Source organism: Photobacterium sp. TLY01 (assembly GCF_021432065.1).
In the GTDB taxonomy this organism is placed as follows: domain Bacteria; phylum Pseudomonadota; class Gammaproteobacteria; order Enterobacterales; family Vibrionaceae; genus Photobacterium; species Photobacterium halotolerans_A.
In genome coordinates, this window is record NZ_CP090364.1 from 1,839,391 (window position 1) to 1,954,733 (window position 115,343).

106 protein-coding genes and 3 pseudogenes (2 of these 109 only partly in view) are annotated in these 115,343 nt (G+C 50.2%); 34 read left to right on the top strand and 75 right to left on the bottom strand.

Features of this window, described 5'->3' with window-relative positions; all coding sequences use genetic code 11:
* A protein-coding gene (locus LN341_RS08835; RefSeq protein ID WP_370643622.1) for an extracellular solute-binding protein crosses the window boundary here: on the bottom strand, positions 1–724 show its start. It extends 1,103 nt beyond the left edge of the window; the window shows 724 of its 1,827 coding nt (coding positions 1–724); it begins with the start codon at positions 722–724; its stop codon lies off the left edge, out of view.
* Positions 725–1,103: 379 nt separating this feature from the next.
* Between LN341_RS08835 and fusA the strand changes: the two genes are divergently transcribed.
* Entirely contained in the window at positions 1,104–3,191 is a 2,088-nt protein-coding gene (gene fusA / locus LN341_RS08840) for an elongation factor G (protein ID WP_046219835.1), read from the top strand.
* Between the two features lie 98 nt (positions 3,192–3,289).
* Here the strand turns inward: fusA and LN341_RS08845 are convergent, their stop codons facing one another.
* The 6 genes from LN341_RS08845 to LN341_RS08870 all read right to left on the bottom strand — a co-directional run bounded on the left by LN341_RS08845 (position 3,290) and on the right by LN341_RS08870 (position 8,368).
* Complete coding sequence (locus LN341_RS08845; RefSeq protein ID WP_234203084.1) at positions 3,290–4,066, bottom strand: phosphorylase; 777 nt, start codon at positions 4,064–4,066, stop codon at positions 3,290–3,292.
* A gap of 394 nt (positions 4,067–4,460) precedes the next feature.
* Positions 4,461–5,636: an amino acid permease gene (locus LN341_RS08850; protein WP_046219833.1), complete on the bottom strand. Its 1,176-nt coding sequence runs from the start codon at positions 5,634–5,636 to the stop codon at positions 4,461–4,463.
* Between the two features lie 605 nt (positions 5,637–6,241).
* Positions 6,242–6,541, bottom strand: a complete 300-nt coding sequence (locus tag LN341_RS08855) for a metalloregulator ArsR/SmtB family transcription factor (protein WP_046219832.1) — start codon at positions 6,539–6,541, stop codon at positions 6,242–6,244.
* A 16-nt stretch (positions 6,542–6,557) separates the two neighbouring features.
* The gene (locus LN341_RS08860; RefSeq protein WP_234203085.1) at positions 6,558–6,983 is read right to left on the bottom strand and encodes a YeeE/YedE family protein; all 426 of its coding nucleotides are present in this window, start codon (positions 6,981–6,983) and stop codon (positions 6,558–6,560) included.
* A 4-nt stretch (positions 6,984–6,987) separates the two neighbouring features.
* Positions 6,988–7,410 (bottom strand): YeeE/YedE family protein, encoded by a 423-nt coding sequence (locus LN341_RS08865; protein ID WP_234203086.1) that lies wholly within the window; start codon positions 7,408–7,410, stop codon positions 6,988–6,990.
* An 85-nt stretch (positions 7,411–7,495) separates the two neighbouring features.
* Entirely contained in the window at positions 7,496–8,368 is an 873-nt protein-coding gene (locus tag LN341_RS08870) for an MBL fold metallo-hydrolase (protein WP_046219829.1), read from the bottom strand.
* 79 nt (positions 8,369–8,447) lie between these two features.
* Here LN341_RS08870 and LN341_RS08875 point away from each other — a divergent pair, with 79 nt between their 5' ends.
* From LN341_RS08875 to LN341_RS08895, 5 genes are all read left to right on the top strand, one after another.
* Positions 8,448–9,224, top strand: a complete 777-nt coding sequence (locus LN341_RS08875) for a sulfite exporter TauE/SafE family protein (RefSeq protein WP_234203087.1) — start codon at positions 8,448–8,450, stop codon at positions 9,222–9,224.
* A gap of 18 nt (positions 9,225–9,242) precedes the next feature.
* The gene (locus LN341_RS08880) at positions 9,243–9,641 is read left to right on the top strand and encodes a rhodanese-like domain-containing protein (protein WP_234203088.1); all 399 of its coding nucleotides are present in this window, start codon (positions 9,243–9,245) and stop codon (positions 9,639–9,641) included.
* Positions 9,642–10,066: 425 nt separating this feature from the next.
* Positions 10,067–10,762: a CDP-alcohol phosphatidyltransferase family protein gene (locus tag LN341_RS08885; RefSeq protein ID WP_234203089.1), complete on the top strand. Its 696-nt coding sequence runs from the start codon at positions 10,067–10,069 to the stop codon at positions 10,760–10,762.
* Positions 10,755–11,687, top strand: coding sequence for a phosphatidate cytidylyltransferase (locus LN341_RS08890; protein WP_234203090.1), 933 nt, complete (start codon positions 10,755–10,757; stop codon positions 11,685–11,687). The genes LN341_RS08885 and LN341_RS08890 overlap by 8 nt, the downstream gene beginning before the upstream one ends.
* A gap of 7 nt (positions 11,688–11,694) precedes the next feature.
* Complete coding sequence (locus LN341_RS08895; RefSeq protein WP_234203091.1) at positions 11,695–12,345, top strand: lysophospholipid acyltransferase family protein; 651 nt, start codon at positions 11,695–11,697, stop codon at positions 12,343–12,345.
* A gap of 68 nt (positions 12,346–12,413) precedes the next feature.
* On the opposite strand, the gene LN341_RS08900 is transcribed toward LN341_RS08895, so the two are convergent.
* The 14 genes from LN341_RS08900 to LN341_RS08965 all read right to left on the bottom strand — a co-directional run bounded on the left by LN341_RS08900 (position 12,414) and on the right by LN341_RS08965 (position 26,251).
* The gene (locus LN341_RS08900; protein ID WP_234203092.1) at positions 12,414–13,841 is read right to left on the bottom strand and encodes a DEAD/DEAH box helicase; all 1,428 of its coding nucleotides are present in this window, start codon (positions 13,839–13,841) and stop codon (positions 12,414–12,416) included.
* Between the two features lie 332 nt (positions 13,842–14,173).
* Positions 14,174–15,199 (bottom strand): TerC family protein, encoded by a 1,026-nt coding sequence (locus LN341_RS08905; RefSeq protein ID WP_046219822.1) that lies wholly within the window; start codon positions 15,197–15,199, stop codon positions 14,174–14,176.
* Between the two features lie 282 nt (positions 15,200–15,481).
* Positions 15,482–15,850, bottom strand: a complete 369-nt coding sequence (locus LN341_RS08910) for an MmcQ/YjbR family DNA-binding protein (RefSeq protein WP_234203093.1) — start codon at positions 15,848–15,850, stop codon at positions 15,482–15,484.
* A gap of 85 nt (positions 15,851–15,935) precedes the next feature.
* Positions 15,936–16,457 carry a GNAT family N-acetyltransferase gene (locus LN341_RS08915; RefSeq protein WP_046219819.1) on the bottom strand — a complete coding sequence of 174 codons (522 nt, stop codon included), beginning with the start codon at positions 16,455–16,457 and terminating at the stop codon, positions 15,936–15,938.
* A gap of 171 nt (positions 16,458–16,628) precedes the next feature.
* The gene (locus LN341_RS08920) at positions 16,629–17,891 is read right to left on the bottom strand and encodes a DegT/DnrJ/EryC1/StrS aminotransferase family protein (protein WP_234203094.1); all 1,263 of its coding nucleotides are present in this window, start codon (positions 17,889–17,891) and stop codon (positions 16,629–16,631) included.
* Between the two features lie 10 nt (positions 17,892–17,901).
* A complete protein-coding gene (locus LN341_RS08925; RefSeq protein ID WP_234203095.1) occupies positions 17,902–19,260 on the bottom strand; it encodes an FAD/NAD(P)-binding protein in 1,359 nt (452 codons plus the stop codon).
* 36 nt (positions 19,261–19,296) lie between these two features.
* On the bottom strand, positions 19,297–20,487 hold the full coding sequence (locus LN341_RS08930; protein ID WP_234203096.1) for a hypothetical protein: 1,191 nt from the start codon (positions 20,485–20,487) through the stop codon (positions 19,297–19,299).
* Between the two features lie 698 nt (positions 20,488–21,185).
* Positions 21,186–21,587, bottom strand: a complete 402-nt coding sequence (locus tag LN341_RS08935; RefSeq protein WP_234203097.1) for a DUF2007 domain-containing protein — start codon at positions 21,585–21,587, stop codon at positions 21,186–21,188.
* A gap of 84 nt (positions 21,588–21,671) precedes the next feature.
* Positions 21,672–22,025 carry a DUF1428 domain-containing protein gene (locus tag LN341_RS08940; RefSeq protein WP_046219814.1) on the bottom strand — a complete coding sequence of 118 codons (354 nt, stop codon included), beginning with the start codon at positions 22,023–22,025 and terminating at the stop codon, positions 21,672–21,674.
* Positions 22,026–22,068: 43 nt separating this feature from the next.
* Positions 22,069–22,440 carry a YciI family protein gene (locus LN341_RS08945; RefSeq protein ID WP_234203098.1) on the bottom strand — a complete coding sequence of 124 codons (372 nt, stop codon included), beginning with the start codon at positions 22,438–22,440 and terminating at the stop codon, positions 22,069–22,071.
* 35 nt (positions 22,441–22,475) lie between these two features.
* Complete coding sequence (locus tag LN341_RS08950; protein WP_234203099.1) at positions 22,476–23,327, bottom strand: YciI family protein; 852 nt, start codon at positions 23,325–23,327, stop codon at positions 22,476–22,478.
* 132 nt (positions 23,328–23,459) lie between these two features.
* Positions 23,460–24,737 (bottom strand): RNA polymerase sigma factor, encoded by a 1,278-nt coding sequence (locus LN341_RS08955; RefSeq protein ID WP_234203100.1) that lies wholly within the window; start codon positions 24,735–24,737, stop codon positions 23,460–23,462.
* A gap of 55 nt (positions 24,738–24,792) precedes the next feature.
* Positions 24,793–25,485 (bottom strand): aspartate/glutamate racemase family protein, encoded by a 693-nt coding sequence (locus LN341_RS08960; protein ID WP_234203101.1) that lies wholly within the window; start codon positions 25,483–25,485, stop codon positions 24,793–24,795.
* Between the two features lie 136 nt (positions 25,486–25,621).
* A complete protein-coding gene (locus LN341_RS08965; protein WP_234203102.1) occupies positions 25,622–26,251 on the bottom strand; it encodes an acyloxyacyl hydrolase in 630 nt (209 codons plus the stop codon).
* Positions 26,252–26,350: 99 nt separating this feature from the next.
* Between LN341_RS08965 and LN341_RS08970 the strand changes: the two genes are divergently transcribed.
* Positions 26,351–27,307: a transposase gene (locus tag LN341_RS08970; protein WP_234203103.1), complete on the top strand. Its 957-nt coding sequence runs from the start codon at positions 26,351–26,353 to the stop codon at positions 27,305–27,307.
* Between the two features lie 275 nt (positions 27,308–27,582).
* Here LN341_RS08970 and LN341_RS08975 read toward each other — a convergent pair whose 3' ends face one another.
* Positions 27,583–28,062: a GrpB family protein gene (locus LN341_RS08975; protein WP_234203104.1), complete on the bottom strand. Its 480-nt coding sequence runs from the start codon at positions 28,060–28,062 to the stop codon at positions 27,583–27,585.
* Between the two features lie 77 nt (positions 28,063–28,139).
* A pseudogene (locus LN341_RS08980) lies at positions 28,140–28,367 on the bottom strand (LD-carboxypeptidase); the annotation flags it as partial.
* 49 nt (positions 28,368–28,416) lie between these two features.
* Between LN341_RS08980 and LN341_RS08985 the strand changes: the two are divergent.
* Positions 28,417–29,566 (top strand): annotated as a pseudogene (locus LN341_RS08985) (IS3 family transposase).
* Between the two features lie 11 nt (positions 29,567–29,577).
* Here LN341_RS08985 and LN341_RS08990 read toward each other — a convergent pair.
* The 6 genes and pseudogenes from LN341_RS08990 to LN341_RS09015 all read right to left on the bottom strand — a co-directional run.
* Positions 29,578–30,375 (bottom strand): annotated as a pseudogene (locus tag LN341_RS08990) (S66 peptidase family protein); the annotation flags it as partial.
* Positions 30,376–30,518: 143 nt separating this feature from the next.
* A complete protein-coding gene (locus LN341_RS08995; protein WP_234203105.1) occupies positions 30,519–31,076 on the bottom strand; it encodes a hypothetical protein in 558 nt (185 codons plus the stop codon).
* Positions 31,077–31,308: 232 nt separating this feature from the next.
* Positions 31,309–31,557, bottom strand: coding sequence for a DUF3297 family protein (locus tag LN341_RS09000; RefSeq protein WP_161456581.1), 249 nt, complete (start codon positions 31,555–31,557; stop codon positions 31,309–31,311).
* Positions 31,558–31,745: 188 nt separating this feature from the next.
* On the bottom strand, positions 31,746–32,153 hold the full coding sequence (locus tag LN341_RS09005) for an MAPEG family protein (protein WP_234203106.1): 408 nt from the start codon (positions 32,151–32,153) through the stop codon (positions 31,746–31,748).
* Between the two features lie 366 nt (positions 32,154–32,519).
* Complete coding sequence (locus LN341_RS09010) at positions 32,520–32,933, bottom strand: hypothetical protein (RefSeq protein WP_234203107.1); 414 nt, start codon at positions 32,931–32,933, stop codon at positions 32,520–32,522.
* Between the two features lie 99 nt (positions 32,934–33,032).
* Complete coding sequence (locus tag LN341_RS09015; protein ID WP_234203108.1) at positions 33,033–33,296, bottom strand: hypothetical protein; 264 nt, start codon at positions 33,294–33,296, stop codon at positions 33,033–33,035.
* Positions 33,297–33,392: 96 nt separating this feature from the next.
* Here LN341_RS09015 and LN341_RS09020 point away from each other — a divergent pair, with 96 nt between their 5' ends.
* On the top strand, positions 33,393–33,554 hold the full coding sequence (locus LN341_RS09020; RefSeq protein WP_234203109.1) for a hypothetical protein: 162 nt from the start codon (positions 33,393–33,395) through the stop codon (positions 33,552–33,554).
* Positions 33,555–33,866: 312 nt separating this feature from the next.
* Here LN341_RS09020 and LN341_RS09025 read toward each other — a convergent pair whose 3' ends face one another.
* The 8 genes from LN341_RS09025 to LN341_RS09060 all read right to left on the bottom strand — a co-directional run bounded on the left by LN341_RS09025 (position 33,867) and on the right by LN341_RS09060 (position 43,107).
* Entirely contained in the window at positions 33,867–34,328 is a 462-nt protein-coding gene (locus LN341_RS09025) for an SRPBCC family protein (protein ID WP_234203110.1), read from the bottom strand.
* Positions 34,329–34,477: 149 nt separating this feature from the next.
* Complete coding sequence (locus LN341_RS09030; protein WP_234203111.1) at positions 34,478–34,744, bottom strand: toxin-antitoxin system YwqK family antitoxin; 267 nt, start codon at positions 34,742–34,744, stop codon at positions 34,478–34,480.
* A 61-nt stretch (positions 34,745–34,805) separates the two neighbouring features.
* Positions 34,806–35,378 carry a dihydrofolate reductase family protein gene (locus tag LN341_RS09035; RefSeq protein ID WP_234203112.1) on the bottom strand — a complete coding sequence of 191 codons (573 nt, stop codon included), beginning with the start codon at positions 35,376–35,378 and terminating at the stop codon, positions 34,806–34,808.
* 397 nt (positions 35,379–35,775) lie between these two features.
* Positions 35,776–36,324: a copper-binding protein gene (locus tag LN341_RS09040; protein WP_234203113.1), complete on the bottom strand. Its 549-nt coding sequence runs from the start codon at positions 36,322–36,324 to the stop codon at positions 35,776–35,778.
* Between the two features lie 85 nt (positions 36,325–36,409).
* Positions 36,410–39,538 carry an efflux RND transporter permease subunit gene (locus tag LN341_RS09045; protein WP_234203114.1) on the bottom strand — a complete coding sequence of 1,043 codons (3,129 nt, stop codon included), beginning with the start codon at positions 39,536–39,538 and terminating at the stop codon, positions 36,410–36,412.
* Positions 39,535–41,244: an efflux RND transporter periplasmic adaptor subunit gene (locus tag LN341_RS09050; protein WP_234203115.1), complete on the bottom strand. Its 1,710-nt coding sequence runs from the start codon at positions 41,242–41,244 to the stop codon at positions 39,535–39,537. Before LN341_RS09050 ends, LN341_RS09045 begins: the two co-directional genes overlap by 4 nt.
* Before the next feature lie 19 nt (positions 41,245–41,263).
* Positions 41,264–42,634, bottom strand: a complete 1,371-nt coding sequence (locus LN341_RS09055; protein WP_234204989.1) for a TolC family protein — start codon at positions 42,632–42,634, stop codon at positions 41,264–41,266.
* Positions 42,635–42,723: 89 nt separating this feature from the next.
* Positions 42,724–43,107, bottom strand: a complete 384-nt coding sequence (locus LN341_RS09060; RefSeq protein WP_234203116.1) for a hypothetical protein — start codon at positions 43,105–43,107, stop codon at positions 42,724–42,726.
* Between the two features lie 221 nt (positions 43,108–43,328).
* Here LN341_RS09060 and LN341_RS09065 point away from each other — a divergent pair, with 221 nt between their 5' ends.
* A complete protein-coding gene (locus LN341_RS09065; RefSeq protein ID WP_234203117.1) occupies positions 43,329–43,871 on the top strand; it encodes a hypothetical protein in 543 nt (180 codons plus the stop codon).
* A gap of 67 nt (positions 43,872–43,938) precedes the next feature.
* Here LN341_RS09065 and LN341_RS09070 read toward each other — a convergent pair whose 3' ends face one another.
* The 4 genes from LN341_RS09070 to LN341_RS09085 form a co-directional block, all read right to left on the bottom strand.
* On the bottom strand, positions 43,939–44,457 hold the full coding sequence (locus LN341_RS09070; RefSeq protein ID WP_234203118.1) for a protein disulfide oxidoreductase: 519 nt from the start codon (positions 44,455–44,457) through the stop codon (positions 43,939–43,941).
* Positions 44,458–44,461: 4 nt separating this feature from the next.
* Positions 44,462–46,561, bottom strand: a complete 2,100-nt coding sequence (locus LN341_RS09075) for a protein-disulfide reductase DsbD (RefSeq protein ID WP_234203119.1) — start codon at positions 46,559–46,561, stop codon at positions 44,462–44,464.
* Between the two features lie 60 nt (positions 46,562–46,621).
* Positions 46,622–47,002, bottom strand: coding sequence for a hypothetical protein (locus LN341_RS09080; protein WP_046219791.1), 381 nt, complete (start codon positions 47,000–47,002; stop codon positions 46,622–46,624).
* Between the two features lie 149 nt (positions 47,003–47,151).
* On the bottom strand, positions 47,152–47,541 hold the full coding sequence (locus tag LN341_RS09085) for a DUF805 domain-containing protein (protein WP_234203120.1): 390 nt from the start codon (positions 47,539–47,541) through the stop codon (positions 47,152–47,154).
* 282 nt (positions 47,542–47,823) lie between these two features.
* Between LN341_RS09085 and LN341_RS09090 the strand changes: the two genes are divergently transcribed.
* Positions 47,824–50,640 carry an FAD-binding and (Fe-S)-binding domain-containing protein gene (locus LN341_RS09090; RefSeq protein ID WP_234203121.1) on the top strand — a complete coding sequence of 939 codons (2,817 nt, stop codon included), beginning with the start codon at positions 47,824–47,826 and terminating at the stop codon, positions 50,638–50,640.
* A 243-nt stretch (positions 50,641–50,883) separates the two neighbouring features.
* Here the strand turns inward: LN341_RS09090 and LN341_RS09095 are convergent, their stop codons facing one another.
* The gene (locus tag LN341_RS09095; protein WP_046219788.1) at positions 50,884–52,548 is read right to left on the bottom strand and encodes a methyl-accepting chemotaxis protein; all 1,665 of its coding nucleotides are present in this window, start codon (positions 52,546–52,548) and stop codon (positions 50,884–50,886) included.
* Between the two features lie 267 nt (positions 52,549–52,815).
* Positions 52,816–53,598 carry a THxN family PEP-CTERM protein gene (locus tag LN341_RS09100; RefSeq protein ID WP_234203122.1) on the bottom strand — a complete coding sequence of 261 codons (783 nt, stop codon included), beginning with the start codon at positions 53,596–53,598 and terminating at the stop codon, positions 52,816–52,818.
* A gap of 543 nt (positions 53,599–54,141) precedes the next feature.
* Between LN341_RS09100 and LN341_RS09105 the strand changes: the two genes are divergently transcribed.
* From LN341_RS09105 to LN341_RS09135, 7 genes are all read left to right on the top strand, one after another.
* Positions 54,142–54,960 carry a phosphate ABC transporter substrate-binding protein gene (locus tag LN341_RS09105; protein ID WP_046219785.1) on the top strand — a complete coding sequence of 273 codons (819 nt, stop codon included), beginning with the start codon at positions 54,142–54,144 and terminating at the stop codon, positions 54,958–54,960.
* Between the two features lie 92 nt (positions 54,961–55,052).
* Positions 55,053–55,964, top strand: a complete 912-nt coding sequence (pstC, locus tag LN341_RS09110; RefSeq protein ID WP_046219784.1) for a phosphate ABC transporter permease subunit PstC — start codon at positions 55,053–55,055, stop codon at positions 55,962–55,964.
* 5 nt (positions 55,965–55,969) lie between these two features.
* Positions 55,970–56,854 carry a phosphate ABC transporter permease PstA gene (gene pstA, locus LN341_RS09115; RefSeq protein WP_046219783.1) on the top strand — a complete coding sequence of 295 codons (885 nt, stop codon included), beginning with the start codon at positions 55,970–55,972 and terminating at the stop codon, positions 56,852–56,854.
* Between the two features lie 17 nt (positions 56,855–56,871).
* On the top strand, positions 56,872–57,621 hold the full coding sequence (pstB, locus tag LN341_RS09120; protein ID WP_046219782.1) for a phosphate ABC transporter ATP-binding protein PstB: 750 nt from the start codon (positions 56,872–56,874) through the stop codon (positions 57,619–57,621).
* Between the two features lie 237 nt (positions 57,622–57,858).
* Positions 57,859–58,239 (top strand): hypothetical protein, encoded by a 381-nt coding sequence (locus LN341_RS09125; protein WP_052729910.1) that lies wholly within the window; start codon positions 57,859–57,861, stop codon positions 58,237–58,239.
* 112 nt (positions 58,240–58,351) lie between these two features.
* A complete protein-coding gene (locus LN341_RS09130) occupies positions 58,352–59,989 on the top strand; it encodes a mechanosensitive ion channel family protein (protein ID WP_234203123.1) in 1,638 nt (545 codons plus the stop codon).
* A 99-nt stretch (positions 59,990–60,088) separates the two neighbouring features.
* Positions 60,089–60,523 carry an META domain-containing protein gene (locus LN341_RS09135; protein WP_046219780.1) on the top strand — a complete coding sequence of 145 codons (435 nt, stop codon included), beginning with the start codon at positions 60,089–60,091 and terminating at the stop codon, positions 60,521–60,523.
* Positions 60,524–60,547: 24 nt separating this feature from the next.
* On the opposite strand, the gene LN341_RS09140 is transcribed toward LN341_RS09135, so the two are convergent.
* Positions 60,548–62,227 (bottom strand): CHASE domain-containing protein, encoded by a 1,680-nt coding sequence (locus tag LN341_RS09140; RefSeq protein ID WP_046219779.1) that lies wholly within the window; start codon positions 62,225–62,227, stop codon positions 60,548–60,550.
* Positions 62,228–62,440: 213 nt separating this feature from the next.
* Here LN341_RS09140 and metR point away from each other — a divergent pair, with 213 nt between their 5' ends.
* The gene (metR, locus tag LN341_RS09145; protein ID WP_046219778.1) at positions 62,441–63,352 is read left to right on the top strand and encodes an HTH-type transcriptional regulator MetR; all 912 of its coding nucleotides are present in this window, start codon (positions 62,441–62,443) and stop codon (positions 63,350–63,352) included.
* A gap of 55 nt (positions 63,353–63,407) precedes the next feature.
* Here the strand turns inward: metR and LN341_RS09150 are convergent, their stop codons facing one another.
* Positions 63,408–63,596, bottom strand: a complete 189-nt coding sequence (locus LN341_RS09150; RefSeq protein WP_046219884.1) for a DUF4250 domain-containing protein — start codon at positions 63,594–63,596, stop codon at positions 63,408–63,410.
* Between the two features lie 95 nt (positions 63,597–63,691).
* Positions 63,692–64,363 (bottom strand): hypothetical protein, encoded by a 672-nt coding sequence (locus LN341_RS09155; RefSeq protein WP_234203124.1) that lies wholly within the window; start codon positions 64,361–64,363, stop codon positions 63,692–63,694.
* 227 nt (positions 64,364–64,590) lie between these two features.
* Here LN341_RS09155 and LN341_RS09160 point away from each other — a divergent pair, with 227 nt between their 5' ends.
* Positions 64,591–65,796 (top strand): GGDEF domain-containing protein, encoded by a 1,206-nt coding sequence (locus LN341_RS09160; RefSeq protein ID WP_046219883.1) that lies wholly within the window; start codon positions 64,591–64,593, stop codon positions 65,794–65,796.
* A 21-nt stretch (positions 65,797–65,817) separates the two neighbouring features.
* On the opposite strand, the gene LN341_RS09165 is transcribed toward LN341_RS09160, so the two are convergent.
* A complete protein-coding gene (locus LN341_RS09165) occupies positions 65,818–67,020 on the bottom strand; it encodes an MFS transporter (protein ID WP_234203125.1) in 1,203 nt (400 codons plus the stop codon).
* A 112-nt stretch (positions 67,021–67,132) separates the two neighbouring features.
* Here LN341_RS09165 and LN341_RS09170 point away from each other — a divergent pair, with 112 nt between their 5' ends.
* Together LN341_RS09170 and LN341_RS09175 are read left to right on the top strand one after the other, a co-directional pair.
* A complete protein-coding gene (locus tag LN341_RS09170; protein ID WP_234203126.1) occupies positions 67,133–68,026 on the top strand; it encodes a LysR family transcriptional regulator in 894 nt (297 codons plus the stop codon).
* 280 nt (positions 68,027–68,306) lie between these two features.
* Positions 68,307–69,497: an amino acid aminotransferase gene (locus LN341_RS09175; protein WP_234203127.1), complete on the top strand. Its 1,191-nt coding sequence runs from the start codon at positions 68,307–68,309 to the stop codon at positions 69,495–69,497.
* 114 nt (positions 69,498–69,611) lie between these two features.
* On the opposite strand, the gene LN341_RS09180 is transcribed toward LN341_RS09175, so the two are convergent.
* Both LN341_RS09180 and LN341_RS09185 read right to left on the bottom strand, forming a co-directional pair.
* Positions 69,612–69,917: a hypothetical protein gene (locus tag LN341_RS09180; protein ID WP_027253270.1), complete on the bottom strand. Its 306-nt coding sequence runs from the start codon at positions 69,915–69,917 to the stop codon at positions 69,612–69,614.
* 225 nt (positions 69,918–70,142) lie between these two features.
* Positions 70,143–70,535: a MarR family transcriptional regulator gene (locus tag LN341_RS09185; RefSeq protein WP_046219775.1), complete on the bottom strand. Its 393-nt coding sequence runs from the start codon at positions 70,533–70,535 to the stop codon at positions 70,143–70,145.
* 353 nt (positions 70,536–70,888) lie between these two features.
* Here LN341_RS09185 and LN341_RS09190 point away from each other — a divergent pair, with 353 nt between their 5' ends.
* A complete protein-coding gene (locus tag LN341_RS09190; protein ID WP_046219774.1) occupies positions 70,889–71,554 on the top strand; it encodes a DUF2982 domain-containing protein in 666 nt (221 codons plus the stop codon).
* A gap of 5 nt (positions 71,555–71,559) precedes the next feature.
* Here the strand turns inward: LN341_RS09190 and LN341_RS09195 are convergent, their stop codons facing one another.
* The 7 genes from LN341_RS09195 to LN341_RS09225 form a co-directional block, all read right to left on the bottom strand.
* On the bottom strand, positions 71,560–72,213 hold the full coding sequence (locus LN341_RS09195) for an MBL fold metallo-hydrolase (RefSeq protein ID WP_234203128.1): 654 nt from the start codon (positions 72,211–72,213) through the stop codon (positions 71,560–71,562).
* 66 nt (positions 72,214–72,279) lie between these two features.
* Complete coding sequence (locus LN341_RS09200; protein ID WP_046219772.1) at positions 72,280–72,831, bottom strand: YcbK family protein; 552 nt, start codon at positions 72,829–72,831, stop codon at positions 72,280–72,282.
* A 155-nt stretch (positions 72,832–72,986) separates the two neighbouring features.
* On the bottom strand, positions 72,987–74,774 hold the full coding sequence (locus tag LN341_RS09205; RefSeq protein WP_234203129.1) for a murein L,D-transpeptidase: 1,788 nt from the start codon (positions 74,772–74,774) through the stop codon (positions 72,987–72,989).
* Positions 74,775–74,911: 137 nt separating this feature from the next.
* Positions 74,912–76,054: a DUF1513 domain-containing protein gene (locus LN341_RS09210; protein WP_234203130.1), complete on the bottom strand. Its 1,143-nt coding sequence runs from the start codon at positions 76,052–76,054 to the stop codon at positions 74,912–74,914.
* Entirely contained in the window at positions 76,035–77,045 is a 1,011-nt protein-coding gene (locus LN341_RS09215; RefSeq protein ID WP_234203131.1) for an imelysin family protein, read from the bottom strand. Before LN341_RS09215 ends, LN341_RS09210 begins: the two co-directional genes overlap by 20 nt.
* 10 nt (positions 77,046–77,055) lie before the next feature.
* Positions 77,056–78,492 carry a di-heme oxidoredictase family protein gene (locus LN341_RS09220; RefSeq protein WP_370643741.1) on the bottom strand — a complete coding sequence of 479 codons (1,437 nt, stop codon included), beginning with the start codon at positions 78,490–78,492 and terminating at the stop codon, positions 77,056–77,058.
* 106 nt (positions 78,493–78,598) lie between these two features.
* Entirely contained in the window at positions 78,599–79,852 is a 1,254-nt protein-coding gene (locus LN341_RS09225) for an imelysin family protein (protein WP_234203133.1), read from the bottom strand.
* Positions 79,853–80,407: 555 nt separating this feature from the next.
* On the opposite strand from LN341_RS09225, the gene LN341_RS09230 reads away from it, so the two are divergent.
* Both LN341_RS09230 and LN341_RS09235 read left to right on the top strand, forming a co-directional pair.
* A complete protein-coding gene (locus LN341_RS09230) occupies positions 80,408–80,908 on the top strand; it encodes a MarR family winged helix-turn-helix transcriptional regulator (RefSeq protein ID WP_046219768.1) in 501 nt (166 codons plus the stop codon).
* Positions 80,909–81,043: 135 nt separating this feature from the next.
* Positions 81,044–81,910 carry a LysR family transcriptional regulator gene (locus LN341_RS09235; RefSeq protein ID WP_046219767.1) on the top strand — a complete coding sequence of 289 codons (867 nt, stop codon included), beginning with the start codon at positions 81,044–81,046 and terminating at the stop codon, positions 81,908–81,910.
* On the opposite strand, the gene LN341_RS09240 is transcribed toward LN341_RS09235, so the two are convergent.
* Entirely contained in the window at positions 81,849–82,619 is a 771-nt protein-coding gene (locus tag LN341_RS09240) for a TSUP family transporter (RefSeq protein ID WP_234203134.1), read from the bottom strand. The two genes, LN341_RS09235 and LN341_RS09240, sit on opposite strands and share 62 nt — an antisense overlap.
* Positions 82,620–82,866: 247 nt before the next feature.
* Between LN341_RS09240 and LN341_RS21780 the strand changes: the two genes are divergently transcribed.
* A complete protein-coding gene (locus LN341_RS21780) occupies positions 82,867–82,989 on the top strand; it encodes a hypothetical protein (RefSeq protein WP_255782984.1) in 123 nt (40 codons plus the stop codon).
* A 60-nt stretch (positions 82,990–83,049) separates the two neighbouring features.
* Here LN341_RS21780 and LN341_RS09245 read toward each other — a convergent pair whose 3' ends face one another.
* From LN341_RS09245 to LN341_RS09265, 5 genes are all read right to left on the bottom strand, one after another.
* Positions 83,050–83,892 carry a PEP-CTERM sorting domain-containing protein gene (locus tag LN341_RS09245; protein ID WP_234203135.1) on the bottom strand — a complete coding sequence of 281 codons (843 nt, stop codon included), beginning with the start codon at positions 83,890–83,892 and terminating at the stop codon, positions 83,050–83,052.
* A 147-nt stretch (positions 83,893–84,039) separates the two neighbouring features.
* Entirely contained in the window at positions 84,040–84,501 is a 462-nt protein-coding gene (locus LN341_RS09250; RefSeq protein ID WP_234203136.1) for a globin, read from the bottom strand.
* Between the two features lie 176 nt (positions 84,502–84,677).
* Positions 84,678–85,502: a tetratricopeptide repeat protein gene (locus tag LN341_RS09255; RefSeq protein ID WP_046219764.1), complete on the bottom strand. Its 825-nt coding sequence runs from the start codon at positions 85,500–85,502 to the stop codon at positions 84,678–84,680.
* Between the two features lie 322 nt (positions 85,503–85,824).
* Positions 85,825–86,910: a hypothetical protein gene (locus LN341_RS09260; RefSeq protein WP_234203137.1), complete on the bottom strand. Its 1,086-nt coding sequence runs from the start codon at positions 86,908–86,910 to the stop codon at positions 85,825–85,827.
* Positions 86,911–87,222: 312 nt separating this feature from the next.
* Positions 87,223–88,563 carry a PLP-dependent aminotransferase family protein gene (locus LN341_RS09265; protein WP_234203138.1) on the bottom strand — a complete coding sequence of 447 codons (1,341 nt, stop codon included), beginning with the start codon at positions 88,561–88,563 and terminating at the stop codon, positions 87,223–87,225.
* Positions 88,564–88,714: 151 nt separating this feature from the next.
* Between LN341_RS09265 and LN341_RS09270 the strand changes: the two genes are divergently transcribed.
* The 3 genes from LN341_RS09270 to LN341_RS09280 are packed head-to-tail and all read left to right on the top strand — an operon-like array spanning position 88,715 to position 91,434.
* Positions 88,715–89,734 (top strand): TauD/TfdA family dioxygenase, encoded by a 1,020-nt coding sequence (locus tag LN341_RS09270; RefSeq protein ID WP_234203139.1) that lies wholly within the window; start codon positions 88,715–88,717, stop codon positions 89,732–89,734.
* A gap of 9 nt (positions 89,735–89,743) precedes the next feature.
* Positions 89,744–90,640: an NAD(P)-dependent oxidoreductase gene (locus LN341_RS09275; protein ID WP_234203140.1), complete on the top strand. Its 897-nt coding sequence runs from the start codon at positions 89,744–89,746 to the stop codon at positions 90,638–90,640.
* 11 nt (positions 90,641–90,651) lie between these two features.
* Positions 90,652–91,434, top strand: coding sequence for a TSUP family transporter (locus tag LN341_RS09280; RefSeq protein ID WP_234203141.1), 783 nt, complete (start codon positions 90,652–90,654; stop codon positions 91,432–91,434).
* A 67-nt stretch (positions 91,435–91,501) separates the two neighbouring features.
* Here the strand turns inward: LN341_RS09280 and mukB are convergent, their stop codons facing one another.
* Genes mukB through cmoM form a run of 4 tightly spaced genes read right to left on the bottom strand, consistent with a single transcriptional unit; the run spans position 91,502 to position 98,844 of the window.
* Positions 91,502–95,962, bottom strand: coding sequence for a chromosome partition protein MukB (gene mukB / locus LN341_RS09285; RefSeq protein WP_234203142.1), 4,461 nt, complete (start codon positions 95,960–95,962; stop codon positions 91,502–91,504).
* Positions 95,962–96,690, bottom strand: coding sequence for a chromosome partition protein MukE (gene mukE / locus LN341_RS09290; protein WP_046219761.1), 729 nt, complete (start codon positions 96,688–96,690; stop codon positions 95,962–95,964). Before mukE ends, mukB begins: the two co-directional genes overlap by 1 nt.
* On the bottom strand, positions 96,671–97,999 hold the full coding sequence (gene mukF, locus LN341_RS09295; protein WP_234203143.1) for a chromosome partition protein MukF: 1,329 nt from the start codon (positions 97,997–97,999) through the stop codon (positions 96,671–96,673). The genes mukE and mukF overlap by 20 nt, the downstream gene beginning before the upstream one ends.
* A gap of 50 nt (positions 98,000–98,049) precedes the next feature.
* Entirely contained in the window at positions 98,050–98,844 is a 795-nt protein-coding gene (gene cmoM / locus LN341_RS09300; RefSeq protein ID WP_046219759.1) for a tRNA uridine 5-oxyacetic acid(34) methyltransferase CmoM, read from the bottom strand.
* Positions 98,845–98,961: 117 nt separating this feature from the next.
* Here cmoM and elyC point away from each other — a divergent pair, with 117 nt between their 5' ends.
* Positions 98,962–99,774 carry an envelope biogenesis factor ElyC gene (gene elyC, locus LN341_RS09305; RefSeq protein ID WP_046219758.1) on the top strand — a complete coding sequence of 271 codons (813 nt, stop codon included), beginning with the start codon at positions 98,962–98,964 and terminating at the stop codon, positions 99,772–99,774.
* 236 nt (positions 99,775–100,010) lie between these two features.
* Positions 100,011–101,399: an L-cystine transporter gene (locus tag LN341_RS09310; protein WP_046219757.1), complete on the top strand. Its 1,389-nt coding sequence runs from the start codon at positions 100,011–100,013 to the stop codon at positions 101,397–101,399.
* A 91-nt stretch (positions 101,400–101,490) separates the two neighbouring features.
* On the opposite strand, the gene LN341_RS09315 is transcribed toward LN341_RS09310, so the two are convergent.
* The 6 genes from LN341_RS09315 to LN341_RS09340 all read right to left on the bottom strand — a co-directional run bounded on the left by LN341_RS09315 (position 101,491) and on the right by LN341_RS09340 (position 109,172).
* The gene (locus tag LN341_RS09315; protein WP_234203144.1) at positions 101,491–102,681 is read right to left on the bottom strand and encodes a serine hydrolase; all 1,191 of its coding nucleotides are present in this window, start codon (positions 102,679–102,681) and stop codon (positions 101,491–101,493) included.
* 352 nt (positions 102,682–103,033) lie between these two features.
* Positions 103,034–103,780, bottom strand: coding sequence for a 3-deoxy-manno-octulosonate cytidylyltransferase (gene kdsB / locus LN341_RS09320; protein WP_234203145.1), 747 nt, complete (start codon positions 103,778–103,780; stop codon positions 103,034–103,036).
* On the bottom strand, positions 103,780–103,959 hold the full coding sequence (locus LN341_RS09325) for a Trm112 family protein (protein WP_046219753.1): 180 nt from the start codon (positions 103,957–103,959) through the stop codon (positions 103,780–103,782). Before LN341_RS09325 ends, kdsB begins: the two co-directional genes overlap by 1 nt.
* Entirely contained in the window at positions 103,940–104,953 is a 1,014-nt protein-coding gene (gene lpxK / locus LN341_RS09330; protein ID WP_234203146.1) for a tetraacyldisaccharide 4'-kinase, read from the bottom strand. The genes LN341_RS09325 and lpxK overlap by 20 nt, the downstream gene beginning before the upstream one ends.
* 14 nt (positions 104,954–104,967) lie before the next feature.
* On the bottom strand, positions 104,968–106,725 hold the full coding sequence (gene msbA, locus LN341_RS09335; protein ID WP_234203147.1) for a lipid A ABC transporter ATP-binding protein/permease MsbA: 1,758 nt from the start codon (positions 106,723–106,725) through the stop codon (positions 104,968–104,970).
* A 143-nt stretch (positions 106,726–106,868) separates the two neighbouring features.
* Positions 106,869–109,172, bottom strand: coding sequence for a DNA internalization-related competence protein ComEC/Rec2 (locus tag LN341_RS09340; protein ID WP_370643626.1), 2,304 nt, complete (start codon positions 109,170–109,172; stop codon positions 106,869–106,871).
* A 41-nt stretch (positions 109,173–109,213) separates the two neighbouring features.
* On the opposite strand from LN341_RS09340, the gene LN341_RS09345 reads away from it, so the two are divergent.
* A complete protein-coding gene (locus tag LN341_RS09345) occupies positions 109,214–109,726 on the top strand; it encodes a DUF2062 domain-containing protein (protein ID WP_046219749.1) in 513 nt (170 codons plus the stop codon).
* 224 nt (positions 109,727–109,950) lie between these two features.
* On the opposite strand, the gene lolE is transcribed toward LN341_RS09345, so the two are convergent.
* From lolE to lolC, 3 genes are read right to left on the bottom strand one after another with little or no spacing between them, the layout of a single operon-like run.
* Complete coding sequence (lolE, locus tag LN341_RS09350; protein ID WP_234204993.1) at positions 109,951–111,195, bottom strand: lipoprotein-releasing ABC transporter permease subunit LolE; 1,245 nt, start codon at positions 111,193–111,195, stop codon at positions 109,951–109,953.
* Complete coding sequence (lolD, locus tag LN341_RS09355; RefSeq protein ID WP_234203148.1) at positions 111,192–111,881, bottom strand: lipoprotein-releasing ABC transporter ATP-binding protein LolD; 690 nt, start codon at positions 111,879–111,881, stop codon at positions 111,192–111,194. The genes lolE and lolD overlap by 4 nt, the downstream gene beginning before the upstream one ends.
* Entirely contained in the window at positions 111,874–113,082 is a 1,209-nt protein-coding gene (gene lolC, locus LN341_RS09360) for a lipoprotein-releasing ABC transporter permease subunit LolC (RefSeq protein WP_234204995.1), read from the bottom strand. Before lolC ends, lolD begins: the two co-directional genes overlap by 8 nt.
* Before the next feature lie 188 nt (positions 113,083–113,270).
* Here lolC and LN341_RS09365 point away from each other — a divergent pair, with 188 nt between their 5' ends.
* Positions 113,271–113,846 (top strand): PilZ domain-containing protein, encoded by a 576-nt coding sequence (locus tag LN341_RS09365; RefSeq protein ID WP_234203149.1) that lies wholly within the window; start codon positions 113,271–113,273, stop codon positions 113,844–113,846.
* Positions 113,847–113,848: 2 nt separating this feature from the next.
* Positions 113,849–115,343 carry the 5' end (the start) of a transcription-repair coupling factor gene (gene mfd, locus LN341_RS09370; protein ID WP_234203150.1) on the top strand. Its footprint extends 1,961 nt past the window's final position, so 1,495 of the gene's 3,456 nt are visible here — the first part of the coding sequence; its start codon is at positions 113,849–113,851; its stop codon lies off the right edge, out of view.

Below are 115,343 nucleotides of genomic sequence, written 5' to 3' on the forward strand. Positions count from 1 at the left end.
CCGCCCAGTAATCTTTCACTCTGGAGTAAGTCACACTCTGGCCCGACTGATAACTGGTTACCTTGTACGCACTGCTGCCAATCGGTGGTTCGTTGAGCGGTTCACTCAGTTTCTTGTCTTTCCAGTAATGTTCAGGTAAGACGTTCATGCCTTCAACCAGAGAAAACAGTTTTTCTCTGTTGGCGACAGACATTTCAACCCGCGCGGTCAGCGGCGATACAGCCGTCACCGACTTCACGTCTTTATAAAAGACACGAAACTGAGGAACACCTTCAGTCATGAACTTATCAAAAGTGAAAGCGACATCTTTCGCGGTAATCGGCTCGCCGTCATGAAATCGCGCTTTCGGATTAATATCAATTTCCATCCAGGAAAAATCGTCGGCATAACGCACTTTTTCTGCGATTAACGGATAGTAACTGTCAATTTCATCACTTGCTGGCGCAAACAAGGTGTCATACATCTCGTCCGCACCGGCTACCGAAACCCCTCTCGAGGCATAACGGTTAAAACTGTCGTACGTGCCGACTTCCGCATAGGTGATGGATCCACCTTTTGGCGCTTCCGGATTGACATAGTCAAAGTGTTTAAATTCAGGCGCATATTTTGCGACACCAAACCCCACCAAACTGGCGGTTTCTATCACCTCTTTTGCCAGTGCACTGGTACTTCCCAGCAATAATCCTGCCATTATTGACAGGCTTACAGTCAATCCATTCTTCATATCCCCTCCAAGGCAACTTCACCTAACAACCCAGTCGACACCAGAAAATCGTTCTTTTTCATTATTGTAAGAGTTGTCAATGACGAACACTGACATGTAACACAAATATATACCATAAGAAAATACGCCGCCTGAATCGCTGGGCATATCATCAAGAAATTTGTTGTTCTGCCCGGCCGGGATGCAACACCTTGTCACAATCAGTTAACAGACATTTTCTGTATTTTTATTGAACAATCATCCAGTTCCTGCCTGAATCAATGGGTTAAAAGCCAACGAATACTTATTAAATTACTCAGATCTATGTTCTGATACTTGTAAGTAGTGCTATACTCCCCACCCTGACATGTGACAACAATTGTTCATATAGAGAAAAACAATGGCAGATCTATCTAAATACAGAAACATTGGTATTTTCGCGCACGTAGATGCGGGTAAAACCACTACCACTGAGCGTATCCTGAAGCTGACCGGTAAAATCCACCGTCTGGGTGAAGTACACGACGGTGCTTCTACCATGGACTTCATGGATCAGGAAGCCGAGCGTGGTATCACCATCCAGTCAGCTGCGACGACCTGTTTCTGGAAAGACCACCGTTTTAACGTTATCGATACTCCGGGACACGTTGACTTCACCGTTGAAGTTTACCGTTCTCTGAAAGTACTTGACGGTGGTGTCGGTGTATTCTGTGGTTCAGGTGGTGTTGAGCCTCAGTCTGAAACTAACTGGCGTTACGCGAACGAATCAGAAGTATCTCGTCTGATCTTCGTGAACAAACTGGACCGTATGGGCGCAGACTTCTTCAGCGTTGTTGAGCAAGTGAAGAAAGTTCTGGGTGCAAACCCTCTGGTTATGACCCTGCCAATCGGCCGCGAAGACGATTTCGTGGGTGTGGTTGACGTTCTGACTCGCCAAGCCTACGTTTGGGACGATTCAGGTCAGCCAGAAAACTACGAAATCAAAGAAATCCCAGCGGATATGGTTGATGACGTAGAAGCTTACCGCGAAGAGCTGATCGAGACTGCCGTTGAGCAAGACGACGAGCTGATGGAAGCTTACATGGAAGGTGAAGAGCCTTCTATCGAAGACCTGAAGCGTTGTATCCGTAAAGGTACGCGTGACCTGGCTTTCTTCCCAACTTTCTGTGGTTCTGCGTTCAAGAACAAAGGTATGCAGCTGCTGCTTGACGCCGTTGTTGACTACCTGCCAAACCCAACAGAAGTTGACCCTCAGGATCTGACTGATCCAGAAACTGGTGAGCCGACTGGTAAAGTTGCAACTGTTTCTGTTGACGAACCTTTCCGTGCACTTGCGTTTAAGATCATGGATGACCGTTTCGGCGCCCTGACCTTCATCCGTATTTACTCTGGTAAGCTGAAGAAGGGTGATACCATCCTGAACTCTGCTACCGGTAAAACTGAGCGTATCGGCCGTATGGTTGAAATGCACGCAAACGACCGTAACGAGCTGGATTCAGCACAAGCGGGTGACATCATCGCGGTTGTTGGTATGAAGAACGTTCAGACTGGTCACACTCTGTGTGATCCTAAGCACGAATGTACTCTGGAACCAATGATCTTCCCAGATCCAGTAATCTCTATCGCTGTTGCTCCGAAAGACAAAGGCGCTTCTGAGAAACTGGGTATCGCACTGGGTAAGATGATCGCAGAAGATCCATCGTTCCAGGTTGAAACTGACGAAGATTCTGGCGAAACCATCCTGAAAGGTATGGGTGAGCTGCACCTGGACATCAAAGTTGACATCCTGAAGCGTACTCACGGTGTTGAACTGACTGTAGGTGCTCCACAGGTTGCTTACCGTGAAACTATCACCAAAGCAATCGAAGACAGCTACACGCACAAGAAGCAGTCTGGTGGTTCTGGTCAGTTCGGTAAGATCGACTACCGTATCAAACCAGGTGAGCCAAACTCTGGCTTCAAGTTCGTGTCTACCGTTGTTGGTGGTAACGTTCCTAAAGAATTCTGGCCTGCAATCGAAAAAGGCTTCGCTGGTATGATGAATACTGGTGTTCTGGCTGGTTTCCCTGTGCTGGACGTTGAAGTTGAGCTGTTCGACGGTGGTTTCCACGCAGTTGACTCCTCTGCTGTAGCATTCGAAATCGCAGCGAAAGGCGCATTCCGTCAGTCTATGCCTAAAGCGGGTGCTCAGCTGCTTGAGCCTATCATGCACGTTGACGTGTTCACTCCGGAAGATCACGTTGGTGATGTTATCGGTGACCTGAACCGTCGTCGCGGTATGATCAAAGATCAGGTTGCTGGTGCAACGGGTGTTCGTATTAAAGCTGACGTACCTCTGTCTGAGATGTTCGGCTACATCGGTCACCTGCGTACCATGACTTCTGGCCGTGGTCAGTTCTCAATGGAATTCTCTCACTACTCTGCATGCCCAGCGAACGTTGCTGACGCAGTGATCGCAGAAGTGAAAGAGCGTAACGCTAAGAAATAATTTATTTTCTTAACGTAACGACAAAAAACCCCAGCTCAGGCTGGGGTTTTTTTAATGCCGCAACAACAGATGCTTCTTCCCAAGGCTCTGTCTGTGATTCACTCACTGCATTCGCGCAAAAACCGCATTAAACCGTATTCCTGTAACCACACCAGCTGTTCCGGTTTTTTCACCAGGAAGCGTCCACTGTAGTTAATCCCATTGGCAAAAAGCCCCTGAACATTATTGGCAGTACGAGGCAGTATCAGCAGCCAGCGCTCTGTGAGAAGGATGTTATGCGGCTTGCACGTATCGCCTGCCTCATTAAAAAGCGACAAGGCTTTCATCCCCTGTAGATAAGCGTCATACAGCTCGTCAGTGGTCATCGCTTCAACCAGATATAACCAGTGAGCAAACGGAAGCTTTCCACCCGCGATCACTTTTTCCAGTGGGATTTCACTTCGGACCAACTGCATGTGCCTGTGTGACTGACTCGCTCCGGCTAATGGCCCACTGTTATAAAAGCCGAGCACATCTGAGTGTGTAAATCCCCCCAGCCATGCATGCCAGTCTTCCCAGCTTAAAGGCGATTCCTGAGGGACAAAATCTTTTGAGCAAATCAGTAAGTGCGGTGAGATAACCGGAAACTTATTGAGCAGACATACGTGGTGCTCCCCGGCTTCACAAACATACATCGCTTTCTCATAAGGCAGAAACGGGTTCGAGGGATGCCTGGCCGTGAGATTGAGCAACTTCTTACCCGCATTTTCCGTCACTACATGGCCCAGATAAATCACGCCCTGCTCTTCAATCTGCTCCGCTTCTGTGGTGATTGGCATCAGGCTACCTTCTGCCAGCGCCTTTTCAGCCACCTGATCCGCAAGTTTCCAGTTCATATCCATATCCCATCTTTTTTAACCAAGATACTCTAACTTGGCACCTGTGTCATAGGAGAAAAGTGTGTATAAAAAAGTTTACGTTATGGCGAATTTTGTCTTTTTGAGAAAACAGGCCCAAGCCTAGCACCAGCAAAAGAAAGTCGGTAAGATTCGCTCAACTTTTTGAGGATACGTCACTAGCTGCTTACTCTGTGTCAACAGATCACTACTCCGGCAGATAGGTTATTTCAGCGTTCGGTCAAACCTGAAACTACTCCTGACGATATCGGTCTTGTTCGGTCAAACAAATCGTTAGCATCCTCAAAGCAATGTCGCGAATACGATATTGAGTGCCACAAAAAAGGCGCTTCCCATGGGAAGCGCCTTTTTACATCTGATTGATACTCACTGATTAAATCAGTTCAGCCATTAATAAAAAACAACCGAACAGAAAGCTCAGCGCCAGCGCCATGACGCCGCCACCTGCCTGATACACAGCTTCATTACCCTCTGTCACTGTCGCCTTATCGCCATCTTTTCTGACTTTGACTGTCATTGCCATCGGGACAAAAATAGCCAGGAACACCAGAATGATACCGGCATAGCTCAGCACGGACAGGAATTGATTCGCCGCCAGAATCGCGCCCAGCATCGGTAAAATGAAGGTCAGTACATAGGTCACAGCCCGGTTCTGACGGAAAGCATCGGCATTCTGGTCAAACAGTGCCATGGCCACGCCCAGAAACGAGGTCAATAGTGCAAGACCGGTGAAGATAGACAAAATCAGCTGCATGCTGCCGTGATTCACACTCAGCGCAGCAATCAGTTCAGAAACATTCGCAAAGCCCACCAATTGCTCAGGCGACAGATTACCAACCGCCGCGTACAGCCAGAACAGGTAACAGAATAATGGGATGACAGAACCTGCAATCACCATATTTCTTAACTGCTTTTGCGTGGCTTCCGGGTTATAAGTGACCAGTGACGGGATCACTACCATAAAACCGAAGCTGGTAAACAGCACAGAGCTGGTTTTGATGAGAGCGACTTTGTTATCGCTGCCAACCGATGCCAGGTTGTCTGGATTAATCCCAGGCACCAGAGTCACCAGCGTCATGGCCAGCATGATCACCATTGCCGCAAACAGCAGCCTGTTCAAGCGGTCAATGACACCGGTTCCGGCAGCGACAACGAAACCCGCGACTACGGTAAACGCAATTTGTGCCTGCGTCGCACTTAATTCGATACCAAGGCCATCAGTCAGTTTCTTAAGCAAATCACCGGCCCCGATAATGTAGGCCATCAGCAAACACACCAGCAACGCGTACAGCAAGCCATTTGTCACCAGCTGGCCACCTTTACCCAGTGTTTTACGGGCAATCGAATTCATGCCCAGGCCACCACCAGACTTGATACTGGCTTCAAGCAACAACAGGGCTGCGTAAGTCGTACCCACCCAGATCAGCAGCATTAACAAGGTGCCCCACAGTAAGCCAAACTGGGCCAATACCATAGGAATGGCAAGCATACCTGCGCCCAGTGCTGTCCCAGCAATAATCAGGGAACTGCCTAACAATTTCATATTCACGGAATTTTCCTTCATGTCCTTCACTGCGGCTTATCTCAAAAGTGCACGCAAGCGTTATCTTTATAACTATCTGATTTAATTATATTTAAAAACACTCTGACACGACTCAGTCGAAATCAGTTGTATTCTGTATGGGCTAACAATGGCCAAAACTTCTAAATCGACGAAAGAGACGAAAGAATTGAAGGCGACAGGCAGAAAACGGGCGTGAAAAAGGCAGCAAGGTCATAGCGCCGCGGCAGAGAAAAGCACTCAGAAGGGAAATGATGAGAATAGCCCCCCTACCCGGCAATAATGCCTGGCCTGGAAGCGAGCAGTGTAATGTCATTTATCGTACTCCTAACACGATAGAACTTCGGTCATTTCTGATAAAAACCAGCCAGATTGGCTGATATTTCATCTCTTGCCAGGTCAAGGCAAGGCGTTCGGTCAGGAAGCAAAATAATGAGGTGTCGCACAAACTACAACCTGCATTGTTGAAATATTTGATTTTGATCTTGGAAAAAATGGAATACAGGTCAAATTACCTGCCTTATCAGGAATAACTAGCACATCAACCTGAGTAAAGTTCACCCAGATTGACGAAAAAACACAGAGAAAGGGGATCAATCCGCACAGTAATGCTTATGGAGCATGGCGATGATATCAATGACAGCGTCGTTATCGAGCCGGTAATAAATCGTCTGCGCTTCCCGCCTCGTTTTCACAAATCCGGCCCGGCGCAGCCAGGCCAGATGTTGTGACAAAGACGACTGAGGGATAGGAAATCGTTCATTCAGCTGAGAAACAGACAATTCCTCTTCCTGGAGTACACACAGTATCATCAGCCTATGCTGATTACCCATGGCTTTGAGCAGCTCAACCGCCTGCTCGACATTTGCCTCCATATTGGAATAATCTCGCATTCTACCCTCATAATTTTCAAGACTTTTTAAGCAGACGGTCGATAGTGCCAGAAAACTGCATCCCCGCCAACATCGCGATAACGAAGCCGAAAATTTTCGCATTACCTCCCAGCAGATTACTCACAGCGGGCCCAGGGCAAATCCCCACTAACCCCCAGCCCAGGCCAAATAAAATAGCGCCAATGATCAAAGGTTTATCGATAGTTTTATTGGTCGGAATAAAAAACTGATCCGCAATCAGAGGCTTTGAACGAGGTTTCACTAAAAAATGATAGCCCAGGCCAAAAACGACCAATGCTGAACCCATCACCAAAATTAAACTGGGATCCCACTGTCCTGCTACATCGAGAAAATTTAACACTTTATCCGGATTGACCATTTGAGAAATCGTTAATCCGGCACCAAACAATAAACCGGCAATCAGAGCGATGAACATCTGCATACCATTAAACTCCTGTCAGATGGCGAACAATAAATACCACAACAACAGCGACCAACATGAAGGTTGCTGTTGCGACAATAGAACGGGGAGATAGACGCCCGATGCCGCAAATACCGTGTCCGCTGGTACAGCCCGATCCTAATCGTGTTCCGACACCCACCAGCAATCCACCCGCGATGATCAGTGGCCAGCCAGCGTCAATACGCTCTGGCAAATAGGTTCCAAAAGGTGCCGCCAGTAAGGGCCCAATCATCAGTCCGGCGATAAACATCCAACGCCATCTGGCGTTTGGATCGCTCACATCTAACGCACCGCTGACGATGCCTGAAATACCCGCAATGCGGCCATTGAGCAACAGTAAAATCAGTGCACCAAGGCCCAACACAGTGCCGCCGGCCAGTGCCGTCCAGGGAGTGAATTCTGTCATGTCATAACTCTCACAAATCCAGTGAATCAATTCGGTTTAGCGACAGCCTAAAGGCGCACTAACCGGGTTATCTTGTTCAATCAGCTCAATTTTTCGGCTCAATCGTTAACGGAATTTTGATGTAAGCTGTACCGTTCTTTTCAGTTGCCGGTAACTTACCACCACGTATATTCACCTGCACCGACGGATACAGCAGTTTCGGCACATCCAGATGTTGATCTCTGTCTTGCCTCACCTGAATAAAAGCGTCTTTGTCGACCCCCTGATGAATGTGGATATTGTGACTGCGGCTCTCTGCAACTGTCGTGACATAAGCCAGCTCCCGGCCCTCAGGTTGATAATCATGGCACATCCATAATCGGGTTTCGGCCGGCAGACTGTGTAACCGGGACACACTGTCATACAACACGCCTGCATCACCGCCGGGAAAATCACACCGGGCTGTACCGCCGTCCGGCATGAATAAGGTATCACCGACGAATGCATTCCCTTCAATAAGGTACGTCACACTGTCATTCGTGTGCCCTGGTGTCGACAGCACCTTGCCGGTTAATGCGCCAATCGTAAAAAGCTCACCATCGTGAAACAAATGGTCGAAGACCTGACCATCTGGCAGTAATTCATCGTCATCAATATGAAAGACAGCTTTAAACGTTTTTTGTACCTTGATGATTCCCTCGCCAACGCCAACAGGGCTACCAAGCTGTTCACGCAAATAATGTGCCGCTGATAAGTGATCGGCATGAGCGTGGGTTTCCAAAATCCAATCGACAGTCAGTTGCTGCTCTTTGATAAACGCCAGTTGCTGATCAGCAAATGCGGTCCAGACTTTGCCCGAGTGCGCCGCGAAATCCAGCACACTGTCAATAATGGCAGCATGCCCGCCCTGTTTGTCATAGACAACGTAGCTGATAGTGCTGGTGTCAGTATGATAGAAAGCTTTAATCATCGCATTCATCAGACTCTTCCTTTTCTTTAATATCTATATATCGTATATTACACATATACGAATAATCATAGCAAGCATTGAGGTCTCTATGATCACTCTTTTTTTTGGCGCAATCGCAATCGGGCTCAGCCTGGGCATACTGGGATCCGGCGGTGCAATACTCACGGTACCCATTCTGGCTTACGGTCTGGGACAGACAGAGAAACAAGCGATCGCCAGTGCCTTAATTATCGTCGGAATAATCAGCAGCATCACTGCTTTCCGTGGTATCAGGCAACGTTTAGTCAACTGGCCTTTGGTCTTGCTGTTTGGTTTCCCCGGAATGGCTGGAACATACCTGGGAGCCTGGATCGCCAGCTATCTGAATGGTGCCATCCAGATGGCAGTATTTGCCGTCGTGATGCTGGCAGCAGCGTGGCGAATGTTCCAGCCGGTGAACAATAAGTCAGATGATACTCAGCCTCAGTCCTATTGGCTCATCGGTTTACAGGGAATGCTGGTCGGCGTGCTGACCGGATTTGTCGGCGTCGGTGGTGGTTTTCTGATCGTTCCTGCACTTGTGCTACTCAGTGGCCTGACGATGCAAACGGCGGTGGCGACCAGTCTGGTCATCATCGTCATGAACTCGCTGATCGGTTTTCTGAAATACCAGGATGTGCTCGCACTGACACAAACCCGACTGGACTGGTCTGTGATTGCAATCATGACGACCGTTGGCGTGGCTGGCAGTTTAACCGGGCAACGGCTGTCCGGACGATTCTCCCAACATCACTTAAAACGTGCTTTTGCTGTGGCATTAATTCTGATGGCAGGGTTCATTCTTTACCAGTCACTGCCCTCACTCTTCCCTTCAATGATTCTCTGATGTAAAGAGGAAAAAGCGATGCTTGTTAACGGACGCACCTTAGCCGACCAGGCTAAACAAGGTATTGAAGAAATTCACTGCCATGAATTAGCATTACTGCTCAATCATGACATTATTTTAATTGATGTTCGCGAACGCGCTGAAATCAACACAGGCATGCTGCCGGGTGCCATCCATATTTCTCGGGGCGTCCTTGAAATGCAGCTCGACACGCATCCAGCGGTTGCCCACCACCACAATGCGCTTGAAGTCATGGCGCTGCAACCTGTTTACCTCTATTGCCGCTCCGGTGCCCGCTCGGCCTTAGCCGCTCAATCGCTGCAAAAAATGGGATTTACACAGGTGTTTTCACTGGCCGGTGGCATACAAGCCTGGCAAGACGCAAAACTGCCAGTGGTCAAAGTGAAGGCATCATGAAGTCACGTGAAGGCGCATTATCTGGCAAGACCGGGCTCAGTGACTTCCGGGCCACCCGCACTGCCCGACTGTAAAGCCATTCGCTTCCTCCACTGAGGCTGCGATCCTACTCATGCTGTGGCAGTTCCTCTTCCACAGCATGCTATCAATTATTCTGTCATTTCAGCACCTTCGCGCTCAGCATCTGCTGTCTGTCCCGCGTTCTGTCTCTGAGTTTGAAAGCACTTCAAATAATCTTAATCAATCGCTTGATATTCAACCGATTCCATTTATGTTTATGCCTTCTTGCTGGCAAATCCGAATGGTTAAACTGACGACACTCATTTCTTGTCTGCGACTGCTCATCCGTCATATTTACGCGACGTTTAACATTCTGAAAGTTTCACCCGGCCAGCATCACTTTCTTTTTCCGATAAGTTTTAAACATGAAGAATCAGCACGAATCAGAATCCAACCGGCGTCCTCTGGCTGTCAGGGAGACGGCTTTAACCAAGCACATTGCCGTCTGGTTAAGCCAGAAAAACATCACACCGAACCAGATCTCCCTGATGAGCATCATCTTTGCCATCCTCGGTCTGCTTGCACTGCTGTGGTACAAAAGCGCTGCGTTCAGTGCGCTTTTGCTTGTTGCTGCAGCCTGTATCCAGTTGCGACTGCTGTGCAACCTGTTCGACGGTATGGTCGCAGTTGAAGGCGGTAAGAAAACCCCGGCAGGAGAATTATTCAATGACGTACCCGACCGTATTGCAGATCCGCTGTTTATCATCGCCGCAGGTTTTGCAACCCAGTCTGATATCGGTATGACGCTGGCATGGCTATGCGCCCTGGTCGCCGTGCTGACCGCTTACGTTCGCGTATTAGGGGTCAGCATGGGCTGTCCGGCCGATTTTCGCGGACCTATGGCCAAACAGCACAGAATGGCGCTGCTGACCGTGAGCTTAATTGTCTTGTTCATCAGCCAGGTGTTCGCCTTGCTGCCCGAGGTATTGGCCTACACGATGGACACCGCGCTGGCAATTATGCTGGTGGGATCTGTAATAACCACCTGGCGCCGTCTGATGAGTATTTATCGTTTTAAAGCGGCGGAACAGGCTGATAAGGAAAGCGCAGACCATGACTAGTGTTCCTTCCCATTCACTGTATCTGATGCTCGCCATCATTGCCGTCCTGATCACAGGGACGCTGGTTTATTTGTGGAAATCGCGCGTCCATCCAGACAGAGATTATCTTGAACTGAAGCTGCGTATCCGTTCCTGGTGGTGGATGATTGGGATCGTTTTCGTTGTCCTCTACCTGCCCTTGACCTATACGCTGTTTTTTGTCGGCTTTCTGAGCTTTATGGCACTGAAAGAATTCCTGTCTATCGTACCGACCCGAATGACAGACCGCCGGGTGATCTTCTGGGCCTATCTGTCGATTCCCTTTCAGTATTACTGGCTGTCGATTGGCTGGTACGGCATGTTCATCATTTTCATTCCGGTCTATGTGTTCCTGTACCTGCCGATGGTGATGGTACTGATTGGCGATACCAAAGGTTTCATCCGCTCCGCCGGGATTATTCACTGGGCCATGATGCTGACCGTGTTCTGTATCAGCCATATGGCCTATCTGCTGGTCTTACCAAGCCTGAATCCAGACGCCGGTTCATTGGGAATGTTGCTGTTTCTTCTGGTGTTTACCCAGTTTAACGATGTCTGTCAGTACGTCTGGGGCAAGTCTTTCGGCAAACACAAAATAGTGCCGAAAGTCAGCCCGAATAAAACCTGGGAAGGTTTTATCGGCGGCAGCGCCACCGTGATTCTGGTGTCGTATTTCGTCGCGCCCTATCTGACGCCACTCACCGCGCTGCAGGGTCTGGTCGCCGGGATGATCATTGCCTTCAGTGGCTTTATCGGGGATTTAGTCATTTCTTCGGTGAAACGTGATTTGCAGATCAAAGACACCAGTCAGTTTATTCCGGGCCACGGCGGCATCCTGGATCGCATCGACAGCCTGATGTTCACCGCGCCGCTGTTCTTCCATTACATTTACTATCTCTACTATTGAGGATCCCATGGCTCACGTGCTCAAGGTGTTATTTATCCTCTTCATTGTTAAGCCGCTGGTATTTATTGGCCTTGGTCTGAACATCATCCAGCGGCAAAACCTGCCTGTAAATGGCCCGGTTGTGGTAGCCGCGAATCATAACAGCCATTTAGATACACTGGTGTTACTGGCGCTGTTTCCCATCTCCATCGTCCATAAAGTTCGTCCGGTCGCCGCGGCAGATTACTTTTTGGCCAATCAAGTCGTTGCCTGGTTGTCGCTGAACGTCATTGGCATTATTCCGCTGAGACGATCCCCTTCTCCCAGCCAGCGGGAAGCAGTCTTACAGGAGTGTCATCAGGCATTGGAGCAGGGAGATATACTGATCATCTTCCCGGAAGGCAGCCGGGGCGAGCCGGAAACCATGAGCGGCATTAAGAAAGGCATTTACCATTTAGTGAAAGATCATGAGGGCTGCCCGGTTATTCCGGTTGTCATGCGTGGTCTTGGCCGTTCTTTACCCAGAGGCACAGCTATGTTTGTTCCATTTAACTGCGATGTGGTGATTGGTGAGCCGGTTAGCCATTTTGACGATGCCAATGATTTCGTCGATACCATGCAGACCCGGTATCATGAGTTGGCCAAACATTGCATTACGCAAACCAGTAGCGAAAATTAAGAGCGGTTCAAAAGCAACAAGCCTGTCTCAGACAGGCTTGTTATCAGATCTAAGTTGTCAGCAAAGCATCACGCCGATTGCGGACGCGCTCTGTGACGCTGAGCAGGTCGCTTGTTGCCACCAGTCGCGTTACCAGCCGGTCTTGCATTACCCGCTGAGTGACCCGCTTCAGAACGTCCGGCACCATTTTTGTTTGCAGCATTAGCCTGGCCATTCGTTCTGCGCCTTGGTTTTTGCGCCGTATTACCACCGGCATTGTTTCGCTCACCTTGAGCCTGGCCTGAGCGCGGTTTATTGGACTTCGGCTTCTTCGGCTTTTTCGGTTTGATGGGACGCGAGTCCAGCTTTGAGTCCGGTAACGTATTGCTCGGCTTGAAACCGTCCAGTTCCATGCGCGGCAGCAATTGCTGAATTAAACGCTCAATGCCAAACAACTCGTCTGCTTCCTGAGCACACACCAGTGAGATCGCTTTACCTGTCTCGCCTGCACGGCCTGTACGTCCGATCCGGTGCACATAATCTTCCGCCACATTAGGCAGCTCAAAGTTCACCACCTGTGGTAGCTGAGGGATGTCAATGCCACGTGCGGCGATATCTGTCGCCACTAACACGCGAATTTTGCCCGATTTAAAATCAGCCAGCGCTTTGGTTCGCGCGCCCTGACTCTTGTTACCGTGGATGGCCGCAGAAGCCAGTTTCTCTTCAGACAAAAATGCTGCCAGGCGGTTTGCGCCGTGCTTCGTCCGAGTAAACACCAACACTTGCTGCCAGTCGCCATCCTTGATCAGTTTGACCAGCATAGGCGCTTTTTTCTTCACATCGGCCGGATAGATACACTGCTCAACCGTTCTTGCCGTTGAGTTCGCGGGATTGACAGAAATTTCGACAGGGTTGTTTACCAGGCCTTTCGCCAGGGTGCGAATTTCATCAGAAAACGTTGCTGAAAACAGCAAGTTCTGACGTTTCGCAGGAAGCAATTTGAGAATTTTTTGAATATCGCGGATGAAACCCATATCGAGCATGCGGTCAGCTTCATCCAAAACCAGAACTTCCAGCTGATCAAATTTCACCGCATTTTGGTTATACAAATCCATCAGACGTCCTGGTGTTGCCACCAGAATATCTGCGCCTTTGCGCAAACGCAGCATCTGAGGATTAATCTTGACCCCACCAAATACCACAGCACTGCTCAACGGCAGATGACGGCTGTAGACGGACACACTTTCCTGTACCTGTGCTGCCAGCTCGCGTGTCGGCGTTAAGATAAGCGCACGCACTTGGTTGCTGCGAACCTGTGGCCCCTGATAAAGACGCTCAAGAATCGGTAATGTAAAGCCAGCGGTTTTACCTGTTCCCGTCTGAGCTGCAGCCATGACGTCTTTTCCATCCAGCACAGCCGGAATAGCCTGCGCTTGAATTGGTGAGGGAGTGTCGTATCCTTTTTCTTGAATAGCTTTCAGGATTGGCGCAGAAAGACCTGTTGAGGCAAAACCCATATATGATTCTCAATTGTTAATGATGTGAATGTTCGCCTAACTCTCTGACGGCGAAAAGTCCGACATTCTGAGGCTTTCACTCCCGGGTAGCAACCTATAATTGTGATTTTTCCTTTTACCTTGCACGGCTAAGACGTCAATGTTCCCCCAACAACGGGACAGACACTTGAACAAAGTGGCTCACCCATCCATCAAATCAGTGCAGAACCAAAGGTGCTTCTTTGACTTCCCTCGGCACAATATCACAAGGAAAAATCACTAAAACACCTAAAAAAATCAAATCTTTAAAAAAAGAGTGACACAAAAACGAGCCATGTAGCGAGCGTAGCAAATTATTCAGAACGGTTCGGTGGCGACTTAGTCTTATCCGGTCGTGCAGGGCTGCCGGGCACCCACCATGAACCGGCTTTGTCAGCTTCTGCTGAACGCTCCGCCTCGGTCAGATGACGTGTACGAACAATAGATATCAGCATTGAGCCACCAATCAGCACTGCAGTGATCAATAACGCTAATTCCGTCGGAATGATCTTCGTGCCGAAATACGCGTTCACCAGCATCTTCACCCCAACGAACACGAGCACCAAAGAGAGCCCGTACTTTAAATAGTGGAAGCGATGTATGACCCCCACTAACGCAAAATACAGCGCCCGCAGGCCGAGGATAGCAAACACGTTCGACGTGTAAATAATGAACGGGTCGGTGGTAATCGCGAAAATAGCGGGGATGGAATCCAGTGCGAAAACTACGTCGGTTAACTCCACCAGCACCAGCGTAATAAACAAAGGGGTGATGTATAGCAGACCATTTTGACGGACAACAAATTGCTGGCCGACGAAACTGTCCGTCACCCGGAAGTGTCGCCGCATAAACAACGCCACACGGTTTTTATCCAGATCCGGCGTCTGACTGACAGTGACCAGCATTTTAATACCGGTAAACACCAGAAATGCACCAAACACGTAGATTACCCAGTGGAAGGATGCAATGGCCGCAGCCCCCGCCCAAATGAGACTACCACGTAAAACCAAAGCGAACAGCACGCCCCAAAAAAGCACCCGGTACTGAAATTGAGGCGGTACCGAAAAATGCATAAAAATCAGCACAAAGACAAAGATATTGTCGACGCTTAAGCTCTTTTCAATGAAATAACCGGTCAGGAACGCGTACCCGGCTTCCCGGCTCATCAAGACAAAGATCCCAGCCGCAAAAATCAGCGCCAAGATGACATAGCCAAGGCTCAGTAGCAGTGCTTCTCGTACCGCAATCACCCGCTCGCCCCGGTGCAGCACACCCAAATCCAAAGCCAACAACAAAATGACAAACAGGTTAAAACCGATCCACAGCCAAATCATGTCCATATCATACCCGCCGACCTTTCAGTTCAAATTGCCCAAACGTGCCATCACAAAAGTGTAGCGGGTGTTCTATAACCAGAAGAACCGTCAACCATAAAAGCGGCTGAACCTTCATGTGGTCAAGCACCACTGGCTCGTTTGGCATTTCACAGCCATGCCCCCTTATTCGTTTCATCGGCTGTAATATCAACCGTTCTTGCATTTTCCCTCAGGGTTGAATCGAACTTTTCTAAAGATTCAGGCTATCGCCGTTCTTATCGGGCAAAGGCTTCAAGTGCACTGATTTTATTCATCCTGATTCAGGCCGAGTTCTTTTCGTTTTTTCTTACTCAGCCCTAAAGACACAATACGGTGTGACTCTTTGAGATAATATTTGAGTGCTTCATCTTTTGTCTGCTCAGTATCTGTTTGCTGAATCCACTTCATCCCCCGCGAGGCCAGATAGGGCGCAGGCCTGAATCCGGGTTCATCTTTTAAAATATTAAAATTGAGCTCAGAGGCTTTGAATGTAAATGCTGGCTCGCCCGGTTTCGCCCAGCCACCAATGGCAAAAACTTTCCCCCCCACTTTCCAGACATGAGCGCCTCCCCACTGAACCACGTATGTTGTTGCAGGCAAAGAACGGCAAAATGCATTGTATTCCTCATATGTCACAGTCAGACTCCTTCTTATGATTCACAAATGGCGCACCGTCGCATGTTTATCACCTGCCACTCAGGAGGCTCAAAACAGCAGACCTTTAAAACAGATAACCCAGCCAATCAACATATCCAGGCTCCCAGCGTTTACCGCTGATGGGCTTCACCAATAGATCATCAAGATCTTCAAAGGCGACACCGAAATTTCTATGTTCATGCAACCTCAGCCAGGCACTTGGCGCATGGATCTGACGAAAGCCACGATCAGTGTAAAACTTCGCCAGATCAGAAATTAAAATAATAAAGTCAACATCCCGGCGCTGCGAGTATTCGCAGAGCTCAGACAACATAGCAGACCCGATACCCTGCCCCTGGTGCGTTTTGGCAACGCAAAAATCGATCACACCAAGCACCTTAAATATGGATTCCCCAACACGCATCACACGGTAGTCCAACCCCAAGTAACCCACTAACCTGCCATCTCGGTATTCCAGCGCCCGCATATGCGGTAACTGTTTGTAATAAGAACGGGCGACTTGATGATCGGGAAATGCATCATTGCGAAGCGCTGTGATCGCGGCATGCTCATCGCTTGTGACGTCTAACTCAGGTTTGATGTTCACTGTTGATTCCTCAGAGAGTGGCGGTCATGGTCATTATGTGACAAACAAAAAGATTTTTTGTTGGTTTATCTGAAGGTTAGGACAGTATTCGCAAAAAAAAAAACGCCTCCGCGAATGCGGAGGCGGTGCTCAATGGAACAACCATCTCATCAAAAATTATTCTGCGCAGGACTACTTTTTATAGTGCTTGTAGACTTTATTGAACGCAGTGGCGAATTTTTCCATGTGCTGTTCTGAATAAACTGGATGGGTATGGAACACGATGGAACTGTCTCCCAATTGTCTGGCCGCCTGACAGTCCGTTAGGGTGTAATCCATCTGTCTGTGGGCAGGATCGTTAAATGGGTAGTTATTCGTGCCAAACCCATTCTGTTTCTGGAAGGCATCTTCATTGTAAACTTCTGGCCAGGGCACCGGATAACCGGGCACTCCTTCGGCATCAATGGCTTTGGTAAACGTCTTGATGTCGCAACTGAGCTGGCTCATATCCAGCACAAACGGCGCCCACCAGAAGGCGTTGCCACGGACTTCATCATCAACCGGCGCATGCTTCACCAAAGGGTGTTCCTTCAATAACACACTCAGGTAGCGCCCGTTGCGAATTCGCTGTTCTAATGCAGTTGCCTTAAAGCGAGAGAGTTCCCTGATGCCAATGGCAGACTGAATTTCAGTCATCCGGTAGTTAAAACCAACCTGAGTATGGATGTATGGCAGTTTCTGTGAGATTTCAAACAAACCCAGCCTTTTTGCTACGTCGTAACCATGATCGCGGAACGAGCGGCATTTCCAGACCAGATCTTCTGAATTAACGTACACAGCACCGCCTTCACCGCCTGTCGTGATATGCTTGCTCTGGCAAAAACTGAAGCAACCGGCATCGCCAATCGTCCCAAGGTAAGCTCCCTTGTATTTGGCCCCCAATGCCTGAGCGCAATCTTCAATCACCTTCAAGTCATACTTTCTGGCGATGGCCATAATCGCATCCATATCGGTTGGCACTCCGAATGTATGCACAACCACAATGGCTTTGGTTTTCTCGCTGATCTTGCTCTCTACCGACTGAGGGTCAAGCGTATGCGTATAATCCACATCGGCAAATACAGGCAGTGCTCCCGCCTGCAGAATCGAAAATGCGGTCGCAATAAAGGTATAGGACTGGCAGATCACTTCATCACCTGAACCAATACCCAAAGCCGAAAATGCCGTATGCAACGCTGACGTGCCATTGGTGGTGGTCACGGCATAGCCATTGCCCAAGTACGCCGCAAAGTCCTTTTCAAAGGCCATGCCACGCTTGCCGGTCCAATAGTTAATTTCACCGGTTTTTAAAATGGCTTCAATATCTGCCATCACGGATAGATCCAGACTTGGCCAAGCGGGTAATGGTTCTGAAATAACAGGGCTGCCGCCCAGAATTGCGAGTTTATTCATCATTGTTTCCTACTTAAATATGTGACGCAAGCCAACGGGACAGTGAACATATGGTCAGAGCTGGATTCGCAATGCCCAAACGAGGAAAAGCGCCCGGCCCAATGGCATACACCCCCGGCATAGCCGTTAACTCCAAGTCATTCGTTAAAGCAATATCACCGGTCCCGCCTATGGGGTGCGTACAGCTTTCGTGTTCGTACGATCCGTAAGGGAAGATAAATCGCGTATACACGTTGGATTGATCCGTTTCGCTCAGCGCTGCCAGTGCCTGCTCTATCTCGGTACTTTCTGTTGAGCCGAAAAACGCACCCGCTTGCTCTGTCGGCGTGTCAAATAATGGCACTAATTCAGTGCTTAACTGCTCACTGGCAAATTCAACAATGCGTCTGGCAACACGGTTGTAGTTTTCAATCCCGGCCTCTGAATGATGAGACTGAATCTCCAGCCTGGTCTGCCCCTGGCTGTAGTGACAATGGAGCTGACTAAATTCAGACTGATACGGATTTTGCTCCACCACAGCCATCAGTAGCAAAAGGCGATCTCCGCTCTCGAGATTCGGTCGCTCCACCACAAAGAAGTTGGCATTCAGATCATGATGCTCGCTGAAACCATGCCACAACATTTCATGGCGGTATTCAGCAATACGTTCGCCCTGATCAACTTTCACAGCGACGCCAATACAGTAATGATCGGTCACCTGTGCTGTGGTGGATTTTGCCAGCGATGTGGAAATAATCTTGTTATTCACCAAAGCTGATGCCGACAAAATACATTTATCAAACGGTAACGGGTTCACTGTGCGTCCGTTCTGATCAATCAGAAAAAAGCCCTCAGGTTTCTTTTCCACTTTGGCGATCGTCGCGCTTTCAATTCGGATCACCCCATCCCGGATAAAAGGTTCAAGCTGATATAAAGGGCTGTATGACGAAAATGTCGCATTCTCGCCGATAACCGCAGCCTGAGGCGCATGAGTCAAAGGCATACCAATCTGTTGCTGCCTGGTCATTTCCGGATATTTACCGGTAAATTCCTTCTGCAACTGACGATACACCCCCCCCGGGCCATTTAAGCGCTGTTGCCAAACCTCGGGCCAGCTTGCCAGTGCCTGGGGTTCCAGCGGCAGCATCACCCCGTGATAACACAGCGAGCGTCCTCCCAAACGTTCACTGATGCCACCGATAGCCCAATGTTCATCTGCCGTCCAGTGCACTTTCTTTTCATCGCCATCCAAAACACGAGTATCAAAATGCACATGCTCTTTCCGCAAATCCGGTCCGGACTCATAAACCACAATCTTGTTGCCCTGAATAGCAGAATAAAGCGCAAATTCAAGGCCAGACAGTCCCCCTCCGACTACACAAAACGTCGACATTTTCTCTCCTTTATTAAATGCCCTTTCGGGCGATAATTACCGTCTGTCAGCCAGGTATAAAATGGTCAAACCTAACAAACCAACAGCCGATGAAATAAATATGGTCATGCTGATATCAAAGAAATAATTACCTAAGAAGTAAACAACAGATGAAACTGAAGATGATACAAAGAATGAAATCGACAATAACGAGCTGCCAACGCCCGGTCTTCCTTCAGCCAGCGATTGCAAAAACCCGATAGGAATACTAATCAGGCATGCCGCACCCAAGGCAATCATAGGAATTAACAAATAGACATGTATAATATTCTGCGTCACAGACAACAACATGGTCGACAATGAAAATATGACTGCACCCATAATTATCACACTGGATGTTTTCTTTCTTTGCGCTGACTTAGACCAATAAAAAATGAAGAAAACCTCAAACACAGCAATGCCCGCTTCAAAGACACCAATATCTGAATACTCCCCCTTCACCTGATTGACAATAATAAAAGGCACAGTCGCATCTAAGGTAAACAGCATGTTGGTGACAAGGGACACACTTATCAGCTTGATGATATTCGAAGCATGAAACACTTTAGAGATAGGTTCAGAAGACAACATTGATTTATGGCTTTCATTGACAAACTTTTCTTTAAAGTACAAGGTAAAAATCAGGCAGCACATAATGCCAGAGAATAACCAGATAAAGATGAGCTGCTCTTTCTGAAGCGCTAGCATCCCAATCATACCGAGGGTTAACACATATCCCATTGAGTAAGTCGAGCGCAGTGCCGCATTCTCATTGTGCGCATTATCAGTACCATCCACATTGCGCTTCGCCGCGGCATAACCAAAAATTAATGAATTCAGCACGCAAAATACAGGCAGCAACAAACAATTAGCTAAAAAGTACGTATACTCATTCGGCCAGATATAAAGTAAAATATTTCCAAACACACCACAAACGCTGCAAATAACAATATACTTTACAAAACTACCTTCTTTATCAGATCGCATGCCAAAATAAATACTAAAGAAGGTAATAATTACACCTGACAGTAAAATTACTAAACTATAGTAAATTTCCTGCAAACCGATAACATCCACACCAAATATATTCTTATACGGATTCACAGCAGCATTTGCGCTGGCAAACAACAGAATGGCAAACACCTGTTTATTCATAAACAGAGAAACGGGCGAATCAGCACGGCTAAATGATTTTAAAATATTGAACATATAAAGCCTTTGTGTCGCATGTACTTATCAGAACATGGTCAATTAAGGTGTGAGACTGAAATCCTGACAATTAAGCGATAAGTCAGTTGGCGGGAGATTAAACACAAGAATATGTTTTTTATATCAACAAAAGAACTTGTCTCGAGTCACTTTGTAATATTTAAAGAAACGAATCGCAGTCGACAGTTAAAACCGTGATCAAGAATAGATATCATCAATTCAAGAATCGAAATATATCTCTTTGCTTTGGCATTAAAGGCATCAAACTTTCCGATATGTTTTAAATACATAATGTAATCATCCGATTACCCGTCACATATGCCTATTTCACACCAAAACACACAGTGTTACTTCATCAACCGATTAACGATAGAACTATCATTAGTTTTATTGGCAACAAAGGATATCGGGACAGACATAAGATGAAACGAAAAATATCAGCGGGATTAGCAGGACAGGCACAAAAGATACCAGGACAGACACTTTTTAAAAATCAATCAGGACAGACGGAGGTAGGGACAAGGGATAGAGCGGTTCAGAGAAGAATATCGGGACAGACACTTTTAAAAATCAATCAGGACAGACACTTTTAAAAATCAATCAGGACAGACGGAAGATGGACCACAGATGATACGGTTCAGAACGATGGCGCTTACTGCCCGGGATTACCGGGACAGGCACTGTAAGCAAATTCTGCCTCAAAGCGTGTCAGTAAATTCGCCACAAGCTTCGCATTGATAGCCATGGCGGTAAAAAAACAAGGGAAAACCAAGGAAGAGGAAAACGACGAACGCGGGTCGCTTTCCTTTTGTGTACGGCAGTAAATCATGGCTTCCACAACACGGACAGGCATACGCTTCCCCGGACAAGATATGACTGTCCTCGACAGCTTGTGAAAAGTCACTGCTTAAAATATCACGAGCTTGCTCGGCATGTTGTTCAGCGACCATCAGGCGCACGCCACCCATTGCATTGGAATACAGCCACTGCACATTCACTGTATGCTCGTCAACCAGGCGGGTATGAATACCGGCAGCCTCAAGGCTGGCTTTGGCAATATATGCTTCATGGGCAAATGAAAACCGAGCAATAACAATCATGCGTTTTTCCTTTTGGTTAAACAGACTGAGCGGTGCATAACTGCACCGCTTTTCTACAGCCGCCACCTACACAAAAGACAGTTTCTAGCAATCGACGATCGTTTCAAACCCACCATAAATAAGACGCTTGCCATCAAACGGCATGGGATTCAGATTCTGATCACAAATCGGATCTTTCATGAACTGAGCCATGCCATCGTCTCGTGCCGCTTTTGACGGCCAGATGATCCATGAAAACACTACAGTTTCACTGTCTTTACATTGAACCGCCATCGGAAAAGACGTGACTTCGCCATCGGGTATATCATCGCCCCAGGTTTCGACCACACGCTCGGCGCCGTACTTTTTAAAGACCAGTGCAGCTTCTGCGGCATGTTGTCGGTATTCCTCTCGCTTGTCTGTTGGCACAGCGCAAACAAAGCCATCTACATAACTCATGATCTTTCTCCTTTACCTGTCGTGCTTTCACCACGACTGAGTCTTAATAACTCTCATTATTTTCGCTCAGTACCTCACGAACCGGGCGAATTTCTACACTGCCGTAGCGTGCTGGCGGGATCTTACTGGCCATCTGAATCGCTTCATTCAGATCCCTGACATCCAGCAGGTAGAAACCGGCCAACTGTTCTTTGGTTTCAGCAAACGGGCCGTCCGTAATGTCGACCTTGCCATTTCGAACGCGTAACGTGGTTGCCGCCTGGATGGATAACAACGCTTCACCGCCAATCATATAGTCACGCGACCGCAGGGATTCACCGCAATCGATACACTCACGGTTGAGCGCATCCCACTCGTCTTGCGTGAGCGACTTCATGACTGATTCGTCATAGTAGACCAAAGCTGCATACTTCATTGTCCTGATACTCCCTGTCTGATTTCATAAGCCGGTTACTGCTGGCTGTCATCGCCAGGTAACATCACCATCCAGCCCATGCCAAACTTATCTGTCACCTGACCATATAACGGTGACCAAAACGTTTTATCCAGCGGCATACGAACCGAACCACCGTCTGCCAGCGCATCAAATACTCGACGTGCTTCCACTTCAGAGTCAATCGTTAAAGCCAGATTAAACCCGGTAAACGGCCCTTCGTCGCCGCAGCCGTCAGAAGCGAAAAGCTTCATGTTTCCGACTGTAAATTCGCAATGCATCACCTTATTTTCAAAACCGGGAGGTAACATGCCCTCAGGAACTGGATCCGGACTTTCATTAAACCGAAATAGCATACTCACACGAGCGCCGAGATGTTTCTGGTAATATTCCAATGCTTCATCGCAGCGACCCGAAAAAAACAGATAACAGTTCGATTGCGCTTGCTGCATTGAAATGGTTTGCCGCAATTGCGTTTCTTGTTCGCGCGCTGATCCATCGCGGTCGATCTCAGCAAAGTCTTCCATTTCATAAAAAGGACGAATTTCAATGTCGGACGCTTCTTCCATCGGGTTCGGGCATTTTTTTACCCACTCAACGGCTTCATCCATTGAGCTGACATTCCAGACCCAATAACCAGCCACTAACTCGTTGGTTTCGGCAAATGGCCCTTTGGTCACGGTACGCTCACTACCTTTAAAACGTACACGAATACCTTCACTACTGGGTTTTAAACCGTCGCCCGACGCCATGATGCCGGCTTTCACCAGGGTTTCATTGAACTCGCCCATCGCCAGTAGCAGTTCCTGGCTTGGCATTTTTCCCGCTTCCGAACTTTCACTGGCTTTCACAATTACCATGACTTTCATTGTGCTTCTCCTGTCTGTGTATTCAGATTGAATGAAGAGCGACTTATTTTTGCTCTCTACACAATAGTCGAGCGAGCCTTGAGAGAATCGACAACGCGTGAAAAATTTTTTGATCTTTTGACAAGTAACTATTTAAGGTGTTGTCAGCAGTGCCAGCTTTCGTCTGAGAATTCGCTGTTCCGGGGCTTGCTGAGTCAGGCTCAGTGCGTGCTCAAATGCTGAAACCGCTTCCTGAACCCGACCGGCCCGGCTGAGCAATTCGCCATAGGTCGCATAGGTGAGGTGATAGGTTTGGAGGACTTTCTGTTCAAGCAGGCTTTCAACGATCTCGATCCCTGCTTGCGGGCCATCACACATCGCCACAGCGACAGCCCGGTTGAGTTCAATGACTGGCGAAGGTGCCACTTGAAGCAGCAGAGAATAGAGCGACACGATCTGCGTCCAATCGGTGCTGGCCATATCCGCCGCCTGAGCATGGACCGCCGAAATCGCGGCCTGTAATGTGTAATAGCCAATATTTCTGGTTTCCAACGCACTCTGTACTAAGGCAATCCCCTCTTGTATCAGAGCGGCATCCCACAACCTGCGATCCTGATCTTCCAGCAAGACAATGTCGCCTTGCTGATCCGTTCGGGCATCCCGGCGGGATTCATTGAGCAGCATCAGCGCCAGCAAGCCAGACACTTCAGCATCGGGCAGCAAGGATCGCACTAAACGCGCCAGACGAATGGCTTCAGCCGTCAGCTCGGAACGTGTGACATGCTCACCCGCCGATGCGGAGTAGCCCTCGTTATAGACCAGATAGATAACAGACAGTACAGATTCAATTCTGTCCGGCAACTCAGTTTCTGAGGGAATCTGGAAAGGAATGTTTGCTTCGCGGATTTTTGCCTTACCCCTTACTATACGCTGTGCCATGGTCGATGGCGATGTCAGAAAGGCGCTGGCAATTTCTTCCGTGGTCAAACCGCACACTTCCCTCAGCGTCAGCGCAACCTGCACTTTGGCGTCGATGGCCGGATGGCAACAGGTGAAGATTAATCTCAACTGATCATCTTCGATCACCTGCTCATCGAACTCAGGGATACTTTCAGTGCGATTGCTGATAAACGATGTATCATTGGGGTCATCGCGCAACTTAGAAACAATCTCAACTTGCCGCTTTTGCCGGCGCAGATGATCAATCGCTTTAAAGCGCCCGACAGACACCAGCCAGGCGCTGGGATTGGCTGGGATGCCCTCTTTTGGCCACTGAGTTAGCGCCGTGCTGAACGCATCGTGCAGTGCCTCTTCCGCGAGGTTAAAATCACCCAGTAAACGAATTAAGCTCGCATACACTTTGCGGGCTTCATTGCGATACAGATGATCAATTTTGCTTTGTACCGCGTCGCTGGTTACAGATGATTTCATCCAGCCCCTCCACAATGGTTGGCTTTGCCAATCTCAGGTTAGTGTTTACAACACTTCAAGGGATTGCCCATTCTACGGCTTTGGCGGCATGAATGGCCGTCGTATCGTACAGCGGGATACCAGCATGCTCCTGAGAGATTAACATGCCGATTTCAGTACAGCCCAAAATCACGGCATCCACGCCAGCCAGTTCTAATTCATGGACGATACGTATATATTCATCGCGAGAGGCTGCATTGATGTTACCCAGACAAAGTTCATGATAAATGATGTCGTGTACGCGCTTGCGATCCTGTTCACCGGGAACCACAACCTCAAGACCATACTTTTGCGACAAACGATCTTTATAGAAAGATTGTTCCATTGTAAAAGCGGTGCCTAATAAACCCACCTTTCTGATCCCGTCTTTTACGAGCTCTTCACCCGTGGCATCAGCAATATGCAGCAGCGGAATACTGAGATTCTCTTCTATCTCCGGAGCAACTTTATGCATGGTATTTGTGCAGATCAACACGAAATCGGCACCTGCAGATTCCAGACTTTTTGCTGCATCAACCAGTATTTCAGCCGCACCGGCCCAATTGCCACTACGCTGTAATTGTTCAATCGGCGCAAAATCAACACTATGAAGAAGAATTTTAGCCGAGTGGAGGCCCCCAAGCGTATTTTTTACACCCTGGTTAATTTTCCGATAGTACCCGATTGTACTTTCCCAGCTCATGCCGCCGATCAGCCCGATTGTCTTCATCTGCTCTCTCACCACTCCCTGAATATCGTCCTGAAAAAATACAGGGACAGACACAGTAGATACAAGTCAATATGAGGACAGACACAAGAAAAAAATCACTTCATTTAATGTGTCTGTCCTTGTCACCCGCAAACAATCAAAACCGATAGCTCAGCTCAATCATGTGAAAATCAGCGCCTGTCGTATCAGAGCCATTCACGCCGGCGTCGGAATAATGGAGAAACCGGTAGCCTAACCCCAGATTTTTATACAGTGGAATACCGACACCAAAGGTCAGGGCAAATTGGAAAGGACCGCCAAAATCCTGTATCCCAAAGCGATACTGGCTAAATAGCGCCCCACCGGCTCCTAAATCTAACGTAAACCGGCCGTCTTCACTGCCCAGCATCAATTCGGGGATAGCAGAAACAACCAAAGCATTTCCTCCGGTCCCCTGCAACATTCCGGCGCTCACCATCAAGCGCGTACCCGCTTCCCAACCTGACTGAGAATAATCCTGCCACGGCAAGCTAAAGTTTGCCGCTAAGTCATACACCTCAAAGGCCTCCGGTGCATCATCGCCCAGTAAAGTCTGCTCTGAAACGCGCGCGCGAACACTGAGACTCTGCAATTTCAGCTCTTCCGAGTAGCTCAGAGTCGGCGAGAAAATACTGTAAAGAACGAGTAGCATTCGTCCGAATGATGACAAAAGGCGAAGCCAACTCGCCGCAGAAGAAGAAACGCCAGGACAGACACGTGAAGAAAAAAACAACTTCATCAGTTTCATGAGGTTCCGACCCGGATCGCGGCTTCGGGATTTGCCCCTTTGATCAGTGAGCACAACAAAATACTGTGTATTTATCCAGTTCAATAGTTGTGACTCCCAATGACGACAGCACGCAGCCAACTTATCAGTATAGAAGCGACACCCTACTACCATTGCGTTTCCCGCTGTGTTCGCCGCTCTTTTCTGTGCGGCTACGATGTTCTCACCCAGACCAGCTATGAACACCGGCGGGGATGGGTTGAGAAACGGTTGAAGCGGATTGCCAGTGTCTTCTGTGTGGATGTTTGCGCCTATGCCATTATGAGCAATCACTACCATGTCGTTCTTCATATCAACAAACCAAAAGCTCATCGCCTGTCGAACCATGACGTGATAGAGCGCTGGCTCACCTTACATCGCGCCCCTGTGCTGATTCAGCGTTTTTTAAAGCACGAGGCCTTATCCAAGGCCGAACATACTGCTTGCTTAACCATCATCAAAACCTGGCGCGAGCGGCTTTGTTCCATCAGCTGGTTTATGCGCCTGCTCAATCAATACATCGCCAGTAAAGCCAATCAAGAAGACGAGTGTACCGGCCACTTTTGGGAAGGCCGCTTCAAAAGCCAGGCATTATTGGATGATAAGGCTTTAGCTGCCGCCATGGCGTACGTCGATTTAAACCAGATCCGGGCCGGTATCGCAAAGACACCGGAAGCCTCCGACTACACATCCGTGAAAGCACGCATTGAATCGCTTCAAAAGAACGAAGCAACTGCGCCCTGTCTTTTCCCTTTCGCCGGTAACCCGCGAAATAATATGCCAGAAGGACTGCCATTTCGCCTGTCAGATTATCTTGAATTGGTGGACTGGACCGGACGACAAATCAGGGAAGGGAAACATCACCATATCCACTCGACTCAGTGCCCAATTCTTGAACGACTCGGTTTTAGCACAGCCTGCTGGTTGAATATTTGCACCAGTATTGAAAAAGGACTCCTGATTGGTACCCCTTCATCTATTCAAGCCGTTTTACCGAAATTGAACCGGCAACGATGTATTGGTTTGCAGATCCCATAACCCATTCACAGCACATAAATCCTCAACAGCGATGCATTCGTATGCCGCCACTCGCCTGAAAGTCATGCAAAATAGATTCAATCTGACTTTGCATTCCAACACGCCATAAATCAGTCTTGATAGAAAGCAAATGGAAGTGAATTTTTGAATCTAACACGGGATTTTTGGCTCTGTCTTATATGCGACTGTCCTTGTAACTTCCTTTTTAACTTTCATGACTGTCCTTTTATCTCCAGCTCAACTGACTTTAATATGACTGTCCTTATTATCCCTGATTAAATTATTAATGCCTGCGTTAAAACGTGCTCAATAAACGTCGACTTCTTTTCACGGTACTCGTCGTGTGACAAACCCTCGCACGATTTCTTTAATTCATTATATTGAATCACTAAATCTGGAGATGCGCGTAATCGGTCACGAAAACCCAAAAAGCATTCAAACTCTGAACCTATCGCTACCACCTGAAAAGCAACATCCTCACTTGTTGACTCAAGCATAAATAGTTCTCTTGTTCTCAAAGTCTTTTGCTTTTCTTGAAACCCCAAAGTGAGCAAAATGCGCACAGAAGCTTCCAGTTCGTGCGCCTCAACGCCGATCAAAATATCAAGATCCCCTTTTGATATAACACCAGGGACTGATGAAGATCCGACATGTTCCACGCTTGCTGTTGGTAACAGCCTTCTTACTTGGAACAGGTAATAATCAAACCGTTCATGACAGTGTTGCTGATACTTATCTGGACTCAGGAATTTCATATGCCCTCTATAGTCATCAATTGTCTTGCCTCACGCATAATGTGTCTGTCCTGGTCATGCTGCACCTGATTCGTTGGTTACTTGCCAGATAACCACGGGCTTTGCAGCTGAAAAACCTGATTATCAAAGTCAATGGAGGCTTGGACACCTATAGGCGTCACCAACATGGGATGGGTATGGCAGCTGTCAAAGCCATAAAATATGGGGATATTCTGACCATGAAGCACTTCAAGCAAGACATCCAATGGTGAACGATTAGTGCCTCTATCATCAAAAAGCTCATGTTTACCCTGAATAGCCACCGACTTGATAGACACCTTTTAGTTAGACAAAATGACTAGCAGAGAGGTGCTTATGAGCAGCAAGCGATACCCAGAAGAATTCAAAGTTGAAGCCGTCAAACAGGTTACTGAAAAAGGTCATAGTGTAGCCGATGTGGCAAATCGTTTAGGGACTACCACGCATAGCCTTTATGCGTGGATTAAACGCTACGGCCCAGATTCCTCCCAGTATCAAGCCAAGTCCGATGAAAGTGCCGAAATTCGTCGACTCAAAAAGGAGCTGCAAAGAGTCACCGAAGAAAGGGACATATTAAAAAAAGCCGCGGTGTACTTCGCAAGCCAGTCCGACTGAGGTACGCCTTTATCAAAGCCAATCAAGCTGTTTGGCCTGTTCGACGTATGTGTAAAGTCCTTAGCATCCACCCAAGTGGTTATTATGCTTGGCTTAAGCAACCCGATAGCAGACAGGAGAAACGGCGTAAATACCTCCTCGGACTCATCAAGCAGTTCTGGCTGGAATCTGGTGGCGTTTATGGCTATCGAAAAATATACAGTGATTTACGTGATGAAGGTGAATGTTGCGGTATCAACCAAGTTCACCGCTTGATGAAACGAGAAGGCTTACAGTCGCAAAGAGGATATCGAAAACCCAGGGCCAAAGTGGGCACAGAGAATGTCGTTGTTGCGAATAAGTTGGCCAGGGAGTTCAACCCGACTGCTCCAAATCAGTCTTGGGTGACCGATATCACGTATATAAAAACTCACGAAGGTTGGCTATACCTCGCAGTCGTCGTTGATCTGTTCTCTCGGAGAGTGATTGGTTGGTCGATGAAAAGCAGAATAACGAAAGAGCTGGTGTTGGACGCGCTCCTGATGGCGATATGGCGACGCTCACCGTCAGATAAGGTACTCGTGCATTCCGATCAAGGAAGCCAGTATACAAGTCATGACTGGGATAAATTCTTAAAGCAGCATGGTCTGGAATCAAGCATGAGCCGTCGGGGCAACTGCCATGACAATGCAGTAGCTGAAAGTTTTTCCAGTTACTGAAAAGAGAAAGAGTGAAGCGAAAGATCTATTCCACTCGGGAAGAGGCGCGGATGGATATCTTCGAATATGTCGAGATGTTCTACAACGTCAAACGCAGACACGGTTCCAATAATCAGTTGTCACCAGTAGAGTATGAAAAGCGGTATGAAGAAAGGTTAATTAGTGTCTACTGAGTCGGTGGCTATTCACCCAGCACTATCGCTCCAACCTTGTCAAAAACACCACAAGCCTTTAAGTGAGCAAACGATCGTTCAACTGTTTCAATTCCTTTTAATGAGTCTTCAATCATCAGTATGTCACCTGAGTGTATTTCAGGCATATAGCGGCTTCCCCAAATTCCTGCCATGGTATTCAGATTACCGCCAATAATACGCCCTGTGATTTTCCCGCATCCAAGAAAAGTCCATTCATTACTAAAAGCAGGCTTTGCCGTATTTTGTGTTTCCCATTCCAGTTTAACGTCTGTCCAGCGTTCAGGCATGACATATTGATATTCACTTTTCTCTGAGCACAATATATCCAGAAATGACTGAAAAGTTTCATCCACTAAAGGCGGAAACTCACCAAATGAGGCGACTAAAGCGGGACCATAGAAAGTGACAAGACCTGTTTGCGCATAAATACCAAGCAACAGCGCAGTGACATCGGAATAACCAACAATGATTTTTGGATCTTTTCTCAGTGCCTCGTAATCAATGTATGGCAGTAATGAATTACTGTTATTACCGCCAATGGTCGACATAATACATCGAATGCTTGGATCTCGAATAAGCTGATTGAGCTCTTCAGCCCTGGCCTGAATTGATCCAGAACGGTATGAATCTGAACATCCTGTCAATGAACCTTCAACCAGCTCAAACCCCTGTCGTTCCAGGTAGGCTTTCGCTCTTGAAAATCGATGAGGTGCGAATACTGTTGACGGTGATGACGGTGAAAAGAAGCCTATTTTGTCACCAATAGATAACGCTTTCGGGAATATCACAAGTCACTCTCCTCCATGAAGTTAAGCTCACAATAATGCCTGTCGAATGGGTGTGATTCATGCTGTATCAACATCAACTCACATAGAATGAAAACACAACGACCTTTGAATTTTCATGACTCGATCCCTTGCCATACAAGCAGTCACAGTTTTTCTGATAACTTCTTAAGGTACGATTTTGCCAGGTCATGATTGTCACGACTGAGCCACTTGATGCAGTCAAACAGCTCCCAAATTAACCCTTTATCACCATGAGTGTAGACTGGAAAATCTTCATGCTCAGGTGCAGCTTCGTCGGTTAACCGGCTTCCTACGATACCCTTTTTATCGAATAGCACGTTAAACGGTTTGGATATATAAAAGGGTTCACTTAGATCTAAACAATGAATCTCAGCACTTGTCAGATCATTGAATATGTACTTCTTGAAATAGGCATTCTCGTTATGAAATCCGTCGAGACAATAGAAAATATCTTTCCCTGATTCAAAATCTGAAAAACAGGCATCAACAGAGTGATGGCAAAAACCTTGGGTGAAAACGATAATGTCTGCATCCGAAACACGATCACCCGTACCGGCTGCAAGTGAACCCAGCAACACAGCAGCAATCACATGTTCATCCGGGTAAAAAGCGGCACATGCAGAATGAATGAGTTCTTTTTGAAGTGGTAATTGATCGAGTTTCAGATCGTCCTGGTTCAAAATTACCTCCTTTTATATCGCGTCTTAATCAGGGCTAAATAAAACGCATATTGTCACGCATCAATGACATAAACATTTAAGTTTCAGTAAACGCCAAAGGTTTATTAAAAAGTATAAATAACGAGTATGGGAATAAGAAATCGGTCGAGAGGTTTTACAGACAATTGAGAAAACACATAGAGTCAGTAGTTCTCTCACTCTATGTGTTGGATGATAAGCAGTAAGAAACTACTTATTTATAAAAAGCTTCTACTTGGCCTTTCAATTTGATCAGCATTGGCTGACCAAAACGATCTTTTGCTTTCGGTGATGGGATTTTCACCCAACCTTCACTGATGCAATATTCTTCAACATCAGTGCGCTCTTTACCATTCAGACGAATGCCAATATGGTGTTCAAAGCACGCTTCTACATAGTGTGGACTGCGCGGGTTACCGGAAAGATGATCGGGTAAAGCTGGTTTATTGTTCGTATCGCTCATTTTCATGACCTGATGTCTGTACAAAGTGCGCCATTGTAGACAATGCCCGCCCGGTGCTCAACCAGACAGAGGCACTATTTCGACTGTAACTGTACGGTGACTGTCCTGGTAATTACTGTGACGATAGTGGTGGCACCTGACTTATAGCGTCCGTAACACTTGGTTGAGTACAAGCCTGAACGCACAATTTAGTTTAAGAGTAGCGCCCAGGCCCAATACACCGCTATACCCACTTGCACAACAAAGGTGACAAATCTGGCATTAACCGCGACCACGTTCGACGAGGCGACATGGATGCTTGATTGTGCCAGTCGTGCGAGCAAGAACCATGGAGCCAAGGCATCCGTGATCTCAGTTCGACTGGTCACGAGTGCTAAGATCAGAAGTCCACCAAAAATAGGAAAGCCTTCAATGCAGTTCGCATGTGCTCTGGCCAAGCGCTGCATAAAGGGAGGTAAATTCGAATTGTCCGGCTTGAACTCATTGGATCGAATACGACCTTTGATAAGGAAATAACAGCGACAGGCCTCCATGAGTATGACAAGAAAAAGCCCCCAAGAGATGAAGAGTCCAAGAACCAAAGCCGAAGTGCTCATCAGTCAACCTCCTTTATCTTAATGAATGACATGTGCTCCCCCTACACAGGCTTTGTCACACTTGGAAAATCTGAACACAACATCACTGTTGGCCACCTTGTCACAATCCGTCTATAGCATTGGCTTAACCAAATGCCGCTTCAGTATTCACGGCGAGAATCACCAAGACAACCGGTTGACCCACAAAACAATAACGCACTCAAAAATCCTTGAGTCGTTTGTCAGAATCCTACTTGTCATCACAGGAATGGAAACCTGAGATGTCTCAGATAGCAAAGCACTTGGACAGACACATGAAGAAAACAACGTCAGCAGATTACTCTTTAGCGTGTCTGTCCTTGTAATTCCCACTTTGACTTGTTATGCCTAGCAATCAAGGCCATAGTTGTTAACCTCGATTTCAAGCCCAATCGCTTCTTGTAGCACCTCGGTTTTTTCCTTGAACCAATCAAGTGCTTCTTGTTTGAAGGTATTGGATTCAAGGATAGAAAGACTCCCTCCTTTATTTTTGTACTCTACTTCAAGCGCGATCCATCCCATACCTTTAGCACGAGTCATATAGTTGATCGCTACTTTCTCAACTTTGCACAATTCGATAGTAACTGCCTTTTTCTTGTGAAAAAAACCAAATCGATTTGAATCATGCCAGCCTATAAGGTGCCAAAATTTACCTTCCTTCGCTGTAGCCTCAATTTCCTCTGGGGCTTTCCAAAGATAGCCCTTTACCTGCATCAACTCTAAGGGGTTCTTTGTTGATTCATCAATCGTAATTATCTTCATAACTATCTCGAGGCATAACGAAAAGCACACGGGAGACGACCCCGCAGCGATTGACATCCCAGCGGCCGCAGGCCGCGAGTGATGCGCCTTGTTAGTTTGCTACACACCCAACGTGATATAGAGTTTAAATTTGGCATAAGCGTTTTCTAATTCACATAATTCTCTTAGAGTACCATGCGTAAAAACTGCGCTCCCCTCTAAACGAACTACAGTATTTTTAATTTTTCCTTGTTTAGCCTTTTCTATGGTTTGCTCCAAAGAGATTGAAAGTGCCTTAACTGAATTTCTTGATATATTGGCTTCGATCTGACGTTCAAGATCTAAAGCCAACTCTTTTACTATTTCAGGTGATATTCGAGACACGCCTTCTCCTTGGCAAAATAATGAATGACATGGACTCCCCCTCATCAGGCACTGCCACACTAAGTAAGTTTGACTGCGAAATTACCGGAGGCCACCATGTCACAATCTGCCTATGGCATTGATTTAGCCAAACATAGCTTCAGTATCCACGGCGAGAATCACCAAGGCAACCGGTTGATCCACAAAACAATAATGCACTCAAAAGTCCTTGAGCCGTTTGCCAGCATCCATCCTATCATCACAGGAATGGAAACCTGAGATGTCTCAGATAGCAAAGCACTTGGACAGACACAAGAAGAAAAAAAACGTCAGAAGATTACTCTTTAGCGTGTCTGTCCTTGTAATTCCCTATAGCTTCAATTTACCCCGCTTTAGAAGCGAAGAAATCTAACAACACACACTTAGAGCCGAAGAGGAAAACAGAACAATTTACATTGAAAATCCACAACGCGTATAACGCCGCAAGCAGCTGCGGCTTTGTAGTGGATTGTTTTACGGTAGCGTAGCGTTTGGCCGCAAAACAAGGAACGGAAAAGCCGTCGGCCTGCCTTGCATTGTTATGCGCATATTTTATGTTGGGCACCCATTTGGAAATTGGTCTCGAACCAAATTGAGTTCGATGCCATGCTCAAGCCACGCTTTGAGTCCAGCAAGAACCATTATATAACCACCTTTAGCATCAACCGCTTTTGGCAATACATTGTCGCAGATTCCGGGAAATCCCCAGTTAGATATTTTGACTAACGTGGCACCATCTCCGATAGTCTCGAAACTCCACTCAACAGTGGTCGGATCTGAGTCCCACTCAACCAATATGCGACGGTTTTCCTCTAGCTCTTTCACTGTGAGAGAATCTCCTACGCCAAACATTTCCCAATCCCAGCGTATTTTCTTGCCGAGCTCGAGTCGCCCACTGCTTTTTGTGAACCAAAACTTCGTAGTGATTTCCGGATTTATGAACGCTTCAAAACAATCAGGAACAGAACGGTGGATAAGCATTTGGGACACTACTACAAAATTATTAGCTTCCATCAAGTAACTCCAAACTATGAGCGTAAAATTGGCTCGGCGCATAACGCCCGGCACAGGGACTGCTTACCCATAGGCGGGTAAACCGTCCCTGTCGCGTGGCTGTTTTCGCGTCGTCTGCTGCCGCTTGCTATGTGATTGTGGTAGCGCGATCATTGCGCGAGATCAACGGTAGCCTTTTGCCCGTTCTTTTTTCCATCTTTCATATCTGTGACTTTATAGACTGCGCCAGATTTATCGTATGTGGTCCATTCTCCGATCTGGATACCGTCTCGATAGGTTCCAGATCTCATTTTGGTGCCGTCCTTACGAAACCACTCCCAATACCCAACTGGAGTATTACCTATCACCTGTCCTTTAGCCCAAATCGAGCCATCTTTATGGTACTGGGTAAACTCTTTTTCAGCTTTCTTAGTCATTTTTCTTGCTCAGTTTTTATTTCGCATAACGCCGCGCTCAGCCGCGGCCTGCAGCGCATTGTTAGGCGGACTCATGCTCACTACTTTTATTTACCTCATATCGTAGCTCGGCCATCCCTACCCCCATTTGCTGAACGGATATTAGACAGAGCGTAGGGCTTAAAACACGACGCGGAAAAAGTGGCTTACCTTTAGCAAGAGTGGCGGAACCAACTTGAATAATTAGCTCGTCCAACAAGCCCGCGTCATAGAACTGGCCAGCCAAGTCACCGCCGCCGACGATCCAAATATTTTTATCTTTGGCAGCAACCTTCATTGCTTCGTGCGCTTTACGTACATCTCCATTTGAAAAATGAATATCTGCGCCATCAATCATTGGTAGCTTGCGACTAGAGAACACCCAGGCAGGTTTGTTGTAAGGCCATGGAGAACCAGTCTCTTTAGCGACCTGGTCTGCATTACGTACCATCCATTCATAAGTTGATGACCCCATAGCCAAGGCTCCAACTTCGGAAATGAACTCTGGATAGCTAGAGCTATTAATATCTCCAAGAGGAAAAAGCCAATCAAGAGAGTCTTCTTCAGTAGCGAGAAATCCATCAAGGCTTGTAGCTGTGTAATATTGTGTTTTCACTATTTCCACCTATTCAATTGTGTTCGCCTAACATTTTATTCAACGACATCAGGTCGTCTATCTCGCTTTTGTATCAACTTCTATGTAACTGATTCACATATGATTTCATCATTCATGTTCGTTGTATCGCCAATCAGCGACAAGTGATTCGAAATAATAAAGCGATATTCTATCGTCTCAGATCTGTTCTTCATCAGACACGCTACCGCCCTTCACATTGAAGTGAATCGCATGATGGAAATTTGACGCTTTGGCATGATATTCAGATATGGCCGCTGTTTCACGCTTTGATGAGGTTTTGATTGCATATCTGTGCGTTGGGACAGGTTCTGCGACGAGAAAAAAGGAGGCAAAGCCTCCTTGAGTAGGTAGCGTTCAAGCTGTTGATAGAGTTGAATTACTGCACCATGATGCTCTTCACCATACCGGCTTCGGCATGGCCGGGGATATTGCAGGCGAGCTCAACATCGGGTTCACCGTGAAAGTGCCAAAGCAGGGTTTTGGCTTTACCCGGTTTCACCGTCACGGTCGAGCCGCTGTCGTGGTCATGGCCCGATGTCATGTTGCGCATCATTTCCCTGTGTTTCAGTTGCTCTTCCATTGAACCGATGGAGAACTCGTGGTCGATTTTGCCCGTGTTCATCACCACAAACTGCACCACATCGTTCGCTTCGATCTGCACCTCTTTCTTGAAGCGGATCTTCATGTCGTCTGACAACATCACGTGAACCACTTTGTCGGGTTTGGCGCCTTTGGCGGGCATGCCGACGGCAGACATGCCTGCCATGTTCATACCATCCATACTCATCCCCGAATGATCCATTTTACTGTGGTCCATTTTTGAATGATCCATCGAACCGTGGCCCATTGAGCCATGATCCATTTCGTCGGCAAGGACAGTCGTCGAGGCCAGTGCCATGATGAGTGCGAGTACTGTTTTTTTCATCTGTATTTCCTTTCTGTTCAGCAAAATAATTCGGATGTGTTGACGTTGGGTCCTTCTCCCGCCAGGCGGGAGAAAGGCCAGAGAATTAACGATTGGGCGCAACTTCGCGTTGCTTCCAGAGCTTGAAAATGGCTGGTAACACCAGCAAGGTAAGGAGCAAGGCAGACGCCATGCCGCCAATCATGGGCGCGGCAATCCGCTGCATGACTTCCGAGCCAGTCCCCGAGCCATACATGATGGGAATTAAGCCGATGATGACGGTGATGACTGTCATCATCACAGGGCGGACACGCAGCCCGGCCCCTTCCCGGATGGCGTCGGTGAGATCCTGTGCCTGCAAGTGATTTTGCTGCTCTTCTGCCTGTAATTTACGCCCGTGCCAGGCCTGATTGAGGTACACCAGCATGATGACGCCAATCTCTACTGCCACGCCTGCCAATGCGATAAACCCGACGCCGACTGCAATCGAGAAGTTGTATTGCAGCAGATACATCAGCCAGACGCCGCCGACCATCGCCAGCGGCAGCGTGGCCATGATGACCAGCACTTCCCCTACCCGACGGAAGCTGAAATACAGCAGCAGCATAATGATCATCAGCGTGACAGGCGTGACCAAACTCAGTTTGGCTTTTGCCCGCTCCATGTATTCATACTGCCCGGACCAGGTCAGTGAATAACCCGCCGGCAAAGACAATTCTCTTGCAACCCGGTCTCTGGCTTCGGCCACATACGAGCCCAGATCGCGATTTTCAATATCCACAAACACCCAGCCGTTGGGACGCGCATTTTCTGTTTTGATCATCGGCGGGCCGTCTTCATAGCGGATATCGGCCACATCGGCGAGGGCAATTCGTGCGCCGCTGGGCGTGACCAGGGGCAGATTCTGCAGTTTCACCACAGAATCCCGGTAATCCTGTGGGTAGCGGACATTGATCGGGTAACGCTCCAGCCCCTCAATGGTTTCACCAACATTCATGCCGCCAATGGCAGAAGCAATCACCTGCTGAACGTCCTGGATATTCAAGCCGTAACGCGCCGCCTGTCGGCGCTTGATATCAATGGTGACATAGCGCCCGCCGGCAACCCGCTCGGCATAAACCGACGCCGTGCCCGGAATCGCGTTGAGAATCGGCTCAATCTGCGCGCCTACCTTCTCAATCACTTTCAGATCCGGCCCGGCAATCTTGATCCCGATTGGGGTTTTAATCCCGGTCGCCAACATATCGATGCGGGTTTTTATCGGCATTACCCAGGCATTGGTCAGGCCGGGAAACTGCACCAGATCGTCGAAGGTTTTCCGCAGTGACTCCGTTGTCACACCTTCACGCCACTGATCACGTGGTTTGAGTTGAATCACGGTTTCTATCATGGTCAGCGGCGCCGGATCGGTCGCGGTTTCCGCCCGGCCAATCTTGCCCCACACGGTTGCCACTTCCGGTACGGTTTTGATCAGCTTGTTGGTTTGCTGTAGCAACTCCCTTGCCTTGCCAATTGAAATACCCGGATAGGTAGTTGGCATGTACATCAGATCTCCCTCATCCAGCGGCGGAATGAACTCACTGCCCATTCTGGAGGCTGGATAGTAGGCTGATGCCAGCAGTGCCAGCGCCACTACAATCACGGTTTTAGGATAACTCAGGCTGAGATTCAGCAACGGCCGATACAAAGCCACCAGCCCACGGTTGGCCGGGTTTTTGTGCTCCGGCAACACCTTACCGCGAATAAAGTAACCCATTAGAACCGGCACCAGCGTAATCGCCAGTCCGGCGGCGGCGGCCATCGCATAGGTTTTGGTGTAGGCCAGCGGCGAGAACATCTTGCCTTCCTGTCCTTCCAACGCGAACACAGGTACAAAGCTCAGGGTAATAATCAGCAACGAGAAAAACAAAGGCGCCCCGACTTCTTCGGCCGCTTTGCCGATTACCTGCCAGCGGTTCTGATCGGTCAGTGGTGTGCGCTCGATGTGCTTGTGGACATTTTCAATCATCACAATCGCGCCATCGACCATCGCCCCAATGGCAATCGCAATCCCGCCAAGCGACATGATATTGGCGTTGATCCCCTGCCAGTGCATCACAACAAAGGCCGCTAAAATACCGACCGGCAAACTGATCGCAATCACCAGAGATGAGCGAAGATGAAACAGAAAGATGGCGCAGACAATCGCAACCACGATGAATTCTTCCGCCAGTTTCTGCCACAAATTCTCAACTGCGGCGTTAATCAGGGTGGAACGGTCATAAGTGGGCACGATCTCAACACCATCCGGCATGCTGCGCTGCAGTGCTGCCAGCTTGGCTTTCACCGCATCAATGACCTGACTGGCATTCTCGCCATAGCGCATCACAATCACACCACCGACCGCTTCCCCTTCACCGTTCAGCTCTGAAATACCGCGTCGCATCTGCGGGCCAATATTGATATCGGCGATATCTCCCAACAGCAAGGGCGTACCCTTGGCTGTGGTTTTCAATGGCAACGCTTTGAGATCGTCAACGCCGGTCAGGTAACCACTTGTTCTGACCATGTGCTCAGCTTCAGCCACTTCGATAACCGACGCACCGACTTCCTGATTGCCCCGCTGAATGGCGCTATTGACCTGCTGGAGCGTTAAACCGTAAGCGCGCAGCTTGGCTGGATCAATCTGTACCTGGTACTGCTTGACCATGCCGCCGACTGTGGCCACTTCTGACACGCCGTTGACGGTTTGCAGTTCATACTTCAGAAACCAGTCCTGCAGACTGCGCAGCTCAGCAAGATCGTGCTGGCCGGTTTTATCCTGCAGCACATAGCTGTACACCCAGCCCACGCCGGTCGCGTCCGGGCCCAGAGTCGGTTTTGCATTTGCCGGCAACTTAGGCGCAACCTGGCTGAGGTATTCCAGCACCCGCGAACGTGCCCAGTACATGTCGGTACCATCGTTGAAAATGATATAAACGTACGAATCACCAAAGAAGGAATAGCCGCGAACCGTGTCAGCACCCGGCACAGCCAGCATGGCGGTGGTCAGAGGATAAGTCACCTGATCTTCAACCACCTGCGGTGCCTGTCCCGGGTAGCTGGTTTTGATGATCACCTGCACATCGGATAAATCCGGCAGTGCATCGACCGGGGTATTTTTGACGCTGTACAGGCCCGCCAGTGTCAGGAACAGGGCTGCGATCAGCACCAGAAACCGGTTGTGCAGTGACCAGCGAATAATGGCAGCTATCATTGCTCACCCCCGGCCGCATCCAGTTGCTTCAGGGTGTAATCGCTGCCGTTGCGTGCAATCAGAAAGCGGACGGTCTGTCCTTCGGTAAACGCAGACAGATCGATACTGTCATCCACAGTGAAGTTCATTTCGCCCGGCTGCCATTGCCATTCGGGCACCGCTGCGTGAGACAGGGTGATCATGCCGAACTCTGCCATTAGCATGGTAATCTCGCCTTGTACCCAGATATCCCGGGCGGCAGCCTGATCCTGCACCTTGTAATCCACCACCTGATACTGGCCGGATTCTAACTTGGCAATTTCGAACTTTAGTGTCTGTCCTGCTTGCAGCGGGGCCATTTCCAGACGGTCTGCCAGGGTGAAATTCATCACCATGCCCGGCCAGTCCCATTCAGGTACCGGCTGATGATTGATCGTCAGCATCTGGTGATCAGCCATCACCTCGGTAATTTCACCGGTCGCCCAGACGGTGGCCTGTTCAGGCTCAATCCCGTTAATCCGGGCCAAGTCGGCCGACTGGCTGGATTCTGAATCCAGCAAGAAGTGAGCCGAGGTCACAACGCGATCCTGCAAGCTTAACCCTTGCAGAACTTCAATGTATTCTGCCGCCTGACGTCCCACCGCTATACGTGCAGAACGGTATTTCCCCTCACCTTCAGACAGCACCACGCGCGTCATCCCGCCGGATCGAATCACCGCAGAGGCCGGAATCGTCATCACCGCTTTGTCTGTCTCAGGCTCCAGCACAATATTGGCGAACATATTGGGTTTGAGCTCGCCCCCTGCATTGCTGAAATTCAACCGCATCCGCAAAGTGCGGGTGGCTGGGTCAAGAATGGGGTACACATAATCCACCTGCCCCTGCCACGTTTTACCCGGCAGAGCGTCCAGCGTCATGGTGGCTTGGCTGCCTGCCGTAATCCAATGTGCCTGGCGTTCAAACACCTCGGCATCGACCCAGACAGTATTCAGCGGCCCGGCACTGATCACTGACTGCGCCGGTGACAGATACGCCCCTTCACGGACATCCAGGCTGGCGATCACCCCGTCCGCCGGCGCCTTCACTTTCACAGTCTGCAGTGCTTTACCACTTCTGGCGATGGCCTGAATTTGTGCCTTATCAACCCCTAACGTCAGCAAACGCTCATAGGCGCCTTTGAGCAGGCCATCGCGTTTGGTGCGGTATGCATTCAAAAGCTCTTCCTGCGCTTTAACCAGTTCCGGCGAATACAGGGTGAACAGCACATCCCCTTGCTTGACCTGCTCACCCACCGCATTGATGTAGAGGTTCTCCACCCAACCGCTGACCCGCACGTTGATTTGCCACAAGTGCCTTTCATCAAAAGCGACATAACCGACAGTTTCAATTCTGGGCGTCAGTGGCTGAACAGACACAGCGGCTGTTTTCACGCCGAGGTTATTCTCCACCGCCGGATCAATACGAACCGTGCCCGGTTTACTCTTCGCACCGCCTTGGTCTTCTTCATAAACCGGGATCAAATCCATCCCCATCGGCGACTTTCCCGGCTGATCCCGCCGGTAGTTCGGGTCCATTGGTGCCACCCAGTACAACGGGGCTTTCACTTTATTCTCTGAGGAATCGCTGCTGCTGGCTGACTGCGCATGACCGCTGAGGTATTGACTACCGACATAGCCCATTGCACTACCCACCAACAACGCCATTAACGTGATTGTGATTGTTTTCATGATGATTCTCCTTGATCTGTCAGTGGCGTGGCGCTGGCTTGAGCAATGACGGGGCGATGGACTGTAAAGCCTCTCCGCCCAGCAAAAACGCCAGATTGCTGCTGGTCAGGCTGAGATCGACCGTTAAACGTGCCCGCTCCAGCTCCAGTGCCAGTTCATCGCTGGCGGCATTGATCACATCACTGAATTGCGCGGTGTTATTTTGATAGCCACGTTCCACGGCCTGAGTCCTTTCTTTCGCCTGTGGCAGTAAACTGTTCTGATAACGTGCCAGCCGCTCGGCCAGGCTCTGTCTGTCGGCCAGCAAGGCATTGACCCGGGCGTTCATCTGCGCAAGGAGTAAATCTTTCTGAGATTTGGCCGCACCCACCTGATAGTGCGCAGCGGCGCGGTTTCTGTCCTGCCGGTTGTCCGTAAACAGCGGAAGATCCACCGTCAGATAAGCACTGAGCAGATCCGAAGCCGGTTCACCCCGCATGTTATTGGCCTGCCGATAGCCATACATGACTTCGACCGCAAACTGAGGCTGATAGGCTTCGCCCGCGATATCAGCCTGGGTCTGGCTGGCTAAGATCGCCGCGTCCGTCATTGCCACCATCGGGTGCTGAACCAGCAACGGGTAAAACTGACGCGTGCCATCGTGCGACTTCAGCACAGCATCTAACGCTGCCCCGTCGAGCTGATAACTGGCAGCCAGTGAAGCATTCGCCGACAACCACTCCGCTCCCAGCCATTCAGACATCTGCGAGATCAATTTACGCTGGGTCTGTCGGCTGGCCTGAAGCTTATCGTCCAGCCGGCTTACCTGAAGCTGCGCCTGAAGTAAGTCCTGAGTTTCACTTTTGCCAATCGCATAATTGGTCCGGATAAACCCAGCCATTTCTGACATCAGGCGCTGATTTTCCCTGAACACACGTTCGGCATATTGCTGATAGCCCAATTCAAGCCACAATTGGGTGATGCTGTTGGCGACTTCCCTTTGCCGGGCCTGAATTTGCCAGTCCACGCCTTCGGCTTGCTGACGCGCTTTTCTGGCCAGCAGTTCGAGCGTGTCTCCGCGCTCGAACTGCTGCATCAGCCCGACTGAAATATTGGTCATGGGATCCTCGTCAAACTGAAAGCTGTCTACTGGCAAGCCACCGACACCGACTTTCAGTTTGGGATCCATTTGAGTGGCACTGGCAACCGCCGTTTCACGTAACGCACTGGACTGCGCAGCGAGCTGTGCCTGACTGGCGTCATTGCGTAAAGCCAGCGCGATCAATGATTGTAGCGTGTCCTTCCGGGCAGAAACGACAAGTGTGTCTGCGGCCCAGGCCGTAGCCTGCCATGCCGGGGACAGCCAGACGGCACTGAGACTCAGCGCCAAAGCATACAACTGTTTTTTCACCGTATGATCCATTCTGTTTGCTGCCGAAAAACGGCAGAAAAACGATACTCACCGTCGATTCACGGCGAGACAACTTGCGAAGAATGGATTCAGGCGATTGGAGGACGGTAAAGAGACTGAGCCGTGTACACCACAGAAACAACGCTCTCTGCGGGTCTTAAAGCAAACTGGCTCTTCAGAGGAAAAGGTTGATACTGAACGGGCAGCACAAAAGCTGTACTACAAGTTGCGGTACAACAGCTGTGAGCCATGGTCATCTCATGATCGCAACCAGATGGCTGCTGCGCGCTGTGTTCGGCGTGTTCCGTGTCAGCCGTGTGAGACATACCGGCACAATGAGGTTCAGCCGTGACCATGCTGTCACTCAACATACTGAAGGTCATGAAAGGCGTGCTATTGACCACACTCGATACGATGAGTACCAGTGAGGTCAAGAAGGTTAACCAGATTGTCCGGTGCGATTTCCGACGCATAACCAGCCTATAAATGTCTGAACGGCTACACCCTAAAGCTTTCCCTTAGGGGAAGGTCAATACGGGTGGGCTTTCTCTCATAAAAAAATGATACCTGTGGCAAAAAAGATCAATCACACCCCACAGGCACTTGGGCCTTTTTCTGCACTTTCTTATCCTTGCAACAACTGCGGCGTCCGTCTGGTCATACTAAAGAGAGTGTAGCTACCGGATTTCAATCAATGCGCAAATGGTCAGTGCCTACCTGGATACTCGTCGCCACAGGGCTGTTGCTCAATATCGTTTCGGCGCTGATGACCAACGTTTATATCGATGGTGCAACAGTCGATGCGAATCAACTCGTCCAACAGCAAAACAACAATGAAAAGCTCATCAGCCTGACCTGGCAACAGATTGAAGGGATTGAAAGAAAACGGGAACTGGTGCTGAACTTAGTCTCAATCAGTGAGTTAAACAACGCGCCTCTTCCCGTACCGGTTGAGCAAGAAATACAGGATCAGCTGGCACCATTGCACAATGCAGCATTGTCCGGTCTGGCAACAGACAAACTGCCAGGACTCATGGCTGCCTTCAATACCGAGCAGGAAGGGTACAGAGAAAAGATCAATCAGCTCTATATCGATAATCTCTCAATGGCAGAGAAGCACACCCAACTGATGACACACATCTCCGGGTTAAGAAATCTCGCGCTATTTCTGCAGATCATTGGGCTGGCGCTGATTTTAGCCAGAGATCTCAGCCGTCGGCAGGATGTGTCCCGATAGCAAAAAGCCTGCCGACCGAAGCGGCAGACAGGCTTTCAAATCGATGCACCTCAGTTGAACCCAAGTCTCAGCTCAGCCAGATCCTTGCCAGTAAGCCCGGTGGTGTGGTGATGCCACTGGTGATAAAAGTGACCTTGCCATCACGGACAATGAACACGGTTGGCGTAAACGCCACACCCCATTCCCGGCCCAGCACATTTTTTTCATCATTCACATTCTGAAAATCCAGCCCTTTATGGGCAAAATACTGCTGCAGCTTTTGATCAGTACCGGAGGTCAGAGAAATACCCACGGTTGGATAATACTGACTCAGCCAATTGACACTCGGGGTGACAAAGCGGCACACGCCGCACCAGGTGGCCCAAAAATACACCACCACAGGCTGCGCTTGACTGAGCGCCGCGATATCAACCGGCTCACCCTGTATATCCAGCGCTTGCAGGGTAAAAGGCGCGTCATCTGGCACGGACTGGCTCCGCCAGAGATCGACTCCGACGGAAACGACTGTCAGCAGCACAGTAAAAAAGAGGATTTCTTTCAGCCACTTTTGCCATTTCCCCGGGCGTTTTTCGTTCTGTTCACTCACTGGTTTATCCTCCCTGAGCCTGTTGAATGGCAAGCATCACATCCTCGCTGGTGTAAATCACAGGTAACGCAATCCCCTGAGGCGCACCCGGACCGTAAACAATATTAAATGGCACGCCAAACCGGCCATTGGCCTGCAAATAGGCAGTCACGGCATCATTCGGAATGGTCCAGTCTCCCTGCATTCGCACCAGACCGGGCTGCTGAATGGCGTCATAAACCGGTTGCTGCAGCAGAACGCGAACCTTGTTGGCTTTACAGGTGATGCACCAGTCTGCGGTTACATCGACAAATACGGTGTTGCCCTCGGCCACCTGCTGACTGATATCAGCAACATTCAGCGGCTGCCAGCTTGGCTCCGGCGGCAAAGGTGTCGCCCACTTAGCCGCGGTCAGACTGGCGGTGAGCAGGGCCGCAGCGCTGAACAGTAAAAACACGCTGCTCAGTACGCCCACTGGCCTGCCGCCAAACACCTTGACCGAACGCCACACAATCAGGCTCATACCCGCAATCCCCGCCAGCCAGAGTAACCAGACAGGCCAGTGTGGTGCCAGCAGCGTCAGCAGCCATAGTGTTGTCGCCAGCATCATGAGCCCGAACAGGACTTTCATTTTGCCCATCCAGGCACCCGGCTTGGGTAACCATCGCACCATGAACGGGAACAAGGCAATCGCCATCCAGGGCAGTGCCATGCCCAGCCCCAGACCGGTAAAGATCACAGCCAGATTGCCCACACTGCCCGCCAGTGCAAAAGCGACCGCCGTACCGAGAAACGGCGCGGAACAGGGCGTGGCAAGGAAAGTAGCAAACATGCCTTGCGCATAGTGCCCGGCATAGCCTTTGCCGCCTTTGGTGCCGAGCCAGGTATTGATACCCGACGGCAGGCTGATGGTGAACAACCCCAGCATATTGGCACCAAACATGAAGGTCACCAGGACCATCACGGCAAGGAAGGCCCCGCTCTGGAACTGGATCCCCCAGCCGATAGCCTGACCAGACAGCTTCAGCGCCACCAGTGCCAGTGCAATCAGCCAGAATGCGCTGATGATCCCGCCGGCCGAGGCCAGAAACTGCAGTCGGATTTGTCGCTTTTCCTGCTTTTCTGCTGTCAGCACAGTCGAGAGTTTCATCCCCAGCACCGGCAGCACGCACGGCATGATATTGAGGATCAGCCCGCCCAGCAGTGCCAGGCCGAACATCACCAGCAAACCATGACCTGTCTGAGCGCTCATGATGCCGCTTTGCACCTGGACACTGTGCTCAGACAGCACCGCATTGTCTGTCACGGTGACCGTGAGCGCTTGCTGGGCGAGATCCGGCTGACCGAACCAGCTCGACACGCCTATCTGCGCCGTCAGGGTTTCCCCCGCTATGCTGATGTCCGGACGCGAGAAATGGCTGTCTCTGACCGCATCAGAATCGCCATCAATGAACAGATCAGGCTTGTCCCAGCCTTGTGCATTGCTCAACACCAGTTGCAGTGTGCTTTGGTCCGCATCCCAGATCGCAGACTCGATCACTGCCAGCGAAGAGGCTTGCGGCACAGTGCTCAACGCTTGCGCATAGCGGCGCATGTCAGGCTCTGAAGGGGTCAGCTTGGATGGAATAAAGGACAAATCAATCGGATAATCGGTGATCACACAGACCGTCGAGCACGAAGACAGACTCAGAGTCGCCAGCAAAATCACTGGCTGAGAAAAATCTTCCGTCTTGATGGTCATCGGAAAAATGACATCCTCAGCATAGCCGATGGTTTCCACACCGAGTACGTCATACCTTTGCGGCACAGGCCACTGCCAGTCCAGCTCAGCAATATTCGCTGAATCCTGCCAGTTGATGCTGGGTGCCACGCCCCCTTCTCCGGGAGAGCGCCAGTAGGTTTTCCAGCCCGGTTGCAAGCGCACTTCCAGATAGCCAGCCACAGTGCCATTCGCAGCATCTGTCTGCCCGGTTAACACAAAACGTGTTTCAACCGGCGGATGATGAGGGTCGCTCAGCCAGCCCGTAGTGACAACTGATGCCTGGGCAACAGACATCCACAACAGGCACATCCATAGCCCGCTGCTTGCCAGCCATTTGATGGTCAATCTTTGATTTTTTTGCATTGTTTTTCCTAAGTAATAAATACACAGACTTTTTTGGCATCACGCCAGGTCGCCTGTGTGTCATTCCCGGAAAATACACAGTGTCAGGTGAATACGCCTTTTGGGGACTTTCGGATCGCGGGACGGGGGCGGAGACAGGCAGCCTGTACCGAACAGACCGGCCAGCATCAGCGTCAGTAACAAAATGGGGATCAGGAAGAGCGTATCAAGCTGCTGAAACTTCAGCTGCAGCAGCTGTTCCGATAAATCGCATTCAGAGGAATCTGCCGTTGCTTCATGTTCAGCCAAGTCACTCAAAGAAAGGATTTGCACGACTTCAACCGATTGATTCGGGCAAAGCGTCAGCACAGCCGTGTTTTTCGACAGACACACGAACACCACCCAGACGGTTAACAGTAACGCCCAGTGTGCTAAGGATTGTCGTCGGAAAAAATGCTGCATGATCGATTGTCTGTCCCGAAGCCTGACCCGTAAAACGCTGATACCGCTGACTTAGGTGTCAGCCGTATTCAGATAAAAACAATAGGAAAATACCACGAAATCGCCTCAGGGAAACCTGCAGAATGTTACCAGGCATGTCCGGCTGATACTTACATCGCCATATGCCCCATGCCCGTCTCATCTTTCGGATTCGGGCCATGTTCATTGGTGCCGGGCTGTCCCGCTCTGGCGAAGAAAAAGAGCAGGACAACAAAGCCGATGACCGGAATCAGGCTCAGCAACATCCACCAGCCAGACTTGCCAATATCATGCAGGCGCCTGACCCCGACCGCAACAGAAGGGATCAATACTGCCAGCGAGTACACACCGCCCAGTAATCCTGTTCCTTCCCCTGTACCCGGTGTATTGAGCAGATTATCTACAATACCCAGCGCCAGCGTGATGACCAGGTTGATCAAAAAGAAATACCAGTACTCTTGTCGCTGCGCACGGCCTGTGAAGACCGCGTACTTTCTGAGTGCGTACAAATACCAGTTCATGCTCGCTCCCTTGGCTTGGAGGCTGTCAGGTAAATTTTGCAGGTGACCAGGGTCAGTTACACTCAAGTATAGAGTCAGATCACAAATTTATAGTTTTTCTCTTTTGATAATCAGGAAAGCGATGGGGTTCACACCCTTCAAACAGAACGGTCCCTGCGCAGTTAAAGCTGAGATCAAGCGCAAAGTCTGTTCACTGTGACGCGCTACACTCAAAGTATCCTCATGATTCATCAATAGAAGAATCAGACGACTCCACTTTTTCGCCTACGAGCAAGGGCAACGATGACTGACAACTATCAACAGCTGATCCAGCAACTCAGCACCTTCCTTGATGCCGGACAAATCATTACAGACGAAGCCAGACGCCTTGCCTATGGCACCGATGCCAGCTTTTACCGCCTGCTCCCAAAAATCGTGCTTCGCCTGCACAGTCAGCATGAAGTCATTGCGGTGATTCGCGCCTGTGCCGAGCTAAACATTCCCTACACCTATCGCGCAGCAGGCACCAGCCTGTCGGGACAGGCGGTCTCGGATTCGGTCCTGATCACTCTGAGTGATCAGTGGCGAGGGCATATCATTGAAGACAACGGGCTGAAAATTACCCTGCAACCGGGTGTAATCGGCGCGGATGCGAACCGCTATCTGGCCCCTTACGGACGTAAGATCGGACCGGATCCCGCTTCCATCAATACCTGTAAAATTGGCGGGATCGCGGCCAACAATGCCAGCGGTATGTGCTGCGGTACAGCGCAGAACTCTTATCGCACCGTCGATGGCATGACAGTGATCCTGACCGACGGCACGGTCCTGAACACCCGCGATGAAGCCAGTAAAGCCGCATTCCGCCGCAGCCATGCCTCATTGCTCAGCGATTTGACAGAACTCAGGAAAGAGGTCGACACCAACCCGGCACTGAAAGATAAAATCCAGCATAAATACCGGCTCAAAAACACCACAGGTTACGCACTGAATGCGCTGACCGATTTCAGTGATCCGATAGATATTCTGGAGCATCTGATGATCGGCTCAGAAGGTACGCTGGGTTTTATTGCCGACATCACTTATAAGACGGTTATCGAACACCCGCACAAGGCATCAAGTTTGCTGGTCTTCAGCACGATTGAACAAGCGAGTGAAGCCACGTCCATACTGGCAACCACACCGGTTTCCGCCGTCGAAATGATGGACGGCCGCGCCATGCGCTCTGTTGCCGATAAAGCGGGCATGCCCGAATTTATCGCTCATCTGGATCTGGAAGCCGCTGCCTTACTGGTTGAAAGCCGGGCAAGTACCCACGACGAACTGCTCAGCCAGTGCGAGACCATCATGGCCAGTTTGTCTGCGTTTGCCGTCATTGCGTCTGTCCCTTTCACCTCTGAGCCGGCCACTGTCAATACCCTGTGGGCGATCCGCAAAGGCATGTTCCCCGCGGTGGGCGCGGTACGAGAAACCGGCACCACAGTCATCATTGAAGATGTGGCTTTTCCTGTTGCGGATCTGGCTCAAGGTGTTCGTGATTTACAGGCTCTGTTTGCGCAGTTTCGTTATGACGAAGCCATTATTTTCGGCCATGCGCTGGAAGGTAATTTGCACTTTGTGTTCACCCAGGGGTTTGACGCGCAGAGTGAGATCGACCGCTACGGCGCTTTTATGGATGCTGTCGCCGAGTTGGTGGCCGTCAAGTATCAGGGTTCGCTGAAAGCCGAGCATGGCACCGGCCGCAATATGGCACCTTACGTCGAGCTGGAATGGGGCAAAGCCGGCTACCAGCTGATGCAGCGCATCAAGCGGCTGTTCGATCCGCAAGGGCTGCTGAATCCGGGCGTGATCATCAATGACGATCCGCACGCCCACCTGCGACACCTGAAACCCATGCCTGCGGCCGACGATCTGGTGGATCGCTGTATAGAATGCGGATTTTGTGAGCCTGTTTGTCCGTCGCGGACCCTGTCCTTATCCCCGCGTCAGCGCATTGTGTTATACCGCGAGCTGCAACACCGCCGTCGCAATGGTGACACAGCCGGTGCAAAAGCACTGGACACTGTTTTCCAGTATCAGGGAATCGACACCTGTGCGGCCACCGGGCTGTGTGCAGAACGCTGTCCGGTGGGGATTAACACAGGGGATCTCATCAAAAAACTGCGTACCGACAAATATCAGCGCTTTTTGCCGATTGCGCGCTGGACCGCCGATCATTTTGCTACCACAACCCGCTTAATAAAAACCGGGCTGGGTATGGCGCAGTCTGCACAGTCTCTGCTTGGTGAGCACAGAATGACAGCGCTCAGCGACACGGCCAGACGCTGGAGTCACAATCGCACACCGCAATGGCTGCCCGAGTTGCCGACAATCAATCACCATCAATTAACGGAAAGCGGCAACAGTCAGGCCCACGGCGAGAAAAAAGTGGTGTACCTGCCCACCTGTGCCAGTCGTACGATGGGTCAGCAGCCAGATAACCCCGATCAGCGCCCGCTGACCGAGGTGACACTGTCACTCATCACAAAAGCCGGGTTTGATGTTGTTATCCCTCAGGCGCCCAACGATCTCTGTTGTGGGATGCCCTACGACAGCAAGGGGATGACCGAGCCTGCCGCGCAGAAAAGCCAGCAGCTGGAAGAAGCACTCTGGCAAGCCAGCGAACAGGGTAAATACCCGATTCTGATTGATGCCAGCCCCTGCGCTAAACGCAGCGTGGAAAGTTTCAGCCGGCTGATGAATATTGTCGAGCCCGTAGGACTGGTGCTGCATTATCTGCTGCCCTATCTGGAGCTGAAACGTCTGCATGAAACGGTCATGCTGCATGTCACCTGCAGCAGCCGCAAGATGGGGCTTGAAAATGACATGCTGGAACTGGCCAAAGCCTGTGCCAGCACAGTGATTGTACCCGAGCACATTCAGTGCTGTGGCTGGGCGGGCGATAAAGGGTTCAGCGTGCCTGAACTGAATGCAGCCTCGCTGGAACCCTTGAAAGATCAGGTTCCGCCGGACTGCCGGCGTGGTTTCAGCAACAGCCGTACCTGCGAAATCGGCCTCTCGCACCACAGTGGCGTGCCTTATCAGTCGATATTGTATCTGGTAGATGAAGTCGCTCGTTGACTAGTACACAATCGGCGAATACGCAATCAAGACGACCTAGTGTGTTGATGCAGATATTCAATCGTGTTAACCCGAACCCAGATCTCAGCATTAAGACAGAAAAAGCCAGCCGCTGACACTACTATAAAGAGGCCTTTAGGTCTTACATTGCACGAAAAAACCCGCCAATAATGGTATTGGCGGGTTTCTTATTTTATCTGCTTTCAAGACGTTGCGTTTTTTCTTTGCGTTATCTCCGCTTCTTCAGCTGGCCTTGATACTGTAACCTGCACTCGCGTTAGCGACCTGAAAAAAGCTGACCTGCTCAACCACTTCCTGACTGACACGGTGCATGTCATCGCTGCATTGTACGGTTTCCGAGGCAATGGATGAGGTCTTGTCCGACAGCGCCTGGACCGTATGAATATTCTGGCTGATATCGGCGGCAACCGCGCTCTGCTCTTCTGCTGCCGTCGCAATCTGCTGCGTCTGCTCATTGACCTGATTGATCATACTCATGATGTCAGCCAGGAGCTGATTGGTTTCCGACATCCGGGCTTCGGCCTGATCGGCCTCTGTGGTGCTGTCTGCCATCATATCGACCGCACTGCTGCAGGCTTGCTGTAGCTGGGACAGCATCTGCTCAATTTCATTCACCGAGGTTTGTGAGCGCTGTGCCAGCCCGCGCACTTCATCCGCTACAACCGCAAAACCACGCCCCTGCTCACCAGCACGGGCCGCTTCAATCGCTGCGTTCAACGCCAGCAGATTTGTCTGTTCGGCAATTCCGCGAATCACTTCCAGAATACTCTCAATTTTACGGGATTCACCCTGCAACTCGTTCACCACCCCCGAGGTATCTTGCAAAGTGGCAACCAACCGCTGAACCACAGACTGGGTGTGCTCAGAAGATTCAATGCCTCTTTCCGCCAGTTCCATCATCTGATCCGATGCTCTGGCTGAATCTGAGGTATTGACCGCAATACTCTTGCTGGTGGTTGAAAGCTCTTCAATCGCCGTCACGGCCTGAATGGTGTGCTCTGATACCTCTCCTGCCGCAACCTGAATATTGTTGTTGGCATCCTGCAGAATGCGGCTGTTTTCAGTCACCAGGGTACTGGAACGCACGATGCCTTCAACGGTACTGTTCAGACGGTTGACCGTGCTGTCAATGGCGCTGCTCAGCTGGGCCACTTCGTCTGTCCCTTTCACATTGGACAGTACATCCAGATGACCGCTGGCCAGAGCTTCGGCCGTGGCCTTCACCCGGCTGATACCGCCAACCAGACCCCGCGCAATCCAGTGACTCAATCCAAACGCAATCAGCACCGCCAGAATAATGGAGACGTAAAAAACAGTATTAGCGGTTTTAATCGACTGCAAGGTGTCCTGATTGGCCTGGATTGCCATCTCAGCGCTGGCCTGCTGAATCTTATCGAACTGCAGGTTCAGGGCTTCATAACTGTCTACAAAGGCTCTGAATACAGGGTAAGGTGCCTGATGATTGGGTGCCGATTCCATATCCGACACAAACTGATGGGTATTCGCCTGATAAACAGACAGCTTCTGCTCAAAGTCGGCCAGCAGTTGAGGATCACCGCTATAGTCTTGCTTCAGCTCTTTCACCAGGTCTGGGGTGATCGCACTGTTTTTATCAACAATCGCATTAAATTCGGGTACTTGCTCATACAAACCCAGCAGATACACAACCTGCAAGCCCCGCACGTTTCCGATAATATCGGCCTGCGCCTGGCGAATCTGGCTGATCAATTGCGAGACTTTGTAGTTATGCTGGTAAAACTCACTGAAATTACTGCCAATGCGGTCATTGGCTGATTTAATGAATAACATTGCAATCACGAACATCAGTGAAACTGCACCACCTAAAACCAGAATTTTATTGCGGATTGATAAATGACTAAGCTGCATTGACGCGCCCCAACAACGATTTGATGTAATTTTGTCCTCACTATTCACAAAAAGAAAAATAAAGGCAAATAAATGCCACAAGGGAATGACAGAATGTCACTCAAGCTCAAATTTTTGCATAAATATTACGAATAAATTTAATTTTGACTTGCAAGTCAACCCAAAAACCCCTTAATGAATTTCATGCCCTGAATAATTAAACTTATGCAACGGAGACATAAAAGCCGCAGGCATGCGGCTTTCTGTGCGGCTCGGATCAATGCAGTCTCAGGTGTTCCGACGCTTTCTTCTGCGAATCATACCGAGACCAGCCAGCATGGTGCCCAGGATGGCTACGCTGGCTGGTTCGGGGACAGGCACCTCAGTCAGGGCTGAAATATTGGCCTGAATGAAGGCCTGATTCGTGCTTTGCTCCACGGTTTCAAACCTATCGGCAAAGACGCCGTCAACCAGAAACCCCTGAATATTCAACGTATATTTGATGCCGTTGACCGTTGTGACATCAGTGAACTGCGAGGTGGAAACCGTAATAATGTCGGCACAACCGTTCACGTTCACCCCAACGCCATTCGCTTCCCCGTTTGCGCAGGGATCCGCGCTGTTGCTGGTCTCGTTATGGGTAAAGTTAAACACAAACTGCACATCTATCGGGGTACCGCCATCGATAGTCACGGTTGTATTCAACTGCAAGTCGACACTTTGCAGGCTGGCACCTGTACTCAGAATGACATTATTTAGATGGGTAAAGGTGCCCAACTGAAAATCATCGCTGGTGCCGGTATCCGTATCAAAGGTGGTGTCGAAGCTGTTGACAGACGAAAAGTCATAACCGCTCTGCGGACCCGAAGACGGCGATGGCAACCCCCAGCGCAACATCGGGTTATCCGAAGTATTGCCGATCGTCACGGGCTGCCCACTGCCTGAATCTGCCACGGCGTTCACCCAGGAACCGGTAAAGGCGCCAAACTCCACAGTGACTAATGCGGCGTTGACATGGGCACTTGCCAGCAGCGCCAGACTGAACATCGTTATTTTTGTCACAGGTTTCATTGCACACCCCCAACCCAACTTTATTGTCGTTATTGTGTTCGGAAAAAGTGCATCAAGTTCTGTGCCATCGCAGTCTGATCCAAAGACAGTGCAATCCAGAAAGCCGGACAAACCGGGATATAGTCCCAATAAATCAAAGCGATAACGCTAACAAACCTGTATAGGGATTTTTCGGGTCATTTTACGTTTTTTTCAGACCAGCATGCCCAGAACCCTTTACGTCATTCTGTGTAAAAAAAGGTGACACCAGAATTTCTGACTCTCCGTTCCGAGATGACAGGCCCGAAGCTTTATTGAGAAATGCCTTCCAGAATTCATTGTGCATTCAGGCATGATCAATACCTAAGGCGTATCTTTGAAGGCCTTTGATCAATCTTAGATTTCATATTCGCCACGATTTTTGATGTATATCAGCCACTTAGTTTCATCTTCATAGAGTGTTCAATAAACTGCAACAAACCTGTCATAAAACTCTCCTAACCTGTGCCTCGTTCGTTAAACAACTGATTGGCAATTCCGCCAAATTCGAAAGGATATGGAAAAATGAAAGCAAAGGTTATCGGTGCTATCACACTGGCTGGCTCAATGATGTTTAACCCGGCTATGGCGGCTGAAACAATTTCTGTTGTTGGCTCTTCTTCTGTAACGCCACTGATGGAAGTATTCGGCGAAACTTACGCAAAAACACACGATGTTGTGGTTGAAGTTCAGGGCCCGGGTTCTTCTGCCGGTATCCGTGCAGCACACGACGGTTCTTCTGATTTGGGCATGAGTTCCCGTGATCTGAAATCGTCTGAGAAAGCATCAGACATTCAGGAAGTTGTGATTGCCCGCGACGGTATCGCCGTTGTTGTTCACAATTCCAACCCAGTCAAAGACCTGAGCAAAGAGCAGGTTTCTCAAATCTATAAAGGCGAAATCACGAACTGGAAACAAGTTGGTGGTGAAGACAAGCCTATCGTTGTAGCGACCCGCGATACCGCTTCTGGTACACGTGGTGCTTTCGAAGACATCATGTCTCTGAAGCGTAAAGTGAACGGTAAATCCGTTTCTGCGATTTCTCAGCGTGCACAGGTGGCGAGCGGTAACGGTCAGCTGAAAACCATGGTTGCCAGCAACCCATTCTCGATTGGTTACATTTCGCTGAGCTCAGTGGACGACTCTGTGAAAGCACTGTCTATTGAAGGCCATGAACCATCTGTGGAAGCCATCAAAGCGGGTGATTACGGCGTACAGCGTCCATTCCTGGTGGTCTATAAAGACGGCCGCCCTTCTAAAGAAGCACTGGAATTCCTGAACTGGATGAAAACAGCTGACGCACAAAAAATCGTTTCTGAGCAAGGTTTGATTTCAACTCACTAATCTGCAGTGCCTTTTCCGGCCTGGTATTCAGGCCGGATATTTCGATTTCTCAGTACCTGAAGTTTTTGGTTCAGTGTCTGGAGTAATGCAAAATGACCATCGCGAATAATATAGAAAGCGCGCAGAAGAAATCTCAGCTTGCTGCTGCAAACAAAATTGACTGGCGCGAACTCTTTTTTAAATACCTTTTTCTGGCGAGTGCTGTTATCGGCATTCTGTCGCTGATCACCATTGGCTATTTCATTTTCCGTGAAGGCTTTGCGGCTTTCGAAGAGGCCGGCGTTGCCGGCATCGTTCTGGGTGATGAATGGCTGCCACCGGCACTGTTCGGTATCTTTCCGATGATTGTTGCCTCTGTGGTTTCGACCGCAGGTGCTGTCATTTTAGGTGTGCCCGTTGGTGTGATGACCGCGATCTTTATCGCTGAAGTGGCCCCCAAACGTCTGGCCGACATCATTCGTCCCATGGTCGAACTGCTGGCGGGGATTCCTTCCGTGGTTTACGGTTTCTTCGGTCTGGTGATTATCGTGCCGCTGATCCAGAACGTATTCAATGTGCCGGCAGGAAACACGGTGCTGGCCGGTATCATCGTTCTGGCGGTCATGATTCTGCCGACGGTGATTACTGTGTCGGAAACCTCGATTCGTGCCGTACCGCGCAGCTATAAAGAAGGCTCACTGGCGCTGGGTGCGTCGCACATGTTCACCATCTTCAAACTACTGGTCCCGGCTGCCCGTTCCGGGATTATGACAGGCGTCATTCTGGGGATTGCACGCGCCTTAGGGGAAACCATGGCCATCATCATGGTCATGGGGAACTCCCCGGCGATGCCTGAAGGCCTGCTGGATTCAGCACGTACCCTGACTGCCAATATCGCGATTGAAATGTCGTACGCCACCGGTATTCACGCCAGCGCCCTGTATGCCACAGGTATTGTGCTGCTGGTGTTCATCATGATGCTGAATGCTGCCCTGCTCTACCTGAACCGTGAGCGCGCGAGGTAATCACAATGACGCTATCAACAACCACACATCTGCAGGCGAGTAACCCTGCCAGACAACAACTCAAAGACAAAATCTATCTGGGGGTGATCTGGACCTCCGCCACAGTCACAGTCGGTTTTCTGCTGTGGGTGGTCTGGTACATCCTGAGCAATGGCCTGGCCTACGTCGACTGGACATTCATTTCCAGCAACTACACAACGCTGGGTGAAGAATCCGGTATCTGGCCGATGATCGTTGCCACGCTCTACATGGTGCTGGCGTCGATTCTGGTGGCTGCGCCCATGGGGATCATGACCGCGATTTATTTGACAGAGTATGCCAAAGTCGGCAGCCGCCTGGTCAAAGTCATCCGCTTCTGTACTGAGTCGCTGGCCGGTATTCCGTCGATTATTTACGGCCTGTTCGGGATGACCTTCTTTGTGGTTGTGCTTGGCTTTGGGTTCTCGATCCTGTCTGGTGCCCTGACCCTGAGCATTCTGATCCTGCCGGTGATCATCCGCACCACAGAAGAAGCCCTGATGGCGGTGCCGCAAACGTATCGTGAAGGTTCATACGGACTGGGCGCATCAAAAATTTACACTATCTGGCGTCTGATCTTGCCAAGTGCAATGCCAGGCATCGTGACTTCTATCATCCTCAGTGTAGGTCGTGTCATTGGTGAATCAGCACCCGTGTTCATGACAGCAGGCATGGTGGCCCGTCTCCCGGAAAGTCTGATGGACTCCGGGCGGACGCTCACCGTGCACCTGTACAAGCTGACGCAGGAACTCTACACCATTCATGAATGGCATCAGGCTTACGCCACTGCCACCATTCTGATTGTGGTTGTTCTGATCATCAACTTGTGCACCAAACTGCTTGCGAAACGCTTTAACACTGCGACTTACTGATTTCGGGGAAATACATCATGAACAAATTTAACATTGAAAATCTGGACCTGTTTTACGGCGACAACCAGGCACTGAAAAAGATTAATCTGCCAATTCCAAACCGCCAGGTGACTGCACTGATTGGCCCGTCCGGCTGTGGTAAATCCACACTGCTGCGCTGCCTGAACCGCATGAATGACCTGATTGAAGGGGTGAAGATCAAGGGCAAGCTGTCGATGGACGGTGAAGACGTCTACGGCAACATCGATGTTTCCAGACTGCGCATTAAAGTAGGCATGGTGTTCCAGAAGCCCAACCCATTCCCGATGAGCATTTACGAGAACGTGGCTTACGGCTTGCGTGCTCAGGGAGTAACCGACAAAAAACGTCTGGATGAAGTGGTCGAGCAATCGCTGCGCGGCGCAGCGCTGTGGGATGAGGTGAAAGATCGCCTGAAATCGCACGCCTTCGGTTTGTCTGGTGGTCAGCAGCAACGTCTGTGTATCGCCCGCACCATCGCCATGGAGCCAGAGGTCATTCTGATGGATGAACCCACTTCTGCACTGGATCCGATCGCAACCAAGAAAATTGAAGACCTGATGGAGTCCCTGAAAAAAGACTTCACGATCGTGATCGTCACTCACTCGATGCAGCAGGCGCGCCGTATTTCAGACCGGACCGCTTTCTTCCTGATGGGTGAGCTGGTCGAACATGACGATACATTTGCACTCTTTAACAATCCGCGTGATGACCGTACTCGCGGCTATGTCAACGGTGACTTCGGCTAAGCCCGGAGCCCAGACTGTTTCGCAGGCCGTGAAAACCGGCCTGTCCCCCGAAACAGCAGATCCCCGAAACGACAGATAATAAAAGCGATGGTAAGTATTTGCCCCCGGATCGGGGGCTTTTTTTTGTGCTTTTTTTACCCATTTCTGACATTTCACACAACAACCGGACTTACACTTAAATGAACACTGATTAATTCTATTGACGCCGGATATTCAGACCAAGGTCAGACAGGTGAGATGATGCAAAAGAATCATGAAATTTCACATGCTAAATCCTGGATTAACAAGCTTGCAGCAATGGATGCTCACCCTAAACTCACAGGTATTCTGCAATCCTCGCGCATCATGACGCAGCAGTATGCCGCCTATTGCCGCTTACAAAACCTGATGGCCTTTACCTATTCGCAAGTGAGCCACCAGCAACTGCTGGCTGACACCCTTGCGGCTTCAGGATGCGACGCCCTGATCTGCGACCAACGTCACTACCCCGCCCTCTGGTATATGCTGCATCAAATTCACCGACCGATGCTGGTCATTCTAAATCAGGAAGTGTGGACACCCGACTGGTGCTGGCAATTTGATCATCATCAATTCCTCTGCCAACAGGACTTACTCTGAAGCCACCGGCTAGAATTCGCATGTTATAATCACTGCATTCATTCTCATCGCGGCACTCATGATTGCCGCGATGTGCTGTTTTTATCTCCCTGAACCGGAATACCGCTCTACTATGCGCAAGCTTTTACTCTTGATGACGTTGCTAACCTACAGCTTCAATGTGTTAGCTCAGACGGAAACACCCGCCTCTCCGCTTGATGAACTGTCGCAGTTAAATCAGGAAGTCATGGAACTGTATCAGGCCGGCCAGGACCGAACCGGTACCACACGCGATGTCCTTCGCATGCAAGTCCTGAATAAAAATAATGAATTGCGGGACCGGATCGGAGAATTCATCAACGAGCCGCCTGAAGGGACAGCCGCCACCTTGCTCGATTACGTGAAGCGGCAGGAACGCTATACCGACAATACGGCCAGCTATCTGAACAGTAAAATTCAGGCAGATGAAAAAGCGCTGGACAAAGCCTCGCAGGAAGAGCAGTTACTCAAGCTCAAACAGTTGAACGAAGATCGTATGCTGTCTGTTCAGATGCTGGGCGAGCAGTGGGAAAACTATCAGTGGATGGAACTGCTGGGTCACAATACAGATCAGAAAAAAGCCAAGCTGGCAAAAGCCATCGCCAACCGGTTAGAGTTTGTTTCTGCCTCACTGGAATACAATAACCAGCAGGAAAAAGTGCTGGCCAAGCAGCTCAAAGAAGCGTCAGAGAGTGAGAAAGCCACACTCCAGCTGATGCACATTCTGGCACAGCGCAAACTGGCGAGTGATATTGACCGCCTGAACTACTTGATCAGCCTCGGTGATCAGGCACAGATCGATACCTCGAACTATAAAAAACAGCAGTTTGAAGTGACGGGTGATCTCACCAATGACATCCTGAATCCTCAGGTGATCTACTCGATTGTTTCTGCCTGGGCCGAAAGTCTGAAAACCTGGCTGATTGATAATACGCCGCAGGTGTTGTTCAAGGTGTTTATCTTCGCCCTGGTCCTGTTACTGTTCCGGCTGTTAAAAAACCTGACACGAAAAGTGGTGAAACGCGCTGTGGCTTCCCCCAATCTCAAGATGTCGCAGCTGATGCAGGACTTCTTCATTTCGATGTCAGGTAAAGCGGTCTTTTTCCTCGGGCTGTTAATTGCCCTGTCACAGGTTGGGCTGAATCTGGCGCCGATACTGACAGGTTTCGGTGTGGCCGGTGTGATTATCGGTTTTGCTTTGCAAGATACCCTGTCCAATTTTGCTTCAGGGATGATGCTGCTGATTTACCGTCCTTTTGACGTCGGTGATTTTGTCGAAGCCGGCGGCGTGTCCGGAAAAGTCAGCCACATGAGCCTGGTCAACACTACTATCCGTACCTTTGATAATCAGATCATCATCGTGCCGAACAGTAAAATCTGGGGAGATACCATCAAGAATGTCACCCATGAGCGTGTTCGCCGTGTCGATATGGTGTTTGGGATCGGCTATAAAGACAGCATTGAGCAAGCCGAAGCCATTTTACATGACATCATTGATAACCATCCGGCTGTGCTGCGCACCCCGGAAAAAACCATCAAAGTCCATACGCTGAATACTTCTTCGGTGGACTTTATTGTCCGCCCCTGGGTGAAAACGGACGACTACTGGGATGTGTACTGGGACGTGACGCGTGAAGTCAAACTGCGGTTCGACAAAGAAGGCGTTTCTATTCCATTCCCACAGCAGGATGTGCATTTACACATGGTCAGCCCGGAAAAGAACGACACATAAACAAGCTGTCGAAATGCTTCTACACTAAAAAAACACGGTTTACGGAATTTTTTGTCTTATCGTGAGTCAAAAATCTTCGAATCCATTTGGGGAAATACAATGAAAAAACACCTGCTGACTGCCATGGGCACTGCCCTGCTGTTATCTGCCTGCGCCGGAACCGGTGGCAACACAACGGCTGACACTTCTGCTGATCTGACACAATATGAGTGGGAACTGTCCAAGATCGACAATCAGGCCGTCACTATCCCGAGCAGGGGCGCCGTACCGACTCTGGGATTTGAAAATAACACCATGGCACATGGGCATTCCGGCTGTAACCGCTATTTCGGTTCTGCCGAGCTGAAAGACGGCCAGTTCCGCATTGAAAAAATGGGCATGACCATGATGGCCTGCCCGGATGATGCGATGAAACTGGAACGTGTGATGAGTGATACTTTAAGCCAGTGGAGCAAAGCCGAAGTCAAAGGCAATACGCTGACGCTCAGTAATAATCAGCATACTCTGACTTTCACCGCCACCCAACCCATGTAATCCGCACCATTCTGTCTGACAGCATCAACTGAGCGCCTGTTCAGTTGATGCTTGTTGCTGACGAACCTCCGCGCTTACCTTATTCAGTCCTTCCTGCTGTGCCTGATACAGCAAAGCTTCTGTTTGATGAAACAAAGCTTCAGCGGTAAATCCCTGAAGGTCAAAAACAGTTATCGCGCCCACAGAGACCGTCAGATAAGGGTTGGCACTCATGTCACTGTTGGCCAGGTTCAGGCGCTCCGCAGCGGCACGTAAAAGCCGGGCAACGACTTCGCCATTGTTGGTATTCGGCAAAACAGCAGCAAACCTGTCATCATCAAGCCGTGCCACCATATCGGCAGGACGTTTCAATGTTCTGCCCAGTTCATTAGCCAGCATCCTGAGGCTGGACTCATACATGTCCTGCGGACACTGACGGACAAAATCCGCATAGTCATCAATTTGGATCAGCACCACCACCAGTGGGGATTTCTCCCGCCGTGCAATTCTGACTGCTTTGTCGAGGCTTTCTTCAAACGCCCGCTGGTTCGCGATTCCTGTCAGCGGGTCGATCAGGCTCATGCGTTCCAGTTTTTCGTTCACAGCCAGCAATCTGTCATGTTGCTGATTCAGATTATCCAGATAGTGCTGACCCCGCTGGAACACAAAAAAACAGACCAAAGCGGCGACGGCAAAAAATGCGTTCACGCCCCAGAACACCCACCAGGGTGTGGATGACTGATGCTGACGGATATAATCCTGCATCGGTGTGGCTTCAATCACCCAGCGTCGCCCGCCTTTGCTCAGGACCTGATGAACGTAGCGATAATCAGGCGCATACTCGCGGGCGATCGCCTCCTGAGTCAGCGCTTTCTGGCTGTAGTGGTAATGCTTTTGCTGGCTAACCGGCCCGGTATCCGACACAGGGACCAGACTAAATACCAGCTTGTTTGACTGGGGGGCCTGTGTATCAATCAGTGTCAGTGCAAAGGGTTTGACCTGAGTTAAGCCAGGTGAGGAGAGAAAAATCTGTGCAGGATTAAACACCCCAGCCACAAAACCCAGCAGGCTGTCCTGCCGTTCAGTCTCCGACATCGGTTCAGGGAATTCATACACGGGCAACAGGCTGAGGATACCCTGAGCAACCACATCATTGCGCTGGATCTGTAGCGGGACAGTCAGTTGCAGCTGGCCGGTATCTCTGGCGCGCTGAATCGCCTCAAAACGCAGTGAATGCGACCCCAGATCATAGCCGATGACGGCTTCGTTTCCGGTGACAGGCTCGACATAGTAAACCGGATAATAAATCGCACGCTCGCTGGCCGTGACACGCTCACCGGATGCGACCTGTTCGGTAATCACATAGCCGGGCAGCCACGCATTCGCCCGTTGCTCCAAGCTGGCACGATCGGCCTGTGCGACTTCGGGAATCCACTCCAGAGCCGTAATCGCCGGAAAACGGGCCAGAATTTTATCTGTCAGTGCCGTGAAACCTTGGGCGTCCGGAATCCCATGCGTGTCCAGATTCAGTTGCAGGGTATACAGCGCTTCAAAATGACTGTTCATCGCCTGGATAAAAGCGTGTGAGGCTTCTGTAACATCCGATTCAAATTCCTGCTGAATGCGGCGTGTCTCCAGGTGAGAGAAAAAAAACAACATGACTATCGACAAGAGCAACCCGGCTGACAAGAGTAAGCCAATCAATGTAAGACGTTGTCGCTTCATCAAATTCCCTTCAATCATGTAAGCACAGCGGGTTTTAACCCTATTTTCAGTCAGGTGCCGTCTATTTACCAATTTGGTTTCAGATAACAGAGACAAGATCACTATGCGACACTCATAACCCCTGAATGTAATCGATTATAGACGTCTGGATGTTTACACTTCTCTCGATAACCAGTACTCTGAGCAGCAGATAACGTCAGGGACTGAGTGAACATGATTGAAATAAAGCACCTTCGCACATTAGCGGTACTGAGAGACACAGGCTCCCTGACGGCAACGGCGACGACGCTTTGTCTGACCCAGTCGGCGTTATCTCACCAGATTAAAGATCTTGAGCAACGGATTGGCGCGCCGCTGTTTTTACGCAAAACCCGTCCGGTCAGATTCACCGCGGAAGGCGACATCCTGCTGAAACTGGCTGATGATTTGATGCCCCGTATCGCACGCGCCGAACATGAACTGGCCAATTTAAAAGAAGACGCCAAAGGCCGGCTGCATATGGCAATTGAGTGTCACTCCTGCTTTCAATGGCTGATGCCTGCACTGAAGGAGTACCAGATAAACTGGCCGGCAGTGAGCCTGGACTTTTCATCCGGTTTCAGTTTTGAGCCGATACCGGCTCTGGCTGCCGGGGAACTGGACCTGGTGATCACCTCCGATATCAACCCGCGTGCGGAGGTACACTATGAACCTCTGTTCGATTTTGAGATGCGCCTTGTGGTGTCACCACAGTCTCCGCTTGCCGAACTGAGCACCATTAAACCGGCTGATCTCGCCAGCCAGACCATGCTGACCTATCCGGTGCAAAAAAATCGCTTGGATGTGGTGAAACATTTTCTGCAGCCTGCCGGCATTGAACCGAAAGTCTGGAAGCAAGCCGATAACACCCTGATGCTGGTACAAATGGTGTCGGCTGGTTTGGGCGTCGCAGCGCTGCCCAACTGGGCGATTCATGATTTCGCACGCCAGGGATTAATCGCCAGTAAACCACTGGGACAGGGTTTGTGGCGACGACTGTATGCGGCGATCCGTGCATCAGAAAAAGAACGCCATTACCTTCAGGCTTTTTTTGCGACAGCCCGGCAACAGTGCCAGACCCACCTTGAAGGCATTAAAGCGGCCTGAAGCCCAAACAAAAGACACCTGAAAAACGAAGGGCACCGATACGGGTGCCCTGTGTTTATTTAAACTGATTGGAAATGGGATCATAACGATAGCCCAGAGATTCCATTTTTTCTCTGAGCTGATCCTTATCCAGCTCATAGCGGCTGGAGAGATCATCAATGGTATCGCATTCCAGGCGCAGCCTTTCATTGACGATGCCAAGTACAATATTCGCGTCCATGTTCAGCAAGTTACTGATTTCCACTTCTCCCTCCTCCGGCGACTGCCGCTTGAACATCAGACAGAGTTAAAACAGCCCTTCTGTTGTTAGCATAGACGCTCAACCCGCCCTTCGACCAGTCAGATCACTGCAAGCTGACACGCTGCTGAGGCAGACAGCAAGAAAAGCACACCGGATAATTGCCAGACTTTAACAGGTCGCGCCAATACAATATGGCCCGCCCATACCACCTGTGCGGTAATCAGCAATAACAGAGCGCCACAAATCATCAGCAACTGGCTTTCCACCTGCGCCTGAGGCACTGAATAGAGCTGACCTGAAAACAACAACACGCTCAGGATGGCACTCACCAGGCCAGCCGCCGGTAAGATCCGGTGAAAAGCCTGCAAACGTGTGCGTGACTGGGTCAGCAACAAGTGCGCAAGTGCAGCGCCAAACATCGCCACGGCGACCAGGCTCTGCCCCTTCTCTAACCAGGACAACAAAGACAGTGCCAACAGCCAGCTCAGAAACGCCATCGCGCACGATGCGTACAACAGCATCAACGGGCCCTGATCCCGCGTCTTTCCGGTTTTTACCTGGAAAGTGAACCCAGCTAACCCCAGAAGAGGCAAGAGTGCTATCGGCTGGTTGATACACGCAATTAGCCAGCCCAGCATTAGTACGGGGAGCATCTTATGGACACGGCCCCGCTGACCAGGGCAAATCTCACCTTTAGTCAGAACCAGTGTCAGAATGATCTGCGCGCCCAACAGCGCAGAGATGAGCAAAGTGGTATAGGTCATATTCATGAAGGCTACAAAAGACAGAGGAAAACGCCCGAAATTATATCAGAACAGTACTAAAAACATCCATTGCTCAAAATTTCCGACAATTAACCTGGTTTCACATGCATTATGTGAACCAAGATCACGGTTTTGCCACCCATCTTGTAGAATAATTGTTCGATTATAAAAATAAAGGCGTTTACCGTCTGTTTTTTCTCACAAAACAGATGTCAGATGAGCTGGAAGCAAAGATGATATCGACTGATAACCACTACCATAGGCTGCTGTGCCATGCGCTCAAGCTCTATATTCCGGATCTGTGGAGTGCCAAAGCGCACACCCAAAGCTTCCAGAATACGCGAAGCGGATACCTGCGCAGCCGAATTTCTCTGCTCTGTATTGTCTGGGCAGTACTGATCATTGCATGGATACCTTTTGATTTTTTTTACCTGAAAACAGGAGAAGATACCCGCATCGCCAGCGCCCGTTTAGTTCTGGCTTTATTTTTAATCGGTATTGCCAAAGTCAACGAGACGCACACCACCTTACGTCAGTCACAATGGTGCATGACACTCTTGGTGCTGGGACTGAACCTGTTTTACATCTATTGCATCTGGGTACTGGGTTTTCCCAAAGTGTACAGCGGTTTTGAATACGGCTATACACTGCTGCCGATTTTACATGTCGCTATTTTAACGATTCTGCCGATTACGCTAAAGGAAAGTCTGTGCCTGCTGGCCTTCACCGCGGTCACCGAAATCACCGTCGATTTACAGACAGGTACAGTCCTGATGCCGGAAACACTGGCCAACTACTGGTTACAGAATGTGCTGGCAATCGTCGTCATCTGGTCGCAACTATCCAAGCTTTACATGTTGATGCGTTTGTACCGTCAGGCCACACTGGATCCGCTCACCGGTATTTACAACCGGCGCATGTTGCTGCAACAAGCTCAGAAAGCGATGGAAAATTGTCAGGCCAAACGCCAGCCTTTTTCACTGCTGCTGTTTGACATTGATCGGTTCAAACGCATCAATGATACCTGGGGGCATGGCGTTGGCGACAAAGTGCTGCGGGGCTTTGCCAATCACCTGCAACTGGCTTCGCGAAAAACCGATCTGTTCGGACGTTATGGTGGCGAAGAATTTATTCTTTGCCTGCCCTGCTGCGATACCTTAACAGCGCAAAAAATTGCAGACCGGATGTTAGCCGATATCCGCTCACTGAAACTGCCGACGGATATCGAAGAAACCCATGTGTCGATCACCGCCTGCATCGGCATTGCGACTTTTACCTCAGGCGACAGCCTGATGACCATGATAGACCGAGCTGACCGCGCATTATACGAATGCAAAGATGCCGGTCGCGACTGCTACCGTTTCCATCCTTACGGCTATCAGTACCGTGACAGACGCAAGCCATTAGAAGCTGTCGTTGAAGCCAACAGCGAGGCTTAGCGCACACTGACCGATTTCGTGTCAGACCGCCACCGATGCGACCGGCTCGGTGGCCTGCTTTCTTCCAAGGCGCCAGCACAAGGCATACAGTGCCAGATACAACACAGTGCCGCCCACCAGCACCCCATACCAGCTCCAGTGCTGCCAGCAGGTGATCAGATAAAATCCGCCCAGGCTCCCGCCGACATAATAATGCACAAGGTAAAGGGCGGTTGCCGTGGCTTTGCCTGTTTTCGCTTTCTGGCTCACCCAGGCATACGCCAGGGAGTGGGTGAAAAATGCACCGGAGCTGATGAGCAGCAAACCGCTGAGCATGGCCGACACAGAATCCAGCGCGGCAACCCACATGCCCAATGCACTGATTGTTGTCCCCAGTATCATGCCGCTCACCGGCTTATATCGGATACTCCAGCTGCCACTGAGTTTTGCAGTGAGCGTGCCGCTCAAATAACACAGAAATATCAAAGATGCCCAGCTGACCGGCAAGGAATAAGGCGGTGAAACCAGTCTGAACCCCATCACGGAATACAAATTCACAAACAAGGCAAAGTTGATACCGCCAATCAGCATCGGGATCCACAAGACCGGTTGCTGTAAATGCCGGATCACGTGTTTTGTGTGATGCCTGAGCTGACCGCGCTGCGGGGTGAAATGTTGCTGCTGCGGCAATAATCTGGCGACCACCAGAGCGCCAATCAAACTGAAGATTGCCATCCCCAGCACCGCCCCCTGCCAGCCCCAGGCATCAGAAGCAAAACCGCCAAACAGCCGCCCGGCAATACCGCCCAGTGAGTTGGCACTGATATAACCGCCGACCGCCAGTGACAAAGCTTTCGGCGAAAACTCCTCAGCCATATAGGCCACAGCAACGGCAGCAAACCCTGCCAGCGAGGCCCCCATCAGGGCCCGGGCAAGACTCAATATCAACAAGCTTTCAGCCAATAGCATGAGCACACCGACAACCGGCAATAAAAACAGACTGATCAGCATGACCCTGCGCCGGCCAATCATTTCAGAGCTGACAGCCCATGGTACCAGTGTCAGTGCCAGCGCCAGTGTCCCGGCCGCCAGCAGCCAGTTCACTTTGGTGGCACTCACGGAGAAAGCCTCTGTCATCACAGGCAGCAGTGGCTGAAAGAGATACAGATTACAAAACACCAGAAACGAGCCAAGTGCCAGCGCAAAACTGGCCCGGCGATAGGCAGAGCTATGGATTTCTATCACAAACAGCCACCAGACGATGAAGAGTTGCTGGAACAGTAGCAATTTCCCTGTAATAGTGAAAATATATAAAAAATATCGACTCCATATATTTTATTAATAGTCAGGGCCGCCAATGGACATTCGCCAGCTTACTTATTTCATGACCATTGCAGAGAACGGCAGTTTCACGAAAGCCGCAGAAAAACTGCACATTGCCCAGCCGGCTTTAAGCATTGCAATTAAGAAATTCGAGCAACAGTTAGAGATGCCCTTATTTCACCGCAGTGATCGCCAGATCGTGCTGACGCACGAAGGCGAAGTACTGATTCAGCATGCCCGCTTAATTTTGCAACAGGTGGATGATGCAAAGATCGCCATGGCGGAACTGAAGGGATTACAAAAAGGTGAAGTCCGGCTGGGTGTGCCCAGTATGCTGGGGTCGTATTTTTTCCCCGACATTCTGATGGGGTTTAAATCCCGCTACCCCAATCTCAAACTAACGCTGGTCGAAGCCGGCACCCAGTCAATCCGTCTGATGCTGCTGAACGGAGAGCTGGATTTGGGTGTCATCCGAAGTGCCGATCTCCCCGACAGCCTTGAAGCTGAACCGTTACTCACGTCTGAAATGGTGGCTGTCGTCAGCCCGAACCACGAATTTGCCCGGCAGTCCTCGGTGTCGTTCGAACAATTCTTCAGCCAGGAGCTGGTGATGTTCAAGCAAGGGTACTTTCATCGCGACTATATCGACCATGTCTGTCAGACACACCAGCTCAAACAGCACATTGCATTTGAAACGAACCTGTTACCTATGATCCTGAGTATCATCCGGCAGGAATTTGCCATCTCCGCGTTACTGGAAATGGTCACCCGGCACGAATCCGGCCTGGCAGCCGTGCCTTTTGAGCAACCGGTCCAACTGAGTCTGGCTATCGCCTGGCGAAAAAATGGCTATCTGTCGATTGCTGACCGGGCATTCATGGAATTTATCAAAGACCATCAGCGCCATCGCCGATGCCAATCCGTGTAACCCGGCACGGCCAGGTGTGTGTTTGAAAAGTTGCAAATTCGCAATGTGATCAACCTCACATGAAAATTTCCATTAGATGATGTTTGTGTTTCATTTTCTTTTACAATGGTTGTTTGCTTGGGAGCCTGATCGCACCGGAATGTCAAAAGCCAGACCGGATTTCTGTCTGCCGGATCCTTGAAGGACTGCAGAATTTCGATCAGAGTCACATGACCATTGAAAAATGATGGTCTTTCCAGGCACGTCGACCGTATCACTGACTAGCATGGATGATTCACGAATGTTTGAAAAAATCGTTGCCGCACCAGCAGACCCTATCCTGGGACTGACTGAAGAATTCAAAAATGACACTCGCGCTGAGAAAATCAATCTGGGCGTTGGCATCTACAAAGATGAATCGGGCCATACCCCGGTTCTGGCGACAGTGAAAAAAGCTGAAGCTATCCTGCTGGAAAAAGAAACCACCAAATCTTATCTGAGCATTCCCGGCACAGCAGAATACGGTCTGGCTGTTCAGGAACTGCTGTTTGGCAAAGATGCTGCCATTATTGCTGACAAGCGTGCTCAAACGGCTCAGGCGCCGGGTGGTACCGGTGCACTGCGCGTCGCGGCTGAATTCATTAAACGCCAGCTGGGCGATGTGACTGTGTGGATCAGCAACCCAACCTGGGCCAACCACTTTGGTGTCTTTGGCGCTGCGGGCCTGCAGACAGAACAGTATGCATACTACAATGCCGAAACCAAGAGCATGGATTTTGATGCGCTGCTGAGCTCTCTGGCAAATGCCAAAGCGGGTGATGTGGTATTGCTGCACGGTTGCTGCCATAACCCGACCGGTATCGACCCGGATGCCGATCAATGGCTGGCACTCGCAAAATTCTGTGCCGAGAAAAACCTGCTGCCCATGTTCGACTTTGCTTATCAGGGCTTTGCCAAAGGCGTTGAAGAAGATGCAGCGGGTCTGCGTATTTTTACAGAGCACAACAGTGAACTGCTGATCGCCAGCTCTTTCTCCAAGAACTTTGGCTTGTACAACGAGCGCGTGGGTGCCTTCACTCTGGTGGCGAAAACCGCTGAAGTGGCCAGCACGTCATTCAGCCAGGTGAAAAGCATTGCCCGTGTGATCTACTCTAACCCACCCGCTCACGGCGCAGCGATTGTGACTGAAATCCTGAACAATGCCGAACTGCGTGCAGAGTGGGAGCAGGAAGTCGCAGACATGCGTGACCGTATTCAGGAAATGCGTACCCTGTTTGTGCAGACCCTGAAAGATTTGGGTGTAGACGCCGACTTCAGCTTTATTGAACGTCAGAATGGCATGTTCTCATTCTCTGGCCTGAATAAAGAGCAGGTCGCGCGCCTGAAAGAAGAGTTTGCGATTTATATCGTCGGCTCTGGCCGGATCAGCGTTGCGGGTATGACCAAAGATAACATGCAGCCGCTATGTAATGGCATTGCCGCTGTCCTGTAACCTTCGGGTTCAGTTATCTGCACAGAAAGGGGCGCCCAGGCGCCCCTTTCTTTTGGCTGTCTTTTGACTTTCTGTATGATGCGTTATTGCACTTTGCTGTATTTGTGCTTCAAATCAACCGGATTTATCCAGCGGTAACACATTACAAAACAGCTCACGTTCATACTGTCGTTCCAGCTGATCGCGCCACGACTTTTTGGAAATATGGACCAGATAAAAGTTTTCCCGCGATGTATCTGTAACGAATGCCATATCAAACTGCATCAGCTCATAGTGAATGTCATGCACAAATCCCAGCGAGAAACTTTGCCGGCCAGTCAGCTGATTAATGTCCTCCCGGGTTAAACACACACCCTGTTCGTCCTCAGCAAAACGGTTACGCAACCATTCGGAAAACTCTCGAGCACTGATCATTGTCATATTACCTCGTCTGTGAGTGCCTACATCCGTGAATAATCCGATCCTCTTCAATAGGTATAGCAGAATCAGACTAATTCGTCAGACTGAAACGAAAATGCGCCATAAAATCGGCCATGAGTCATGAATGAGGAGTGTGGCTGGAAATACGTAAAAAAGGGAGATAAATGATTGAAAAAGGCAAGAAAGGTAACCCGCTCCTGATCATTCAGGAACGGGGAAGGACAATTATAGCGTTTTATATACGACTTTATTGCCAGCAAGCTGAACTCGCTCGACAAGTCCTTCTTCAACCAGTTTTTTCAGTGCACCTGTTGCCCAGGAAGCGGCTTTGCTGTCTTCCTGACCGGCTTCAAGGCCAATGCTTTTCGGGTTAATGCCTTCAGCATTGTTTGCCACAATGCCCAGTACCTGCTGCTGCTTAGGGGTCAGCGAGACAGTCACTGCGGCTTTACCCGCTGGCGCTTCTGATTTTTTCACGTCAACCTGAGGCTTGGCTGCCGCTACCGGGGCTGCCTGCTTCACCGCTGCTTTGGTGACAGATTTTTGCGTCACTGCCGTGGCCGCTTTGATGCGTTTTTGCAGTTTAAGCTGTACTTTACGTTTGTGAGAGATTCTCATTAACTTCCTACTCCGTTGTACTACTTTCAGTCGCCAGTTTGGATGCCCAGCGGGAAAAAAGTAGCGCGAGTTATATCAAGGATGTCAGAGGAATGCCAGCAAACGGCTATTTTAAGCACAATAAAAGCCATATTTTGCGTATTTTAAGCGACAAGATCTCATTTTTATCTTTTTCAACTTCATGCACTTAATAGAATAAATCGCGAGTTTCATGCAAACTAGCCCTTACGCTTTGCATAAACAGTCGCCAATGAATTGACACCCAAATCGCTCATCGCAACCAGTGAGTAACATCCCTGAACAATTTGCCATACTTGATCAAGGTGAAATCTTCATGCACCTGTGGAGTTATTTTGAATAGTGTTTATATTCAGTCGCCGCATCCCAAACCCGGCGCTTATCTGATTTGGTTAAGCCTGCTGGCGATATTCGCGCTGGGGCTGACAGTCTTTACCTTTCCCGACATTAACGGCGTCGCTGTTGGGCTCTTGCTACTCGCCATGACGACTGTGCTGCTCATCGGCATAAAGCTGAACCAGCAGTCACCCATTACCTTCACTCTCACTTTCATGCATCTTCAGTACCACAGTCCGCACGGCGGCTGGCTGACCCGGTGGCAGAATGTCGCAGATATAGGGCGCGCGTCGGTCAGCACTCAGGGCTGGCACAAACCCCTGCCCTGGATTGGCATCAGACTCAAACATTACGATGAATTCCTGGACAGTATCTGTCCCCGTATCGCCAGTCAGATACTCATGGAACAGCGGGGTTTGATGATCATGGCGTATAAACGCGCAGACAATCCGCCGCACGACATAGAAGACATGTTATTTGATGACAAACACTATGTGGGAGAAAACGGAAAAATCAACAAAGGATTGCTGGCGATGCTGGCAAACCGTATGCGCTACAACAGAGAGTTGATGGGGTATGATTTTTTTATTTCAGAAGATCTGCTCGACAGGCCGGCCGATGACTTCATCGGCCTGGCGCGTCGTTTTCTGGCTCAGGCCAGATAAGCGGATTACCAGAGCGGCATCGCATCCGCAACGTGCGGGTTACTGGCGCGCTCTTCACCAAAAGTCGACATTGGACCGTGACCGGGAATAAAGCGCGTATCATTGCCCAGTGGCCATAACTTGGTTTTGATCGAAGCAATCAAAGTGCCATGGTCGCCACGCGGGAAATCGGTTCTGCCGATACTGCCGTGAAACAGCACATCCCCCACCGCAGCCAGCCCGGCTTCTTTACTGTGCAGAATCACATGTCCCGGTGTATGACCCGGCGTATGGTACACAGCCAGGCTCTGTTCACCGAAGTGGATGTCGTCTCCCTCATCGAGCCAGCGGTCAGGCTGAAACGCAGTCACAGGCGGAAAACCAAACATCTGGCACTGCTGCTGCAGCGAGTTCAGCCAGAACGCGTCGTCTTTATGCGGTCCCCATACAGGCACCTCAAGCTGAGATGATAAAGGTGCCGTGCCGCCAACATGATCCAAGTGACCATGCGTCAGAACGATCTTCACCACCCTGATGCCTAACGACGCAATACGGGCTGTGATACGGTCAATATCCCCACCGGGATCAACAACCACACCTTCCAGCGTTTGATCACACCACAGAATTGAGCAATTCTGCTGAAACGGTGTCACTGGCACGATTTCAAACTGCAGACTCATACATTTGTCCTAACTGTTCCAAAACCGCGCCAGCATACCACACCCCTGCTGTTCTGCGTACTGTGCTTACCAGCGGCGCACCGGACCTGTGTCAATGTGCACAAACCCGCTGCGAGGATAATAACCCACACCACCCAGCTTCAGATCCAGCGCTGCACTGCGGACACGAGACAAAGAAATACCTTCCAGATTAAAATCAATGGCTTGACCGGTCATGTGGTAGCTTTTCTTTGCCACGCCTTTGGTGGAGCCGCGCAGCATTTGATTGGTTTTGGGCGAACGGTAACCAGAGATGATACGAACCTGGCCTTTATGGCTCAGTTCTTCACGGATCTGGGAAATCGCATCGAACAGACGTCGGTCCATTGGCGCCACTTCATTCTGACGAAAGTCGCGGCAAATATGGTTCATGCGCTTTAACTCTTTGTCCAGATAGAACTTCCCGTCAAAGTAACGTGTTTCCAATTCTTCTTTGGTATGAATGTTACATAGGTACAGCTCACGAGCACTTTTCGCGCTGTATGGGCTCGCAATCGCCATTTTTGGCAACATAAAGGCGCCTAAAGTCAGCCCGCTCGCGATCAGGAGCTGACGACGCTTATTATCTACTTCTGACATCCTGAAAAACTCAACTGTAAAACACAAAAAACAAGCGCAAAAGCCTGTAAACGACTGCACGATAGCCGTGTGTTTTCGATGAGTCAACGCACAAATGTCAAAAAACAGACACCAAAAAAGCCAACAAACTGACTAGTTATTGACGCACAAGGAATTTAATTTTTGTAAATTGATGCAAATTTTTCAGAGTCTGGTGAATTTTTATCCTGCTCGTCGTACTGATACACATCATTGCGATAATTCACCAATCCTTCGCCGTCAATCCAGGCTGTCTGATAAATCAGGAACACTTGGATCTTCGGTTTCACACCCACAGTTCGGGTCGAAGTGCGCCCGGCCAGTTGATCAAAGCGCTGTTCGGATACCCCTGCATAGGTGAGCAGCACTTTTGCCATCTCATCCGCGCCCTGAACACGGATACAGCCTGAGCTGAATGCTCTGAAGTCTTTATTAAACAGACTTTTTGACGGTGTATCGTGAAGATAAATCGCCTGATTGTTCGGAATATTGAATTTAAAGCGCCCCAGCGCGTTATGGGCACCTGGCTTTTGCCGCAGACGATACGGGAAATTTTTCGCATTGACATAGCGCCAGTTGATCGAGCTGATCGGTATTTTTTCGTTACTGTTCCAGCCGCGGAGCACGTCGTAATGATGACGATAGAGATAGCCGCTGTCATAGCGGGCCTTCGGCAGAATATCTTTCCTCATAATGGAGTTCGGGACATTCCAGTAAGGATTAAAGACCACCGAGGATAAGCTTGAACTCATAATCGGCGTTGGGCGTTTGGGCTGTCCGACAATCACTCTGGCATCAAATACCATACGATTATCCAGCCACAAATTCAACGCAAAATCAGGAATATTCACCACCAGCCGGGAAGGAAAATCAGACGTCCACACCCGGCTGCGCTGGGCATTAAGTGCCAGCAGGCGGATGCGTTCCTGGGGCGTCACTGCGAGCCAGGCACGGGTTTGCGGGCCGATTGCACCGTCCACTTTTAGTCCATGCCGTTGCTGGAAGTGTTTCACGGCCTCGGCCAGATCGATATTGTAATGTTTTTTGCCCGCGGTTCTGAGTTGCTCCGCCTGATAGTCCGTTAAATCTCCCAAACGTTCCAGCATACTGATCAGAACATCAGGATCTCTCAGCCAGGCGCCCAGACGGATAATGCCGGGCTGACTGAACACAGGCCAGGGCTTCTCCGCTATCGCTTCCATTCGGTTGATGGCTTGCAGAAACTGGTTGTAATTTCGTCCGGTCGGTTTGAGCGATGCGACAAAAGCACTCAACTGATCACGCTCCAGTACAGCCATCAACTCAGCCAGACGTTCATCCGAAGGCGCAGGCATGCGCGCTGGCACTTCCTCGCTAAACAGCCACTGCGTACGGTTATCCATGACATTTTCAATGAAACTGAGATACGCCAGCAAGGTGTCTGTCGCCAGCAGATCATACTGCCGCCAGTCGTTGCTTTGCTTAAGCTGTTTGAGGCGTTTCAGTCGCTGATTAAAATCCGGAGTCGTTTCTGCAAGCGTCAGTAGCCACAACTGCTGCTCAAAATCAGTCACGGTGAAACTATCTTGCCAGAGCGGCACATATCCTAAACCGTGATAGAGCTGGGCAAGCTGTTGTTTATACCGCAGGTCCGGCAGTTGAGCAGACACATCATTGACCCAGGCCAGTGACTTTTGCCGGATCAACGCGAGTTCTTCCGCCTGTTTCTGAGCCTGAATCTGCTCCGGTGTTGGCGCGACAGCTGCTGCCTCGGCCACAGGGGCGGCTTCAGCGACAGCACTTGTTTGCGCTTCTGGTGCAACAGGCGCTTCGATGTCTGTACGGATCTCAGACTGAGGATCTGTGATTGACACGTCCTGTGCTTGCAGCATGTATGAAACACTGCTGGCTACCAGAAGAAGCCCGATACGACCTAGCCTCGTCATGTGCGCTCTCCGCTACCATCACTATCATTATGGCAAAGCAAAGCAATTACCGCTTAAAATCAAGCGATAACTCGATGCTTTCCCTGTTTATAGTGATAAAGGTAGCGAGATCTTCGAAAGGCCGTTGTTTCAAAGTTTCAACTGAACAGCAATTTCCAGTGGTTGTCCCACATCACTGCGGATTGATCGATACGCCCGGGCTGGAGTGGTGTGCGGGTCAGAATTTTGCCCGCCCCGGATCCCACCAGCCATTGTCCCTGACTGACGGCCACCCCGGATGCATCCGTCAATGGCTGCAGATCCACCAGCGCACCTGTTGCTTCACGCCAGATACCATAACAATTGCCTCGCGGCGAGGTCGCCAGCAGGTAGCCATCCAGGCTGGCAATACTGGCAATATAGTGGTTAAACCGCATCCAGTCCTCTTCATCCGCTAACAACGGACGAAGCTCGCTGCCACGGGTATGCAGATGGACCAGCGGCGCGGCCTGATCTGGCAATCCCCGGTATTGCTGACCGCAGGCGATGTCACCGGTATCTGTCACTGCAAGATGCCGGATACTCAGCCGTTTATCTGACAGCACAGCTTTCTCGACCACTTGCCCGCTCTCAATATCGAGATACACTAATGCAGGCTGCATGCTATCCAGATTGAACGGTTCGCGGCCCAAGGTATGGACGCCCCCGACACCTATCGCCAGGGTGTCCGGATCGGCCAGCACCACTTCATGCGGCCCAATACCAAATCCAGTATATTCAGCCACTTTTTGCAGCCCGGCTGTCGGATCATAAACGCCAATCACACCTTCACTGGTTGTGCTCACCCCTTCGGTGGCGAACAGGTAACGGCCGTCAGCAGAAAACGCGCCATGACCGTAATAATGGCGGTTCTGATCGGCACGGCGAAGCGGCAGCATCTCTCCCGTTGCCGGATAAAAAGCCTGCATATACGCCCCCGGACGACGGGCAAACGCCACCGCCAGTGCGCCGCCAGGCTGAATCGCTACCCCGTGACCGCGCTCAGGCAGGGCTATCTGATGAATGGGCTGGCCGTGCGCGTCTGCCACGACAACGGCATAACGGCCGTCAGCGGTTCTGCTGCAGCCGATGAGACGATCGCCGTTTTCTGTGCCAGTTAACTGCCCTTGAGTCAGCGATTCCCTGGCAATATCGGCTGAAGCACAGGCTGACAGAATCCCGGCAGTTGGAAGCAAAATAGCAGTGCCCAGCGCCTTCTTTAGCAGTGCACGTCTTGTTAGATCAGTCACCATCGGTTGCATTAAATCCTACGACAATACCTAAAGCAGGCGATACCTCATCATGGAGCGCGAAACGAATGTACTCCATGCCGTTAAAAATATGGATAAGTTCGCGATACCCATCGCGTGTTTTCAGTAACGCGCCCATGCTGGCGCTTTGCGGCCAGCTGACGAGCAGGCTGTCGAACTGCCCGGCAATACGATCAGCCAGTTCGGCTTCTCCCTGCGCCCGTAATAAAGCATCCAACCCTTTCCCTTCTGCCAGATACAGCGATTGCATGGCCTGTACATTGGCTTTCAGATTGCGCATTGACGTTTGAGAGCGCCAGGACTCGGCCTGATAAGGACGCGGATGACCCGGTTTGCCCATCGGCAATGTCAGCTTCTTCATGGCAAAGTCCAGCTGATTGGTCAGGGCGCCAACGTATTCGCCCAATGCCAGTTGCGGTGTCATTGCCTGCCAGGGATTGGCTTTCCAGGCATCCATCAGGGCTTCCCCACTCTGCGTCAGGCGCTGACCTATTGCCGTTGCCAACTCACAGCCCTGCGGCTGCTGCAACCGCTCAGGATGCGCGTACAACAGCCATTCCATGGCACCCGCTCCCTGGACGGCGACACTTTGATCAGCAAGTAATGCCGCGTTCCAGTGTGTATTCTGAGCAAGAAGCTGTTCCATTTTCCGGCCGGTAATGTCTTTCTTATCCGGCCAGAATTGAATTTGCCAGGTCAGCACCAGTGCAGCTTCACTGCCTTTTTCCCGCCCCTGTAACACCATCCAGTCCTGCATCAGTACTTGCCATGCTGAGCGGCTTGCCGCCAGATGATCATCCGTGTTTGCCTGACAAAGCGTCTCGACGGCACTCTCCAACTCCCGGGCGGCTTCTGTAAATGCCTCAACAGCGTTCACGTGTTGCTGGTGAATCGTGGCACTGACTGTCTCTTGATCTTCCTGACACCCCGCCAGCCCGGTCACCCAAGGCATCAAGCACAGCGCAATCATCATTTTTTTCATTTTCATGTCCTTACAGAGAGTGCAGGAAAGCGATTAAGGCTTCCCGATCCGGTTTAGCCAGCTGGCGCACCTGATCACGGCTGGCCTGCGCTTCCCCGCCATGCCAAAGCACTGCTTCCATCAGATTACGGGCCCGGCCGTCATGCAGAAAATAGGTATGGCCATTCACTTCTTCGGTATAGCCAATCCCCCACAGCGGTGCGGTTCGCCATTCCCGGCCGTTGGCCAGAAACTCGCCGCGACCATCCGCCAGACCTTCGCCCATGTCATGCAGCAGCAGATCGGTATACGGGTGAATGGTCTGCTCAGACAGAGCCGGTAAACTGTCGACTTTGGCGGACTGCAGCTTGCTCTGGTGGCAAGATCCGCACCCTACCTCAGCAAATACGCGCTCACCGCGTTTTACTTGCGGATCATCCAAATTACGGCGCACAGGCACAGCCAGATGACGGGAATAGAATTCAACAAAATTCATGATCTTATCGCTGACTTCGGGGGAGCCGCCATTGGGCAGAGTCTGACAGACGTCCTGACCGCTGGTGCAGTTTTCAACCGGAAACAAACGACTGGTCAGGCCCAGATCGCCGTTAAACGCGCCGGCGTTTTGCTGCATCAGTGTCGGCTGACCGGCTTTCCAGCCGAAGCGCCCGGCAACGGTTTGGTGTTTTTCAACATCCCATACCCGGTTCAGCCGGCCGGAAATCCCCTTCCCTTCTTCCTGCTGTGCTGCCGCAATGGATAGCAAAGTTTGCTCAGGGATCTGCTCAAGCAACCCCAGGCCGATCATGGGTGGCGCAATCCGCGCTGACATCATGATGTCCGGGTGCAGGTCGCCATAATTGAGGTGAGTGATCGCTAGCGCAGGTTTGCGCAGTGTGACGACCTCGCCATCCGAAAAAGTGACCGGCACATCTGTGTATGTCACGGCGATCTGACCTTCAGGCTTGGCATCAGGCAAAGCAAAATCCTGCAACTGACCACCGTAGACAGGATCCGGAATCACACCATCGACAATCAGGGCTTTTTTCTGCTCCGGTGTCAGGGCCGGGATACTTAAGCGCACCAGCATAGACACAGCGTTGGTATCGCCTGCTTCCGGCGGGTGACCACGACCGTCTTTGATGTGACAATTCTGGCAACCGTTGGTATTGAACAAAGGCCCCAGTCCGTCACGCGCTTCGGTGGTCGCGGGGGCCTGCACCCAGGGGTTACGGAAAAAACTGTTGCCGACACTAAAATCCAGACGATGAACCAAAGGGAGATTTGCCGCTGGCATAGAAAACGCATTCGCGCCGGTTTTCGTGACACTGGTTGCGCCACCGGATTTCAGCAAAGAAAGATCAGCCGTAGCCGCAGTTTCACTGTTTTGCTGGGCTGCTGCTGGCAAAGCGATCACCAGCGGCAAAGAAAATGCAACCACCCTGGCTGCAAAGGACTTCAATTTCATGTTCATACACGCTCACATTCTTCAGACAACAAGAATCCGATATGACGGCAAAAGGGCTCAAATGAGCCCTTAATTTTTGTTTTTAATTGATTCATGCCAATACGGTTTAAAACTGGTGATCTGCAGTATCCGGATTCAGATTTGTGACACCCAGAATGCTGGCAGCACGTTCAATCTCAGCGGTTTGCTTCACCAGCGCCATGATGGCGTCATTGACCAGCTGGTTACCGGCTTTGTTACCCGCAGCAATCAGCTGATCAAAATGCTGATTATTTTTTTCCGCTGACTCAACCAGGGTGTAGACCTGCGCACGGGCATTGTCGAACTCAGTATGAATCGCCTTGGCCGCTTGCTGATCTTTCTCCGCCACCAAGTCATGGATGCTCGGCCCTGTCAGGGTGCTGCCATCAACACGCTTGTAAGTGCCGGTGTAGACGTTATAAATGCCCTGCTCATCATAGAAATGGGAGTTATGCGTATTGTCGGAGAAACAGTCATGCTCATCTTCAGTGGAGTTGGCTTCCAGTGCCACTTTCATGCGCTCACCAGCCAGTTCGCCCAAAGACAGGGATCCCATGCCGAACAGCATTTTACGTAAACCGTTATCTGGTGAATCTGCCAGCAGCTCGCTGCGATAATTGCCTTTTTCGGCCACAGACCATTGCTTGGCCATCCAGTCCAGATCGGTCATCAGCAGCTCAGACGCCGCTTTCAGGTAAGCCCGGCGGCGATCACAATGACCATTGGTACAGGCTTCACCGCTTGCAAAATCGGTATAAGCACGCTCACCGGCGCCTGCAGAGGTCCCGTTCAAATCCTGACCCCACAGCAAAAATTCAATGGCGTGATAACCGGTTGCGACGTTGGCTTCCGAACCACCAACTTCATTCATATCCGCCAGTAACTCAGGGGTAATTTTCACTGCATTGAGGGTTGCGTTACCGACCTGGATCGTTTCATTAGCAATGATATTGGCCGTTGCACCTTCATTACCCAGCTCATGGTGATAACCCTGAGCCACATAATCGATCAAACCTTCATCCAGAGGCCAGGCATTGAGTTGACCTTCCCAGTCGTCAACAACCGGATTCCCAAAACGAAACACTTCCGATTGCTGATAAGGGATACGCGCCAGCTTCCAGGCCGCTTTGGCCTCAGCCAGCGTCTTTTCAGAAGGCGAAGCAATCAAAGCATCAATGGCTTTATCCAGGTTTTGGGCTGTTGTCCGGGCATCACTGAAAACATGAAAAGCAATATCTGCGTAATGGCTGACCACATCTTGCTTGGAGACTGCAGCATGTGCTGAAGCGGAGACCACAACAGAAGCGGCCAGCAGCGTCAGGGAAAACGTCTTTTTCATCTTGGGCGTATCGTCCTTGGTGAATTTAAAAACAATGAGGCTTATATTGAGAATTATTATCATTCACGAAAAAGACAATAACAAGTAACAAATAGAAACAATTTGAAAAACAGTGACCAAAATCCGTACAAACATAAAAATGCGACGCTGGGTGGTCAGGTTTTCACCATTTTTCTCAGCGCACCTGCCGATTGTTCATATTGATTCCGTGTTTCTGGCATGGGTCCGATCACTATTCCTCTCATCTACAATAGAAATGATCAGCAGGAATCGACAACGGGTCTGATTATCATGAAATACCGAAGTCGTTCGTCGCTGCCAGATGATGCCAGCAGCTGAAAAATCGTGCAAATCATGGTTTTGACAGTATTTTTGATAGCTGGCTGATTCACTGGCGTGCTAGAATTTTGGCTTTACTCAAGGTCTGACTGAAAAGATAAGCCATCACATCCGCTGACTATTCAGACAACCTGAATCAATAAGTGCTTTTGCCGTTTCTATCACGCAACAATCCATCACCTGATGTTCCGTGCGGCAACAAGGTGGGAGAGCAACATGGACAAACATGAAGAAGTCCTCATCGCCCTGCGACAAATAATCCGAGCGATCGACCTGCATTCAAGACAACTGAACAAATCAACCGGTCTGACCGGACCGCAACTGGTATTGATGAAAGCCATCCGCGATTCAGGTGAAGTGACAATTCGCCAGCTTTCCAGTAACACCAATATGAGTCAGGCAACCGCAACGACCATTCTGGACCGATTGGAAAAACGCGGCCTCGTTGTCCGAGAAAGAAGCAAGCTGGATAAACGCAAAGTGCATGCGCATCTCACCGCGGAGGGCTTGGCGAATCTGGATAAAGCCCCGTTGCCGTTGCAGGAAAGTTTTGTCTCCCGTTTTCAGCAGTTAGACGAATGGGAGCAATCGCTGTTGCTCTCGTCGGTACAGCGCATCTCTTCCATGATGAATGCCGAACACCTGGACGTGGCACCGATGCTGGAAGTCGGCAGTATTACCCAGACCCATCCCGACGACACCTCAGGGCATCACTAAACATCCTTTCTTCTTATCCGCCGGACAGATTCCCGGCGGGTTGTTTTGCCTTTATTCTGTTTGCTTATCGCCTCGTCACACTGACTTTGCTATTATCCATTCCTAAAATTCATTAATGATTCATCGGGACGATTTGTGCTGCTTGAAGGTGTGGAAACATTACTGGTACTCGCAAAAGAAGGCACCATGAGCCGTGCCGGCAGCCGTTTGTACATCAGTCAGAGTGCTGTGAGTAAACGCATCGCCAGGCTTGAACAAAAGTTAGGCAAAAAGCTGATTGTGCCTGATGGCCGGAATATCAAACTAACCCCGGATGCACAGGCACTCGTGGCGCAGGTTGGTCCCGGTTTCAATGAATTAAAAGGCCAGATCTTCGATCAGCAGGCGATTCGGGATCATACCCCGATTATTCTGGCCTGTTCAGAAACCCTGGTGGCCGGTTATCTGGCCGCCCTGATGGGGCGTTTTCTGAAAGACGATCCGCATATCGTGCTCAATACCCACCACACCCCTGTCATTGTTGAGCGCGTTCAGGCCGGTGATGCGACCGTCGGATTTTGTGCCGGTCATCTGCCCGCCCATCACGGGCTTCAGGCAAGGCATTTATTTGATGAGCCTTTTACTGTGGTCTTCAATCAGCCATTGACTGAGACACCAGAGTGCCTGCTGACCAATGATCTCAGCAATCCGGCCAATGCCTATCAGGCGGGCTTACTGCAGCAGGCGGGGATCCGTCCTTTGATGGAAATGGACTCCTACACTGCAGCCGCAAAACTTGCGCTGGGCGGCGCAGCCCCTGCACTGGTGCCGCTTTCTGTGGTGAAGACACTGGCAATCAAAGAACAGGATTGCCAGCATTTTGCGTTTCTGGATGGTTTTGTCCGGCCCATTTATCTTTGCTACCGCCAGCACAGCTACCGCTCAGAGCGCGTGAAGCACCTTATTGAAACCATTGCGGATTTTGTTCCCACAGCAGCTTTATTGCCATCAGCATCGACATAATCACCACCATAGGACGGATGAGCTTTCGTCCGTTGCTGACCACCACTTTGGCCCCGATTCTGGCGCCGATGAATCCGCCGACCGCCATCACCAGACCAATCTCCCAAACCGGCAGGCCTGCCATGATAAAAAACATCAGTGCCGCAATATTCGAGGTGAAATTGAGCACCTTAGTGCGAGCAGTCGCCTCCACGATACCCAGACCAGCCAAAGTCACAAAACAAATGGTAAACAGTGAGCCGGTCCCCGGCCCGAAGAAGCCATCATAAAAACCAATGCTGGTGCCGACAGTAAAGGCAAAAAGTCCGTCAGAAATCTTCGCTTTCCCGCCGTGAATACTGGCCTGGGGCGCGAACAGAAAATACAGAGAAATGACAATCAGCAAGGCAGGAATCATGGTTGTTAATACGCCTGCATCAATCACTTGTACCAGTTCCGCACCCACGGCTGAACCGACAAAAGTACAGAGGATTGCCAGCACCATTTGCCTGAGATCGACCAGGCCGTTACGCACAAAATAATAGGTCGCCGAAAAACTGCCAAAGGAGCTTTGCAGTTTATTGGTCGCCAGCGCCTGCGTGGGAGGGACGCCTGCTGCCAGCAAGGCCGGGACTGTCAGCAGCCCGCCACCACCGGCAATCGCATCAATAAAGGCAGCCAGCCCGGCCACGAAGAATAAAATCGCGAGAATGTCTAAAGAGATGTCCATACTTCTTCCTGAAAACGATGGGGGCCTGTCCCCATGGCCGGAAAAATTAACATCCCTCAGAATCGGTTAACAGCGAAAGCTAAGATATCAATTCATTCCACAATGGAATCAATAAGCACTTAAGCGCTCTTTATGTCTGTCCCTGTAAGGCTAGTGTGTCTGTCCCTGTAAAGCTGTCGTGTCTGTCCTTTTAAGACTGTCAGAAAATGACCCGACCGATCTACACTTAACTTGGAGGTAAAAGGTTATGTCTATCAAGATGTCTTGCTCTGAGTGCACTCCCTCTTTATCGCAGGCTGAAAACTTACAGGAATGGGTCAAAGCTGCCATTCAGGCGCTGGAAGACTTATTGAAGTCTCCGCAAGATTAGCGCTTTCACGCACAAGAAAAGGGAGCATAGGCTCCCTTTCCGACACAGTTGATTGACTGGTTATGCCTGATGGCGACGTCTGTACTGACGGCTTAGCAAGCCCAGTAAGCCGATCCCCAGTAAAGCTAAGCTGCCAGGTTCAGGAACCGGGGTTGGCGGATCGCCACCATCCGGATCAAACGCCACCTGGCCATGTGCCCACTCTTCATACCCTGAATCAAACTCAGAGAAGCTGGAGTAGAGAACAAAATTGTTCTGACCGACGGGAATATTAGCGAAGTAATTCTCATTGATTAAGAACACCAAATCCGTCGCACCGCTACCCGGGCCGTTGTTATTCTTACTGGTATCCAGACGCACTGAGTTATCCAGGAAAGCACCGTTGTCATCCCAGTCCAGACTCCAGAGCAAAGTACTGCTCTGCAGGTTGGCAATATCATCCACATTCTGACTGGCAACACTGGTTGAGAACAGCATCAGGTTCGTCAGTACAATCTCATTATTATTCCCGGTTTCATTGGCATCAAGAATAAAGGCGTAGAAACCATCCAGCGACTGCAGCTCAGAAAACGTTACATCACGGGTAAAATTACCCGACGGATGCTGATCCATCATATAGGGATCTGTCGTACTGGTATTAAAACCTTCCTGGATACCGTTTCCATCCCCGTTGCTGTTCCCATTTCCGTTACCATTCCCACCTTCCTGAACTCGCAGGAATGATCCCAGATTGCCCGATCCCGCCCCGGTTTGCTGGTAAACCGCAACATAACTGTCACCTTGGTTGCCCATCGTCAGAACGGCCTGATCCACACCCGGTGCAGCTAAATTGATTTCAGCCGCGTTGGCCGAAACACTCAGACAACACAGTGCTGTCATAGTTAAACCACTGAATAACTTCATCCTTTGCCCCTCTGTCTACTACATGAGTTACAGATTGATAAAGCAAAGATGAGGCCAAATGGTAAGTGTTTGTTTTTTATTTTAAAAATAGGCTGGATCAGGGAGGGGTGTAAAATTATCAGACACGTCTGTGGTTGATCCTTCCTGTCAGTCCAGGGGCTGTTCATCCTGGCTTTTACGTGTCATTTCTGCCGACAAGGTTAACTGCACCATAACGTACCGCTTAAACACTTCGCTGAGAGGCTGGGTATCCAGCGCCAGCTGCATACACCGAAGCCATGCATCTTTCTCGGCGCTGTTAAGACGTACCCGTCGCCGGTTGATATTGAGATAACGACGACCGTTGGATTTTGTGTAAAGCGGTACTTCACCCCGTATCCAGGTCAACAGAAAAGTCACAAGTGTTTCACGAAAATCAGTCAGATCGTCTGGGTATTTGGCCCGTATCACCGCCAGATCAGGGTGTGTGTCCATACAATGACAAAATGCATCAGCCAGTTTACGAATACCGGCCTCACCACCCGCTGCATCCAGCCGGTTGTGTCCGGATGAGAAATCCAGAGTGCGACTACTGACAATATCTGAAATATCACGTTCGGGAGGTATCACAACATCGCCCACGACAAAAAATACAGCTATGCATTCATTATCGGCAAAATACTGCCAATTGATGGAAAAATCTGTATTCGAAATGGGACAAAAGAAAGCCTTCACCATAAGGTGAAGGCTTGAATGCATAACAGGAGAAGAAATAACCGTTCAGGTGTTGTTATGCGAAAAGGGGATTACAGTGAAGCACTGTAAATTGTCTGGTTTTGCTGATAGAGCCTTAAGCGTTGCGTAAACTTAGCAATGCGTTGCGCTTCTGCGTCCTGCTCTAATTTTTCAAGCGCAATTTCCTGTGCTCTAACCGCCTGGTTGAACTGACCACAGGCAGCATAAGCAGCCGCAAGATTGTCATAGTCTCCCGCATCTGCCTCAGACTTTTTGACCAGTTGTTTCGCCAGCTTCAGTGCCAAATGACCATCGCGCTCTTTTTCATCTGAGCAGGTTGCGTATAACCAGACCAGATTGCGCTTTGAATCCAGAGAACCGCCATTTGATGCCTGGGTAAACCAGTGGATTGCTTTTCCGCAATTCACTTTACCTTCAGCACCGGAGGCATAATAATTTCCCAGCTCGACCATGGCGGGAATATCTCCCTCTTTGGCAGCCTTGCTGTACCAGTTAAGGGCCAGCTCATTATTCTGCGGCAACAGCTGGCCTTTTTTGAACAAGTCACCAATCATTGTTTTTACTTCAGGCATATCCACTGCGGCTTTTTCCAGCCAATACAGCCCTTTCAGCGGATCAGCTTCAATGCCACTATTCCCTTCCAGGTACGCCCGGCCCAGGAAAAGCTGCATATTCTTATCACCTTCTTCCGCTTCAAGTTCGACGTATTTTAGTGTCGATTTCAGGTGATTGGTCGGCTTTGTGGTCACAGATGCCTGAACCGGATGTATACCATACGCCATCACAGCAACACCAAATACTGAACTGAGTGCAATCTGTTTGAGTAGTGTGAGTCCATTCAACGCCGGTGAAAGCAATTTGCCACTGAAAGTCATAGTTGTTTCTCTTTGGTTCCTTTACACGCAATGGGGAGAACTTTAATGAATGGCAGGTTAAAAAACAACCAGACCTATCTGGGCATTCACGACTAAAAACATCGACATTATGGATAAACAGGACAGGAATCAAAGAGTTGTTCTGGCGAGACTGAGATTATTTTTGCGCAAAAATGAGATATTGATCTTGTGAAAAAAGCTAAAAAACCGCATTTTCAGCATGATCGACTAGCTGTTCAGTAGCAATTCAAGCTTGTGACAAAAAGAAACCGGTCGAACAAAGTCGACCGGTTGTACATGTGTAAGTTCGCTAAATCAAAATCTATCTAGCTAGATAACCACTGTATCCCACATCATATCCACCTTCTGATTTTTCCGTCACTTTAACATCGTATTTGCCGTAACCGGAAAACTCAGGGATAGCGTCATCGACATCACACATGATTTCGAAGTCATAATAGCCTTTCGGAATACTTGCCATACCGTAAGAATAGGTCCCATCACCATCATCATTTACAATAGTAATATAATCAGGCTCAGCACCTGAACTTGGGCCTTCAGAGTCGGATTTGAATAAATAAATCAATTTCATGGCATCTTCAATACAAGCTGAGTCCAAAACATCTCCCACAACTTGAATTGCATCTAATTGTTTATTCACCAGCCACATACCTTTACCAGTTATACTATATGTGCCATTTTGCAAACTAAAAGCACTGTAGGGGTCTATCACCATAGAGTACGTGTAGTAATCAGCGTCATCTTTATACTTTTGATACGTATCTTTTAAGTTAAACCCAGCAAACTCCAGTTTACCGCCCAGATCCAATGATTTATAGTCTCCATCGTACTCCTGAACATATGAGTACGGACTACCAGAGCTAATATCAATATCACCATCACTGTCGATATCCCAACCACCTTCACCATAGCTATCTTGATCGTTAATTTTCAGGGTTACACTGACATAATCATCAACCGGCAGGCGAACACCTTTGAGCAGAGAAACCAAATCCTTGCTCATGTGCAGTAAATCAATCAGCACCATGCCTTCTGGCAGCGCATCATTAATGATTTCTGATGGTGGCACACAATTAGGATCTGACTTCAGCGCCTCTTCAATCACCTCATTGGTATATTCAATAATGTTGCCGGCACTACCTTTAATTTCCAGACCTGTAATAGCCAGGCACACTTTGCGTGGGCCGTCATAACCGTCTCCGGGATTACCGGGGCCGCCGGGATCACCAGGATCCGTACCCGGATTTTCAGGGACTTCAATCGTGACGGGCACTTCCTGCTGACCATCTGAATCCAATGGTGTATTCGCAGCGTTATCCGCACTGTCTGAATCACTACAACCCGCCACTGCCATCATGGCGAGCATTAATAGAATTATACTTTTCATGTCATCACCCCTACGACAAAACTTATTCATTCGTTATTCACTATTCACCCAACCCGGCCGCCACGCCTGAAACATGCATTGAGTGGTTAGTCAGATGGCCGACTCCAACACTAAAATTCTAGGCACTCTACCGAGCCCCAAAGCGCTATCGACTGTGACACTAACGATTGAGAAACAGGTCTTAGGAACAAGACAAAACTGACCGCATGATGATGCAAAAGAAGAATAAAAAGAGGCGAAGTGAACGCTCAGACAAGGCTTGATATAAAAGCCCTCAAGTCAGAGGGCTGGAAAGAACAGGATAAAATTAGGCTAAAAAGGGAACATTGTGTTCATTTCTGACTGGAGTAACACATTTAGTTTATGTAACCCTTCCTCCAGTCTCTGATCTGTAGACACTGACATCAACGATAACCGCACATGCCCGGACTCATTCGCATCAGGGCAAAAGTAACTGCCGCTACTCACGATTACATCGCGATTCTTTGCTTCCATGACAAACCGGTCCGAGCGCCAGCCTTCGGGTAATGGGAGCCAGATGTGATAACCTTCACTTTCTCTGAATGACGAGCTCAATATCGACTTAGCAATCTTCTGTCTGCGCATCGCAGTGTGTTGTTGCTGACTGGCAAGGCTAAAAGCACTGCCGCTGGCAATCATCTCAGAGGCTGCAATGTAATTAAGTGGTGAAGAGAGCCAGATATTAGCTCGGATGTGAGCATTAATCATCGTGACTTGACTATTAGGGACTTTAATGAAGCCACAACGTAACGCAGGACTGATTGCCTTTGACAAACTCGTAATGTGGAAGCATTGTTCCGGGATGAAATTGCAGATTGCAGGTATTGTTTCTATGTTCAAAAAACCATAGATATCGTCTTCAATCAACCACACGTTAGATCCGGCAATAACCTCAGCAATTTGCTTGCGTCTTTCGTAAGGCATTGTTATCCCAGTTGGATTCTGATGTGAAGGGATGACAACCACCAACTTTGGCTTATCTTCCCAAATCACAGCCGCCAGGCTGTCAGGGCACATACCATGATTATCCAGCGCTATGCCGACGACTCGCCTACCTAACAAGCTGCCAATGGCCAAAATACCTGGGTATGTCAGGGTTTCAACAGCAATCGTATCCCCAGGTTTGGTCAAAGCGATGATGAGCAGAGATAAAGCGTGCTGGGCACCATCAACCAGCAAGGTATTCTCAGGTGTACCCTTTTCAAGCCCAAATCTGGCTGCCCACTTAACGCCTGATTCCCGATGTACCTTGTGCCCTGAAAACTCTGAATAACCAATCAGGTCTGCACTAAATAGCTTCGACACATTCGTGAAGGCTTCCTGTAGCACAGGTACACTTTGACTCAGGCAAGGCTGGAGAAGAGAAAAGTTAAAACACTCTTCGTGCTCAGGAGCCTGTATGACCTGCCCCAATGCAGTTTTACCCTTTACAAAAGTTCCCCGCCCGACAAAGGATTCTACGCAATCTTTCTCAGCGAGCATCTTATAAGCCTTAGCGACTGTCGCCGGTGTTGTATCCAGTTCTTCCGCTAACTCCCGATGAGTTGGCAGCCGTGAATTAGGGGGATATTGGCCACTTTCGATTCTTGATTCTATGGCACTGGCAATATGCCTGAATTTGGTTTCACTCACACCAAAACTCCATGCAAGGACAACTCAATCTATAAGGTGCCTAGTGTAATGACAAATTGGGAAAATTCAAATTACACATTGACATATGTCATCAAAGACAATTAAATTATCTTATGCAACAAATGACACAACAGTTAATTGGAGAAATTGAATGCTAGAAATTGAGTCACATTATCAAGATGTTGAAAGTATTAAAGAGCTTTTCATTCCCTATGAGTCAACCAGAAGACTAAAAATCGCGTTTTCAGGATTGCGTTTAACGGATGATCAATCATGGCTCAATACCAAAACTTGGTTAGGTCATATGGTTAAATCATGTTTACCCAGTAATATTGCAAGACAAATTCAGTCATTCAAGGACTGTAATGATGTTAATGCATTAATAATCAGAGGATTACCACTCGATGAAAATTTAGCCCCAACTCCTTACCAAGGTTATGTTGAACCATCAAAGCTTCCAGTAATTAGTGCAATTAATATTGGCATATATCATTTAGCAGAGATTGAGCCAATTTCGTTCCAAAACGAGAATAATGGATTTCTATTTAGACATGTCGTTCCTTCGCTAAATAGTCGAAATGACAAATCTTCACATGGCTCACTCCATACCTTTGGTCATCATGTCGATAACCCGGATCTACCCTTAAGCTGTGAGAAAATTTCCGATAAAAGTGGTTGTCCAGAATTCTTATCATTAATGGCAATTAGAACTGATCTCCGTGTTAGGTCTAATTTCGTTCTACTTGATGATGTTCTAAACCAACTGAGCTCTGGCGTGGTAAAACAACTTACAAAACCACATTTTGAAATAAGCCGCCCAGATTCATTTTCACAAAGTACCACTTCGGTGCTGCCACTCATTGTTTACTCTAAATCTAATCAAGTTTATTGCAGATATGACAAAGAAAACACAACACCGCTCACTAAAGAAGCTGCTGCTGCACTAGTAATGTTCGAAGCAAAACTGCAAGCACCTGAAATGAAAAACTCAATTTTGTATCAACCCGGTGATTTTCTATTGATCAAAAATCAGAGGCTAATGCACAGCAGGGAAGGTTTCCTACCACGAGATGACGGCACTGACCGTTGGCTTATCCGATTATTTGGAATGAGCTCTTTAGAAAGAATCGTCCCAGTCAATTCAACAGATAACCACATCGGTAAAGATTAGGATATTAAAATGAAAGGAAAAAAAATTGCATTCATTGGCCTAGGTGTTATGGGATATCCGATGGCAGGACACCTGTCTGATTCAGGACACCAAGTCACTGTATATAACCGAACATCCAGTAAAGCAGAGAAGTGGACTAAAACGTTCAACGGGAAATCCGCCTCAACACCTCAGGAAGCCGCTCGCTTCAGTGATATCGTATTCATTTGCGTAGGTAATGATGATGATGTCAGAAGTGTAATTTACGGCGAAACGGGCGTTCTTTCCTCACTAAAACCAGGCAGTATTGTCGTTGATCACACCACAACTTCCGCCGTGTTAGCCATTGAGCTTGCTAACGCCTGCAAAAATAAAGGGATACATTTCATTGATGCTCCGGTTTCTGGTGGTCAGGCTGGCGCAGAAAATGGGACGTTAACAGTGATGTGCGGTGGTGAACAATCCACTTACAATCACATCACTGAGGTGATCAGTGCTTACTCTAAACACTCCGTTTTACTGGGTGGTCATGGCCAGGGACAACGCTGCAAAATGGTTAACCAAATTTGCATCGCCGGTATTTTACAAGGACTCAGCGAGGCTCTGCTGTTGGCAGAAAAATCTCAGCTTGATATCGAGCAAGTGACTAGTGCGCTCAATCATGGTGCAGCGGGATCATGGCAGATGGCAAACCGGGCTGTCACAATGTCATCAGATCAATTTGACTTCGGCTTTGCTATTGACTGGATGCGCAAAGATTTACTTATTTGTCTGAATGAAGCTGAAAATCATGGTCTTACGCTACCAATGACACTGGATGTTAATCAACGTTATCAGCAATTAATACAGCAAGGACTTGGCCGTATGGATACATCTGTATTAATCAAGTCTTACGCCAATTCACAAAAGCCAGCACTGATCGCGTAAAGGAGTGACTTATGGATCTTATGATGAATGACCTATCTTTGTGGGTTATTTCAGCCCTTATGGTCTCAGCACTAGCCGCTGGCTTTATTGACAGTGTAGCTGGCGGCGGTGGATTGATACTTGTGCCTTCTTTCATACTCGCAGGGCTTCCGCCGCAGGTTGCTCTCGGCCAAGAAAAAATTGTCAGCACACTGGGTACGATTGCAGCGATCCGTAACTTTGTACAAAACAAAAAAGTTATCTGGACCGCAGTGGCTACGGGTATACCTGCAGGGCTAATTGGAGCCTATGCCGGAGCACAGGCCATTCTGTATTTTGATCCAGACACCATTGGCAAAATCATACTGGCAATGTTGCCATTTGGTATTCTTCTCTCTTTTATCCCAAAAAGAGATAAGGGAGTCACGGATGAAAAGGTCAATCCTGCCGTCATCTTATTCGGCGTGCCGAGTGCCGTCTTCGTGATTGGCTTCTATGATGGCTTTTTCGGTCCGGGAACAGGTAGTTTTCTTATTATTGCGCTGCATTATATGCTGCGGTTTGACTTAGTATCAGCTTCTGCAACCTCTAAGCTGTTTAACTTTTCGTCAAATATCGGTGCTTTGATCGCTTTCGTGGTCTCTGGGAACGTCCTGTACCTCCTCGCCATCCCTTTAGTGATCATGAATTTGCTCGGTAACCATCTGGGAAGCGTGTCCGCGATGAAATACGGGCCAACTATGGTACGCAGAACCCTGTCATTATCGCTCACGATTCTGATGTGCTCTCTGGGATATAAGTTTCTGGTTGCTTGACTGTACGCACCTGACTCAATAAAAAAACCAGCATGTTTCCATGCTGGTTTTTTTATTGAGTCAGGCTTTAGGCCGGATCTAACTCGAGTTGCCTGCCTGGTTCCGGCTCACCTTTCGGTTCCTGGCCAAAACCACGTAAACCGACTACATGGACATGTTCCCGATCTTTAAAGATCTTACGCACAAGCTTGTAGGTGGTCCCTTTCTCCGGGCTGATGTTCTCTGGCGCAGCAATCAGCAACTGCATGTCCAGACGATCACACAGCTCAAACAGGGTCGCGATAGACTTGGCATCCAGTCGCGCGGCCTCATCCAGGAACAGCAGACGGCATGGGATAATATCTTTCCCGCGCAGACGGCGGGCTTCTTCTTCCCAGCTCTGCACAACCATCAGCAAGATAGCCTGACCGGTACCAATGGCCTCACCGGTTGACAAGGCGCCCGATTCCGCCTGCAGCCAGCCATCTGTACCACGGTTCACTTCAATGCTGAGCTCCAGATAGTTCCGGTAATCCAGCAGTTCCTCACCCAGGGTTTGCGGTGAACGCTGACCCATATCAATATGAGGGTTCAGTCGCTGGAACAGCTTGGCAATGGCCTCAGAGAAGGTCAGACGGTTATTGCCGAACAAATCCTGATGCTGATCCTGCTGATCGGCCAGGCCCGTCAGCAGGGATTCATGGGTTTCACGCACGTTCACGTTCAGACGCACGCCTTTCACCTGACCAAAACTGATGTTCTGCAGGCCCTGGTTCAGCATCTTGATACGGTTTTGCTCCCGCATAATGGTTTTACGGATGATATTCGCCACGCTGTCTGAGCTGATCGCCAGACGCTTTTCACGCGCCGTCAGCTCTTCAGTCAGGCGGGCCAGCTCAACTTCCATCTCTTCGATGGCCTCAACCGGATCGTCGGTACGGATAATATCGTGACGAATACGCTCACGCAGATGCTGGTACACCGCGATGTAGAACAGTACTTTTCGTTCCGGACGTGATACGTCTTCGGAAGCACGCAACGCATCACGCAGCGTTTCATTATCGGCCACGGCCAGGCGTAGTGCCCCGAGCGCTTTGTCAGACAGCGAGCGCAGTTCGTCGGCCGTCATGTAGGCCATTTCGCGGCGATGCAGGCGACGTTCAACATCACTCTCCCGTGCCAGACGCAATACCGCGCACCAGCCCGCTTTGGTATTCACCACCAGGGTGCGTAAGTCGATATAGTCTTTTTCGACCTTGCGCAGGCGCTTCACCAGATTGCGCATTTCCATATCCAGTGAGGTGGTGGCTTTTTCCAGCTCGCTGCGACGATTACGGGAACTGTGAAGACGTTCATGCAGCTCATCACGACGCAGGCGCGCGCGCTCTTCCGCCTCAAGATCGGCGCGGACACCCAGCTCCTGCAGCTCGCGCTCAAATTCCTGTACGGTTTCCTGCTTGGCCTGATGTGAGCTCTTCAGCGACGCCAGCAACTGGTTGTACTGGTTGCTCTGCGTCTGAGCCTGTTTCAGGCTCTCACGGTGACGGGTACGTTCACGTTCAGCCGTTTCCAGTTTGGACTTCAGTTGCTCGTTAAGCTCAGAGCTCTTGCTCAGCAGCTCAACGGCATCGGCGTAGCCAAAGTGGTGGCGCCGTTCGACCAAATCGGCCAGGGCAAAAATCTGACTTTTCAGTGTCTGAAGTGCCTGGTCCGCATCCTGATACTCAGCCTGCATAGCGTCAAACCGCTCAGGGTCTGTATCCAGTGCTGACACCAGAGTTTCCAGCTCTTCCAATGCCTTACCGTGGCGCTCAAGATAATGACGCGCTTCATCAATCTGGGAGAGCTGCTGCTCCACCTCTTCAAGACGGGCGGCGATCGTCTCATCTTCTAACAAGGCCACGACCGGCTGCAGTTTGGATAACAGCGACAAACCTTCACGTGCCGCGGTAAGCTGGCTGCGCTGTTGCTGCTCAGTGGCTTCGGTGTCGTTCAACTGACGCTGAATCTGATTACGCTTTTCACGGGCGGCGCGAATTGCTTCTTCCGGATCGGGATCAAAAGCGACCGCCAGGTGACTGGCCACAAAAGCATTGAAGCTCTGGTACAAACGCTGAAGCTTCTGGGCATCAAAAGAGGCCTTGGCGTGATCCTCCACAATCTGATCACGCTCTTCGCGTAAAATTGCCAGACGCTGCTCGCGGGCGGCCCGGCCAAACAGCGGTACTTTCGGGAAACGGGAATAACGCAGCTGCTGCTGATTCAGCTGAACACACACTGCCCCTTCCAGTTCGTCGACCACAAAACTGCTGTCATCAAACGAATCCGCTTCGCCTTCGATGATATACAGATCGTCCGGACAGTCATCCAGCCCGGAGAGTTTCTCGCGGACAGAATCAATATCCTGCACCACGATGGCATGGCGTGCAGGGCCGTACATAGCACTGAAATACGGCGCATCATCAATCGTGATGTCGTCGTAAATCTCAGACAGTAAGGTACCGCCCAGCACATCGGCAATCACACGCAAACGGGAATCATCGCTACCGCCCGGCAAGGCCAGACGTTCGATTTCATTTTCAACATTTTGCTTGCGCACCGCCAGTTTGTCTCTGGTGTGAATGGCTTCACGTTCAGACTCCAGCGTCTGGTGCATGGCCGTCATCACGGCCTGACTGTCGTACAGATCCTGGCCAGATTGTTCAGCCAGTTTTTCCAGCGCATCACTGGCGGCAATCCAGGCCGGTGCTTTGCCTTCCTGCAGACTGATGTCTTTTGACAGTTGCTGTTCCTGACGGCGCAGTTCACTGCGTTTTTCCACCAGATCAGACTGATTCTGCTCCAGACTTTCCAGAGTCGCTTCATGACGGGCCTGTTCTTCAGCCAGTGCCAGTTCGCCATCAATCTCAACGGCAAAACGTTTCGCATAAGTGTCTGCCAGATCCTGGGCCTGACGCTGGTGACGCATACTGCGCTCCAGATCGCGATACTGCGCACTCAACTGTTCACTGCGCTGAGCAATCATTCGCAACTCGCGGCCTGTCGCCAGTAATTCACGGGCTTTTTCGCCTGCCGAGGCTCTTTCCACTGCACCCGCAATCGTCGTCACTAGCTGCAGGCCGCGCTCAAATTGTTTGGCAGCGGCCGCTGACATATCCAGCTTGTGTTTCAGTGCCAGCAGTGCCGTGGTTTTACTGTCTTGCTGTTGTTTCAGGCTGGACAGCAGTTCAGCGGCATTTTCCTGATCCAGCGTGTCATCGGCCGAAATCTGACGGGCCTTTTCCAGCGCCTGAACGGCTTGCTGGTACTGTAAAGCGCGGGTTTGCTGCGCATCCAGCGCCTGCTGATAATCGGCCAGCTGAGATTTCAGGCTGTCGACCTCGTCTTCACTGAGCATGGCCTGTTCTTCCGCCATGGCCAGTTGCTCGGCCGCTTCTTCAACAATCATGACCTGCTCTTCCAGACGCTCAGTCAGCTCCAGAAGATCATCACGGTAACGCTCTATTTTTTCCTGCTGGCGAACGGCCGTCTGAACCAGTTGCAAGTGATCCGACGCCGCCTGATGATCCTGCTCCAGCGCGCTCTCGTTCTCTTTCAGCTCATCGAGCTCTTGCGACAGGTTGCCGAACACCTGCTGTTGATCAATCAGGCTCTGGCGCGAGCCGAGCAATTCGCTGCGCAGGCCAAGTGTCTGTTCCAGCTTGACACGGCGCTCATTGGCGTGACGCATGTAATCGGCCGCCACATAATTGGTCGCTTCGGTGATCAGATGTTTAAACAGGTCACGATCGCTCTGGGTAACCTTGATGGCTTCGAGCGTCATGCGGTTTTCACGCAGCGCCGCTTCCATATCCTGGAAGGCTTTCTTCACACCAGAGTTATGCGGCAGCAAGTAATCGCGCAGCGAGCGTGTAATGGCACTGGAAATACCGCCGTACAAGGATGCTTCAATTAAACGGTAGAACTTAGACCGGTCGGTACTGTTACGCAGCTTCTTCGGCAAGACGCCGAATTCAAACATCTGCGTGTGGTAGTCGGTGACAGAAGAGAAGGTTTTAAACTGCACCCCTTCGTACTGAGACACAGCGTCTTTCACTTCATTGATCTGGCGCACCCGTGCCTGGTTCTCAGACAGAGTTTCCACCAGAATATCCGTCGGTTTCACCGCTGAAGGCAAACCTTGGATCAGGAAAGGTTTGATGTCGACTTTTTTGTCCCGGCCCGCAACCTGCTGCAGTTTCACTGCAAAAATAATGCGCTGGTTCTTGGAGTTAACGATATCAAGCGCAGAATAACAGGCGCCTGGCTTGAGCTTGCCGTGTAATCCCTTATCACGGGAAGCATTGGAGCTTCCCGCTTCTGTGGTATTCCGAAAATGCAGCAGGCTCTGATCCGGGATCAAAGACGTGATAAACGCAGCCATGGTGGTGGATTTACCCGCACCATTACCGCCGGAAAGTGTGGTGACCAGTTGGTCAATATCAAATGTCCGGGCAAAGAAGCCGTTCCAGTTAACCATGGTCAGAGATTGGTACTTACCGCGCTCCATCAGGCGTGTTCCTCTTGCTCGGTTTCTTCATCACTTGCAGCGTCATTGGCTTGTTCTTGCTCAATCAGGCTGGATTGCGTCGGCAATTGCTGATGCACAATCGCTTCGCCGTCACGGATCAGGCGAAGCTGCGCTTCCCGGATATCGTCACTGTTCCGCACATCCGCACCAAAGCGGAACACCGCTTCACTGATCCGGAATTTACCGCTGTCACCCAGCATGATCACCATGCCCAGACGTCGCATACGGCGCAGGGAGGTTTTGACTTTATCAAACAGCTTTTCGCGATCCAGATCAGAGCCTGACGCCCGGTTGGTCACCAGCTTCATGAGTTTCTTTTCATCGGCGAGCGACAAAAGCTCATCAAACAGTTCCTGATTGGTAAATATTCCCTCATGGGCCAGACGTTCAGGGCTCAGGTACAGGAAGCACAGCACTTTTCCGACCAGCATATCGAGCTCAGACAGCACAGAGCGGCCAATCAGCGAGGTAGAGCGGGGACGCAGATAGAAGAAGCCTTCCGGTGCCCTGACCAGTTCTGCGTTATAGCGCTTGTAAAACAGCATCAGGTCCTGCTCAAACTCCAGCAAAAACGCATGATTATCCAGATCTTCGCTGGACACATGGCGACCCGAGCGCAGCGCATTATCCAATGCCGGGAACAAGGGGTTGGCAATGGCTTTGGCCAGATTCTCTGGCATAAATTCTTCAATATTTGTCAATGACATTGGCTTGTACCTTGGCTCCGTAGTCGTTGATCAGTTCCCAATCAGGCTGAACCGCACTGAAATCCGACTCGGAATAACCGAGCCTGACGGCCTGATCGACAATAATACGTGCTAAATCAAAATGTTGTGCGTGTGAATGCTGACTCAGGTATTCCCGAATCAAGCTGCCAAGATTGATGGCTGCGCCCTGAGATTTATGGATATCCAGCATTTCTGCAATTCTTTCACTGAGCTGATCGTTCACCTGACTCAGTTCTTCAAATTCAAGGGTTTCCGGCACGATACCTGTCACTTCATCGTCGCGCAGGACCAGCTCTTCATCACGCATGTCAAGCAAGCGGTCTGCATCGGCGTAAGTGAGCTGCCATGGTGCGTCGAAAAACTCGGCGACCGACTGGCGCAAACGCTGGCTGAAGGCACGGTTTTTGTCCATATCAATGGCGGTACGGATAAACTTATGCACATGCCGGTCGTAGCCGATCCACAAGTCGATTGCCTGCTGGCCCCAGTTGATGATCCGGTCCAGCTTTGCCTGCAGGGAGTACACCATGCCTTCGACATATTCCAGCTCCAGATCCGAGGTCGTGCTTATTGCATCCTGAATGGCAAGCAGCTGGGTTTGCAGCTGATCCCCGGCGGCTTGCAGGGTGTCCTGAAGCTCGCGCAGGGTACTGGAGGTTTCATTGAGAAGACTTTCACAGTTGGTGATAGCCGCACGCCAGTCCTGATTGAGCAGTTCAGCAATGTCTTCTTTCACCTGCTGTTGCTGCTCATCCATGGTGCGCTGGTTCAGATCGATCCGATCAAAAATCTCGGCCACTGAATATTTCAGTACCGCGTAGACGTTGATTTTCCAGTGCTGTTCATCACCGCCTTCATGGGCAGCCACCGCCGCTTTATTCAGCTCATCGGCCACCATCGCCAGTTGTATCGACAGTTTCATCGATGAGAACTCACGATGACGGGCGTAGTAATCGGCAATCCCCAGTGCCAGCGGACTGAGCCGGTAGATACTGGCCCCTTCTGTCATCTCACTGGTAAAACGGGAAATCAGACGCTGGCGGACCAGTTCGTTGATTGCGTTATTGGCGCGGAAAACCAGGGTGTCTTTTGACTGATCAAACATATCGCTCACGATTTTGAACGCATCGACCAGCTCACCTTCCCCCAGTTCCTCATCCAGACGCTCGCCGCTTAACACGGCAATCGCCAATAAAAATGCCAGTCTTTCCGTTGGCAGGTTAAGGGCGAATTCATGTTGTTTCACCCAGGTCACCAGCTCAGGAACAGTCTGGGATTGGTCACTCATCCGTTGTCCTTATTTGTTAGATTTATTACTTGCAACCGGCTTTAAGTTTCTTACTGCAACGGTTTCTGAGCGTATACATGGATATACCGCCCTAAAGATAAATACGGTTCCTGGCGGCAGAGGCGCTGCTCCATCGCCAGTAATTGTTCAAGACTGTACTCACCCACCCGGTCGGTACGCATGTAATCATGGAAAGTCCTTACACCGGTTTTGCCCAAAATGGTCAAACCGCCTTCCGTGAGCCATGCATACACCTCTTCCGGTGTCTGGGCCGACTGAGGCTGAAGTTTGAACCGCTTGCGGTGTGGCATCCCTTGTTCGACGTGGGTTAGATTACCGCAAATCAGGTTCTTAAACAGCAAGCCATTATAGTTATAAAACATGACGGAGATGATCCCGCCCGGTTTCAGCTGTGTCATCAGGTGTTCAAGGGCTGCACGCGGATCGCTCAGCCATTCCATCACCGCATGGAACAAAATCAAATCGACCGGTTCATCCAGATAGTGATCCACCTGCTGCACCGGACAATGAATGAGTCGATATTGCTCAAGCAGGCCATTTTTGGCAATTTCCGCACCTGCCAGTTTCAGCATTTCTCCAGAAAGATCACATAAAGTGATTTTATGACCACGTTTCGCAATTAATTGCGACAACTGTCCCATTCCGCCGCCAGCATCCAGCACATGCAATACTGTGCCCTGCGGTGCTGATCTCGCGTCAAGGGTATGTAAAATCTGCTCCAAATCTTGCCATACGACAGTCTGACGGATCAGCCCTTTTGCTGTACCGTAGATGTTTTCTGAGAACTTTTGGGCTAAATCATCAAAATTTCGATCTCTGATCACGTCAGTTTTCGTTATGATAGTGGCCTAGTCAGATGCTTATTGTGTCACAAGCTTTAGAGTAATAAAGGCTTGGAGCACGTATTCAAGCTCAATTGCTGAAATTTCGGACGACCTGATATGTTTGAACTGAAAAAAATCTTGTCAGCTTTTTTGATGCCGCTTCCTTTGCTACTGATCGTGGGCATCACAGGGCTGATGATACTCTGGTTTACCCGCCGCCCTAAGTTGGCCGGGTACATGCTGGCCGTCTCCTTACTGGGTATTTTCCTGGTCGCCTTTCAGCCTGTCTCCAGCAGCTTGCTCACCCCTTTAGAGCGCCAGTATAAAGGCTATATCCCATCCGGTCAGCCGGTTGATTACATCATGGTGTTAGGCAACAGCCATGTGGTCGACAAAGATCTGCCTATCACTTCTGAGCTGTCACGCGCTTCGCTGATGCGCCTTGCAGAAGCCATCCGTATTCATAATCTTTCACCTGGCTCCAAAATCATTCTGTCAGGCTATGACGGAGGCACTGAAATCAGTCAGGCTCGGATGATGGCCAAAGTAGCCATTGCTTTAGGAGTCAACAAACTGGATATCCTTCTGCTGGAAACCGCGAAAGACACCTGGGAAGAAGCCTTTCAGGCGGCTTCTGTGGTCGGTAAACGCAATTTAGTACTTGTGACCTCAGCCAGCCATATGCCGCGCGCTATCGCCGAGTTCAACCAGGCGGGCCTGAGCCCGATCCCCGCCCCGACGAATTATCTCGCCAGTGATGAAATTCATCAGCCTTGGCTGAAATACGCACCGAAAGCGCAGTATCTGGAACAAACAGAGCGATTCTGGCACGAAACGCTGGGCAAATGGTGGCAAAAGCTTCGCGACATGGCCGACAGTGCCGCGCCTGTCAATGTCGTACAGCCGGTCGCACAAAACACCGCAGCCTGAAACATTTCAATATCACAGCCAGTACAACGCTGGCTGTCATTTCACCATCATTTTCTTCAATCGGTTACATCTTCATCAATATTCCATTTGGTTTTAACATGTTCTATTTTTGAATAGTTAAAGTAATTAGGAAACATTCCTTAAACTCCGCTTAATCCCTATGATGCTGAAAACATTTGATGACAGTTCTGCGCAACATCTTATGCAGGCTGGATACCTTATAAATAGAGAGTTGTATGTATCTAATCGTGAACCTGGCAATCTTTGCGCTGCTGATTGCCTTTCTGGTGAAACAACAAAAAAGTGATCAAACCCTGTCTAAACGTGTGTTTACCGGTCTGGGGCTGGGTGTGCTTTTTGGTGCGGCACTGCAGTTTATTTACGGTGCCGGCCATGAAACCATTGCCACTACACTCAAATACGTCGGTATTGTTGGTTCAGGCTATGTCAGCCTGCTGAAAATGATCGTGATGCCTTTGATCATGGTGTCGATTATTGCCGCTATCGTCAAAGTGAAAAATGCTGGTTCACTGGGCAAGATCTCTGGCCTGAGTATCGGTATCCTGCTGGCAACCACAGCCGTGTCGGCTCTGATCGGTATTCTGGTCAGCAACCTGTTCGGTCTGAGCGCTGAAGGCATTGTTCAGGGCGCGCGTGAAATTGCCCGTGGTGAAGCACTGCAGACCCGTCTGGCCTCGGTAGAAACCCTGTCTCTGGCTGACATGATTATTTCATTCTTCCCGGGTAATCCGTTTGCCGATCTGGCCGGCAGCCGTCCAACCTCAACCATTGCCGTGGTGATCTTCTCGGCCTTCATTGGTGTAGCGAGCCTGACGGTTATCCGCACTCAGCCTGAACTGGGCAAGAGCCTGGAAACTTTCGTCAATGTGGCACAGGAAGTGGTCCGTACGCTGGTGCGTATGGTGCTGGCCCTGACGCCGTATGGCGTACTGGCCCTGATGACCAAAGTCGTTGCCGGCTCAAACTACAGCGATATTCTGAACCTGCTCAACTTCGTTGTCGCCTCTTACGTCGGTCTGGGACTGATTCTGGTGATGCACCTGATTCTGGTCGCTGGTGTCGGTGTCAACCCGGTGCGCTTCCTGAAAAAAATCCTGCCGGTACTGACGTTCGCCTTCACCTCGCGTTCAAGCGCAGGCACTCTGCCGCTGAACATTGAAACTCAGGTGAAAAAACTGGGTAACGGTGAAGCGGTGTCTAACTTCTCTGCCTCGTTCGGTGCCACCATGGGCCAGAACGGCTGTGCAGGTCTGTATCCTGCCATGCTGGCGGTGATGATTGCCCCGACCCTGGGCATTAATCCGCTGGATCCGGGTTTTATGCTGACCCTGATTGCGATCGTTACTATCAGTTCCTTCGGTATTGCCGGTGTCGGTGGCGGAGCAACGTTTGCTGCGATCATCGTGCTGTCTGCACTGGATATGCCTGTGGCACTGGCTGGCCTGCTGATTTCCATCGAGCCATTGATTGATATGGGCCGTACTGCGGTGAATGTCAGCGGCGCAATGACTGCCGGTACAGTCACATCCCGGGTACTGGGCCAGGCTGACAACAGCATTTTCGAGCGCGATGAAGAAATCAGTGGTGAGCGGGCCAACGCCTGACGAATCTGAATCTCGTTATCAATCCACAGCCCGGTCATTGACCGGGCTGTTTGCATTCAGGGCTGGCACATTCTTATGTCATGCCCATTTTTCAAAACCTTTCCAGCGTTTTCATCATCTGATCAATCAGCGCAGCGCGCTTTCTGAAATCAACAAAAAAATTATTAATCAACAACACCAAGCCATCCCCTGTCTCTGGATCAATCATGACTCGTGATAGAATGCCCGGCCCACCGCCATCATGGCCCCAGAATGCCCCGTACCTGGGAGATTTGAACTGAAACCAGCCCAACCCAAGCGAACTGCCCGTACGGGGGTCGTGGCGCTGAACCTGCCACATGCTCTCCAGGGTTTCTCTTTGAAGCAAAGCAGGCGTCGTTTTATCCTGGGGCAAACAAGCACGCATCAGGGTGACAAATGCATTGGTGGAAGATCCTAACAAGGCCGCGGCATTCAACGGAGAGAAATACCTACAAGCATTGAAGGCAAAATAGGTTTTATGATCATCCGCTGTAACAGCCGTCTTGCTCAAATAGCCTCTGTCTTTCATTTGCTGGGTAAATACCGCCATGATTGGCGCGCGCGGGCTATTTTTGGCCTCGTAAGGCGTGATGATTTTTCGCTGATCTAGATCGGCCTTTTGCCAGCCAACATCCTTCAGACCCAAGGGCGAAAAAATATACTGCTGGGTATAGTCTTCAAACGAGAGACGGCTCACCTGCTCAATCAAACAGGCTGCGACCATGGTATTCAGGCTCGAATAACCTGAAATCACGCCAATGGGGTCCGGTGTTAGTTGCGAAAAATCTCCAGGTCGATAAGGATCAAACACCAGCTCCGGATTATATTGGGCGCCCTGCGGTGATAAATAAGTCGTGGCCCAGGTTTTCAAATCAACCGAATCCTGCTTGCAGAAGAAATCGGCCATGCTGTCAGGTGCTGATGTCATTCTGCGGGTCGACAGAGATGAGCTGTGGGTCAGCAAGTGATAAGGCGTGATTGCTGTGTCGGGAAAACGCGGATTGCGTAATATGAACCCCAGAAAGTCACTGACATCATCATCCAGCCGGACCTGATTTTGCTCCACCAGTTGCATCAGCGCTATCCAGGTCACCAGCTTAGAGACAGATCCCAGTGTCGGCCAAATGCTGTCCAGCGTTGCAGGCACTCTGTTTTCCAGATTCTGATACCCAAACCCTTTGCCCCACACCATCTGACCATTTTTGATCAAAGCAACGCCGATAGATGCAGCTGGTAAATCGGTTAAAGCATCATTGAACATCTCATCCAAAGTCTCCTCCGGCGTTTCGGTGCCCTGGAGCCACCATGTGCTTGCAGTGCCCGCGACACCAGCGATCACAGCACTTTTCAGTAGGCCTCTTCGTGAAATCTTTTGCTTCATTTACCAGCCAATAACAGTTACCAAGGTTCAGAGATTGGCTAATCACCCGGAACAGGTGAACGTTCAAGCCACGCACCATTAAGCAACTGACTTTATATCATAAGGTGAAGGAATGTTCTGCGAAAGATATCACTGATGGGACAAGGACCTTTGAATACGGGTAAATCAGCATGGTGAATGAGAGAAAACAGCCGACCTTGTGGTCGGCTGTTTTATTTGCGGCAAATCCATCTTACTGAATCAGTAAACGGACTTTTTCCAGATCTTCCGGCGTGTCGACCCCTGCTGGAGGCGGCTCAATGGCGACATCAACATGGATTTTTTCGCCGTGCCAGAGCACACGCAGTTGCTCCAGCGACTCGATTTTCTCAAGCGTGCTGGGTTCCCAACTGATATAGGTATTGATGAAGCCGGCCCGGTAGGCATAGATGCCGATATGGCGCAGCAGGTTCTGATGGATCTCCTGCGGGCGCTTGGCAAAGTTATCACGATCCCAGGGAATGGAAGCACGGCTGAAATAGAGCGCGTAACCGTTTTTATCCATCACCACTTTCACGGCATTGGGATTAAACACTTCATCAGCGTGGTCAATCTCAACCGCCAGGGTAGCCATAGGCGCGTCACTGCGGGCCAGATTATCCGCCACCTGACGAATAATACTTGGCGGGATCATCGGCTCATCCCCCTGAACATTCACAACGATTTCATCCGCTGCGAGCTGGTACTTTTCGACCACTTCTGCGAGGCGCTCAGTGCCGGATTCATGATCGGCACGCGTGAGGCACACTTCACCGCCAAAGCTCGTCACCGCCTCTGCGATGCGCTGATCATCCGTCGCGACAATCACTTGCTTCGCACCGGCTTTGCTGGCTTGCTCGTACACCCACTGGATCATGGGTTTACCGGCGATATCGGCCAGTGGCTTACCCGGTAAACGGGAGGATTGATAACGGGCCGGAATAATGACAGTGAATGCCATTACATCACCTCATCGGCACTCAAAGTGCGTGCTTCCGGTTCCAGCAGTACTGGAATACCGTCATGAATCGGATAAGCCAGGCGATCAAATTTACAAATCAGTTCATTATTGTCTTTATCAAAGTGCAGTTTGCCTTTGCATACCGGACAAGCAACGATCTCAAGCAGACGGTGATCCATATTGTTCCTTCACTTCTATAATTTTGTTCAGTAATTCGATTGACTGAGGCTCTGAAAGTTTGGCATCAACAGGCAGATACCACCAATTTTGCCGGGCAAATGCCTGACACTTCACCGCATCTTTTTCAGTCATCACCAGGTGTTCACCCTGCTCCGCCAGCGCTTCCAGTTCACTGGCCTCAAAAGCCTGGTGATCCGGGAAGGGCTGACAATGTACCGGCGTCACGCCCAGTGCATTTAAGGTGGCAAAAAACCGCGGCGGATGACCGATTCCGGCGATAGCCACAACCTTTTGCAGGCTGTCTGGTGTCCGTCGTTCGCCCGTCAGCAAATTCACCAGCTCTCCAGGCTCAAGATGCATGGCAATTTCATTGTGGCGGGCATCGCCACCATTGCAGATCAAAAAGTCGACCTCGCTCAGTCGGTCACAACGCTCGCGCAGTGGCCCCATTGGAATCAATTGTTCATTGCCGAAGCGGCGTTGGCCGTCAATGACGACAATCTCAATATCTCTGGCGAGCGCGTAATGCTGAAGACCGTCATCGGTGATAATGACATCGACGTCCTTTTCCAGCATTTGTACCGCTTCTGACCTGTTCGGGGAGACCACCACAGGGGCACAGGTACGGCTGGCAATCAAGACCGGCTCGTCACCCGCTTCCGCCGTGGTTGTGCGCTCACTCAGGCGCAGTGGGTAATGGTCTGACTTGCCGCCATAGCCGCGGGATACCACACCGACAGCGACCCCTTGTGCCTGAAGTTGTTCCACCAGCCAGATCACCACCGGCGTTTTACCGTTTCCGCCCGCCGTAATATTACCGACCACGACCACAGGAACGGAGGCGCGGTACGCCACTTTTTTACCGGATTGGAAAGCATGGCGGCGACGGCGACTAATCCAGCCAAACAGCTTGCTCAGTGGCCAGAAGACAGGCGCCAGCGCCCATCCTGCCGGGTGGCGCTCAAACCAGATTTTTTCAATCAGATTTGCCATGAGACCCGCTCTGCTTATTCGCCAAACTGGATTCGGTGCAACTGCGCATAGGCGCCGTCTTTTTCCAGCAGCGCGGCATGGACACCGCGTTCGATGATCTCGCCTTCGTCCACCACCAGAATTTCATCGGCATTTTCAATGGTCGACAGGCGGTGTGCAATCACCAACACAGTTTTGTCTTTCTGCAACTCATCCAATGCGGCCTGAATCGCGCGCTCAGATTCAGTGTCCAGCGCCGATGTGGCTTCATCGAGGATCAGTACAGGTGCATCACGTAACAGCGCACGGGCAATCGCGATACGTTGACGCTGACCACCGGATAAGCTGACGCCGTTTTCGCCAATCACCGTATCCAGTCCCTGATCCATCCCCTGGATAAAGTCCATGGCATAGGCCAGTTCTGCGGCTTTTTCGATATCTTCCCGGCTGTATTTGTCACCACTGGCATAGGCAATATTATTGGCGATGGTGTCGTTAAACAGGTGCACGTTTTGCGACACAATCGCGACCTGATCGCGCAGATTGGCCAGTTTGTAATCATGAATGTCCCGCCCGTCAATCGTAATCAGGCCAGAATCAATGTCATAGAAGCGGGTAAGCAAATTCGCAATTGTACTTTTACCCGAGCCCGAGCGGCCAACCAGGGCCAGTGTTTTACCTGCCGGTAAGTCAAAGCTCACATTGCGCAGCGCGGGGGTATCTTTGGTCGGATAGGTAAAAGTGACATCTTTAAAAGCCACATCCCCTTTCACACGCTGGGTTTCGTAAGTGCCGTGATCTTTTTCGGTTTCCAGCTCCAGGATGCCAAACAGTGTCTGGCACGCCGCCATACCACGCTGAAACTGAGAGGTGACATTGGTCAGCGCTTTCAGTGGGCGCATCATGCCGAACATGGCACCAAAGATCAGGGCAAACGTGCCGGGGGTCAGTTCATTGCGCAGCGTTTCGGTGTTGGCCAGGATCAGCACAGCCACCAGCGCCATTGACGCAATCAACTGAATCACAGGGTTGGCAATGGCCTGAGCCGACACCAGCTTCATGGTTTGCTGACGCATGCGATTGCTAACGTGTTCAAAACGGGTTTTTTCAACCTGCTGACCACCGTAACTCAAAACAACTTTGTGTCCTTTCAGCATCTGCTCAGCCGATGAGGTCACAGAACCCATAGTGTCCTGCATATTTTTAGAAATACGGCGGAAACGTTTTGAGACCACACGAATACTGACCGCCACCACAGGGGCAATCACCAGCAAAATGGCAGACAACTGCCAGCTGTTCCAGAACATCATGCCCATCAGCGCAATAATGGTTGCGCCTTCACGGACCAGACTGACCAGCGCACCACTGGTTGCAGAGGCAACCTGCTCCGTGTCGTAGGTAATTCTGGATAAGAGCGCACCGGACGATTCTTTGTCAAAAAAACTGACCGGCATCGTCATGAAGTGATTAAACACCTGACGACGCATATTCATCACAACATTGCCCGAGACCCAGGACAGGCAATAAGTGGAAACAAAACCGCTCAAGCCACGAACCAGCATCAATCCCAAAAGATAAATAGGCATCATGGCCAGAAAGTTGGAATCTACGCTGTTGAGACCGCCAAAGCTTTCATCCATCAAAGGTTTGATCATGGATAACATCAATGCATCGCTGGCTGCATTAATGATCAGCGCGATAACGGCAGCAATCAAACCCGCTTTGTATAAGCTGATTGACGGCCAGAGTCGTTTGAACGTATCCCAGGTGGATTGATCGTTAGCTTGTTTCATGTAAAACCGATTGTTATCTGTTAGTGGCGGTTATTCTACTCGTTAACGGGTCATGCACCAAGTAAGTTGCAAGGCTCTCTTGCCTCTTATCTCCTGAAAAGCGATGGTTTTTTATCCGTTCAGACCAGGTTTGAGAAGCGCAATCAGGGCCTGAAAAGGGGTTGATACCAGTGTTGCCGGCCATCTTTGCGATAGCGTGTGAACGCGACATGACCCTGTTTGATACGCAGACTGATCTGACCGTCTTCGGCCGTCTCCAGCCAGTGCAAGCCCTGCATCAGGTAACGATGTTTGACCTGCTCCGCCGGGAGTGACCAGGGGCTGTATTTACCAGCAGAGACTAAGGCGTATGTCGCCTGTAACGAATCTAACCAGGTCTGGGTCGACGATGAGTTACTGCCGTGATGAGGCACCAGCAAGATATCTGCTTTCAGATCCGGCTCGAGCCTGGCGAGCAACAACTCCGAAATGGCATCAATGTCACCGGTGAGCAACAGCGATGTGTCAGATTCCGGGTTGAGCCACTGATCACTCACCTGAATCACGCAGGAATGCGGATTGGCCGCTTTAGTTACCCTTTTGGGTGGCCAGAGCACTTTGAACGTCAATCCCTGCCAGCGCCATATGCGGCCACGAACACAGGGCGCAAAACCCTCTCGTTGGTCACTGCTGCGCAGCCAGGCCGGATTCAGACGTGTTATCACATCAGGTGTCCCGCCAGCATGATCGGCATCGGCATGACTGAGGATGAAACCGTCCAGATGGCGAATGCCCTGCCGTCTCAATACCGGCTCGATGACCGAAAGCGCCATGCTTCCTTCCGGCCAGCTATTTCCGGTATCGTAGAGCACAACTCTGCCGTGTCGCTGAATCAGTATCGCCAGCCCATGTCCGACATCCAGCATATCGACCTGCCAACTGTCAGGATCAAGTGTTTGCGATTTACTCCAGTCACTGATGCCCCACAGCGCCAGTACCAGACTGACTTGCAGACACAGAAAGCGCCGCCAGGGCAAAAACCAGCACAGCACGATCCCCGTGACCATCGCCAGCAGGACGATAAACAGACTTTCTGACAGTGGCCACCAGGCCCCTTCCGCCAGACTTGCCAGAGCAATCACCGGATGCAGAGACCAGTCGGCTAACTGCCAGAACACACCAGAGAGACCGGGCACAGCGATCGTGACAACAGCAATCAGAACGCAAGGCACAGTCACCAGACTGACCCAGGGCACCGCAAGTAGATTGATCAGCGGCGCTGCCAGCGAGATCCCGCCAAACCACACCCACTGCAACGGCAGCATGAGCCCCAGCAGTGCCAGTTGCAGCAACACATACACACGGACGGTCTCACGCCAGGGCACGGCGGTCTGCTCTGCCTGTTTCCGTCGCCGGATCCCGCCAATATTGGCCAGATACAGCACCAGCACAGCACCGAATGACAACCATAGGCCGGCCGAGTATGACGCCAGCGGATTGAGGATCAGGCAACTTGCCAGAATGACCAGCCATAGCTGCAGTCCGCTCCAGATCACACCGTAACGAATCATCAGCAAGCACAAGACAGAGGTCAGTAAAGCGCGTTGCGTGGGGATACTGAATCCGGCCAGCCAGGCGTAACCATACGCCAGCAATAACGCCAGCCAGAAAGGTAACCAAAGCCAATATCCGGACTCAGGCAAAGCACCCCGCACCCGGCTTCCGATGCCCCATCCCATCACGACAACCAGTCCGATATGCAGACCGGATATCGCCATCAGGTGAGCCAGTCCGCTATCGCGAAGGATCGACCAGTCATCCTGATCTAAACCATCTCTTTCGCCAAAACCGAGCGCTAACAGATAGGCCCGGTAAGTGAAACCCTCCGTTTGCTGCACCGCACGATCAAACCAGCGCTGACGCAAACTCATTTTGCTATTTTGCGACAACAAGGTACCGGCAATGACAGTTCCAGTCCCATGGATACCGTTCCCCACCGCATAACGTTCAGCATCAAATCCTGCGGTATTTGCCCGTCCGTTCGGTCGACGAACCCTGATATCCAGCGCATATCGCTGACCTTGTTTCAGATGCCTCGCCTCTGGCCAGTCAAGCAATAAACGCAGAGAATCTTTTCGCAGAAGATCGCGTTCCTTCACATGCTCTGTAACAAAAATGAATCGCTTATCAAGAATATTATGATTAATTAGGCTGCGAACTTCGCCAACTATGGTAATATTCCCGCGCTCTTGAGGAAGGCTATTGACTGCCTTGCTATAGTCAGCAGCAGTGACCCATGCCCAGAGCCCACCTATTGCGATCGCAAGAAACAACTTGATACGCAAACAGAAAAATATCGCTCCACCTATAATGATGGCTGTAATAAACCATTTGTAGTCTGGTAAGGAATGCCAGAAGTGAAGTGACAAAACACCAATGGATAAACCGGCTGTCATCTGAAACATCATGACGACCTGACGCTAACAGCCATTATAAATAACGACAGACGATGCCAAGACAACTGATAAAACGTTTCTTGCCCAGCCCAGAGATGATTAAAAACCATAAGGCTTTGAAAGTTTTTGGTACTGTGCTGCATAACCCTAACCTGTGGTGTCTGAACCGCCGATCCGCCTCTGGCGCATTCGCGGTTGGGCTGTTTATGGCATACGTCCCCTTACCCAGCCAGATGATTATGGCCGCAGGGTTAGCCATTCTGTTTGGCGTCAATCTGCCGCTTTCCGTATCCCTGGTGTGGATTACCAATCCAATCACGATGCCGGTGATGTTCTATGCGGCATACAAGCTTGGGGCATGGCTGATGAATGTGCCCTACCAACCTTTTCATTTCGAACTCTCATGGGCCTTCCTTGAGCAGCAGATGAACCAGATTGGTCCGCCGTTTCTGCTGGGCTGTCTCGTCTGCGGCACGATTTGCGCTTTGATTGGCTACTTCGGTATTCGAGGGTTCTGGCGTTATTCTGTGGTCAGAAGCTGGAATCGCCGCCGTTTCCGGCAATAAACACTCGCGAAAATAAGCGCTTCAGAAATAAGCACCAACGATTCACCATAAAAAAACCTCGCCAATGCGAGGTTTTTTTATAACGTCTGATTGATGGGGTGCAGAAAAACACTGCCGGTTTGGAAGCCAGGTAATATCGATTAACGACTGTGTATCATTGACATCAATACTTTTTCGGTCTGATTCACAGTGCTCAGCCAATATAAGCGCCAATTTACCGGCATTTATTTTGCACTTAATACCTGTGCGGGTTGCAGTGCACTCGCCCTGCGAGCCGGATACCAGGTGGCTAACAGGCTGAGCACAATCGCTGTCACCATCACAATGGCAACATCAGGCCATCTCAGCTCAGTCGGCAGGAAATTCACGAAGTAAATGTCACCTGATAAAAACGGATGACCGATCAGTTTTTCCACAAAATGCGCAATCGAAGTCAGGTTCAATGCAACCAAGGCTCCCAGAAAGGCCCCGAGCAAACTGCCAATCAGCCCAGACAGTAAGCCATGCCAGACAAAGATCATTTTAACCAGACGATCACTGGCGCCCATGGTGCGCAAAATCGCAATATCTGCCGCTCTGTCTTTCACTGCCATCATCAGCGTGGAGACGATGTTAAAACACGCAACACCAATCACCAGTACCATCACCAGATACATGATGGTCCGGACCAGTTGGATATCGCGATAGAGATACCCATATTTCTGCGTCCAGCTCTTTAAGTAGACATACACAGGTAAGGTATATCCGACTTCTTTGACGATGTTCGTCGCATCCAGCACTTTATCAACGTTGATCGAGATGCCGGAAACGCCCTCCCCCATAGCAAGATAGTCCTGCGCGTCCAGCAGCGGGACTAAAGCAAAGTTATGGTCAATCTGCCCGCCCAACGCCAGTACACCCGCAACCTGAAGACGAAGCCGCTTCGGCGCTTTGAGCTGGTTGCCGCTGTCACGGTTTGGCAACATGGCGGAAATCCAGTCACCCACTTTGATACCCAGCAGATCCGCAACACCCTGCCCAAGAATAATGTGTTTCTGACCTGCCTGAAAATCCTGCCAGGCGCCGTCTTTGACATAGCCAGGCAAAGCGCTGACCCGGATTTCCTGAACAGGATCGACCCCTCTGACTTCCACCGCTTTAAGCTGTGTGCCCTTTTCAAGCAAGGCCGTAAATTGCACATAAGGTGCCGCGGCTTTGACTCTGGGGTGCTTTTCAACCGTCTCCAGAACCGGCTGCCATTCGGTAAATGGCGGCTTCACTGCTTCCAGCTCCCCATGGGGGATCACCGCCAGTACCCGGTTTTGCAGCTCACGCTCAAAGCCATTCATGGCCGACAGGCCGATCACTATCACCGCGACGCCCACGGCAATCCCTAAAATCGAAGAGATGGAGATAAAAGACACCAGCCGGTTCCGCTGCCGGGCCCGGCTAAAACGGCTGCCGATAAAGAGAGATAGTGGTCGCATCAGGCCACCTCTGCGGCCGCCAACTGGCCATCCTGCATATGCAGGCAACGATCAAGTTTGCCAGCCAGTTCATTATCATGGGTGACCACCAGAAAAGCGGTGCCCGATTCCTCGTTCAGGGTGCGCATCAGATCGTAAATTTCCAGCGCGGTTTTATGATCCAGATTGCCTGTCGGCTCATCGGCCAGCACCAGGGCCGGCTTATTCACCAGGGCCCGGGCAATCGCCACCCGCTGGCGCTCGCCGCCACTGAGTTCTGAGGGCCTGTGGCTGGTTCTGTGGCTCAACCCCACCTGCTCCAGAATCTGTCTGGCCTGCTCTTTGGCTGCCGCAGCGGAGACACCGCCAATCATCAAGGGCATCGCGACATTTTCTTCCGCAGAGAAATCAGACAGCAAATGGTGAAACTGATAGACAAACCCGATGTCCTGGTTGCGTACTCTGGCCTGTTTATTGGCGCTCATGCCATTGAGTTTCTGGCCTTTAAAATAGACATCACCTGCCGTTGGCGCATCCAGCGCGCCCAGTAAATGCAGTAAGGTGCTTTTGCCCGAACCCGATGACCCTACAATCGCCACCAGCTCTCCGGCTTCGATTTGCAGGCTGATATCGTTCAGTACCTGGGTTTCCAATTGGGCTTCACGGTACACCTTAGTCAGATGCTGGCATACCAATAACGAATCACTCATAACGCAAGGCCTCAGCAGGACGGACAGCCGCCGCCCGATAAGAAGGGAAAAGGGTCGCCAGTAAACTCAGACAGATAGCCCCGACAATCACGATAGCAACCTGGAATGGCTTCACATCGACAGGTAACGAACCACCTAAGCTCGCCAGATCAACGCCCAGCAGCGACAAAATACTATTAATATTCAATGCCAGCAGGGTGCCAAGTATGCCGCCGATCACGGCCCCTATCACCCCGCTGCTGGCTCCCTGCACAATAAAGGTCAGCAAGACCTGCTGGCTGGTCATTCCCTGTGTTTTCAAAATCGCGACTTCAGCCTGTTTTTCCATCACCACCATGATCAGGGCCGAAATGATGTTAAAAGCCGCGACACCAACCACCAGCCCCAGCATCAGCCCCATCATGTTCTTTTCCATTTTCACAGCCTGAAACAGCTCACCGCGCTGATCCCGCCAGTCCGACCAACTGAAGCCATCAGGTAAATCAGACTGAGCGAGCGCTGTGACACTAAAGGGATCATCCAGGAACAAGCGCCAGCCGGAGAAGGCTTCGGGTTTGTAACGTAACAGACGGCCTGCATCGGTGATGTTGGTTAACACCAGAGACTTATCGACATCTGATCCGGTGAAATAAATGCCAGAGACAATAAAATTGCGCTGACTGGGAATACGCCCCAGCGGGGTATAGACGCTGACACTGGTCACCATCAGGCGGACTTTATCCCCGACTTTGACCCCCAGTTGCTGCGCCATGCCATTCCCAAGAATGACCCGGTAACTGCCCGGTGTCAGATCAGCAAGCTGCCCTTGCACCATGTGCGCCGCCAATGGTTCATAGCCTTCCGGCTCGACACCCAGCATAGAACCAGCCGCCAGCGCACCGGCACTTTGCAGCACGGCCTCTGCGCGGGTTAACGGCACCACCCGGTTGACCTGAGGCAAGGCAGACAGCGCAACAGGCGGCGCGTCAGGCTGAGTAAAAGGGCCATCCTGCTGAGTAATCAGTGCCTGCGGCAACACACCCAGAATGCGGTCTTTGAGCTGCTGCTCAAAACCATTCATCACAGAAATGACAATCACCAGCGCAAGCACACCTATGGTGATGCCTGCCGTGGACATTGCAGAGACAAAGCGGCTGAAACGGTCACCCGAACGGCCTTTCAGATAGCGCAGCCCAATAAAAATAGGCAAGGGATGAAACATCATTCAGTCTGGAACCATCCTGTTAACAGTGGTCAAAAGCATACCTGCTGCTGGCTGTGATTACCATGCAACTTGGTCAATCTCATGCAAAAAGAGTGGCTAAAAATCAACCTGTTGAGACCTCTAACTTGCCCGTTCGCCGATGCTAAGTGATAATCGAAGAATAGTTAACAAATCACGAGTGTGACATGAATCAGGACGAGTACTTTTCAGTCCATGCAGGGCTTACCATTAATGTTGAACCTTTGGGGGAACATGCAGTGCTGCCCGATGACGCCGAATTTCTGCGGGAAATTCCACCACTGTTTCGTGTTGCCAGTGAATGTAGCGAACTGGAAGGCAGTGCAGAAAAATTGTTGCAGCAAGATAGTAAAGCAATGAACCGCCCACTGCTGGACTATCTTGCAGCACAGAATCATAAGATCAACCTGCTGCTCTCTTTTGTGCTTTCTCAGCAAGATGATCCTGCCCTGCGCCATATCACACAAACCTTTGGGGCGAGCCAGTTGACTTACCTGGCAGAACAACCGCTTCCAATGGAATCTCAGGTTCGCCTGAAACTGTTTCTTGATAATCCCCCTGCTGCCGTGTATTGCTATGCACGTGTCAGTGAATGCCAGGCGAGGGAAGATAAGTTTGACATCACGCTGCAGTACACCAGACTGCAGGAAGACGACAGGGATCTACTCATTCGTGCAGCTTTGCACATCCAACAAAAACTGCTGCGTCAACGTGCGCTGCAACGAAACGAAAGTCAATCATAGTCATGACAACACACACGCTATTTTCTCTTCCTTTGCCGAACAAAGCCGGCGACAAGCGCTTTGTGGGAAATGTCTCCGGCGCCGCATTGGCGGTGGCCATTGCCGAACTGGCGAAAAGCCACACAGGCCCGGTGCTGGCTGTGGTGCCGGATACGCAAACGGCATTGCGTTTACAACCCGAGATCAGCCAGTTCTCTCAGGCAGAGGTCAATATTTTCCCTGACTGGGAAACCCTGCCTTATGACAGTTTTTCGCCGCATCAGGACATTATTTCTGATCGCCTGGCCCGTTTGTATCAACTGCCGACGCAGCAGGATGGTGTCTTGCTGGTTCCTGTCAGCACCCTGTTGCAGCGCCTGACACCGCGTAGTTTTATTCATCAGCACGCGCTGCTGGTGAGCAAAGGGGATCGCCTGTCGCTGGAAAAGTTACGTCTGCAGCTGGAAGCCGCCGGTTACCGCCATGTCGATCAGGTGATGGAACATGGGGAATATGCCAGCCGCGGCTCACTGCTTGATCTCTTCCCGATGGGAAACAATGAGCCCTTCCGGATTGATTTCTTTGATGACGAAGTAGATTCAATTCGTCAGTTTGACCCGGAAACACAGCTCTCAACCGGAGAAATTGACAATATTCACCTGCTTCCCGCGCACGAGTTTCCGACCGATGAAGTGGCCGTGGAAAACTTCCGCATGCGCTGGCGTGAGCAATTTGAAGCCCGCCGTGAGCCAGAATCCATCTATCAGCAGGTCAGCAAACGTACCTGGCCGGCAGGGATTGAATACTGGCAGCCGCTGTTTTTCGATCATACGGATACCTTGTTCGATTATCTGCCTGATAACACCTTGCTGCTGACCATCGGTGATCTGGAGAGCGCGGCAGACCATTTTCTGCACGATGCCGAATACCGCTTTCAGGAGCGCCGTGTCGACCCGCTGCGCCCGCTGCTCGAGCCGAAAGCCCTGTGGCTGACAACGGCTGAGATGTTCAGTGGCTTTAAAACGCTACCGCAGGTCAAGCTGAGCAAAGCCCCGGAAGAAGACAAAGCCGGCCGCTTCAACCCGGCGATTTCGCCCGTGCCGGCACTGACCATCAATCACCAGCTGAAAGAACCCTTATCAGCACTGCGCCAGTTTCAGGAAAGCTTCACTGGAAAAATCATTTTCTCGGTGGCCAGTGAGGGTCGCCGCGAAGCCTTACTCGACCTGCTGGCCCGTATTAAACTGCGCCCTATGGTTTGTCACAGCCTTGAAGAGGCCATGTCCGCCGCCAGCCAGTACACACTGGTGATTGGCGCCGCAGAGCAGGGTTTTATCCTCGACGAGCCGGCTCTGGCATTCATCTGTGAAAGTGATTTGCTGGGTGAGCGCGTGATTCAGCGCCGTCGCCGTGAAGATAAACGCACGGTTAGCTCAGACACCATTATCCGAAATCTGGCCGAGCTGAAAATTGGCCAGCCTGTGGTGCATCTGGACCATGGCATTGGCCGCTATCAGG

What these genes read in the sequence shown, in the direction of transcription:
- LN341_RS08870 (WP_046219829.1), bottom strand. Translation starts at nt 8,368, where the DNA reads ATGAATGCGATGATTAAAGCTTTCTATCATACTGACACCAGCACTATC.
- LN341_RS09245 (WP_234203135.1), bottom strand. Translation starts at nt 83,892, where the DNA reads ATGAAGTTATTCAGTGGTTTAACTATGACAGCACTGTGTTGTCTGAGT.
- LN341_RS09365 (WP_234203149.1), top strand. Translation starts at nt 113,271, where the DNA reads ATGAATCAGGACGAGTACTTTTCAGTCCATGCAGGGCTTACCATTAAT.
- LN341_RS08895 (WP_234203091.1), top strand. Translation starts at nt 11,695, where the DNA reads ATGGCTCACGTGCTCAAGGTGTTATTTATCCTCTTCATTGTTAAGCCG.
- pstC (WP_046219784.1), top strand. Translation starts at nt 55,053, where the DNA reads ATGACCATCGCGAATAATATAGAAAGCGCGCAGAAGAAATCTCAGCTT.
- LN341_RS09040 (WP_234203113.1), bottom strand. Translation starts at nt 36,324, where the DNA reads ATGAAAAAAACAGTACTCGCACTCATCATGGCACTGGCCTCGACGACT.
- kdsB (WP_234203145.1), bottom strand. Translation starts at nt 103,780, where the DNA reads ATGGCATTCACTGTCATTATTCCGGCCCGTTATCAATCCTCCCGTTTA.
- LN341_RS09045 (WP_234203114.1), bottom strand. Translation starts at nt 39,538, where the DNA reads ATGATAGCTGCCATTATTCGCTGGTCACTGCACAACCGGTTTCTGGTG.
- LN341_RS08900 (WP_234203092.1), bottom strand. Translation starts at nt 13,841, where the DNA reads ATGGGTTTTGCCTCAACAGGTCTTTCTGCGCCAATCCTGAAAGCTATT.
- LN341_RS09125 (WP_052729910.1), top strand. Translation starts at nt 57,859, where the DNA reads ATGATGCAAAAGAATCATGAAATTTCACATGCTAAATCCTGGATTAAC.
- LN341_RS09095 (WP_046219788.1), bottom strand. Translation starts at nt 52,548, where the DNA reads ATGCAGCTTAGTCATTTATCAATCCGCAATAAAATTCTGGTTTTAGGT.
- LN341_RS09240 (WP_234203134.1), bottom strand. Translation starts at nt 82,619, where the DNA reads ATGGACATCTCTTTAGACATTCTCGCGATTTTATTCTTCGTGGCCGGG.
- elyC (WP_046219758.1), top strand. Translation starts at nt 98,962, where the DNA reads ATGTTTGAACTGAAAAAAATCTTGTCAGCTTTTTTGATGCCGCTTCCT.
- LN341_RS08885 (WP_234203089.1), top strand. Translation starts at nt 10,067, where the DNA reads ATGAAGAATCAGCACGAATCAGAATCCAACCGGCGTCCTCTGGCTGTC.
- LN341_RS08920 (WP_234203094.1), bottom strand. Translation starts at nt 17,891, where the DNA reads ATGATGAATAAACTCGCAATTCTGGGCGGCAGCCCTGTTATTTCAGAA.
- LN341_RS09220 (WP_370643741.1), bottom strand. Translation starts at nt 78,492, where the DNA reads ATGAAATTGAAGTCCTTTGCAGCCAGGGTGGTTGCATTTTCTTTGCCG.
- LN341_RS08955 (WP_234203100.1), bottom strand. Translation starts at nt 24,737, where the DNA reads ATGAAATCATCTGTAACCAGCGACGCGGTACAAAGCAAAATTGATCAT.
- LN341_RS09260 (WP_234203137.1), bottom strand. Translation starts at nt 86,910, where the DNA reads ATGAAAAGTATAATTCTATTAATGCTCGCCATGATGGCAGTGGCGGGT.
- LN341_RS08865 (WP_234203086.1), bottom strand. Translation starts at nt 7,410, where the DNA reads ATGACAGAATTCACTCCCTGGACGGCACTGGCCGGCGGCACTGTGTTG.
- LN341_RS09210 (WP_234203130.1), bottom strand. Translation starts at nt 76,054, where the DNA reads ATGCAACCGATGGTGACTGATCTAACAAGACGTGCACTGCTAAAGAAG.
- LN341_RS09160 (WP_046219883.1), top strand. Translation starts at nt 64,591, where the DNA reads ATGATATCGACTGATAACCACTACCATAGGCTGCTGTGCCATGCGCTC.
- LN341_RS08875 (WP_234203087.1), top strand. Translation starts at nt 8,448, where the DNA reads ATGATCACTCTTTTTTTTGGCGCAATCGCAATCGGGCTCAGCCTGGGC.
- LN341_RS09230 (WP_046219768.1), top strand. Translation starts at nt 80,408, where the DNA reads ATGGACAAACATGAAGAAGTCCTCATCGCCCTGCGACAAATAATCCGA.
- LN341_RS08975 (WP_234203104.1), bottom strand. Translation starts at nt 28,062, where the DNA reads ATGAAATTCCTGAGTCCAGATAAGTATCAGCAACACTGTCATGAACGG.
- LN341_RS08945 (WP_234203098.1), bottom strand. Translation starts at nt 22,440, where the DNA reads ATGAAGTATGCAGCTTTGGTCTACTATGACGAATCAGTCATGAAGTCG.
- mukE (WP_046219761.1), bottom strand. Translation starts at nt 96,690, where the DNA reads ATGTCATTGACAAATATTGAAGAATTTATGCCAGAGAATCTGGCCAAA.
- LN341_RS08970 (WP_234203103.1), top strand. Translation starts at nt 26,351, where the DNA reads ATGACGACAGCACGCAGCCAACTTATCAGTATAGAAGCGACACCCTAC.
- mukB (WP_234203142.1), bottom strand. Translation starts at nt 95,962, where the DNA reads ATGGAGCGCGGTAAGTACCAATCTCTGACCATGGTTAACTGGAACGGC.
- LN341_RS09205 (WP_234203129.1), bottom strand. Translation starts at nt 74,774, where the DNA reads ATGACGAGGCTAGGTCGTATCGGGCTTCTTCTGGTAGCCAGCAGTGTT.
- LN341_RS09325 (WP_046219753.1), bottom strand. Translation starts at nt 103,959, where the DNA reads ATGGATCACCGTCTGCTTGAGATCGTTGCTTGTCCGGTATGCAAAGGC.
- LN341_RS09140 (WP_046219779.1), bottom strand. Translation starts at nt 62,227, where the DNA reads ATGAAGCGACAACGTCTTACATTGATTGGCTTACTCTTGTCAGCCGGG.
- lpxK (WP_234203146.1), bottom strand. Translation starts at nt 104,953, where the DNA reads ATGGCAAATCTGATTGAAAAAATCTGGTTTGAGCGCCACCCGGCAGGA.
- LN341_RS09060 (WP_234203116.1), bottom strand. Translation starts at nt 43,107, where the DNA reads ATGCGTCGGAAATCGCACCGGACAATCTGGTTAACCTTCTTGACCTCA.
- LN341_RS08890 (WP_234203090.1), top strand. Translation starts at nt 10,755, where the DNA reads ATGACTAGTGTTCCTTCCCATTCACTGTATCTGATGCTCGCCATCATT.
- LN341_RS09170 (WP_234203126.1), top strand. Translation starts at nt 67,133, where the DNA reads ATGGACATTCGCCAGCTTACTTATTTCATGACCATTGCAGAGAACGGC.
- LN341_RS08905 (WP_046219822.1), bottom strand. Translation starts at nt 15,199, where the DNA reads ATGGACATGATTTGGCTGTGGATCGGTTTTAACCTGTTTGTCATTTTG.
- LN341_RS08860 (WP_234203085.1), bottom strand. Translation starts at nt 6,983, where the DNA reads ATGCAGATGTTCATCGCTCTGATTGCCGGTTTATTGTTTGGTGCCGGA.
- LN341_RS09195 (WP_234203128.1), bottom strand. Translation starts at nt 72,213, where the DNA reads ATGAGTCTGCAGTTTGAAATCGTGCCAGTGACACCGTTTCAGCAGAAT.
- LN341_RS08845 (WP_234203084.1), bottom strand. Translation starts at nt 4,066, where the DNA reads ATGAACTGGAAACTTGCGGATCAGGTGGCTGAAAAGGCGCTGGCAGAA.
- LN341_RS09080 (WP_046219791.1), bottom strand. Translation starts at nt 47,002, where the DNA reads ATGCAGCATTTTTTCCGACGACAATCCTTAGCACACTGGGCGTTACTG.
- LN341_RS09050 (WP_234203115.1), bottom strand. Translation starts at nt 41,244, where the DNA reads ATGAAAACAATCACAATCACGTTAATGGCGTTGTTGGTGGGTAGTGCA.
- LN341_RS08935 (WP_234203097.1), bottom strand. Translation starts at nt 21,587, where the DNA reads ATGATTGTTATTGCTCGGTTTTCATTTGCCCATGAAGCATATATTGCC.
- LN341_RS09000 (WP_161456581.1), bottom strand. Translation starts at nt 31,557, where the DNA reads ATGAGCGATACGAACAATAAACCAGCTTTACCCGATCATCTTTCCGGT.
- lolC (WP_234204995.1), bottom strand. Translation starts at nt 113,082, where the DNA reads ATGTTTCATCCCTTGCCTATTTTTATTGGGCTGCGCTATCTGAAAGGC.
- LN341_RS08960 (WP_234203101.1), bottom strand. Translation starts at nt 25,485, where the DNA reads ATGAAGACAATCGGGCTGATCGGCGGCATGAGCTGGGAAAGTACAATC.
- LN341_RS09275 (WP_234203140.1), top strand. Translation starts at nt 89,744, where the DNA reads ATGAAAGGAAAAAAAATTGCATTCATTGGCCTAGGTGTTATGGGATAT.
- LN341_RS09100 (WP_234203122.1), bottom strand. Translation starts at nt 53,598, where the DNA reads ATGAAACCTGTGACAAAAATAACGATGTTCAGTCTGGCGCTGCTGGCA.
- LN341_RS09005 (WP_234203106.1), bottom strand. Translation starts at nt 32,153, where the DNA reads ATGAGCACTTCGGCTTTGGTTCTTGGACTCTTCATCTCTTGGGGGCTT.
- fusA (WP_046219835.1), top strand. Translation starts at nt 1,104, where the DNA reads ATGGCAGATCTATCTAAATACAGAAACATTGGTATTTTCGCGCACGTA.
- LN341_RS09255 (WP_046219764.1), bottom strand. Translation starts at nt 85,502, where the DNA reads ATGACTTTCAGTGGCAAATTGCTTTCACCGGCGTTGAATGGACTCACA.
- mukF (WP_234203143.1), bottom strand. Translation starts at nt 97,999, where the DNA reads ATGAGTGACCAATCCCAGACTGTTCCTGAGCTGGTGACCTGGGTGAAA.
- LN341_RS09065 (WP_234203117.1), top strand. Translation starts at nt 43,329, where the DNA reads ATGCGCAAATGGTCAGTGCCTACCTGGATACTCGTCGCCACAGGGCTG.
- LN341_RS09270 (WP_234203139.1), top strand. Translation starts at nt 88,715, where the DNA reads ATGCTAGAAATTGAGTCACATTATCAAGATGTTGAAAGTATTAAAGAG.
- LN341_RS08940 (WP_046219814.1), bottom strand. Translation starts at nt 22,025, where the DNA reads ATGAGTTATGTAGATGGCTTTGTTTGCGCTGTGCCAACAGACAAGCGA.
- LN341_RS09105 (WP_046219785.1), top strand. Translation starts at nt 54,142, where the DNA reads ATGAAAGCAAAGGTTATCGGTGCTATCACACTGGCTGGCTCAATGATG.
- LN341_RS09200 (WP_046219772.1), bottom strand. Translation starts at nt 72,831, where the DNA reads ATGTCAGAAGTAGATAATAAGCGTCGTCAGCTCCTGATCGCGAGCGGG.
- LN341_RS08965 (WP_234203102.1), bottom strand. Translation starts at nt 26,251, where the DNA reads ATGAAACTGATGAAGTTGTTTTTTTCTTCACGTGTCTGTCCTGGCGTT.
- pstA (WP_046219783.1), top strand. Translation starts at nt 55,970, where the DNA reads ATGACGCTATCAACAACCACACATCTGCAGGCGAGTAACCCTGCCAGA.
- LN341_RS08925 (WP_234203095.1), bottom strand. Translation starts at nt 19,260, where the DNA reads ATGTCGACGTTTTGTGTAGTCGGAGGGGGACTGTCTGGCCTTGAATTT.
- LN341_RS09030 (WP_234203111.1), bottom strand. Translation starts at nt 34,744, where the DNA reads ATGACTAAGAAAGCTGAAAAAGAGTTTACCCAGTACCATAAAGATGGC.
- LN341_RS09130 (WP_234203123.1), top strand. Translation starts at nt 58,352, where the DNA reads ATGCGCAAGCTTTTACTCTTGATGACGTTGCTAACCTACAGCTTCAAT.
- LN341_RS09215 (WP_234203131.1), bottom strand. Translation starts at nt 77,045, where the DNA reads ATGAAAAAAATGATGATTGCGCTGTGCTTGATGCCTTGGGTGACCGGG.
- LN341_RS09280 (WP_234203141.1), top strand. Translation starts at nt 90,652, where the DNA reads ATGGATCTTATGATGAATGACCTATCTTTGTGGGTTATTTCAGCCCTT.
- metR (WP_046219778.1), top strand. Translation starts at nt 62,441, where the DNA reads ATGATTGAAATAAAGCACCTTCGCACATTAGCGGTACTGAGAGACACA.
- LN341_RS08880 (WP_234203088.1), top strand. Translation starts at nt 9,243, where the DNA reads ATGCTTGTTAACGGACGCACCTTAGCCGACCAGGCTAAACAAGGTATT.
- LN341_RS08930 (WP_234203096.1), bottom strand. Translation starts at nt 20,487, where the DNA reads ATGTTCAATATTTTAAAATCATTTAGCCGTGCTGATTCGCCCGTTTCT.
- LN341_RS09310 (WP_046219757.1), top strand. Translation starts at nt 100,011, where the DNA reads ATGTATCTAATCGTGAACCTGGCAATCTTTGCGCTGCTGATTGCCTTT.
- msbA (WP_234203147.1), bottom strand. Translation starts at nt 106,725, where the DNA reads ATGAAACAAGCTAACGATCAATCCACCTGGGATACGTTCAAACGACTC.
- LN341_RS09175 (WP_234203127.1), top strand. Translation starts at nt 68,307, where the DNA reads ATGTTTGAAAAAATCGTTGCCGCACCAGCAGACCCTATCCTGGGACTG.
- pstB (WP_046219782.1), top strand. Translation starts at nt 56,872, where the DNA reads ATGAACAAATTTAACATTGAAAATCTGGACCTGTTTTACGGCGACAAC.
- LN341_RS09155 (WP_234203124.1), bottom strand. Translation starts at nt 64,363, where the DNA reads ATGAATATGACCTATACCACTTTGCTCATCTCTGCGCTGTTGGGCGCG.
- LN341_RS09085 (WP_234203120.1), bottom strand. Translation starts at nt 47,541, where the DNA reads ATGAACTGGTATTTGTACGCACTCAGAAAGTACGCGGTCTTCACAGGC.
- lolD (WP_234203148.1), bottom strand. Translation starts at nt 111,881, where the DNA reads ATGAGTGATTCGTTATTGGTATGCCAGCATCTGACTAAGGTGTACCGT.
- LN341_RS09225 (WP_234203133.1), bottom strand. Translation starts at nt 79,852, where the DNA reads ATGAAAAAGACGTTTTCCCTGACGCTGCTGGCCGCTTCTGTTGTGGTC.
- LN341_RS08855 (WP_046219832.1), bottom strand. Translation starts at nt 6,541, where the DNA reads ATGCGAGATTATTCCAATATGGAGGCAAATGTCGAGCAGGCGGTTGAG.
- LN341_RS09090 (WP_234203121.1), top strand. Translation starts at nt 47,824, where the DNA reads ATGACTGACAACTATCAACAGCTGATCCAGCAACTCAGCACCTTCCTT.
- LN341_RS08950 (WP_234203099.1), bottom strand. Translation starts at nt 23,327, where the DNA reads ATGAAAGTCATGGTAATTGTGAAAGCCAGTGAAAGTTCGGAAGCGGGA.
- LN341_RS09075 (WP_234203119.1), bottom strand. Translation starts at nt 46,561, where the DNA reads ATGCAAAAAAATCAAAGATTGACCATCAAATGGCTGGCAAGCAGCGGG.
- LN341_RS09315 (WP_234203144.1), bottom strand. Translation starts at nt 102,681, where the DNA reads ATGTTCAATGATGCTTTAACCGATTTACCAGCTGCATCTATCGGCGTT.
- LN341_RS09135 (WP_046219780.1), top strand. Translation starts at nt 60,089, where the DNA reads ATGAAAAAACACCTGCTGACTGCCATGGGCACTGCCCTGCTGTTATCT.
- LN341_RS09345 (WP_046219749.1), top strand. Translation starts at nt 109,214, where the DNA reads ATGCCAAGACAACTGATAAAACGTTTCTTGCCCAGCCCAGAGATGATT.
- LN341_RS09020 (WP_234203109.1), top strand. Translation starts at nt 33,393, where the DNA reads ATGTCACAATCTGCCTATGGCATTGATTTAGCCAAACATAGCTTCAGT.
- LN341_RS09025 (WP_234203110.1), bottom strand. Translation starts at nt 34,328, where the DNA reads ATGGAAGCTAATAATTTTGTAGTAGTGTCCCAAATGCTTATCCACCGT.
- LN341_RS09010 (WP_234203107.1), bottom strand. Translation starts at nt 32,933, where the DNA reads ATGAAGATAATTACGATTGATGAATCAACAAAGAACCCCTTAGAGTTG.
- LN341_RS09185 (WP_046219775.1), bottom strand. Translation starts at nt 70,535, where the DNA reads ATGAGAATCTCTCACAAACGTAAAGTACAGCTTAAACTGCAAAAACGC.
- LN341_RS09340 (WP_370643626.1), bottom strand. Translation starts at nt 109,172, where the DNA reads ATGATGTTTCAGATGACAGCCGGTTTATCCATTGGTGTTTTGTCACTT.
- LN341_RS09180 (WP_027253270.1), bottom strand. Translation starts at nt 69,917, where the DNA reads ATGACAATGATCAGTGCTCGAGAGTTTTCCGAATGGTTGCGTAACCGT.
- LN341_RS21780 (WP_255782984.1), top strand. Translation starts at nt 82,867, where the DNA reads ATGTCTATCAAGATGTCTTGCTCTGAGTGCACTCCCTCTTTATCGCAG.